The organism is Gemmobacter denitrificans (assembly GCF_036964905.1).
GTDB classification, from domain to species: domain Bacteria; phylum Pseudomonadota; class Alphaproteobacteria; order Rhodobacterales; family Rhodobacteraceae; genus Gemmobacter; species Gemmobacter denitrificans.
Window position 1 is genome coordinate 1 of sequence record NZ_JBALHR010000014.1, and the last position, 91,031, is coordinate 91,031.

Below are 91,031 nucleotides of genomic sequence, written 5' to 3' on the forward strand. Positions count from 1 at the left end.
ACCTTCCTCTCCGCCGTCGCCCTCGCCGCAACCGTCATCTTCTGGCTTTGACGATCAATGAGTCTGGACCCTAGCCCGCAATGGCTGCGCCTGCAACAAATCCACATCTGCCCAAAGATCCTGGGCCCGGCCTCGTATTCTGGGATACAGGCCAGCAACAGGGAGTCGCGAGCCGGAATTATCCGAACCAATCGGGAACAGGAAAGGCACGCGTCACGCCGATGCTCCGGAACACTGCACGAGGCGCAGCACGATCCGGGCGCTCTGCTGCCAGTTTTGCTTGTGCAATGAACGGGATCCAGATGCAGTTTGCCAAGGTCCTGGCGAAAATCGTGCCCGCCTCCTGTCATCCGACATTGCGTCACTGAAGGTAGTTCCTTCCGAAAACCCTTGATTGTGGCATTGCCTCAGGCAAACTCAACCTTAGGCGGCAATCCGCCATGGGTATGCCGACAATAACGAATGGGGGAGTAAATGGATGCCAAAGGCCCGATGTCCCAATGGGACATGTTCAACACCGAAATCAGTGATGACCATATGCCTGCGACCGGGATGGACGCCCGCGCCGCAAAGGCGATCGTCAACAGCGAAGCATGGACCGATGCCAAGCCGGAGATGAACCTTTCGTCCTTCGTGACCACATTCATGGAACCCGAGGAGATGGAACTCGCCCGCGAGCATATCCTCAAGAACCACATCGACCATGACATGTATCCGCAACTGTTCGCCATGGAACGGCGGATGGTCAAATGGCTGCACAAGCTGTGGAACGGCCCTGCGGATGTTGAACCCTATGGGGCGGCCACTGTCGGGTCATCCGAGGCCTGCATGCTGGCGGGGCTGGCCCATAAATGGAACTGGCGGCAGGCGCGCGAAGCCGCCGGCAAGGACGCCACGCGCCCCAACATGGTCACTGGCGGCAATGTGCAGATCGTGTGGAAGAAGTTCCTGCGCTACTTTGACGTGGAACCCCGCATTGTTCCGCTGAAACCCGGAAACTATCGCCTGACGGCGGAGCATCTGGACAAATATGTCGATGAAAACACCATATGCGTCGTTGCCATTGCCGGGCAGACCTTCACCGGCGAAGATGACGAGATTCAGGAAATCCACGATTGGCTGGACGCTTATGAAAAGCGCACCGGCATTTCCATTCCCATGCATATCGATGGGGCTTCCGGCGGCTTTGTAAACCCGTTCTGCTATCCCGATTACAAATGGGATTTCCGTCTGCCGCGTGTGCAGTCGATCAACGCGTCGGGGCACAAGTTTGGCCTTGTCCCACCGGGCCTTGGCTGGGTTGTGTTTCGGGAGCGCAAGGTTTTCAACGAAGACCTGATCTTCTATGTCAATTACCTGGGCGGCGAGATGCCGACAGCGACGCTGAACTTTTCGCGCAACGCGGCCCAGATTGCGCTGCAGTATTACGGGTTCATCCGCTTGGGTTTCGAAGGCTATCAGCGGATCATGACACGCACGGTGGAGAATTCGCAGTATCTGCGCACGCTTCTGCTCGACAGCGGATACTTCACCATCATGAACGAAACCCAGCGGATTCCCGTCGTCGCGCTGACGCTGAAGGATGAATACAAGACCTTCAACGAATTCGACGTCTCTGCCAAGGTGCGGGAACGGGGCTGGGTTCTGTCGGCCTATGCGATGCCACCCGATGCAGAGCAGGTGAATTCGCTGCGCGTCGTGGTGCGGCCGCATCTGAACCGCAATGTGTTGAAAGGTCTGGCCCAGGACATCATCGCGGCCTGCGAGTGGCTGGAGCAGCATGGAGGCAATGCCACGCCACCCGAACTGCATGCCGCGCATATGGTCACCCCGAGCAAGTGCTGATGCCAATATGATCCCGGCGCGGAACCGGCCGTGATGGCGGTTCCGCGCTGCGATGCGCCCTGCCCTGCGTTCAGGAGACATGCCCGCCATGCTGACACCCATCACCGACTGGATACTGACGTCTCTGAGGACGCATCCCGAGCTTGCGATCTTCATCACACTGGCCATTGGCTATTGGGTCGGGGCGATTAAATTTGGCACCTTTACCCTTGGCGCCGTCACGGGAACGCTGCTGGTCGGCATCGTGATCGGCCAGATCGGGATTGATGTCTCGCCCCAGATCAAATCGATCTTCTTCATCATGTTCCTTTTTGCCGTCGGATATGGGGTCGGGCCGCAATTCGTGCGCGGCGTCGCGGCGGATGGATTGCCACAGGCGGTATTTGCCGTTGTGATTTGCCTGATCGTGCTGGCCTGCGTGGTTGGCGGGGCCATGGTGATGGGCTATGGCCCCGGCCTTGCTGCCGGGCTTCTGGCCGGATCGCAGACCATTTCCGCCTCGATCGGGATCGCAACGGATGCGATGGTGCGTTCTGGTCTTGGCGGCGATCAACTGATTGCCGAAGAGAACCTGATCCCCGTCGCCTATGCCATCAGCTATATCTTCGGAACAGTGGGAACCGGTTGGATCCTTGCCTTTCTTGGCCCAAAACTTCTGCGGATCAATCTGGTCGAAGAATGTGCGCGGTATGAACGTGAACATTCGATGGGGGCGCCCGCGGCGGGCATGGGCAGCGCATGGCACCAGCACGAAATCCGGGCTTTCCGGATTCCGGCAAAGGGACAGGTGACCGGGCAGACCATCGCCGCCGCAGAATCCGCAGCCAAGGGTGAAAGACTGTTCATCGAAGGGCTGCGCAAGGGCGGCAAGCTTGTGGCACTGACACCGGACACGGTGCTTGAGGCAGGCGATATCGTGGCTGTATCGGGGCGGCGCGAGGCCTTGGTGGCGCTGTCAAACCTGACCGAAGAGATCGAGGATCGCGATCTGATCGACATTCCGCTTGAAACGGTGGATGTTCTGGTGACCAACAAGCGCGCAGATGGCGCCACGCTGATCGACCTTGCAAAAGAACCTTTCGCGCGGGGCGTTTACCTGAACGCGATCCGACGCGGGACAGCGGGCATGGCGGTGCCGATCCTTGCACAAACCCGGCTTCATCGCGGCGATATCATGCGTATCACCGGAACCAAGACCAATACCGACCGGGTGGTGGCAGCCCTTGGCTATGCCGACCGCCCGACGACCGTGACCAACATGGTTCTGGTCGGGCTTGGCATCTGTATTGGCGGGTTGATCGGTTCGCTGATCCTGCCGGTGCATGGCGTTCCCATCACGTTGGGTACGGCTGGCGGCGCATTGATTGCCGGGCTCGTTCTGGGCTGGTATCGGACTGTCAATCCGCGCCTGGGCAATGTGCCTGAATCGACGCTCTGGTTCATGAATTCGGTTGGTTTGAATGTGTTCATCGCCGTGGTCGGGATCACGGCTGGCCCGACCTTCATCGCAGGTTTGCAACAGGCCGGCATTGGCATCTTTCTGACCGGGATTTTTGCCACGGCGACACCGATGATCCTTGCCCCGCTGATCGGAAAATATGTCTTTCGCTTTGATCCGGCGATCAATCTGGGCTGTTGTGGTGGCGCGCGCACCTCAACCGCTTCGGTGGCCATGGTTGGCGATGTCGCGAAAAGCAATGTGCCCATGCTGGGCTATACGGTGCCCTATGCGGTGTCCAATACATTGCTGACACTATGGGGGCTGGCCGTCATCCTGCTGATTCAGGCCGGACCGACCGGTGTGCCCCCGGCGCCCCCGGCCCCCGCAGCCGTGACATCTACAGGCCCCTGAATTCGGGGCTTTGACACCGATCGGGTTGCAGTTTTCAGGGTGCCCTGCCGGGACATGGACCCCAGCTTTTCGCCGGGATCAGAATTTGCGGCGGTCATTATCATGGCCGGCCGCCGTTTGGCACTTGATCTCGACCAGCGTGGCAGAACGATCCGCAGACAGTGCCGATCGAAGGTGGCCATCCCGGCCTTGCCTTCCATCTGGCTGGCCCGGAGGGGATTGCATCGTGATCCGCGCATTTCTGCTGGCCTGTATCCTGTACCTGCTTGCGCCTGCGCCTGGGGCGCATGACACCACCCGCACAAACCTGCAGTTGCAACGGGACAAGGGCAGCCGCCCCCGCCGCCCCCGCTGCGTTTTCGGCCTGATCCATGGTTTCGGCCGTGGCTAGCCTGCTGGGGCTGACCCTGCATGACGGTCCGGCCGGAAAGCGGGTTGTTCTAGACACCAGTCAGAACGCAGTTTCAGTCGCAGGGGTGCAACCTTCTGATCTTGGCTGATGCCACCCCACCATTCGATCCTGTTGTCAACCTGCGTCACAGAGTCACGTAACGGATTGCAAAAATATGCGCAGAGCGCTGTCTTTCGCGCCAGAGTAGACTACACTTTGTCGTGAACTTTGGTCGGGGGACATGATGGTCAGCATCCTGGGGAAAGGCGCGGCAGGAAAGCCAGAACGGCAGATTATGCAATTGCTGCGCACAACCGCACTGGTGGCCTGCGCCGCGATGGCCGTGATCGTTTCCGGCGCGGCGGTTTCTGCGCAGGGTGTCAGCGAAGGCTCGCCCTTCGGCAACCTCGAGATCGGGGCTGTCACAGTCAGGATCGTGAACCCGAGCGCCGACGCCGCGATCAATTCCCGGGCGGAAGATGCGGTGCGCCGTGCGCTGTCACTGTATCCGGGCGCGCGTTTTTCGGAACAGGGGATGGATTTCGCGCTTGGCACCGCCCGCCGCGCCGCCGGTGTGGCCAATATCGACTATGACGCCGCGCCGGGCGCCACCGGAAATGTTGACCTGACGATCAATGTGACCTTGGCCGACGGCGCGCGGGCGGCGGAAGGGCGCGGCTATGCGCTGACCGGTGACAGCAAGGATTTTCCGCTGATCTATGATCGCAACGGCACCATGCTGAAGTTCCGGCTGGATGCGCTTGCGCTGTACTACGCGAACAACAACGCATGGTATGGTCGGCCCGACCTGATGCTGAACGGCAATCCACTGGTCAATGGTACCCCCTCTGGAAAGGGCTATGACGATTGGGTCGAGGGCTACCTGCATTACGGGCTTTACGGCATCACGCCGATCCATTCGAACCTGTATCTGTATGGCGGGGTCAGCGCGATCACTGCGGGCTCTTACGGTCAGGAACTTTTCACCGACAAGACCCGGTCCCACACCTTCTTTGAAGATGCCTATGTCGGAATTGTCGGCGGCAATACCGATGAACAGGGCAACCGGCTGAGCTACAATCTGACGGCAGGTCGGCAGCGGTTCACCCTGGCCAATGCCTTTCTGATTGCGAACACGGCCGCCAACGGCGAAGAGCGCGCGGCGCTTCAGGCCAATGCGCGCTGGTCATCTGACCTGCTGGTGTTGGGACAACTGAGCTATAACGACACCAGGTTCGAAGCCTTCTATGTCGATCCCGACGAATTGCCGACCCTGGACACCAAGACCCGCATCGCCGGGGTGAACCTTGAAACCAAACCCTTTGACGGATTCAAGTTCGGCGCCTCTTACCTGACCGTGCCGCAATCGCGTTCAAACTATTTCGGTCCGACGGGCACCATCATCGGCACCCGCGACGGGTTGGAACTGATCGACGCGCGGTTCACCTATCAGCCCAACCCCTCCAACGTGGCGGGGCCGTTTTTCGGGGGCGAAATCGCGCGGCAGACCAATCGCAATTTCGACATGGATGCGCGGGCCGGATGGGTTGAACTGGGCTATAGCCTGCCCCAGGCGAAATGGTCGCCTTCGGTCAGCTACAGGATTTCGTATTTCTCGGGTGACGATCCGACGACCTCGACCTATGAACGCTGGGACCCGCTGCTGTCGGGCGGCAATGGCGAGCAATGGGTGCAAGGTGCGAACCACTTCAAGGTGGTTCAGGATAGCAACGTCATCGCCCACCGGATCCAGGCCCGGCTGAAGGTTGCGCCGCGCGTGGAAATCGTGCCGCAGCTCTGGGCCTTCAAGGCCGATCAGTTGAACAATATCGGCGGCAATCCGGCGCTGTCGTTCCTGAGCGATCACGACTATGGCTATGAAGCCAACGTGACGGTCAAGTGGTTCAAATCAAAGAATACCTATGTTCACGGTCACATCGCCTACACGGTTCCCGGTGATGCTGTGAAGTCAGCACTTGGCGGGTCTGCCAAAGACTGGCTGAGTGCGATGGTCTTTGTGCGTTACGCGTTCTGATTCCAAATCACTTCAGTTGAAAGGACTCTGAAATGACTGACGACACCGATAATGCAGAAGGCATCGAACGCCGTGATTTTCTGCGGGCCCTGGGCGTTGCTGCTGCGGGCGGCGTCGCCGGAACCGTGGGTGCGACTGCCGCCGAAGCACAAGAGGCGCAGAACGTCGCGCTTGGCTTTGGCCCCTATGCCGAACCCTGGACCCCGCAGGATGCGGCGATTCCAGGTCGGCAGAATGTGGTGCCGGTTTCGGATGATTATTTCATCCCCGGCCGGTTCGAGGGCAAGACCATCATCGTCACCGGATCGGCCCGCGGCATGGGCGAGGTTGCCGCACGTCGTCTGGCCCGCGAAGGTGCGAATGTGGTCGGCGTGGACATCCTGGAAGAGCTGGGCGCCAAGGTGATCGACGAAATCAACGCGGCGGGGGGCAAGGCGGTCTTTCTGGGCGGCGATATCGCCGACAATGCCGTCTGCGAAAAGATGGTGAAACTGGCCGTCGATACCTATGGCGGGCTGGATGGTGCGATCAACAACGCGGGCGTGATGGATGCGCTGCACCCGGATGAACCCATTGATTACGTCAACCAGACCCATCGGGTGATGGCCCGGATCGATGAGGCGGGCGATGAATACTGGGATCGCGTGATCAAGGTGAACGTCTATGGCACCTTCTATTCCATGCGCCACCAGATCCGCCAGATGATCGCGCAGAACCGCGGCGGGGCCATTGTCAACGTGGCGTCGGTCGCCGGGATTCGCGGCTTTGGCGGTACGGTTCCCTATGTGTCGTCCAAACATGCGGTTCAGGGCATCACCAAAAGCGCGGCAATCGATTGCGCCCCCTTCGGCATCCGGATCAATTCGGTCGGCATGGGCACCACGATTACCCCGATGTTCGAACGGGCCTTTGAAATCATCGATCAGCGTCGCGCAACCAATTACGCCGATACCGGCATCGGCCTGTACAAGAGCATGAGCCTGCTGCAGTTCAGCGATCAGAAGAAACGCGGATCGACCTCGGCCGAACAGGTGGCGATCATGTTGTTCCTGCTGTCGCAGGAGGCATCGAACATCACGGGTTCGACCTACAACACCGATGGCGGCTTCACCATTTTCTGACATGACGCCCGGCTACCGCAACGCGGTGGCCGGGCCCCTTCCCCCTTCACCCGGAGTGATCGACATGGAAAGACGCGATGTCCTCAAGGGCATGACACTGGCCGCTGGCACCATCGCCGCAGCGGCCACCATCACCTCTGACGCCGCAGAGGCGCAGGTGCCGGGTGGCAAGCCGGGGCGCAATGCGCTTGTGCCGATGAAACCGACCGATCCCGACTATCACATTCCGGGCCGTTTCGCAGGCAAGACCTTCATCGTGACCGGTTCGGCCCGGGGCATGGGTGCCGCTGCGGCGATCCGTCTGGCGCGTGAAGGTGCCAATGTCGTCGGCGTGGACTGGATCAAGGATCTGGGCGAGGCGACCGATGCGGCCATCCGCGCCGAGGGCGGCCAGAGCGTTTTCGTGTTCGGAGACGTGGCCGAGGCCGCAACGATGGAGGCCGCCGTGCAGGCTGCCGTGTCGAACTTCGGCGGGCTGGATGGGGCAATCAACAATGCCGGCGTGATGGATGGCGTTCATTCGGGCGAACCGAATGATTATGCTGCACAAAAGCCGCTGATCTTTGCCCGCATCCATGAAGCCACGCAAGATTACTGGGACAATGTGTTCCGCAGCAATGCGCTTGGCATGTTCCTGTCGATGCGCGCGGAACTGCGCTATCTGGTCGAACAGGGCAAGGGCGGATCGATCGTGAATGTCGGCTCGATCGCCGGGATGACGGGGCTTGCGGGCAATCCGGCCTATGTGGCCAGCAAACATGCGGTCAATGGTCTGACGAAGAACGCCGCCATCGACTATGCGCCCTATGGTATCCGGGTCAATTCGGTGAACATGGCGGCGACCGATACGCCCATGGTGGCCCGGGCGGGCGCGATGGTCGCAGCGTCGATGAAGGAAAGCACCGGCCCGGCGATGGGGTCGATCAAGACCAACAGCATTCTGGCCTGGACTGACCCGAACAACCGCCCCGCCACGGTGGCGGAGCAGGTGTCGATGATGCTGTTCCTGCTGTCAGATGAGGCATCGAACTTCACCGGCGCGATCTATGCGACGGATGGCGGCTGGACCGGCTATTGATGCCCAGTTGTCGCCTGCGCCCCAGAGCATCGGTGCGCAGGCGGCGCCCTTCGGGCCAGGGGATTTCCCCGGTCCCCACAGCGTGCGTGCCAAGATGATGCAAAAAGTGCAGGGCCTTGTTGACCGGAGCCTGCTTTCCCCCCTGCTTCCCAATGGCCTGCTCCTGGGGGCCTTCGCCTTCAGATCTTCCCTGGCGCCAAGTCTGGTGCCCAGAACCGAATTGTTGCAGGGCGTGGTTTCCGGACTCAGTTTTGCCTTGGGCTATGGCTTTGCGGCTGCGATCCTGTGGTGCCTGCGGATGCTGGAACTGGTCAAGCAGGGCCAGCCCATCCACCTGCGTGACATGTGGGTTCGCCTTGCGCTGACGGTTTTCCTTATCGTGGCGGGCCTGATGCAGGTCACCGATTGGCAGAACGGCGTGCGTCAGGCGATGCAGATGCCGCCGCTTGAGGACTACCGCACCCTTTTGGTGGCTGCCGTGGCCTTGGCCGTGGCGACGATCCTGCTGCTTCTCGGGCGGATCTTCCGCCGGGCCTGGCTGATCTTCGCGCGGATGATGACGATCGCATTGCCGGTGCGGGCGGCGTTGCTGATGGGGTTTGTCGTGGCCTCTGTCCTGTTCTGGTCAATCGGATCGGGTGTGCTGGGTCGTGGCCTGATCAACATGCTGGACGCCAGTTACGCCCGGCTGGATGCCCTGATCCCGACCGAGACATCGCCACCGGCCAGCGCATTGAAATCGGGCACGGCAGGGTCGCTTGTCTCGTGGAGCAGTCTGGGCGCGCAGGGCCGCGATCACATGCTGGCCGCACCCGATGCTTCTGCAATAACCGGACTGACCGGCCAACCCGCGCTGGAACCCATCCGGGTTTATGTCGGGGTGAATTCGGCAAAGACCCCGGAACAGCGCGCGGGGCTGGCGCTGGCCGAACTGCAGCGGACGGGGGCCTTTGACCGGGGCACGCTGGTCATTGCCACGCCTACCGGCACCGGCTGGATTGACCAGGCGGCATCACAGCCGCTGGAATACCTGCTGCATGGCGATGTTGCGACGGTATCGGTTCAATACTCCTATCTGCCAAGCTGGCTTTCGCTGTTTGTCGAACCCGAACGCGGGGCCGAAACCGCGCAAGAGGTATTCCGCGCCGTCTATGGCCACTGGACGGCGCTGCCCAAGGATCGGCGCCCACGGCTTTTCCTGTTCGGGCTCAGCCTTGGCGCGCTGAATTCTGATCTGGCGGTCGATGTGTATGACATCATGGGCGATCCGTTTCATGGCGCGCTTTGGGCCGGGCCACCCTTTGCCAGCCGCACCTGGAATGTGGTGGTGGAAAACCGTGTTCCGGAAACGCCGGTCTGGCGGCCCCGATACAGTGACGGCCGGATGTTCCGCTTTACCACCCAGGACAATTTCCTGGGCGAGGGCAGCGCTGATTGGGGGCCCCTGCGCATTGCCTATCTGCAATATCCGTCAGACCCGATCGTGTTCTTTGAACCTGGTCGGGTGATTGCCCCGCCGCGCATCTTCACCGCGTCGCGCCCGGCCGATATCTCGCCCGGTCTGCACTGGATTCCGGTGGTCAGCTACCTGCAGATGGCGCTGGATATGGCCACCGCCGCCGGAACGCCCAGGGGGTTTGGCCATGTCTATGCCGCATCCGATTATCTGGATGCCTGGGTCGCGCTGCTGGAGCCAAAGGGCTGGACGCCCGCCGGGATTGAACAATTGCGCGCCCGGCTTGTGGCCGAAGGGCTGTAACGGATCAGGGTGTCCGGTATTTCCAGGAAAGCCGCACCGAAGCCCGGTCGTGCATCTGGCAATCTACCGGTCATGTGCCGGGTGGATATCAAGCGGGGATAAAGCCGGGCCGTTCCAGCACATAGAAATGACTGTGACGGGCCATGCCTTTTGCGATGCCATCAGGGGCGGTGGCATAGTGCCGAAATCCGAGTTTGCGCGCGAAGCGGTCCGAGGCGATGTTGTCCGTCGCACAGCGCCAGAGGCAGCCGTTCACCCCCCGATCCGACAACGCCAGGGAAACAAGCTGCGCCACACCCAGCTGGGGCAGCCCGGTTCCGTGGTCGCACAGGCGAAAGACAATCGCCGCCAGTTCCACATAGGGGCCCGGGCGTAATTCGGGGTGATCGTGAAACTGCCGATGCAGGCGCGCACCCATGCCGAGCATTTCGCCCGTCGCAGACAAAAAGACATGCGCCCGCACATGGGGCAATGCGGTCCAGTCGGTCAATCGCCGCAGCAGTGCCGCGACGGTTTCGGCCGGGTCCTCGCGCAGATACCGCCAGAGCGCGGCGTTCCGAGGCCCATGCAGCGCCTCAAAAAGCGGAGCTGCATGGGCCTTGGCGTTCAGCATCTCGATCCGGCAGATTGTGGCCGGACGATCAGACAAGTTCTGGCATCGGTCGCGCCATCAGCTTCAACCGATCCGCATGGTAATCGGCGTGCATCTGATGGCGGTCATTGCGCATCGCGGCGACCACAGCGGCACCAATGGCGGGGGCCTGGGCAAATCCCCCGGTATTGTGCCCGCCGATGATCACCACGCAGGACTCTGGCGACTTGAACGATTCAAACAGGCCCAGCCCCGAAGGTGTCCAGGGCCGCACGCAGTATTTCAGCGTGTCGTTCAGGGTGCCCGCGTCCATCATCGCCGCAAATTGTTCGGGGAAACAGGTGGCGGCGGTGTCCTTCAGCCCATCATAGATGGCCTCCAGCAGATCGGGGTCGATGTTGTCGGGGTTGAACCCCGTGAACCCATAGCCAGACCCGATGATCGCGCAGCGCTCGCCCTGTTCGTTCCAGCCCACCGTGACATTGGCATCTTCGGTGATGTGGCCCAACCGTGCCAGCTTGAGCGAGTTCCGCAGCCCGCCTTCAGGGTCGGGCAGTGACAACCAGGCACCCAGAACCCCGCAAATCTGGCGTTGGGTTCCTGTGCCGTTCAGCGCCGCGCCGGCATAGACGCCCGGCGCAATCACGATATTGCCGCCGATCCGTTCGCCGGTTGACAGTTCGATACCGTCGATCCGCGCCTCGCCCGAGGTGATGATCCGCGTCATTTCGGTATCCCAGCGGAATTCCGCCCCCGCCCGTTCAAAGCGGTCGATCAGATTCATCATGAAGCGATGCACGTTCACGGTGAAGCCATGAACATAGACGCCGCCAATGATCTGACCCGCGGCAATGGCCGGTTGCAGGATCGGCTGTTCTTCGGCCAGGTGATCGATCGACACATCGCGCAGCTTGGCACCGACGCGTTCCTGCCTGGCGCGCGAGGTCTCAAAATGGCGCTGGTTCGAATAGACCCGCAGAATATCAGGCTGCAGGCCGGAGTCGGCGAACAGCTCGGGTTCTTCGCTGATCCAGCGGTCCCACATCGGGTGGCTTTCGCGATTGAACCGGAAGATCGCCTCGTTATAGCTGTCGGCCAGCCATGAGGGGATGTTCTCGAAACTGTCGATCCACTGGCGTTCGTCGGCGTTCAATTCGGTCGAAGGAATGACGTTCCAGCCGTTTTCCCGCACGCTGCGCGAAAATTGCCAGTTCATGTCATCATGGATGCTGCGGCAGTTATAATTGTCCATCTCGGACAGGGTGAACATGCGTGCATTGCCGCCACCGGCGCTGCACCCCAGCCGCCGCCAATGGGCACCCCGGCGCGGATCGGGGCGGGCGTCGATGAACGATACGCTGTGACCCTCGCGAAGCGCGAAATGTGCCACGATCAGATTGACCACCCCGGCCCCGACAAAGGTGATGTGCTTGCGCAGCGCCGTGTGGCCAAGATTCCCGAACCGGTCCAGACACAGGCGCTGTTCGGCCCGCTGGAACGCCTCGGTCACCGTGGCGGCGGGCGCAACAACCTGCACATTCGCCTCGGTCGCGCGGCTAAGAAGCTGGGCACGGCCAGCGGTATCGCCATAGCAGGCCAGATAGACCGGCCGGTTTGCGGCCCGTGCCCATTCGGTCAGGACATCGGGATCCAGATCATCCGATGTGACGATGACCGAAACCGGCGTGTTGCGCAGGAACCGCGACAGATGGCGTGGCCCCTTGCGCAATAGATCGTGGCGATAGTGCAAAGTGTCGGTTGCGAGTTCCTCAAGAACCGTATCCGCCACGCGCGAAAGAAGCAGAAAGCTCATGTTTCATCCCGTTTTTAGGCCGCTTCAGACCAGAACGACATATGCGGCCGTCCCGATCAGCAGAGCGGCCATCGAATAATTGAAAACCTTCAGGTAGACGGGGGTGCTAAGCAGTTTGCGGATACCCACGCCGAACCCTGCCCACAGCGACGAAGAAACGACGTTGACCGCCGTGCAGACGGTAAAGATCGCAAGGCCCGACGCCAGGATCGACGTGCCGACCGGCATGAAGATCGACGCCGTCGTGGTGGCCTTTACCCATGCCTTGGGATTGATGAACTGAAAGAACGCCGCTTCCGACATGGTCAGCGGTTTGGGCTTTGCTTCGGCATTGGCAACCTTTGCCCCCACCAGCTTCATCGCAAGGTAGATCAGATACGCCGCCCCGGCCCATTTCAGGATGGTCTGCAAGGCCGGAAAATACTCGAACAACACGCCAAAACCGATGCACAGCAGAAAGGTCTGCACTGCACAACCTATAGCAATCCCAAGGATATGCGGACCAGTCCGGTTGAACCCGAAATTCACACCGGACATTGTCAACATGACATTGTTCGGTCCCGGAGTTACAGACATGGTCCAGTAATATAGCGCGAGCGCTATATAGGGTATTCCCAGAATGGTCATGTTTCAGGCGTTCCTTTTTAACGTAGGCTGCCGCAAAATTCCTGAATGCGAATGCAGGCCTGGGTGATCGCGTCATTGCTGGTGGCGTATGAGAGTCTGAAATTGCCGGATTGGCCAAAAGCCGAACCATGAACTGCCGCGACGCCCGTTTCTTCCAGAAGGGCCGATACAAAGCTCTCGTCCGAAGTGATCAGGCGTCCGCCAGCCGTCGTTTTTCCAAAGGTCTGTGTGCATGCAGGAAAAACGTAAAAGGCACCTTCGGGCAAAAGACAGGCCAATCCGCGTGCCTGATTCAGCATCGAGGTTATCAGATGGCGCCGATCATCAAAGGCACGACGGAAGCGGAACAGGTGGTCCTGCGGGCCGTCCAGCGCGGCAACCGCAGCCCATTGGGCAATCGAACAGGTCCCGGAGGTCTGTTGCCCCTGCAGCAGCACCATCGCATCAATCAAGGGCTTTGGGCCCGCAGCGTAACCCAGCCGCCAGCCCGTCATCGCATAGGCCTTGGAAACGCCATTGATCGTCAGCGTGCGTTCCAGCATGGCGGGTTCGACCTGCGCGCCCGTGGTGTATTCAAAGTCGTCATAGACGAGGTGTTCATACATGTCGTCGGTCATCAGCCAGACATGCTGGTGCCGCATCAGCACTGCCATCAGCGCCGAAAGCTCGTCACGCGTATAGGCCGCGCCCGAAGGGTTTGACGGCGAATTCAGCAGCACCCATTTGGTGCGCGGCGTGATCGCCTGTTCCAGGGCCTCGGGCTGAAGCTTGAACGCATGGGCCTGCGTGGTGGGCACACAGACCGGAACCCCACCGCACAAGGCGACCATCTCGGGATAGCTGACCCAATAGGGCGCGGGCACGATCACTTCGTCGCCTGGATCAAGACTGGCCCGAAACGCATTGTAAATCACATGCTTGGCGCCGGTTCCGACGATGGTTTCCTCGGCCCGGTAGGTCAGGCCGTTCTCGCGCAGAAACTTGCGGGCGATCGCCTCGCGCAGTTCGGGGACGCCAGCGACGTTGGTGTATTTGGTTTCGCCCCGGTGGATTGCGGCGATGGCAGCTTCCTTGATGTGATCCGGCGTATCGAAGTCAGGCTCGCCCGTGGACATCGAGATGACATCCGCGCCAGCCAGTTTCAGGTTGCGCGCCTTTTGCGTGATGGCGATGGTTTGCGACGGCTGGATATGGGCAATCGATTTGGCGATGATCGACATTGTGACGCGTTTTCCTGAAGGGGGCCAGTCAGTCTGGCATGATGGGCAGCGCGCGCAGCCAGGCGGTATAGTCAGGGGGAAGCACGTCAGCCCCGCCCAAAACATGCGCCATGTAGCCAGCCCGCGGTTTCAGCCCGTCGATGTTATGGTTGCGCGACACATAGGTCGTCGCCCGAACTGTCGCGGCGCTGGCATGATCGTAAACATCCACCTCAAGCCGCTCATACTGGCCAGTGGCGACATTCTCATAACGATCAAGCACCTCAAGCCCCGTTTCAGGCATCCGGTTCAGGGTGCCATAAACATGCGCGTCGGCATCTTCTTCGATATTTGCGGCGCCGGCGCCTATGAAATAAGCAGACGGTTTATTGAACAAGAGGCGAAATCCGTCCAGTCGCCCAAGGCTGCGAGAAATGGAAAATATATTTTCCTTGTTGAGTCGTTCTTTTTCCAACCGGTCAACATCCATGTTTGACCCATAGGCAAAATAGATGATCATTTTCGCACAACCCCAGAACGAGCACGTACGGAGCTATACATTTACGATTGTGCTGTCAAATGCTTTCTCCGAGATTCATATATCTTGCCAAATAGATGAAATTTCGGGGCGTAATTTGATCGTCCGGACAAGATTTTTTCGAAAGGTTTTCGTCATGTTATCAGCGCAGTAGGTATTTGAACCCAAGGGTGATCGCGCGGTGGCGTGGCGGAAATGACAGGGCGCACCAAAGGGCTGCTTCGTCTTGAAACACCCTGGCCACGCAGGGCGGCACAGCAGCAAACACGCGAATGATGGCTTCATCTGCACAGTCGCGCAGGAAAATTGTGCTTCGTTGCATTTTCAACAAAAAGGCGAGTAGTGGTGCCGAATCCATCCTCGGTGGCTCCTGCGCCAGCGCAGACACAGAGGCCATGCAGCGGGTCGCATTCAATGGACCTCGGTCGCGAACAAGACAGACCTTTGCCGCGCGACACAGTCCCCTTCGGGTGTTGGTGTCTTCCCAAGCCGGAGGCAGAAATGCCAGTTCTGACTGTCACCGCCGCGCACGATCTGATCCGGGCCGCCCTGATCGGCAGCGGTCTGGCCCCGCACCATGCCCCCTACTTCACCGAGGCCATTCTGGATACCGAACTGGCCGGGCTTGAAGGGCACGGGTTCTACTGGCTGGATTACTATTGCCAGCATCTGCGCAGCGGCAAGGTGGATGGCCGGGCTGAACCACAGGTCACCGCCCTGTCGGCCAGCAGCTTTCGGGTGGATGCACGGCACGGCTTTGCCCATCCGGCGATCGAGGCCGGGTTTGCCCATCTTGTTCCGGCGGCAAAGGCCCAGGGCATTGCGGCGATGGCGGTCTTTAATTCCTACAACGCGGCGACCTTGGGGTTTCACACCGGCACATTGGCACGGGCCGGGCTGTTTGCCCTTGGCGCCACGAATGCGGTGCCAACTGTTGCCCCCGTGGGGGGAAACCAGCCGATCATCGGCACCAATCCCCTGTCCTATGCGGTTCCTGCGCCGGGCGGGCAGATTGCCTTTCTGGTCGATCAATCCGCCACGGCGGTGGCATGGACAGCCGTCAAACGCGCGGCCGAGGCCGGGCAGCCCATCCCGCTGGGCTGGGCCCTGGATGCCGACGGGCAACCCACCACCGACGCCGAGGCGGGTTTGGCCGGATCAATGGCGCCGGCGGGCGGGGTCAAGGGGTTCTCCATCGGCTTGCTGGTCGAGGTTCTCTGCGCAGCCCTTGCCGGGGGGCGGCTTGGCCCCGATCAGGGGTCTTTCACCGAAAATGACGGGCAGCCCATCGACAATGGCCAGTTCTTCATCGCGATAGACCCCGACAGGCTTTCGGGCGGCAGCTTTGATGCCACGATTGCGCGGCTTGTCGCCTCGATCACCAGTCAGGCGGGAGCACGGCTCCCCAATGCCCGGCGTGAAGCGAACAAGCAGCGGCTGGCAGTCGAAGGGTTGCAGATCGAGGACAGGCTGCTGTCGCGCCTGCGCGCCTTTGCATGACCGAAGATCAGGTTACCCCTTTGTTGCGGGATGCGGGTCTGTGGCAAGGCCCGGTCATCCTGCGCAGCCTGAAGGGCGGCTATCTGAACGAGGTGTTGCTGGTCACCACGGGTTCCGCAAGGCTGGTGCTGAAACGCTTTGCCCCCGAAACGGCGGGCACGCTGTTTCCCAACCGCCCCGCAGATGAAGCCCGCGCCTTGCAGCGGCTTTCCGGACTGGATGTCGCGCCGCAGCTGTTGGGGTTCTGGCCCGAAGCTTCGGTGATGATCTACGACTATGTCGAGGGCAGGCCATGGCAGAGGGGCACTGCCGATGTGGCACAGCTGCTGCTGCGCAAGGAGGCTGCCGATCCGTCCGGCTTCCGGCCTGTGCCCCTGCATCCAGCCGAAATTCTGGCCGAGGGTGACGCGCTGTTGGCCCGCTGCAGCGCCCCGCCCGGCAATCGCCCGGTTCCAGCCGATCTGCCGCCACCAAACCGTCTGTCGTTGATCCATACCGACCTTGGGCCCGGCAATCTGATCGGTCAGGGCACGGGATTGCGGATCATCGACTGGCAATGCCCGGCAGCCGGGGATCTGGTGGAAGACATCTACAGCTTTCTGTCGCCCGCGTTTCAGATCCTGTCAGACCACCCACCCTTGACCGACGCCGAGCAAGCCGAATTCTGGCAGGCCCTGGCCCGCCCCGATCTGCACGAACGCTATCTGGCCCTGCGCCCCTGCTTTGCCTGGCGCATGGCTGCCTATTGCCTGTGGCGGTCCGAAACCCGGCCCGAAGCCGAGGTGCGCGCCCGCTATGCCCAAGCCTTTGCCGCCGAATTGCACCACCTGGAATGACCCGATGATCATTGAACCCACCATCCACAGTTTCAGCCTGTGGCACCACTTTGCCCACAAGCCCGGCTTCGATTGCGTGGCCTATGCCGATCTGGCGGCAGAACTGGGCTTTCGGGGTATCAGCCTGTCGTTGAACAATCCCGAATACCGGCATCTGGGGGGGCGCGAAATCTGGCGCATGGATCGGCTGCGCGACCATCTGCATGGGATCGGGTTCAGCCTTGAGGTTGATACATCAGGCACCAATCCTGCCCATATGACCGAAATGCTGACTGTCGCGGCGCGGATGGGGGCCAGTTCCTTGCGCACCTATACGCGCCATGGCGGCACCCCCGATCAGATGATGGCCGCCACCCTCCGCGATCTGGCGGCGGTGGCCCCGGTTGCGGGCGATCTGGGCATCACCATCGTGCTGGAAAACCACGAGGATTTCACCGGCCCCGAACTGGCGCGGATCGTGGAAACGGTTGGCCACCCGGCGCTGAAGATCCTGTATGATTACGGCAATTCCCAGATGGTGCTGGAGGATCCCGAAGCCGCGCTGGACGCCGTCTTGCCGCATGTCCATTCGGTGCATTTCAAGGATCACGTGATGGTGCGCCCCGAACATGCCGGGCAGTTGACGGTGGCCGGGGTGCCCATCGGCGACGGGGCGCTGCCGCTGGCGCGGCTGACCAAGCGATTGCTGGATCACGGGCTGCGGCGGATCACCTTTGAAAATGTCTGGGCCTATTCCGCCCCCATCCGGCCACAGCGTGCACCGCTGGCCGGGGTCACGCTGGGCGAAGGGGCCTTTGCCTTTGCTGATCCGCCGTTTGATCCGGGCTTTCTGGTGCTGGATCAATCGCAGCTTGCGCCCGACCGTCTGGTTGATCTGGAATATCGGGCGCTGATCCGTGGCAAGACGGCCTTTGACGCCATTTTGCGCGGCCTGGGATGCAGGTTTTCCGGCTGACGGTTCCCGCTGCCAAGCGGGTCGTCAGGCGGGCACCGTGACAAAACCCCCCTCGGCGGCCACGGCGCGCAAACAGGCCACAAGGCTGGCGGCGGCGGGCAGCATCCGGTCATCTGCGCGGGTCGTAATGCCAATCGGGCGGGCGGTGGTGGGCAAGGGCACCGGCAGGGCCACGATGGAACCCGTGGCGATTTCCTGCCGGGCCAGTTGCACCGGCCAGACCCCCAGATAATCTGTCGCCTGCAAAAGCCCGCGCGTCGTCAGGAATGACACGGTTTCCACGCTGTGCAGCGGCGGATCAAGGTTCTGGTCGCGAAACGCCTTGTCGAACTGTCGGCGCAGGGTGGTTGATGAACCGGGCAAAATCCAGTCACAGGCCAGAAGATCGGCAAGCCCGATCCCCGTTCGTGACGCCAGCGGATGCCCGCGCCGCGCCACGATCTGCGCGCAGTCATTCATCAGCAGTTCCTGCTTCAACCCGTCACGATCACGGAATTCCGGCAAACGCCCCAGCACCAGATCAAGCTCGCCCGCCCGCAGCGCCGGCATCAGCACATCATTGGTGGCTTCCTCCACCTTGATGACCAGCCGCGGCCGATCCCGGCGCAGGCGCACAATCGCCTCGGGCAGCAGCCCGGCCGAACCCGCCAGCAGCGTGCCGATGGTGACATGGCCAGATGATCCGTCGCGCAGATCGGTCAGTTCCTGTTCCGCCTTGCCGATTTGCGCCAGGATCAGCCGGGCATGGGCGGCCAGACTGCTGCCAAAGGTGGTGGGCACAACCCCGCGATTGGTGCGTTCGAACAACTGAACGCCCATCTGCCCCTCGGCATCCTGGAGCGCCTTGGTCACGGCGGATTGGGTCATGTTCAGCGCCTCTGCCGCGCGCTGCAGATTGCCTTCGGCGACAATGGCCGCGATCAGGCGCAGGTGGCGCACCGTCAGACGATTGGCAACCTGATGCATGAGGACGCCTGGATTTCCGTTGCTGAATACCTGACGCGGATCATTCCACTTTTCGTCAACCCCGGCAAGGCGGTCCGCCATGGCAAAGGCCTGCGCCACAGGATGAACGGCCCGGATGCGATCCGTGGCAGGTCATCCCATGGGCACAGGCCCGAAGATGCGGCCTTGCGGGCCGTCAGTCGACGATGGTGGCCTCGGTCGCGGCGCGCAGCTCCGCCTCGGTCACGCCATCGGCCAGTTCCACGATCTTCAATCCGCCCGGCACCACATCCAGCACCCCCAGATTGGTGATGATGCGGTTGACCACGGCCTTGCCGGTCAGCGGCAGGGTGCAGGATTTCAGCACCTTGGATTCGCCGTGCTTGCTGGTGTGATCCATCACCACCACCACGCGGCCCACCCCGGCCACCAGATCCATCGCACCACCCATGCCCTTGACCAGCTTGCCCGGGATCATCCAGTTCGCCAGATCGCCGTTTTCGGCCACTTCCATCGCACCCAGGATCGCCATGGCGATCTTGCCGCCGCGGATCATCGCAAAGCTGGTGGCACTGTCGAAATAGGCGGTCTGCGGCAGTTCGGTGATGGTTTGCTTGCCCGCGTTGATAAGATCGGCGTCCTCGTCCCCTTCGAACGGGAAGGGGCCCATGCCCAGCATGCCGTTTTCCGACTGCAAGGTCACATTAACGCCTTCGGGAATATAGTTCACCACCAGCGTCGGAATCCCGATGCCAAGGTTCACATACCACCCGTCCTGAAGCTCCTGCGCCGCGCGTGCGGCCATCTGATTGCGGTCCCACATGGTCTTTCTCCTGTTCCTGCTTGCGACGCTTGGCTTTACTGCGCTGCTTCGCGTTTGCGGGTGGTCCGCTGTTCGATCCGTTTCTCATGCGTGCCCTGCACCAACCGGTGCACGTAGATCCCCGGCAGGTGGATATGATCGGGGTCAAGGCTGCCAAGCGGCACGATCTCTTCCACCTCGGCCACACAGATCCGCCCGCAGGTGGCCGCCGGAACGTTGAAATTCCGCGCTGTCTTGCGGAATATCAGATTGCCCGAAGGATCGGCTTTCCAGGCTTTCACGATGGCCAGATCGGCCACGATGCCGGTTTCAAGAATATAGTCGCGGCCGTTGAAGGTTTTCACATCCTTGCCCTCGGCGATCACCGTGCCGACGCCCGTTGCCGTGTAGAACCCCGGGATGCCCGCACCGCCCGCCCGCATCCGTTCGGCCAGCGTGCCCTGCGGGTTGAATTCCAGCTCCAGTTCGCCCGACAGATACTGGCGCATGAATTCGGCATTTTCGCCCACATAGGACGAAATCATCTTCTTGACCTGCCGGGTTTCCAGCAGTTGCCCGAGCCCGAACCCATCGACACCCGCATTGTTCGACGCGACCGTCAGGTCTTTCACCCCGCTGTCGCGCAGCGCCGCGATTAGCAGTTCGGGGATACCGCACAGCCCGAACCCCCCCGCCGCGATCAGCATTCCGTCCCGCAAGATACCGTCCAGCGCCGCTTGCGCGCTTGGGTAGATTTTGGTCATCGCACCCTCACTCCCTGTCGTTTCACGATTGTGCCGGTCCCTGGCATCGCAGGACTGCAGCCTAGGAAGATTACTGGGCCATTGCCAGCGGGCTGGCCATTCGTAAGAATACGTATGTGCCTACGTAGTAGCGGAACCGATGTTGACCCCCATGCCCCTTTCCGTGCGCGACCGCGACTCTTGCGCCTTTCAGCACGCGCCGGATGCCACGCTGCTTTTGGGCGACAGGGTCATCCTGCGGGCCAATCACCGGGTTGAAACGGTGTTCGGCTGGTCGGCTGCCGAGCTGGAAGGCCAGTCGATCCGGCTGCTGTATCCCGGTCAGGCCGATTATGATCTGATCGGGGCGCGGGCGGAAAAGGCGCTGCAGGAACATGAGGTCTATCGCGATCAGCGGTTCATGCGCCGCAAGGATGGGCAGGTGGTCTGGATGGAAGGCAGCGGGGCGACCATCGACCGGTCCGACCCTCATCGCCTGGCCGTCTGGACCTATCGGCCTGTTCGCATGGAGGAAGGCCAGTTCGGCAAGCTGACCGCCGCCGAACGGCGTGTGGCGCATTACATGGTGAACGGCTTTACCAGCAAGGAAATCGCACTGACCATCGGCTGTTCCCCCCGCACGGTAGAGGTGCATCGCGCCAACATGATCCGCAAGCTGCAGGTCCGCAACAGCTTTGAACTGGTTCGCAAATTGCTCGCCTGAGGGTTTCTGCCAGGATTTTGCGGCCGCAAGGTTCAGATGGTCTTTACATTCGGGCCATATGATCCATATCCTGTGTCAAGGAGGCCGCCAATGCCCGTTGCCCAAAGGATCCGCGAACCCGCCCAGATCAACGCCATTGCGTTGAAGGCCTATGCCCGTGTGGCCGAGGCCTGGGGGCTCAGCCTGAAAGAGGCCGCCGCATTGGCCGACATGTCGGAAAGCACCTGGAAACGCGCGCGCAAACCCGAATTCACCGGGGAACTGACCAAGGATCAACTGCTGCGGCTCAGTGCGGTGATCGGCATCTACAAATCGCTGGAGCTGTATTTCTCTGACCCGCTGGCGCGCACATGGATGACACGCCCCAATACCGGGCCGCTGTTCGGCGGCACCCGCCCCATCGATACGGCAATCGACGGCGGCCTGCCGCAGATCCTGGCCGTGCGCACCTATCTTGATGCCCTGCGCGGTGGGGCATGAAGCGCACCCCCATTTCCGATCGTGGCCTTGTGCGCCTGCTGCCCGCCACCTATCACAAGCCGCCCGCCCTGCGCGGCCTTGTCGATAGCGAAGAAGAGCTGGACATTCTGGCGGAAATCGAAGGGCTGACCAGCGCGCGCCTGCAGGCCGAACGCGGAAAAAGCCCGCATTTCGACCCGCGCGAACTGGCATGGCACCGCCGCAGCCGCGATCTGCGTATCTATGGCGAAACCCATGTGAATGCGGCCTTCACCTATACGCGCGCAGGCGGAAACCGGTTCAACGGCGAAGATCGCGGCGCGTGGTATTGTTCCTGGAACACGATGGTGTCGGTCATCGAGGTGGCCTGGCACCGCACGCGGGAACTCGGCTTTGCCGGGGTGTTCCATGATCGTGCGCGCTATGTGGAACTGCTGGCCGATTTCATCGGCGAATTTCACGACATCCGGGATGAACCCCGGCACCCTGCACTGCATCCCGATCCGGCCATCGGCTATCCCGAAGGCCAAAGCCTGGCCCAGCACCTGCGCCGCGAAGGTGCACGCGGGCTGATTTATCCTTCGGTCCGCGCCCCCGCGCCGGGGGGGGATTGCCTTGTGTGTTTCGACCCCCGCGCCATCCAGAACGTGCGCCCGGGCGCATCATGGGATCTGATCTGGGAAGGATCACCGGATTATGCGTTGGTTGCGGTCGCCTGATCGCAGACATGGCCTTGAAGTCATCGGGGATCCGGCCAGAAGATCGGCGGTCAGGAAGGCCCCGCTGCCGACAATGCCGTTGCCTTTCAACTCCTTGGGCGGATCAAGGAAGCTGGCAGCGGTGTTGATGTCCCCGGCATAGACATCGCGGTTCACCATCATGCCCATGGTGCCCCAGACCCGTGGATCAGTCCGGGACCGGTCCTTGGCCCATTCCGGAGCGACATTGGCAAGCGCGGTCTCGTTGCTGTCATATTCCGTCAGCGTGCCCTTCACATCATGGGTCTTTTCGAATTTCTCGATCAGGTCGGGCGGGGTATAAAGGCCGAAGTTATGGATGTTCAGCGCGCCTTCCGCCTCTGCGGGTAGGGCACCCGTGGCCAATAGGGCCATCGTCACGGCGCAGATTTCCGAAGTCAGGTTCCGGCGCAACTGTCCCGGCAGATAGGTGGGCAGCAACCGCATGCGCCGCAAGGAGAAAGCACGACAATGCGCAGCATCTGCCCGACCTGCCATTCCGCATCTTCGAAAAGGTGTCAGAGCCGAAAACGCTGGGCGTCGGCGGGTTATGCCGAGCCGCAATTTTCGTGGCACCGGAGCAAGTTGCAGATGCTGCTGCTGTCGCCACTCTGACAGGGATGCGACCGTTGCAAAGACAAGGGCCGCCCGAAGGCGGCCCTTTTTGCTGATCACTTCCAGCGCTTGGTGTTCCAGGCCTCGCGATCCAGATCAAGATCGGGGAAACTGGCCGGATCGAAGATCGGGCGTTCTACCCCGGCCTTCAGCTGCGCGCGGAAATCGTTCACGACGCGCATCGCGGTGGGGAACAGCATCAGGATCGCCACAAGGTTCACCAGCGCCAGCACCCCCATCATCGGGTCCGAGAAGAAGAAGACCGAGGTCGCGCCCGGCGCTGCCGCCCCAAGGAACACGATCCCGACAATCGCCGCCCGCAGCACCGTGATCGCCTGCTTGGACCCGGTGATTGCGGCCAGTGCGTTTTCGCCCAGATAGACGTTGTAGATGATCGACGAGAAGGCAAACAGCAGCACCGCCGCCGTCAGCGCATAGCGCGACCAGTCGCCATAATGGCTGGCCAGCGATTGCTGGGTCAGCACCACGCCATCAATCCCTTCAGCGCCCGGCACATAGACATCGCCCAACAGGATGATGAAGGCGGTGCAGGAACAGATCAGGATGGTGTCGATGAACACCGAAAACGACTGGGTGATCCCCTGGCTGACCGGATGGCGCACCAGTGCGGTGGCGGCGACGTTCGGGGCCGAACCAAGGCCCGCCTCGTTGGAAAACAGGCCGCGGCGCAGCCCTTGCGCAATGGCCGCCCCCATGCCGCCGGCAATCGCCTCTTCATAGCCGAAGGCGCTGGAAACGATGCGCGCGATCACGGAAGGCAGTTCACCGATGTTCAGCACGATGACCCCGATGGCCAGCGCGATATAGCCCACCGCCATGACCGGCACGACCACATCGGCAGCCTTGGCAATGCGTTTGATGCCGCCAAAGATCACAAGCGCCGTCACGATGGCCAGCAGCGCGCCAGTCACATAGCGGTTCATGCCCAGCGAATCCTGTACGGCCCCGGCGACCGTATTGCCCTGAAACGCGTTGAAGCCCAGACCGAAGGCCGCCAGCAGGCAGACCGCATAAACGATGGCCAGCCAGTTGTAATTCGCACCAAGGCCGCGCCGGATATAATCGGCCGGGCCACCACGGAAGCTGTCTTCGCCATCCTTGCGCTTGTAGACTTGTGCCAGCGTGCATTCGACAAGGCTGGTGGCCATGCCGACCAGCGCGATACACCACATCCAGAACACCGCGCCCGGCCCACCGACCGTGATCGCAACCGCGACACCGGCGATATTGCCACCACCGACCCGACCGCCGACCGAAACCAGCAGGGCTTCGCGTGCGCTGATGGCATTGGGGTCATTGTTCTGGTTCTTGCTCGACAGCACGCGGAACATGCGGCCGAAGAATTCCAGCTGCACAAAACCCGACATGATCGTGATGAACACGCCGAACACCACCAGAATGGGAATAAGCGCCCATCCCCAGGTCAGGCTGTCAACATAGCTGAACAGCGTTTGAAGAAATTCCATTTGTCCCTCCCTCTTTGGTCGGCGCATGCCGCCCGGGTTCGTGTTGTGTGGCGGTCATGACCGCCCGGCTTGTCAGGGGCATGATGATGGCATCCCCCTGAAATCCAATTGCGCATCTGGCGGAAAGGGGGCCTTCCCTCACGGAAACGCTTGTTTTGACGTCAACCTTGAGGCGAATATCCCAAAGCCATAGCAGGTTCAGACAGATCGAGCCAGAGCCGTGCCAGCGCCGCTTCTGCCGTTTCAGTGCCGCCATTCGTGACACCCGCCCGCCAAAGCGGTGCCCCTGCGGCATAGGCCCCCGGCACCAGCCCGCCCGTTTCGCATTGGCTGACCGCACGGATGCGGCATCCCCGCGCCACGGCTTCGGCCAGCACCTGTTCCAGCGCCGGATTGGTCATCACCGTTCCCGCGCCGAACACCCGCAGAACGGCCCCGTCCAGTTCTGCCAGTGCGGCGCCGATCATGGCTGCCGGAAGGCCGGGCGACAGGGTCAGGATGGCCAGCCGCGCCGGCGCAAAGCGGCGTGGCCCGAACGGCGCCGTGACGGGTTCTTGCGGCACAGACCGGAACGCGTCGTCTCCCTGGGAGTCGTGCTTGACCAGCCCGGCCGCAGGCATCACCCGCCCTGCAAAGGCCAGCCAGACCCCAGCAGCGGCGGTGGTGGCGGCATCGAGGGCCAGAGCCAGATTGCCCTCGGCATCGCCCCCCATCCGCAGCGGCTGCATCGCCCCGCACAGCACGACCGGCAGCCCGATCCCCGCCAAGGCCTGCGTCAGCGCGGCCCCGGTAAACGCCATGGTATCGGTGCCATGGGTCACGATGACCCCCCTGCCCCGGAAACCCGCGATCAGATCGATGATCCGGTTCCAATGGGCTGGCCCCATTTCGGCACTGTCCACCAGTGGATCGAAGGCTTCGACCGTGATCTCCAGATCGCGGGGTGCCATGGCCGCCAGCGCCTGTTCCACCACACCGGCTGCAGGCACCAACCCCTCGGCCCCTGAAACCATGCCAATAGTGCCACCCGTATGAATGACAAGAATTTCCGCCATCTCAGCCCACATGCCCCGCGCCTTGCGCCGAAAGCGACCGGGCCACCAGCGCCTCGGCCACCAATTCGGTCACGTCCACCAGCGTCTTGTCGGTTTCGATGTCGCCGATCAACGGCAATTCGGTGCAGGCAAGCAGCACCACCTGTGCGTCCAGCCCCGCCACAAGTTCGGCAAAGCGCGGCCGCAGGCTGGCATCAGAGCTGCCCAGACGTTTCACATCCTCGATCAGGTGGTGCAGCGCCGACTTGTCGGCGGGCAGTTCCACCTCGACCAGATCGGGCAGACCGCGATAGGCCGACCATTCGCCCATCTCGGTCACCGGCCCTGCCCCCAGCAGCGCCAGCCGTGTGGTGCCGGTCCGCGCGATCCAGTCGGCCAGCACCGATTGAAACGATACCAGATCAGCTGACAACCCCAGTTCGGCGATCCTTGGCGCGTACCAGTTCAGCGTGTTGCAGGCGATGGCATAGGCATCGACCTGCGGTGCCAATGCCGCCAGAGACCGGCACATGGCGTCCCAGACAGCGGCATCATTTGTGGCCAGATCCATCGAAAGCCCCAGTTCGGGTTCCGAAACCACCACCACCCGCGGCGCATCCAGATCCCCCCGAAAGCCAGGGCCGATCGCAGCCTGATTGCGCTTCAGGATCTTGGCCCAAAGGTCGATCCCGGCCTCTGGCCCCGAACCGGCAATGATGCCGATGGTGGCGCGCGGGCCCATGAAAGGGATCGGGGGATGGCCTTGATCCGCCGGCATGTCGATCTCCGAAAAGTGAAGGGATGGTCGGGCGAATTTCGCGACATTGCGTTGACAGGGCAATTATGCAAACTGGTGCTGTTTGGTGCATTCTTGCGCCGTTTCCGTATCGGTCAGCATCATGGATACCTTCGGCCCCAATCTGCGCCTGCTATGCAGCTACCGCCCGTCGATTTCGCGCGTGGCGCAGGATCTGAAGATCAACCGCAGCCAGTTGAACCGCTATCTTGCGGGCGGCTCGTTCCCGCGCGGCGCGCTCATGCGGCGGATCTGCGATTATTTCGGCGTCGATCCACATGAAATCGTCATGCCCGAGGACGCCTTTGCCGAAATCGTGAAGCTACGCGGGCTGGCCTCTGACACGCTGACCCGGACGCTGCGCCAGCATTTCGACCGTATCCTGACCGGGAATGACCCCCGCATTCTCAACCTGGTCGGCACCTTCTACGAATATTACTATTCGATGTCCTCGCGCGGGCAGATCGTGCGGGCGCTTCTGGCTGTCTCCATCGAAGGCGACCACGTCTTTTACCGGCGGCTGGAGCGGATGGGGCGGTTCGACAGGCCCTGCCACCGGCATTACCGCTATCAGGGTGCCGCCCTGATGACCGGCGACCGGATCTTCCTGAACGATTACGAATACAGCGCCGGGATCGAGATGACGCAGACCGTGCTTTACCCCGACTATTCGCATCGCTGGACACGGCTGCACGGGGTCAAGGTGGGGGTATCGGCCAATCGTGACCATGTGCCCTGCTGCGTGCGCACCTATATGGAACGCACGCCACCGCGCCTGCCGCTGATGGGCGCCCTGCGGCGCTGCGGGCTGTTTGACCGCGACAGCGCCGAAATACCCGGCCATGTGCGCCCGATGATCGACAATACCCAGTCCGGCCCCCATGTGTTCGAGGCCTTTTCCGATGCCCGTTTCTGACGGGCCCCGCCCCGGAACCGGGGCGGGACTTTTGCAAGGTCAGAGCGCGTCGAACCCCGCCTCAAGCCCCGACAGGATCTTGGCCACATCGGCCTCTGAAATCACCAGCGGCGGCGACAGGATGATGTTGTTACCCGAGACCCGCACCATCACCCCGGCCTCATAGGTGGCGCGATGCACGCGGCCGATGGTCTTCTTGTCGATGGGCGTCTTGGCTGCGCGGTCCGACACCAATTCCAGCGCGCACATCAGGCCATGCCCGCCGCGCACATCGCCGATCACCCCATGCCGCGCCATCAAGGCCTGCAGACCGGCAAACAGCTGATCCCCGCGCGCTCCGGCATTCAGATGCACCTGCAGCCGGTCGGTTTCGCGTAGGCAGGCAATGGCCGCCGCCGCCCCGACCGGATGGCCGGAATAGGTATAGCCCGACCCGATCGCCGCCTTGCCGCTGGTATCCTTTTCGAACACTTCGGCCACCGCATCGGCCACCATGACGACGCCAAAGGGAAAATAGCCATTGGTGATCGCCTTGGCCGACACCAGCAGATCGGGCTGCACGCCCCAATGGCGCGATCCGGTCCAGCTGCCGGTGCGGCCAAAGGCGGTGATCACCTCATCGGCGATCAGCAGAATGCCGTATTTCGAACACAGCGCCCGCACCCCCGGCATGAAGCTTTCATGCGGCGGGATGACACCACCCGCGCCCAGCACCGGCTCCATGATGAAGGCCGCGATGGTCGAAGGGTCCTGGAACCGGATCTCATCCTCGATGGCGGCCAGACACATCTGGGCCAGCCGGGCCGGATCGGTTTCGTTGAACGGGTTGCGATAGGTATAGGGCGCGGGCGTGTGAAAACAGCCCGGCATCAGGGGTTCATATTGCGTGCGGAAATTGGCATTGCCGTTGACCGATGCCCCCAGCGTATGGGTGCCGTGATAGCCCTTCTTCAGGCTGAGGAACTTGACCCGCCCGGCCTCGCCCCGGATCTTGTGATACTGCCGCGCCAGGCGCAGCGCGATTTCCACCCCGTCCGATCCGCCCGACGTATAGAAGGCCCGCGACAGCCCGTCGGGGGCAAAGAAATCGGCCAGCATCTCGGCCAGTTCGATGACATTGTCATTCGTCGTGCCACGAAAAATCGAATAATAGGGCAGCCGGTTCAACTGCGCGGTGATCGCATCCTTCACCGGCTGGCAGGAATAGCCCAGATTGACATTCCACAACCCGCCCACCGCATCGACCATGCGATGGCCGTCAATATCGACGATCTCCACCCCCTCGGCCTCGACGATGATATCAGGCGGGCTGGCCAGGCTTTCGGCCGGGTGCGACATCGGGTGCCACAAGCGCCGCGCGTTGTTTTCCTTCAGGAAATTCGAATCTTTCATCGGTCAAGCTCCTTGCGAAAGCAGGGTCAGGGCATGGGCGTGGCTTTCTGAGGGGCGGGTAACATCGAAATGCACCCATGGCATGCCGACCGCCTCGGCCCCTTTCAGGTTCTTTGCCTGATCGTCCACAAAGACGCAGGCAGATGCGGGCAGGCCCAACCCGTCGGTAACAAGCTGAAAGGCCCGGGGATCGGGCTTCAGGATGCCGGTATAGGTTGCGTCGATGATCAGGTCGAAATCGGCCAGAAAGGGCAGTTTCCTGCGGAAGTCGGCCCCGTAGAACAGATCAAGCTCGTTCGACAGGATGGCCAGCCGGTGCCCCACCGCCTTTGCCGCCGCAATTGCCGCCAGCGCCTCGGGGCGGATCACCGCCGCCGGATCGGCACCGCGCAACCGGCCCACGAATTGCGGAAATTCGGTCCAGCTCTCACCCAGCAGCGCGCCGGTTTCGCGCATCCTGAGCGCCCAATAGTCGCGTTCGGTCATCTCGCCCGCCTGCATGGCACGCCAGGGTGCATCACCCGCCGGATCAAACGGCCCGCGCCATTGCAACGTGCCGGGCGGCAAGCCAAGGGCGGCCTCGGACAGGGCATGGGTTTCGAACAGGGTTTTCGAAATCACCCCGCCGAAATCCAGCACCAGCGCCCGGGTCACAGCTTCACCCATGCGGTTTTCAGATCCAGATACTTGTCAAAGGCATGCAGCGATTTGTCATGGCCATTGCCTGATTGCTTGACCCCGCCCAAAGGCACCGTCAGGTCCGATCCGCCATAGGTGTTCACATGCACCAGCCCGGCCCGGATCTTGCGCACCATCCGATGCGCCCGCGACAGGTTTGATGTCCAGACCGCCGCCGCAAGGCCAAAGGTCGTGTCATTGGCCAGCGCCACCGCCTCGGCCTCGGTGTCAAATGCGGTCACGGTGACCACCGGCCCAAAGACCTCGTCGCGGAACACCCGGTCATCGGGCTGCGCATCGGCGATGATGGCGGGGGCCATGTAATAGCCGCCGGTTTCCTCCCGAAGCCTTGCGCCACCGATCACGGTGCGGCCTGCCGCCCGGGCCTCGGCCACAAATTCCAGATTCTGGCGCAACTGGCGTTCGGAATTGACTGCACCCGCCTGGGTCTGGCTGTCCAGCGGATCGCCCACCCGGATCTCCGCCGCCTGCGCTGCCAGCTTTTCGACAAAGGCCGCATGGATGCTGCGTTCCACCAGAATCCGCGATCCGGCGATACAAACCTGCCCGGAATTGCGAAAGATGCCTTGCGCCGAAACCTTCGCCGCCTCGTCCAGATCGGGGGCATCGGCAAAGATGATGTTGGGGGATTTGCCGCCCAGTTCCAGATAGACCCGCTTCAGGTTCGACCGCGCCGCCGCCTCCAGCAGGCGCCGCCCGGTGGCCCCCGACCCGGTAAAGACCAGCACATCCACATCCATCGACTCGGCCAGCCGCGCGCCCACCACCGACCCCGCGCCGGTGACCACGTTGAACACACCGGGTGGCATGCCTGCCTCGACAGCCAGTTGCGCCACCCGCAGCAATGTCAGCGATGCGGTTTCTGCCGGTTTCAGCACCATGGTGCAGCCCGCCGCCAGCGCAGGCGCGAATTTCCACGCCCCGATCATCAGCGGAAAGTTCCATGGGACAATCGCCGCCACAACGCCCACCGGTTCGCGGTGAACAAGGCCCAGAAAAGCCGGATCGGTCGGCGCGATTTCGCCCGGCAGCTTGTCGATCGCCTCGGCGTAATAGCGCAGGGTCGCGGCGGCAGAGAGCGGTTCGGCCTTCAGCGCCATGCCGATTTCCGTGCCGTTTTCGCGCACACCCAGAACCGCCAGATCTAGCGCCTGTGCTTCGATCAGATCGGCCCATTTCAGCAGCACCTTCTTGCGCGCGGCAGGCGCAAGGCCTGACCAGCGGCCATCGTCAAAGGCCCGGCGCGCGGCGGTGATGGCCGCATCGGCATCGGCAATCGTTCCCCGGGCGCAGCTCGTCAGCGGGCGGCCGTCAAGGGGCGAGATCACCGTCATCCTTTGCCCGTCAGAGGCAGGCACCGATTGCCCGTCAATCAGATGGTCAAAGACGGCAACTGGCTGGGTGCGCAGGGTCTCGATGTCGCTCTGGCTCATATCGGTTCCTTATTTACACCAGTGGTGTATAATATGCACCGACATGCTGATCCGGTCAACCTGCCTTTCGGTTCCGTGGTGACACCGGGCGCAAAGCCACTGCCCCCATCAGCCCTGCCGAACCTTCGCCGCTAGCGCCGCAAAGGAACCGGGCGCCCGCCCGCCTGTGCTGAAGGTCAGCTTCTCGGCCTGTTCAAACAGCGCGGTGATGATCTGCTGGCGCAGGTCGTTGGTCATCCGATGTGCGGGCGTCGCCACCGCAATTGCCCCTGCCGGATCGCCATTGTTGTCAAACACCGGCACGGCAATGCCATAGACATCGTCCTCGTTGGTCTGATCCGATTCCGCATAGCCGGTCAGTTGCACCTGCTGCAGCCGCGCCCTTAGAATATTGGGGTCCGTGATGGTGCGCGAGGTTCGGGCGGCCAGTGGTTCGCTCAGCGCACGATCCACGAAATCCGGCCGCGCATAGGCCAGAACCACCAGCCCCGAGGCCGTGCTGTGCATCGGCAGCATCTCACCTGCCACCAGTGACACGCGGCTGCCCCGATTGGCTTCGCTGATCCCGATGGTGGCCAGCGCCCGGCCAGATACCAGCGAGGCATGCGCGGTTTCGCCAATCTCGGCCGACAGCGAATCCAGGGATTGCTGAAACACAGATGACACCGGGAACGCCGTTTCGCGCACCCGCGCCAGCCGCAAAACCCCGGCCCCAAGGCGATAGAGCCGCGCATCGCCCCGCTTTTCCAGCAGACCGTAATCGCACATCACGCCCAACATCCGATGCACCGTGGCCTTGTCCACCCCCGACCGGCGCGCGAGTTCCGAAAGCCCGATCTCGGGTTCGGATTCTGAGAAATGATCCAGCAATGACAAGGCTTTGGCAACAGTGGTGGACATATGACCCCCTCGGGCATGATGGCGCTGCGCTTCCCATGCGTCAAAATTCGTTGACGCAAAGCGGCGCAGCGGGTAGATTTGAACCACTGGTGATAATAATAAACCGCAGAGAGGTCGTCAATGCTCAAGTCGAAATTTGCCCTGCTTGCCGTGGCGGCTGCCTGCGTCGCAGGCCCCGCTGTCGCAGAATACCCCGATCGCCCTGTCAGCTTTGTTGTGCCCTTCCCCCCCGGTGATCTGGAAGATGTCCTGACGCGCATGATCGCCGAAGACTTCGAAGCGAAGTATGGCGTGGCGGCGGCTGTGGTCAACAAACCTTCCGAAGGCGGCCCCTTCCCCGGCGCGGCCGAAGTCGCGGCGGCAGCCCCGGATGGCTATACCATCGGGTCTTTCGTGGTGGATGTGCCCGTGGTCGGCCCCGATGTCGGCGTGCCGGGCCTGAACCCCAACCCGTTCGAACCGCTGGGCATTTTCCTGACCTATCCCTTTGTCATCGCCACGTCCGCAGACAAGCCCTATGCGACCATGGCCGAACTGGCGGAACATTCGAAAACCGAACCGCAATTGCTGGGCCATTTCGGGGCCTTCCTGCTGCCCACGCAGGCCACCTTTGCGGCGGCCAAGGAACTGGGTTTTGAATGGGGCGGCGAGGCTTCGGCGGCAGCACTGGATTGCAATTCGCTGGCCTCGGGCGATTTTGACGTGATCAACACCACGATCCAGCAGGTCATGCCCTGTCTGGACAGTGTGAAGATCCTGGCCACCGTGACCGATGGCCCGATTTCGGTCGTGCCCGATGCGCCCACGCTGGCCTCGGTCACGCCGGATCTGAACATCTCGCTGTGGAACGGGCTGTTCGTCCACAAGGATACGCCGGCTGACATCCGCGAAAAGATCATTGCCACCGCGCAGGAAACCATGGCTTCGCCCCGCGCACAGGAGCTGGCGGCGCAGACCGGGGCATTGGTCTACTGGATGGATGCCAAGGCTTCAGCGGCCCGTATCGCCTCTGATCTCGAAGTATCTGCGCGCATCACCACGATGCTGGCCCAGTAACGCCCCGGCGTAACACAGTGGCGGCGGGTCTGCCCCCTTTGGGCAGACCCCCACAGGCCGCGTGCCACAGTCCCCTTCGCAGATACGGAGTATGGCCTGATGCGCCAGCAGGCAGACGATCCCCCCGCCCCCGATCATCCCCATGTTTTCCCCGAAAGCCGCAAGCCGGGCGAAATCCTCTTCGTGATGATTTCGATGGGTGTCGCTTTGGCTTTGCTGGCAGCAATCCCATGGCAAACGACATGGTTGCCGGGCAAGGGTCTGGCCTCGCAGCCCCGGCTTTGGCCCAGCCTGTCGCTGGGCGGCGTAGTGCTGTTCGGGCTGATGAACGCCTGGTCGCGCATCCGGGTGACGCGCACCCCCGGCCGCTGGCAAGAAGCGGCGGCATGGCTGCGGTCGCTCGAATTCATCGGCTGGTACATGCTTTATGTTCTGGCGATCCCGGTCATCGGCTATCTGCTGGCAACAGTCACCTTCTGCACCGGGCTGGCCCTGCGTCTGGGATACCGGGGCAGACCGGTCTGGATCGCCGCCGCTTTCGGGCTGTTCGTCGTGCTGTTCTTCAAATCGGCGATGAACGTGAAAATCCCCGGCGGTGCGATCTATGAATTTGCGCCCGATCCGCTGCGCTACATCCTGCTCCGTTATTTCTGAGGCCCAGATGGATACGCTTCTTTCAAGCATCGAGATGCTGGCCCGCTGGGATGTGATGGCCGCCTTGTTCATCGGCTCCATCGGCGGGGTTCTGGTGGGGGCCATGCCCGGCGTGGGCGCGGCGGTGGCGATTGCCATAGTCCTGCCGGTGACCTTTGCGCTGGAACCCATTGTCGGGCTGACGGCCCTTCTGGGCATCTATGGCTCGTCGATGTTCGGCGGGGCCATTCCGGCGATCCTGGTCAACACCCCCGGCACGCCCGTAAACGCCCTGACCACCTATGACGGCTATCCGATGACACAGCGGGGCGAGGCGCGGCGCGCGCTCAGCCTTGCCTATTCCGCATCCTTCTATGGCGCGGTGTTTTCCATTGTGGCGCTGATGCTGCTGGCGCCGTTTCTGGCAAAGGTAGCGCCGATGTTCGGGGCGCGGGAGATCTTTCTGGCCGCCCTTCTGGGCATCGTGCTGGTGATCGTCACCCATCGCGGGCAGGTGCTGCCCGCGGCGATCCTAGCCTGCCTTGGCATCTTTCTGCAAACCATCGGCATCGAATCCACCGCCTATACCCAGCGGTTCACCTTCGGCCAGCCCTGGCTGCAATCGGGGGTCGATCTGATTGTCGTGGTTCTGGGTCTGTTTGCCATCAGTCAGGCGCTGGTGCTGCTGATGGGGCGCGACAAGGCGAATGATCTGCCCCCCGTCGCCAAGATCGGCTTTTTCAGCCAGATGAAGGACCTGTGGCTGTATCGCCGCGTGGCCACGGTGGCCTCGTCCTTCGGGGTGATCTGCGGGATGATCCCCGGCGTGGGGGAATTCATGTCGCAATTCATGTCTTACGCCTATGCGCAGCGCAGTTCCAAAACGCCCGAGCTGTTCGGCAAGGGCAATCCCGAAGGCATCGTCGCCTCCGAGGCCGCGAACAATTCGGTCCCCGCCGCCGCCATGATCCCGCTGCTGGCGCTTGGCATCCCGGGCGAGGAACTGACGGCGATGATGCTGGCGGTGTTCTATGTGCATAACGTGATCCCCGGGCCGCAACTGTTCACCCAGCACATGGATTTCATCTATGCGCTGTATCTGTGCCTGTTCCTGCTGAATGTGATCGTTGTCGCCTTTCTGTTCTTTGCGACGCGCACGCTGATGAAGGTGATGCTGATCCCGAACCGCTTTCTGGGGATCATGATCCTGACCTTCAGCCTGATCGGCGTCTATACCCTGCGCAATTCGATGACCGATGTGGCCATCGCCTCGGCCTTCGGGTTTTTCGGCTTCATCCTCAAACGGCTGGACCTGCCCACATCGCCCATCATCCTGGGCATCGTGCTGGGCAAGCTGATGGAGGACCGGCTGCGCACCGCCATGGCCCGGGTGCGCGAACCGCTGGATTTCATTGATCGGCCCATCGCCTTCATCCTGTTCCTGATGATCGTGCTGGCCATCGCCGGGCAGGTCTGGACCGTGGTCAAATCCCGCCCCAACCGCAAGGGCACAAGCCATGACTGATCTTGCCATCCCCGGTCTGATGGACCGCCGCCGCGCCCTTCTGGGGCCGAACATGTCCACCTTTTACGATGATCCGGTGCATGTCGTGCGGGGCGAAGGCGTCTGGCTCTGGGATGCCGAGGGGCGCAAATATCTGGATTGCTACAACAATGTGCCCCATGTCGGGCATTGCAACCCGCGCGTGGTGCAGGCGATCTGTGCGCAGGCCGCCGCGCTCAACACCCATACCCGCTATCTGCACGCAGGTATCCTTGATTATGTCGAACGCCTGACCGCCACGTTCGACGATCCGCTGAATACCGCCATCCTGACCTGCACCGGGTCCGAGGCGAATGACATCGCCCTGCGCATGGCCGAGGCGATGACCGGCAAGCGCGGCATCATCGCGACCGATGCCACCTATCATGGCAATACCACGCTGGTCAGCCATCTGTCGAAAAGCAATGTCCCCGCGGTGGGGTTCGGCCTGGGCCAATATCTGCGCCATGTGCAGGCCCCCGACAGCTATCGCATCCCCGATCCCGATGGCCAGCATTTCGCCGCAGGGGTGCAGGCGGCGATCGACGATCTGGAACGCTCCGGCATCGGCTTTGCCGCGCTGATCGTCTGCCCGCTGTTTCTGAACGAAGGTTTCCCTACACAGGCCGAAGGCTGGCTGCGCCCCGCCGCCGAGGCCGCGCGCCGCGCGGGCGGTTTGCTGATCTGTGACGAGGTGCAATCCGGCTTTGGCCGCTGCGGCAGCCATTTCTGGGCGCATCAGAAACAGGGCGTCATTCCCGATGTGGTGACCATGGGCAAACCCATGGGCAATGGCCATCCGGTGGCCGGTCTGGTGACACGGGCCGACATCATGGCGCGTTTCCGCACATCCTTTCGCTATTTCAACACCTTTGGCGGCAACCCGGTCAGTTGCGCGGCGGCCGCTGCGGTACTGGATGAATTGCAGGAAAAGGACTTGCAGGCCAATGCCGCGCGGATCGGAAGGCTGGCCGCCGACCGGCTGCAGGCACTCGCGCAGAAATACCCGGTGATCGGCGATGTCCGGCAATCCGGCATGGTGTTTGGCGCGGAATTCGTGCTGGACCGTGACAGCAAGACCCCTGCCCCGGCCTATGCCGACCGCGTGGTGAACCGGCTGCGCCAGCGCGGCATCCTTTTGTCAAAGCTGGGTCGCCACAAGAACACGCTGAAAATCCGCCCGCCCATGCCCTTCAGTACCGCACATCTGGACCTGCTGATGACCACGCTGGATCAGGTTCTGGCCGAAACGCCGGTCGCCCCATGATGCCGCAGGCGCTTGACCCGGATGTCGGAACGGCTCTGGCGCTTTGGGGGCTGTCTGCCGAAAGCTGCCGCTTTGTGGCGGGGCGGGAAAACCGGGTGTATCGGGTTGCGACGCCCGAGGGCGATTTTGCCCTGCGCCTGCGCCGCCCCGGCTATCGCCAGCAGGATGAACTGCAATCGGAACTGGCGTGGCTTGCCGCGATGGGCCGGGCCGGGCTGCAGGTGCCCCAGCCCCGCCCGTCGCGCCACGGCAGGCTGCTGGAACGGCTGGGGGATGGCTTTGTCGATCTGGTGGATTGGCTGCCCGGCACTGCCATGGGGCAAAGCCGGGTGCCGCTGGCGCTGCCCGATGCACCCGCCGCCTTTCGCGCGCTTGGGGCAGAAATGGCCCGGCTGCATGCCGCCTGCGACGCATGGGCCCCACCGCACGGCTTTCGCCGTTGCCCTTGGGATGCCGATGGCCTACTGGGCGAGGCGCCAGTCTGGGGCCGGTTCTGGGACAACCCCACCCTGCCCCCCGTCACGCGCGCTCTGCTGACGCAGTTCCGCGCACAGGCACGCGACCATCTGGCCCGGGCCGCGCTGGATACCGGGCTGATCCATGCCGATCTGGTGCGCGAAAACGTGCTGCTGGATGGCCCGCCCCACAGCCCGATCATCCGCATGATCGATTTCGATGATGGCGGGTTCGGCTACCGCCTGTTCGATCTGGCCACGGTGCTGCTGAAAAACCTGTCCGAACCGGACTATCCGGCGCTGCGGGCCGCGCTGATCGCGGGCTATCACAGCCGCCGCCCGCTGGATCTGGCGCTGCTGGACCTGTTTCTGGCCCTGCGCGCCGCAACCTATGTGGGCTGGATCGTGCCCCGCCTGCACGAAGAGGGCGGCACCGCCCGCAACGCACGTTTCATCGCACAGGCGCAAGACCTGTGTGGCGCATGGCTGAACAGCGCGTCACAGTCCTGAAGGGGGGAAGCACAGATGACGAAAACCATTCTGGTCATCGGCACATTCGACACCAAGGCCGATGAACTGGCCTATCTGATTGCGCGGATTGAATCGCAGGGCGGCGCGGTTCTGGCGATGGATGTCAGCGTACTGGGCCAAGCCGCGATCCCCGTCGGGATCACTAAGCATGAGGTGGCCGCCGCCGCAGGCACCACCATTAATGCGCTGATCGCCCTTGGCGAAGAAGGCGAGGCCTTTGCTCAGATGAGCGCGGGCGCCGCCACCCTGACCCGCCGTCTGCATCAGGCCGGGCGAGTGGATGGCATGATCGCCCTCGGCGGCACCATGGGCACCGATCTGGCGCTGGATTGCGCGCAGGCCCTGCCCCTTGGCGTGCCGAAATACATCGTCTCCACCGTGGCCGGATCACCCCTGATCGCCGCCGAACGCATGGCGGCGGATGTGCAGTTCATCCTGTGGGCCGGCGGGCTTTATGGGCTGAACCCCTTGTGCAAATCCTCGCTCAGCCAGGCGGCAGGCGCGGTGCTGGGGGCTGCCCGCGCGGCCGAGCCACCCCGGTTTGACCGCCCGCTGATCGGGATGACCTCGCTCGGGTCTTCCTGCCTGAAATACATGAAACGCCTGCACCCGGAACTGACGCGCCGCGGTTATGACATCGCGGTCTTTCACACCACCGGCATGGGCGGCATGGCCTTTGAACGGCTGGCCGCCGATGGGGCCTTTGCCTGTGTCATGGATTTTTCGCTGCAGGAACTGGTCAACATGCTGAACGGCTCACTGGTCAGCGCCGGGGCCGACCGGCTGACCGGCGCGGGCCGCAGCGGCACGCCGCAACTGGTGGCCCCCGGCGCGGCGGATATCCTTGATCTGGCAGGCTGGCAGGACATCCCCGAAAGATTTCGCGACCGGCCCTTCCATATGCACAACCGCCTGATCAAGAGCGTGGCCTTCAATGCCGATGAACGCCGCGATCTGGCACGGGCCATGGCCGACCGTCTGGCCGCCGCACAGGGGCCCACCCATTTCTTCCTGCCCAAAGGCGGGATCGAGGAATGGGACAGGCCGGGTGAAGCCGCCCGTGATCCCGAAGGGCTGGCCGCCTTCTGCGAGGCGGCCGAAAGCGCAATGGCGGGGCGGATCGGCCTGACGGTTCTTGATGCCCATATCAACGATGCCGCCTTCTGCACGGCGGTGCTGGCCCGGCTGGATGACTGGATCGCGGCAGGCATCGTGCCAAAGGGCAGGCCGGAGAACGAAGACCAAAAGACAGCACTTGGCACAGCCGCCGATTCCTGAAACCCTGCCCGCATGGCAAAACAGGACCGCGCAGCATGATCCCCGACCTTGATCCGGCGACCGATCTCAGCCTGACCCGCATTCTGGCGGCGCCGCGCGCGCTGATCTGGGAGTGTTGGACCAGCCCCGCCCATATCCCGCATTTCTTCATTCCGGCCCCGCATCGCGTCACGGCGGTTGATATCGACCTGCGCATCGGCGGGCGGTTCAACACCACTTTCGATGTCGAAGGTCAGGTGATGGACAATTGCGGGGTATTTCTGGAGATCGTTCCAGGCGAAAGGCTCGTGTTCACCGATGCCTATTCCGAAGGCTGGAAGCCCGCACCCGACCCGTTCATGACGGCATTGCTTCTGCTGTCCGATGCGCCGGGCGGCGGCACGGTCTACACCGCCATCGCCCGGCACCGCAACGCGGAAAGCCGCCAGAGCCATGAAGAGATGGGCTTTCACGATGGCTGGGGCACGGTGGCCACCCAGCTGGAAACCTATGCAATGACCCTGATGGCATCACGGCGGGGCTGAACCCCGCCGCCCGGTTCAAGGCAGGTTGTGCGATCAGCCGCCATTCACGATGGCATCGTAAATGTCATAGCGTTCATCCCCCAGGATGATGCGGAAAATATCGCCGTCCCGTTCGACCCGCATTTCCTGCGGTGCGGTGGCGGATACCGGAACGCCCCCCTTGAACAGCACCTGCCGTTCAACCCCGCCGCCAATCGCGATCCAGACCCCGGCATTGCCCGGCCCATCCCGCACCACGCCGAACAGGCAATCGGCCGGGGCCGCCCCTGCCGCCGTGACGCAGGGCAGGCTGCCCGTAGCATCAAAGCCGATGCCATTGCCGACCGGCCCGCCTTCGGGCATCTGCGCCTGCGGCGGGGCCGCAGCTTCGGTCAGATGGGTTCCGGCCACCCAACCTTCCACGCCCGATCCATAGACACGGATATTGCACCAGCGGTCAGGCCCCGTCATCCGGCAGCCGCGGTTCTGCATCACTTCGCCATTCTGCGCCTTGCCCACCACATCATAGCGCAGATCCGGGCCGGAACGGATGTTCAACGCCCCTTCGGACAACCCGGTCACCTGCCACCAATCCGGCCCTCCGGCCAGGCCATCGGCGAAATCTCCGCCCGCCAGACCGATGCCCAAGGTATAGCTGGCCGCTTCATCGCGCCGCGCTGCATTGCGCATCAGATAGACGCTGACAACATAGGTTCCAGTCGCAGGCAGCGACACATCCGCCACATTGCCGCTGGTCGATCCAATGAAGATCGCCTCCGGCGCGCCCTGCTGCTGGATGTTGAAGTAAAGCGACGGATTGGCCGAAGACAGATCGACCGACAGCATCTGCCCCCCCTGCCCTTCCACCAGATAATCCACGCTTGCATCACCCTTTACCTGCCCGTCCAGTTTCAGGCCCGAGGTGACGGCAACAGGGTCGATCAGCTGGCTTTGCTGGGCAAATGCCGACGGGGCACCGGACACGGCCAGCAGCAGGGAAATCAGGGCAAGTGGCGGGAATCGGCGCATCGGAAAAACCTCTGTCTTTGCGGTATGACCGGGAAGCTTGTCCGCAAGACTAGACACAAAGCCGGGCGGCACGCTATCCAAAACACGAAACTCCCGCGAAGGATGTTTCCGCTCTGACGGATACCTTTTTGCGACAGGCCAAAGGATGCAGGGATGACACGTCGGCTGGCCATCGCCCTTGGGGCCTTTGTGATCTGGACCGCGATCACGGTTCTGCTGCCGTTGCTGACCGGGGCCGGACAGGCCGCACTGACCGAGATCATCTCACGCGGGTTTGGCTGGGCCTGGATGCTGGCTGGCGGCTTCATCCTGGCCGTGGTCCTGTGGCAGGGCTGGCGGGATGTCGGGCTGGATCGGGGGGCGCCCTTGCGCGCATGGGCTCTGGGATGGCTGCCGATGATCTACATTCTCGGCGCGTTCGGGGCGGCCGCAGCGATGGGCCTGCCCGGGCCGATCACGATGGGTATTGTGCTGATGAACTGCCTGTTCGTCGGGTTCTCCGAAGAACTGATGTTCCGGGGCGCGCTGCTGCAGGCCCTGCGCCACGCGATGCCCGTCTGGCCTGCCGTCGTCATCACCTCGCTGGCCTTCGGCGCGATCCACAGCCTGAACGTCTTTGTCACCGGTGATCTGGGCCCGGCGCTGATCCAATCCTGCGCTGCCTGCCTGAGCGGGCTGTTCTTCATTGCCTACCGCCTGCGCTGCGGGTCACTCTGGCCGCCGATCCTGCTGCATGGACTGTGGGATTTTGCCACCTTCTCGCTGGGGGTGGCGGCGGCAACGGCACAAGATGGGCTTCTGGCCCCCGAGATTGCCGCGACACCGGACCAGGGCGGGCTTGCGATCCTGTTCCCTGTGCTGCTGGTTCTGCCCAACGGGCTTTACGGCCTTTGGCTGATGCGCAACATCGGCAAGACCCACGCCTCTGCCACCGCCTGACACGCCGCGCCCAGAAAAACCGAGGGCGCGCAGCCGAAGCCGTGCGCCCGATACCACCTACGCATCCACTGATCAGAGCTTGCCGCCCCGAAGATCAATCAGCTCACCCGAATCGCGCATGGTGCAGACCATATGCTCGTGGCCGACCGTGGCCTCGATCTCCCATTTGTGTTTCTGGGGCGACCGGGCCTTGACGAAATGCACATGGTTTTTGCTGGCCGCGAAATTCTGCGCCACGATATCGGCGCAGCCGCTATAGGCCATGGGCGGGGCTTTCTGATCTGCATCGACACGGCGATGGGCCACGCTGTTCTGCCGCTCGTTCTCGCCCGCGCGATAGCCTTCGACATAACCGCGTGTCTGGCTGTATTCCCAATAGGCATAGCCATGCAAACCATCGCGATAGCCGCGTTCGAATTCAGCGGTTTCCACATCGTCAGAAGGCTTGTAGCCATCCTTGTAATGGTGCTTGTGATGCGCCAACGCGGCAATGCCCAAAATCGCGATCGCGGCAGCCACCTTCTGATCATCGTTCATTTCGGCAGCGGCGGGCGCGGCACCAAGTTGCAGACACAAGGCGACAATGGCAAATGTGGTGACAATAGGCTTCATCTCTTGAACTCCTTCAAGTGAGACCAAATCGCGGCATGCCGTCGCGTCAATCGACACGGGTGCCGACGGGCTTCACTGTAGGAAGGCTTGTTCCGCCGGTCTATCCACTATGCGAAGATGGCAAATGTGTCGCGGGGCGCAGCCGGGCACCCCGCACAGATCCTGTCACAGGTCTTTCACCAGACGCAGCGCATCATAGATTGCCGCATGGGTGTTGCGGGCAGAAACCGCATCGCCGATGCGGAACAGGCGGAAACCTGCACCCGGATTGCGGACAACCTGCTGGCTGCGGCCTTCGGCCAAAGCATCGTAATCCACCTCGCCCAGATTGCGCGACTGTGGTTTCAGCTCGAAATACAGATCATCCAGCGGTCGCGTGCCATGGTTCACGATCACCTGATCCACCAGCCTTTCGCGCCGGACATCGCCATAATCGCTGCCCAGAACCGCGCGCAACTGGTTGCCTTCGCGCGCCACCGACATCAGCCGCCATGTGACGGTAAAGGTCGTGTTGCGCTTTTGCAGATTGCGCATGTAGGGCACCAGATTCATCGCCATGATCTCGGGCGCAAAACTGCGGTCGGGCGTCACGATTTCCACTGCCGCACCGGTTGCGCTGACAAGATCCGCCGCCTGCAGCGCCGCATGATCGCCCGCATCATCGAAGATCAGCACATTCGACCCCGGCTTCACATCGCCCGACAGGATATCCCAGGCCGAATGAACCAGATCATTGCCCGCGCCCAGCACCGCCGTATGCGGCAGCCCCCCCGTGGCGATGATCACCTCGTCGGGGTTGGTGTCCAGGACCGTCTCGGCCTCGGCAAAGGTGTTGAAGCGGAAACTGACCCCGCGCTTTTCGCATTGGGCCATGCGCCAGGCGATGATCGAAATCATCTCGCGCCGCCGTTCGTCCTGCGCGGTCAGACGGATCTGGCCGCCCGGCTGATCGGCGGCTTCGAACACCGTCACCGCATGCCCGCGTTCGGCGGCCACCCGCGCCGCCTCGACCCCGGCCGGTCCGGCGCCCACGATGGTGATGCGCTTTTTCACCGCTGCGGGCGCGATGCTGTGCGGTATGGTTTCTTCGCGGCCCGTCGCGGGATTGTGCAGGCAAAAGGCCAGCCCGCCCTGATAGATACGGTCCAGACAGTAATTCGCCCCCACGCAAGGCCGGATGTCATCTTCGCGGCCCTCGATCACCTTCCGCACCAGGTGCGGATCGGCCATATGGGCGCGGGTCATGCCGACCATGTCCAGCTTGCCGCTGGCGATGGCATGGCGGGCGGTGGCCACATCGGGGATCTTGGCGGCGTGAAAGGTGGGAAAGCCGGTCGCCGCACGAATTTTACCGGCAAAATCCAGATGCGGAGCGTTCTTCATGCCCTGAATCGGGATCAGATCGGTCAGCGCCGGATCGGTATCAATCGCCCCGCGCACCACATTCAGAAAATCGACCAGCCCGCTGGCCTTCAGCTTGTGGCTGATCTCCATCCCCTCGGCGGCGGTCATCCCGCCGGGCTGGCACTGATCGCCGGTATAGCGCAGGCCCACGATGAAATCCTGCCCGCAGCGGGCGCGGATGGCGCGCAGCACATCGAAGGTAAAGCGCAGCCGGTTGTCCAGACTGCCGCCATAGTCATTGTCCAGATCATTGGTCAGCGGTGACCAGAACTGTTCCAGCAGATGGCCATAGGCCTCCAGCTCGATCCCGTCCACACCCGCCGCCTTCATCCGTTCCGCCGCATCGGCAAAATCCTCGATGATGCGGGCAATATCCCAATCCTCGATCCGCTTGGGAAAGGCGCGATGCGCGGCCTCGCGTTCATGGCAGGGGGCGACGATGGGCAGCCAGTCGGCCTTGTCCCAGCGGGTGCGACGGCCCAGATGGGTCAACTGGATCATCACCGCCGCACCATGATCGTGGCATTCATCGACCATCTGCTTCATCCAGCCGACGACCTCATCCTTCCAGGCCAGGATATTGTTGAACACCGGCGGGCTGTCCCGCGCGACCGAGGCGGAACCTGCGGTCATCGTCAGCGCCACCCCCGCCTTTGCCCGTTCCACATGATAGGCGCGATAGCGGCCCTTCGGCATCCCGTCTTCGGGATAGGCCGGTTCATGGCTGGTGATCATGATGCGATTGCGCAGCGTCAGATGCTTCAGCTGAAAGGGTTGCAAAAGGGGATCGTTGCTCATCTCACCGCACCTTGGGTCTGTTCCGGGGGCCTGTCCTGCGCCTGACGCTGGCCGAAATGTTCATCCCTGTCAATCTGCCGATCTTGATGAAAACAGAAAATGACAGTCATGAACATTTTGCGGCACAAAGCCCGTCACCCCCCCATCCGGGCACCCCGTCGCTAGCGGGGCAGGACAACCTCGAACACCGCCCCACCGCCCTCTGACAGGCACCGCGCCGTGCCGCCATGGGCCTTGGCCACATCGGCCACGATCGCCAGGCCCAGACCGCAGCCGCGCGACTGATCGGCATCCAGACGGAAGAACCGGTCGAAAATCCGCTCCCGCAGATCCGCCGGCACGCCCGGCCCGTCATCGCGGACGCAAAGCCTGATGGAGTGCGGCGCAAAATCAACCACCACCTCAAGATGCCCACCCGGCGACAGCCCGTATTTCTGGGCATTGTCCAGCAGGTTGGTCAGCATTTCCTCGATCAGCACCGGATCGCATTCCACCAGCCGGGGCATCCCGGTCACCGAAAAGGCCACATCCACCCCCCGGCGCAATTGCGTTTCGGCAAAGGGGCGCACCCGGTCGCGCAGCAGCGCCACCAGATCGACAGTCTGGACGAACTCCTTCAGGCTGCGCCCGCGCACCCGTTCCAGCGACAAGAGCTGCGCCGTCAGGCGGCTGGTCGCGCGGGCACTGTCGGCAAGATCGGCCACCCGCGACCGCAACTCTGCCTCGGTGGGGGCGCTGATCGCTGCCTCGGCCTGGCTCTGGATCGCCGCAACCGGGTTGCGCATCTGATGGGCTGCATCCGAAATGAAGCCGTCTCGCAGCGCAAAGGCCCGCGACAGCCGTTCGAACAGCGAATTGGTGGTGGCCACCAGCGGGCGCAATTCGGGCGGCACCCAGCGGCGGATCGGGCGCAGATCATCGGGGCTGCGCTGACCGATGGCGTCGCGCAGATCCAGCAGCGGCTTCAGGCCCAGCTGGATGCCGAACCACAGGATCAGCACCGCCGTCAGCAACACGGATCCCAGCAGGATGACGGACTGGGCCAGCAATTCGCGCGACAAGGCCCGGCGTTGGGTGATGGTCTGCCAGACCTCCACCGTCACCCAGCCGCCGAATTGCGGTTCACTGATGAATTCGCGCAAGACAATCGCCCGCACCGGCTGCCCCAGCGAAACACTGTCAAAAAACACCGGATCGCCGCCATCGACGATCGTATCCATCGGCAGATCGGGCGGATCGGAATAGCCGGTCACAAAGCCACCCCCCGGCCCGGTGATGCGGTAATAGACCGGATCGCCCAGGGCTGTGGTCAGTTCGTCCAGCAATTGTTCGGTCAGCACATCGCCGCCCGAAATGACGACATCGCGCGAAATCGTCAGCGCAACCGCCAGCAGCGTGTTGTCATACAGCTCTTGCGACAACCGCGTCGCCGCCTGATAGCGGGCAAAGGATGCGGCAGTGGCAACAGCAACCAGCGGCAGGATCAGCAGCAGGAACAGCCTGCCGCGCAATGAAAGCTGGCGCAGCATCACCCTTCGTCCAGCATATAGCCCAAACCGCGTGCGGTGCGGATCGTGACCCCGGAACCATCAATCTTGCGCCGCAGCCGCGAGACCAGCAGTTCAACCGCATTGGGCTCCACCGGCGTGCCGGTGCCATACAGATTGTCTGCGATCCGGTCCTTTTCGATCAGCCTGCCGCGGTGTTCCAGCAGCAGTTCGAACAGCGCCAGTTCCCGCCGCGGCAGATCGAGGTTGCGCGCGCCCAGCAGCACCACCCGCTGTTCGCGGTCATAGACCAGCGCGCCGATGGTCTCGCGCAAGGGGGCCACCTGTGGGCGGCGGCGCGACAGCGCGCGCAGCCGCGCCACAAGTTCGGCCATGTCGAACGGCTTGACCAGATAGTCATCCGCCCCGGCATCCAGCCCTTCCACCCGTTCCGAAGTCTTGCCCCGCGCGGTCAGAATCAACGCGGGTGTGGTGTCGCCACGCGCCCGCATGCGCCGGATGATCTCGATCCCCGACAGGCGCGGCAGGTTGATGTCGATGATCGCCACATCGGCGGAATTATGCGCCAGAAAGGCATCCCCATCCAGCCCATCTTCCAGATGATCCACCGCATGCCCCTGATCTTTCAGGGAATTGGCGATGCCCTTCGCCAGGTTCTGGTTATCTTCGATCAGAAGCACGCGCATCGGGGTTCCCTCTGGTGCAGGCGGGGTGCCGGACAGGTTTCCGACAGGAAACCGGCCTATGGTGCGCATCAAGCCGTCCTTGGGAGGAGAAATCAAGAACGGCACCGCGTCTGATGGCAGGTCTGGCCTGCACGGCGTGCAACTGGGATCGTGGGAGGACGACATGACAAAAGACTTCAACATCACGCGCCGCGTGGCCCTTGGCCTTGTGGCCGGGGCGATGGCCATGGGCCTGGCACAGCCGGCCGCCGCCGAGGTGGATTTCGGCGGCCAGACCATCGAATGGATCATCCCCTTTTCGGCCGGTGGCGGTTCCGACACCTGGGCCCGCTTCAACGCGCCGCTTCTGTCCAAATATCTGCCGGGCCAGCCCACCGTGGTGGTGGTGAACGAACCCGGTGGCGGTTCGACCAAGGGCACCAACCTGTTTGCCGCCCGCGCCAAGCCCGACGGGCTGACCATCCTTGGCACCTCGGGGTCGACGCAGTTCCCCTATCTGCTGGGCGATCCGCGCGTGCGCTATGAATACAAGGATTGGAAGATTGCCATGGCCGGCCCGACGGGCGGCGTCGTCTATACCACCCCGTCGCTGGGCCTGAAGGCGCCCGAAGATATCGCGATGCTGAAGGGCAAGGACCTGGTCTATGCCAGCCAGGGCGCAACCTCGCTGGATCTGGTGCCGCTGCTCGGCTTCCGCCTGATGGGCTTCAATGTCCAGCATGTGTTCGGGTTCAAGGGACGCGGCGATGGCCGCCTGGCCTTTGAACGCGCCGAAGTTAACATCGATTACCAGACCTCCTCGGCCTATATCAAGAACGTCAAGCCGCTGGTCGATGCCGGTCAGGCCGTGCCGCTGTTCAGCTGGGGCGTGCTGAACGAGGCGGGCGAGGTGGTGCGCGATCCGACCTTCCCCGAACTGCCCTCTTTCGTCGAAGCCTATCAGACGCTGACCGGTGCCGCGCCTTCGGGCCCGGAATACGATGCCTATTTCGCCTTCTTCACCGCAGGCTTCCCGGCGCAGAAAATGGTGTTCCTGCCGAAAGATACGCCCGATGACATCGTCGCGGCCTATCAGAAGGCGTTCGAGGACATGAAGGCCGACCCCGACTATCAGGCCAATGCCGAAGCGGTTCTGGGCACCTATGAACAGGTCACCGGCCCGCTGGCACAGGCGCTGTTTGAAAAGGGCACGACCATCTCGCCCGACCTGCGCAAGCAGGTGGCAGACATGCTGGCCGCCGATTACGGCGTGAAGCTGGGCGAAGAATAAGCCCTCTCCGATCCGGGTGCGGCGGCCATCAAGGGCCCCGCACCCTTTTTTCTTCCATCCATGACCCGTCGCCACAGCGCGACAAACACGGGAGGTTTCCACCGTGGTCGATACCCTATTGTCCGCTCTGGGCGCATTGCTGACATTTCAGCACCTGTTCTACATGCTGATCGGCGTGTCTGTCGGGCTGGTCATCGGTGTGATCCCCGGTCTTGGCGGCATCGCCGGCCTGTCCCTGCTGATCCCCTTCCTTTATGGCATGGACGAAATCACCGCCCTTGCCATGCTGATCGGCCTTGTCGCGGTGATCCCCACTTCGGACACGTTTTCTTCGGTGCTGATGGGCATCCCGGGATCGTCGGCCAGTCAGGCCACGGTCCTGGACGGCTTTCCGCTGGCCCGTCAGGGGCAGGCGGCGCGGGCGCTTTCGGCGGCCTTCATCTCCTCGATGGCAGGCGGCATCTTCGGCGCGGTGGTCCTGACCGGATTTGTGGTGATCGCCCGGCCGATCATCCTGTCTTTCGGTTCGGCCGAATTGTTCATGCTGGCCCTGTTCGGCCTGTCGATGGTGGCGGTTCTGGCCGGGCGCAGCCTGGCAAAGGGGCTGGCTGCCTGCTGCATCGGCCTTATCATCGGGTCCATCGGCGGCGCACCCGCGACCGGCGAATTCCGCATGATCTTCGGCTTTGATTACCTGTATGACGGTATTCCGCTGGTGATCGTGGGGCTTGGCTTCTTCGCCATCCCCGAAATCGCCGACCTGCTGCGCAAGAATTCGGCCATCGCCTCGGGCCATGCGCTCGGCTCCGGCTGGTTTCAGGGGTTCCGCGACTGGTGGGCCAATCTCTGGCTGTCCATGCGCTGCGCGGGCATCGGTTGCATCATCGGCGCAATCCCCGGCCTTGGCGGATCGGTGGTGGACTGGATCGCCTATGGCCATGCCGTCCAGACGGTGAAGAAAGACCCGCAGTTCGGCAAGGGCGACATCCGGGGCGTTGTGGCCCCCGAAAGCGCAAACAATGCCATGCAGGGCGGGGCGCTGCTGCCCACGATGCTGTTCGGTATCCCCGGTTCGGGGTCGATGGCGGTGTTTCTCGGCGGTATGGTCCTGCTCGGGATTCAGCCCGGCCCTTCGATGGTGGGCGCGGATCTGAACATCACCTATTCGATCATCTGGTCGCTGGCGCTGGCCAATGTGATGGGCGCGGGCATCTGCCTTGCGCTGGCCATCCCGATTTCCCGCCTGACCCAGATCCCGTTCCAGCGGCTTGCCCCCTTCATGATCGTGCTGATCAGCTTTGCCGCCTTTCAGGCCACGCGGTCGCTGGCCGATCTGGTGGCGCTCTTGTCGCTGGGCGTGCTGGGTGTGCTGATGAAGCGCTTCGGCTGGCCCCGCCCTGCCCTGCTGATCGGCTATGTCCTGGCCCCGCAGGCCGAGACCTATTTCTACCAGGCGCTGCAATTCAACGGCTGGTCGTTCCTTGGCCGCCCGGGGGTGATCATCATCGGGTTGATGACGCTGGCTTCGGTGTTCTTTGGCCTGCGCAACCGGGTGGATGAACATGGCGCGGTCGAACCCAAGGCCGATGATGCGCCCGATGTTCCCGGCCTGAAGGCCCATCTGCCGCAGATCGGCTTTGCGCTGGCCATGGCCGTGCTGCTGCTGGTCGCGCTGACCGACTCGCTCAAGCATGATTTCCTCGGGCAGGTCTTCCCGCTGGCGGTTTCGGTCATCGGGTTGGTCATGCTGGCAATCCTGATCCCCCAGCTGGTGCGCGGCAAGACCGGCCACCATGCCCATTTTGATGCCGAACTGACCGGGGATCACGTCGGCCAGGAAGGGATCGGCACGCTCTGGGGCGGGCTGGGATGGATCGCAGCGCTGGTGGGGCTGACGGCGCTGATCGGCTTCTATGCCGCACTGCTGATCTTCTTTCCGGTCTTCTTGATCGTGCGGGCCAAGGCCGGCCCGGTTGCTGTGGTGCTGATGACGGCGCTGGCGGCGGGCTTCATCCTGCTGCTGGCCTGGGCCCTGTCGCTCAATTTCCCGTCCGGCCTGCTGCAATCGCTGGTCGATCTGCCCTGGCCCCTGCGCTGAGCGCCGCACCATGGACCTGCTGGTGCTTGAAGGCGACGGGATCGGCCCCGAAATCACCGCCGCCACGGTGGCGGTGATCCGGGCGGCGGCGGATCGGTTCGATCTGCCGCTCCGGCTCAGCCGCGCGGAAATCGGCTTTGCCGCCCTTGCGCGGCAGGGCACAACCCTTCCCCAGGGGGTCATCGCCCTGGCACGGGCGGCGGATGGGGTGATCCTTGGCCCCGTGTCGCACAATGCCTATCCCCCGGTGGCCGAAGGCGGGCTGAACCCGTCAGGCGTGCTGCGGCGCGAACTGGAACTGTTCGCCAATATCCGCCCGGCCCGGTCGCGCGCAGGCACCCCCCGCCCGGTGGCGCAGGAGACCGATCTGGTGATCGTGCGCGAAAACCTCGAAGGCTTCTATGCCGATCGCAACATGGCCTCGGGCGCGGGCGAGATCCTTGTGGAACCCGGTGTTGCCATCGCCTTGCGCAAGATCACGGCCAAAGGCAGCGCCCGCATCGCGGAAGCCGCCTTTGCCCTTGCCGCCACGCGCCCGCGCAAGCGGGTGGCCACCATCCACAAGGCCAATGTGCTGCGGCTCTCTGACGGGGTGTTTCTGACCGAGGTGCGCAAGGTCGCCGCGCGCTACCCGCAGATCGCACACGAAGAAATTCTGGTCGATGCCGCTGCCGCGCATCTGGTGCGCAACCCCGCCCGCTTCGATGTGATCCTTGCCACCAACATGTTCGGCGACATCCTGTCGGACCTTGCGTCAGAAATCGCCGGGGGCCTTGGTCTGGCCGCATCGCTCAATCTGGGCGCACAGGCGGCGGTGGCGCAGGCGCAGCACGGGTCAGCCCCCGATATCGCCGGGCAGGATCGGGCCAATCCCGCCTCGCTCATCGGCTCTGCCGCCATGCTCCTGCGCCATCTCGGCGCGGCACAGGCGGCCGATGCCATCGACCACAGCCTTGATACGGCGCTGTCGCGCCCCGAAACCCGCACCCCCGATCTGGGCGGCGCGCTTGGCACCGCAGCCTTCGGCGCGCGGCTCGCCTCGATGATCCAGGAGATGTGACATGCCCCAGACCGGGATTCCCTTCCACTTCTTCCGCGGCGGCACCTCGCGCGGGCCTTACTTCCGCCGCGACGCCCTGCCGCAAGACCGCGAAACGCTTGCCCGCGTTCTGGTCGCGGGCCTTGGGTCGGGGCACCGGCTGAACATCGACGGCATCGGCGGCGGGGCTGCCGTCACCACCAAGGTCGCGATGCTGTCGCGGTCGGAAACCCCCGGCTGCGATATCGACTATTTCTTCGCCCAGGTCAGCGTCGAGGATGGTCTGGTCGATTTCAAACCGACCTGTGGCAATATCCTGTCGGGTGTGGGGCCCGCCGCGCTGGAAATGGGCCTGATCGCGCCCCAGGGCGATGTGACGCGCATCCGCATCCGTTCGGTCAATACCGAAGCCCGGGTCGAGGCCGTGGTGCAGACCCCGGGCGGGCGCGTCGAATATGCCGGAAGTTCGATGATCGACGGCGTTCCCGGCACGGCGGCCCCGGTCTATCTGAACTTCATGGATGTGGTCGGATCGGCCACCGGGGCGCTTTTACCCACCGGCCTGCTGCGCGATGTGATCGACGGGATCGAGATCACCTGCATGGATGTCGCCATGCCCATCGCCATCGCCCGCGCCGCCGATTTCGGCCTGACCGGCCATGAAACGGTCGAGGATCTGGATGCCAACCGCGATTTCTACGCCCGGATGGAACCGATCCGGCGCGAAGCCGGGCGGCGCATGGGTCTGGGCGATGTGTCGAAATCCGTCACGCCCAAATTCGCCCTGCTGTCCCCGCCCCGCGCCGGTGGCACGATTGCCGCGCGCTATTTCATGCCGTGGAACTGCCACCCGACCATGGCGGTCACCGGCGCGCAATGTCTGGCCTCTTGCGTGCTGACGCCCGGCACGGTGGCCGAGGGGCTGTTCACCCCGCCCGAAGGCAGGCCCGCGCTGGTTCTGATCGAACATCCCGGCGGGGTCATCGATGTGACGGTCGATTATGAAGACGGCCCCGACGGGTTCATGCTGAAATCGGCGGGGCTTCTGCGCACGGCCCGGCTTCTGGCGCGCGGCGAACTCATGGTGCCCGCCGAGATATGGGATGGCAAATGAAGGTTCACATTCTGGACGACTGGTTCGACACGTTGCGCGACCTGCCTTGTTTCGCCCGGCTCGCCGGGCATGAGGTGACAGTCTGGACCGATCACGAACCCGATCCCGCCCGGCTGGCCCAACGTCTGGCAGGGGCCGAGGCGCTGGTTCTGTTCCGCGAACGCACCCGGATCGGGGCCGATCTGCTGGACCGGCTGCCCGATCTGCGCCTGATCAGCCAGCGCAGCGTCTATCCGCATGTGGATGTGCCCGCCTGCAACCGCAACGGCGTGCTTTTGTGCTCCAACATGCATGCCGATACGCCCTCATATGCCGCGGCCGAACTGACGCTGGCGCTGATGCTGGCCAGCTTTCGCCAGATCCCGCAGCAGGTTGCGGCGATCCGTCAGGGCGATTGGCAGATGGGCGTGGGCCGCAGCCTGCGCGGGCGTCGCCTTGGCCTGTACGGCTATGGCCGGATTGCACGGGCTGTCGAAACCTATGCCACGGCGCTTGGCATGGATGTGCAGTGGTGGGCCTCTGAGGCCGGGCGCGCGCGGGCACTGGCCGATGGCAGGACGCTCGCCCCCGACCGCGCGGCCTTCTTCGCCACATCCGATATCGTCAGCCTGCATGTGCGGCTGAACCCGGCCACCCGCGGCATCATCACCGCCGCCGATCTGGCCGCCATGCGCCCGCGCAGCCTGCTGGTGAACACCTCCCGTTCAGGCCTCATCGCGCCGGGGGTGCTGGAGGCCGAAATCGCCCGCAACCATATCCTTGCCGCCGTCGATGTCTTTGACGCCGAACCGCTGCGCGATCCCGGCCATCCGCTGCTGACCCATCCGAACGTCCTGCCCACGCCCCATATCGGCTATGTCACCGAAGACGAATTCGACCTGCAATTCGCCGACATCTTCGATCAGATCAACGCCTATGCCGCAGGCGCCCCCATCCACATGATCAACCCCGAAACCTGGGAGAACCGCCACGCGCGCTGAACGCCCCGGACAGGCGGCCCGATGACAGTCTTGGCCCGCCCAGATTGCCCATTTCTGTCTGATGCGAGATGCGCGCGCGCGTCGCAGAAACGAGGTTTCTTGCACACTTGTAGGGCCATGGGGCTGCAACCTGCAATTTGGCCGATTGGCCTTTCACGGCCAGATACTGGCAGCCCCAGCGACCGGCAGTTTCGACCTCAGAGCACTCAGCGCAATCAGATGAACACTCTCTGTTGGCGCGGCGCAAAGATCGCTGATGACGGTGACCTTGAACCGTTTCGCCGCCTCGGACATTGCCGTGAACGCGACGCAGTTTTGCGTCATCATTCCACAGATCAGCAATTCGGTCACGCCATCGAGATGGTCATCGAGATCGGTTTCCTGAAACGAATCTGCAAACCTCTTGGTCACGACAGGCGCGTCGCCAGCCGCGGCCAAGACTGCGGGGCGCACCGCAATGCCGTTGCCTGTCGCTGCGAAAAGTCCGCTCTGTGCATCTGAAACATGGCGCACCAGCACGATACGATCGCCAGCGCGCTTTGCTTGGGCAATCGCTGCCACGACGGCAGTCTCCACCTCATCAGCGCGGTGCAAAGGTAATGCGCCGCCAGCAAAATAGTCCTGTTGAACATCAATTATCAGAAGTGCTCGGGTCATCTCGGGTCTCCATTTTCTGCGATAAAGGCGTCTAGCGCGTTTTGAGACGGGAAAAGAGTGGCCTGATGGCCATTTTGCATGTGAATCGGGCCAATGCGCATTGCGATTATTGCCTATGATGGCATCAGCCCCTTCATGCTCTCGACACCGCTTGCGGTCTTTGATGAGGCCTGTCCTGCGCATGATCACAACGTCATCGTCTGTGCGCATGGTGGCCGGATCTCGGCAAAGCATGCTCTTGGCATGACCACGGGTCACAACCTGCAAGATGCGCAAACCGCTGATCTGATCATCCTTCCAGGTTGGCGGAATGCAGATGAACCGGTCTTGACTGCCATTGTCGAAGTCTTGGGCGCGGCACATGCGCGTGGTGCAATCGTCGCTGGTTTGTGCCTGGGGGCTTATGGCTTGGCCGAGGCGGGCTTGTTGAACGGACGGCGCGCAACAACTCACTGGGCACGGATTGGCGACTTCGGTACGCGCTATCCAAAGGTACAGACTGATCCGACGGCCATTTTTGTTGACGAGGGGCAAATACTTACTTCAGCAGGAAACGCGGCGGCGCTGGATTGCTGCCTGCATCTGCTTGCGCGATTTTCGGGCATGTCGGCAGCCAACAGCGCTGCGCGGTATCTTGTGGTTGCACCGCACCGCAGTGGTGGCCAACCCCAACTGACAAAACGCCCGGTCCCTGCGGCGGGTGCCGAAACGAAAGTCGCCGAAATTCTCAATGCTCTTTGGGCCGATCCGACGGGAAATCCCTCCCTTGATGAGCTTGCAGCACGGTGCGGTGTCAGCCGTCGAACCCTTACGCGGCATATCCGGGCGCGCACAGGTGGGAACCTCAGCGATCTTTTGCGCCATGCAAGGATCGCCCGCGCGCAGGATGCCTTGTTGGGAGCAGCGCAAGGGATTGACCGAATAGCAGCGCATTCTGGCTTTCCTGACCCGCAATCCATGCGCGCGGCATTTCGCCAAGAACTCGGAATGACCCCAACCCAGTGGCGCGCCCGACAGAGATTGGGTTGAGCGGAAATAGCTCAGCGCTTCGACACAAGACCCTGAAATTGCCCGCGTTGAACGGTTTGCCGCACCGGACCTCGCGCGCTTGCTTCGAGGGGCTGAAATCTCCCCCACAGTTGGCCTTCGTCGATCCTCTCGGCACCTTGCCACGGGCACAGGGCTCTAACGCCTCTGACCCACCCCCATCAGCCGGGCGGCCACCGGCGCGCCAAGGATCACCACCACCATCCGCGTGATGTGGTGCAGGATGACAAAGCCCAGATCCGCCCCCGCAACCAGCGCCAGCACGGTCATTTCGGCCTGCCCGCCCGGGGCAAAGGCCAGAAACCCCTCCACCGGCTGTGCAAGCCCGGTCAATGTGACCACTTCGGTAAAGATCGCCGCCAGCACCGCCAGCACCATGACAAAGGCCAGCCCCGACAGGATGAAACTACGCAATTCCCGCAGGGTCACGCCCACATATTGCACGCCGATCCCGATCCCGATGAACAGCTGTGCCGCCAGGATCGCCTCGGCCGGCGGGCGGGTATGGATCAGCCCGCCCAGCGACAGCGCCGTGGTCAGGATCATCGGCCCGAGGATGGAGGCCCCGAACAGCCCGATCCGCTCCGCCCCCTTCCAGCCGATCAGCGCCGCCCCGGCCAGCAGGGCCAGCTCCGCCACCGGCAGATCGCGCATCGGCGCCCCCACCGCCCCGGTCAGCGCAGCGCCGTAAAGCCCGGTCAGGATCAGCGGCGCTAGGGTCACGATGATCAGCACCCGCGACGCATGGATCAGCGCCAGCGCCCGGGCATCGCCCCCCGCCTCTGCGCCAAAGCTGACCATGTCCTGCAACCCGCCCGGCATGGCGGCATACCAGGCTGTCACCGGATCATAGCCCAGACGGCGAAAGAACGGGAACCCCACCAACCCGATGATCACCACATAGACCGGCACCAGCGCCACGCTGCCCGCCATCTGCGGGATCCGCCCGATCACCTCGGGCGTGATGGAGGCCCCGATCGCCACGCCCAGAACCGTGCGCGCCAGCGTCGAAATCGCGCCCATCCCCTTCAGCGGTGCCCCGGCCAGCGCGGCCAGCAGGCAGGCCCCCATCGGCCCGAACAGAAAGGGCAGCGGCAGAGCCAGGGCCCAGGCCCCCCCTGCCCCGGCCAGGGCCAGCAGCAGCGTGGCCACACGATTGCGCATCTGCGACGGCATGTCCTGACTCCTTGCCAAGCGTTGTATCCAACTGTATACAGCTGGACACATGAATCGCAAGAGAGTCGTCAGATGGCCGAAGACAGCGAACTTCCCCAGGGTCAAAGCGCCTATCGGCGGCTGCTGGACGAGATCCGCAACGGCACCCTGCCACCCGGCACCCGCCTGCGCGAAACCGACCTGGCCGAACGGCTTGGCATCAGCCGTACCCCGGTGCGCGAAGCCATCCGCCAGCTGGAGGCTGACGGTCTGGTCGCCCATCTGCCCCGTCAGGGGGCCACGATCCGCAGCCTCGATCATGCCGAAGTGGTCGAACTCTATGAAATGCGGGCCGTGCTGGAAGGCACGGCGGCCCGGCTGGCGGCCCGCGCGGCATCCGACATCGAACTGGCCGAACTGGCCGCGCTGAATGCCGATCTGGCCCGCGCCCCCGCAGGCCCGCAAGCGCGCGAGGTAAACCGCCAGTTTCACCGCATGCTGCTGGAGGCCGCGCGCAACCGCTTCCTGCTGAAATCCATGAGCGCGCTGCAAAAGACCCTGCTGATCCTTGGCCCGACCACCCTGGCCGATCCGCTGCGCGCCAGCGCCGCCGTGGCCGAACATGCCGACATTCTGGCCGCCCTGCAGGCCCGCGATGGCGCGGCGGCCGAAACTGCCATGCGCAGCCATGTCGATGCCGCGCTGTCCGCCCGCATCCGGGGCATGCGTGACCGCGAACTCCCGATGGAGGATGACCTGTGAAAGACTGGCCCGAAACCTTTGATCTTGCCGTCGTGGGCGGGGGCAATGCCGCGCTTTGCGCCGCCATCACCGCCGCCGAGGCCGGCGCATCGGTGCTGATCCTCGAAGGCGCCCCCGTCGCCTATCGCGGCGGCAACAGCCGACATACCCGCAACTTCCGCTGCATGCATCGCGGGCCGATGTTCCCGCTGACCGGTGCTTACGAAGAAGACGAATACCTGCATGATCTGATGCTGGTGACCAAGGGCAAGACCGACGAGGCGCTGGCCCGGCTGGCCATCCGTTCGTCCGAAGACTGCCTGCCCTGGATGCAGGCCCATGGCGTGCGGTTTCAGCCTTCGCTTTCGGGCACGCTCAGCCTGTCGCGTACCAATGCCTTCTTTCTGGGCGGCGGCAAGGCGTTGGTGAATGCCTATTACAACACCGCCATCGATCTGGGCGTGAAAATCGCCTACGAGGCGCAGGTGCGCCATGTCCATCTGGAGGGCGACCGCATCACCCATCTGGAGGCCGAGATCGCAGGCCAGCCCGTCACCCTGCGGGCGCGGGCCTTCGTGCTGGCCTCGGGCGGGTTTCAGGCCGATATCGACTGGCTGGCCCGCGCCTGGGGGCCTGCCGCGCGCAACTTCCTGATCCGCGGCACGCCATATAACCGCGGGGTCGTGCTGCGCGACATGCTGGATCAGGGGGCCGACAGCGTCGGCGATCCCACCCAATGCCATGCCGTCGCCATTGATGGCCGCGCCCCGAAATATGATGGCGGCATCGTCACCCGGCTGGATTGCGTGCCCTTTTCCATCGTCGTGAACCGCGACGGCGACCGGTTCCATGACGAAGGCGAAGATGTCTGGCCCAAACGCTATGCGATCTGGGGGCGGCTGGTGGCCGCGCAGCCCGATCAGGTGGGCTATGCCCTGATCGACGCCAAATCCATCGACCTTTTCATGCCTTCGGTCTTTCCCCCCGCAAAGGCCGACAGCATCGAGGATCTGGCCACGCAGCTGGGCCTTGATCCGCAGGCCGTCCGCCGCACGGTGGATGGGTTCAACGCCGCCTGCCGCCCCGGCCCGTTCCACCCGACCGAGCTGGACGGCCTGCGCACCGAAGGGCTGAACCTGCCGAAAACCAACTGGGCACGGCCGCTCGATACCCCGCCCTTTTACGGCTACCAGCTGCGCCCCGGTGTCACCTTCACCTATCTGGGCCTGAAGGTGGATGCCCGGGCGCAGGTTCACACCCCTGCCGGGCCGATCCGCAATCTCTGGGCTGCGGGCGAAATCATGGCCGGGTCGATCCTGGGCCAAGGCTATCTGGCCGGGTTCGGCATGACCATCGGCACGGTTTTCGGACGTATCGCAGGCAAGGAGGCCGCCGCCCATGTCGCTTGATCTTTCCCCGCTGACCGCCAGCCAGGAAGCCCGCCGCCAGATCGAGATCTGCAATGCCTGCCGCTATTGCGAAGGGTTCTGCGCGGTCTTTCCGGCGATGACCCGGCAAAAATCCTTTGCCGATGGCGATCTGACGCAACTGGCCAATCTGTGCCACAACTGCCGGGGCTGCTATTACGCCTGCCAATACACCGCCCCGCACGAATTTGCGCTGAACATCCCCGCCGCGCTGGCCGAGGTGCGGGTGCAAAGCTGGGAACGTCTGGCCCGCCCCCGCGCGCTGGCCCGCCTGTTCCAGACCCATGGCGTTGCGATGGCGGGGCTGCTGGTGGTGGCGCTGGCCTGGTTCTTCTGGGCGCTGACCGCGCTGCGCCCGGATGCCGGCGCGGGCTTCTATGCCTATCTGGCGCATAACACATTGGTGGCGATCTTCCTGCCCGCCTTCCTGCTGCCTTTGGCGCTGATGGCCCTGTCGATCCGCGATTACTGGCGCGAAATCGGCGGCGGCCCGGTCCGGCTCGCCCATCTGCTGCAGGCGCTGCAGGCGGCCGCGCAGATGAAGAACCTCTCGGGCGGTCACGGGGACGGCTGCAACTTTGAATCCGGCGATCGCTTTTCCGACCGGCGGCGGATCTTTCATCAGCTGATGATGTATGGCTTCCTGCTGTGCTTTGCCGCCACCTCCAGCGGCACGATCCTGCATTACGCTTTCGGCTGGCAGGCCCCCTACCCGCTCCTCTCGCTGCCCAAATTGCTGGGCGTTCCGGGCGGTCTGATGATGGTCGCAGGCGCGGCGGGGCTGGCTGTCCTTAAACTGCGCGCCGATCCCGCCCTGGGCGCGGCCCGTGTCTGGGGCGGCGAGATGGCCTTCATCCTGCTTCTGGGGGTCGTCGCCCTGACCGGGCTTGCGCTTTATGCCGCCACCGGAACCGGCCTTGTCGCCCCGCTTCTGGCCCTTCATCTGGCCACGGTGATGGTGCTGTTCCTGCTGCTGCCGTTTTCCAAGATGGTGCATGGCTTCTACCGCCTCGCCGCTCTTGTGGCCGAGGCAGGCCAGCCCGCCCCGAAAGGCGGCGCCGACTGATCGGGCCACATATGCAGGATTTGGCATTTGCCACTTTCCTCTGAAATGGTATTGCAAGGTCATGCGTTACGCTCTGGCCCAGTTCTGCGCGCGGATCGCGCTGGTCCTGCTGGTGGCATTCAGCCTCCTGCTGTCGGGCTTTGCGCATCGCCCGGCCCTGATGGCCGGGCCGATGGCCCAACCCGCCCCTGCACAAGCCGCCTATCTGGCAGACATGGGCCTGACGCTGGCCGATCTTTGTGTCGAACCCGGCGCTGCCGGGGATGACATGGCCACCGGCGATTGCCCCGCCTGCCATCTGGCCGGGTCGATCCTTCTGCCCCAACCCGTCGCCCATGGTGCCGATATCGAGCTGCGCAGCGCCGCCGCCATCCTTGTTCCGGCGCAGACGCGGGGTCTGGGGCGCAGCACCAATCCGGCAACACCCGTCCGCGCGCCCCCTCTGGCCTGATCACCCCATCTTCACCGATCAATCCAGACTGCCACGCGCCAATGCGCTGGCACACCCAAGGGGTAAACTCATGAAATACATCGTTTTTGCTGCAGCACTTGCCGCCAGTCCCGCCCTTGCCGATCAACCCGTCGCGATCACCTTCGCGGGCGAGATTGCCGGCAAACCCTTTGCCTGCACCGAAACCTATGACGGCATCGGGGCCAAGGCCACCGCCGTCACCGGCATCGACTATCGCCTTTTCGTCTCCGGTACCGCCCTGATCCGCGCCGATGGCACCGCACAGCCGATCGCGCTTGACCAGGATGGCAAATGGCAGCTCGACGATCTGGCGCTGCTGGATTTCGAAGATGGCACCGGCGGCTGTTCCAACGGCACCGCCGAGATGAACACCACCCTGCGCGGCACTGTGCCCGATGGCGATTATGTCGGCCTGTCCTTCACGCTGGCCGTGCCGTTCGACAAGAACCACAATGACCCGACACTGGCCGCCGCCCCGCTGAACACCACGGCGATGTTCTGGAACTGGCAGGGCGGCTACCGCTTTGTCCGCATTGACATGGTGCCGGTGAACAAGGCCGCCGATGGCCCGAAAGGCTGGTTCCTGCATCTGGGCTCCACCCAATGCCCGGCAGCCTCAAAGACCGAGGCGCCAACCGCCGAATGCAAGAACCCCAACCACCTGCCCGTCAGCTTTGCCAGCTTTGATCCGGCCAAGAATGTGGTGGTGATCGACCCCGCAGCCGTGGTGGCCGAGGCCGACATGACGGTGAACGCAGCAGAAACCTCGCCCGGCTGCATGTCCTTCCCCAATGATGCCGATTGCACCACGGTCATGACCAAGCTGGGCCTGCCTTACGGTGACATTCCGGCCGGGGCGCAGCAGCTCGTCTCGATGCGCTGATCCATGCGCCGCCTTGCCCGATGGGCGGGGCGCATCGGTGTGGCGGGGCTTGCCCTTGCCACACCGCTGACGCTGGCCGCCGAACCCTATGCCTGGCCCATCCCCGACTGGATGCCCGCCCCGCCCGTGCCGGATGACAACCCGATGTCGGCGGCCAAGGTCGAACTGGGGCGGCATCTGTTTTATGACGCGCGCCTGTCGGCGGATGGCACGGTGGCCTGCGTGTCCTGCCATGTGCAGGATCGCGCCTTTACCGACGGGCGCGCGGTTCCCATCGGCATCAACGGCACGCCCGGCATCCGCAACGCGCCGGGGCTGGCCAATGTCGGCTATCTGCCGCGCCTCACCTGGGCCAATCCGCATATGACCAGCCTTGAATTTCAGGCGCTGATGCCGCTTTTTGGCGATAACCCCGATGAAATGGGCAATAACGGGCAAGAGGCCGCGCTGTTTGCCCGGCTCGCCGCCGATCCCTATTACCAGACGGCCTTCCCCGCCGCCTTCCCCGACCGGCCCGCGCCGGACCTCTTCACCGTGACCCGCGCGCTGGCCGCCTTTCAGCGCAGCCTGATTTCGGTGAACAGCCCCTATGACCGGTTCAAATACGCAGGCGAGGATGACGCCCTGTCCGAGGCCGCCAAACGCGGCGAACAGTTGTTCTTCGATCACCGCTTCGAATGCTACCACTGCCATTCCGGCATCCATTTCACCGACAATCTGCAGACCAGCCGCTCGGCCTTTGCCGAAACCGGGTTCCACAACACCGGGCTTTACAACACCGATGGCGCGGGGGCCTATCCCGCCGACAATACCGGGTTGATGGAGCTGACCGGCGATCCCGCCGATATGGGCAAGTTCCGCACGCCATCCCTGCGCAATGTGGCGCTGACCGCGCCCTATTTCCACGACGGTTCCGCCGAAACCCTGGCCGATGTGCTGGATCATTACCGCGCGGGCGGGCGCAGGATTGCCACCGGGCCCCATGCGGGCAACGGCGCGCAAAGCCCGCTGCGCGACGGCATGATCATCGGCAACACCGCGACCGAGGCCGAGGCTGCCGACATCATCGCCTTCCTCGAAAGCCTGACCGATGACAGCTTTCTGACCAATCCCGCCTATGCCGACCCCTGGCCCGCAGATCACCCGGCCGTGGCCGATCGTATTCTGCCCTGAACGCCGCTCTTGCGGTCTTTGGACGCGCAACCACAAACTGTTGCGCGAACCCTCTTGCCCGAATCCGAAAAATCGCGCAATGATTTACGCCAAGCAGTGATAAAATCGCCGCAAGCCGTAACAAGCGGCACGGCAAAAGGGCAGTGATGGCACACCAAACCCGTATTGACCGGCTGGTCGGCGAACATGCTTCGCTTTTGTCCGAACGCCTGCTCGCCCATCGGGCGCAGCTTTTCCCCCCCAATGCAAGCAAACAGTTGCGCCGCTTCACCAGCGGCGAGGTGGCCGAGCTTTTGGGCGTGAAAGACGCCTATCTGCGCAAGCTCAGCCTCGAAGGCCGCGGCCCGCAGCCCGAAACCGGCGCCGGGGGCCGCCGACTTTACACGCCCGAAGACATCATGGCCCTGCGGCAATTGCTGGAGGCCGGAGCCAAGGTGCCCGGCACATATCTGCCGGGGCGGCGCGCGGGTGATCACCTGCAGGTCATCACCGTCATCAACTTCAAGGGCGGGTCGGGCAAGACCACCACCGCCGCCCATCTGGCCCAGAAATGCGCGCTGGATGGCTATCGCGTGCTGGCCATCGACCTTGACCCGCAGGCCTCGCTTTCCGCCCTGCACGGGTTTCAGCCGGAATTCGACCTGCTCGATGGCGGCACGCTTTACGATGCGATCCGCCACGAAGACCCCGCGCCGATGGCTTCGATCATCCGCAAGACCTATTTCGCCAATCTCGATCTGATTCCCGGCAATCTCGATCTGATGGAATTCGAACATGAAACCCCGCGCCTTCTGGCCGAACGCGCGGGCAACCTGTTCTTCACCCGGATTGCCGACAAGCTCGCCGAAATCGAGGCGCAGTATGATCTGGTCATCATTGATTGCCCGCCGCAACTGGGCTTTCTCACCATGGCGGCGCTTTCGGCGGCCACGGCGGTGCTGGTGACGGTGCATCCGCAAATGCTCGACGTGATGTCGATGTGCCAGTTCCTGCTGATGACCTCCAATCTGCTGGGTGTGGTGGCCGATGCCGGGGGTAATATGGAATATGACTGGCTGCGCTATGTGGTCACCCGATACGAACCCGGCGACGGGCCGCAAAACCAGATGGTCAGCTTCATGCGTTCGCTGTTCGGTGATCATGTGCTGAACCATACCGCCTTGAAATCCACGGCGATTTCTGATGCGGGCATCACCAAGCAAACGCTGTACGAGGTGGAAAAAAGCGCCTTCACCCGCGCCACCTATGATCGCGCGATCGAAAGCCTGAACGCCGTGAACGGCGAAATCGAGGCGCTGATTCAAAAGGCATGGGGGCGCTAGAATGGCACGCAAACACCTGCTGGAAGGTCTGATGGCCGGTCCCCGGGCCGATGCGCCCGAACCCGACCGCCCGCGCTATGCCAAAGGGGCGATCGGGGCCATTTCCCGCTCGGTCGCCGATCTGCAGGCCCGCGCCCTGATCGAAATCGACCCGATGTTGATCGACGCGGGCGGCATGCAGGACCGGCTGGAAAGCGACGCGGCCGAAGATGCCGCCCTGCGCGACAGTATCGCCGAATATGGCCAGCAAGTGCCGGTTCTGGTGCGCCCGCATCCCGAACAGGATGGCCGGTTCCAGATCGTCTATGGCCGCCGCCGGGTTCTGGCGCTGCGCGATCTGGGCCGCCCGGTGCGTGCGCTGGTGCGGCAACTGGATGATCGCGATCTGGTCATTGCCCAGGGTCAGGAAAACACCGCGCGGCGCGATCTGTCTTTCATCGAAAAGGCCAGCTTCGCCCGGCAGATGCAAGAGGCGGGCTATGATCGCAAGATCATCGGCGATACGCTTTCCATGGACAAGACATTGATTTCCCGTCTGATTTCCGTGGCAGACCGCATCGCACCCGATATCGTGCAGGCCATTGGCGCAGCCCCTTCGGTCGGGCGCGACCGCTGGCTTGCGCTGGCCGATGCCATCACCGAACGCGATATCGAACCCTCCGAACTCATCGCCATGGTCAATCTGTCGGGCGCCGACAGTTCCGATGCCCGGTTTGAAACCGCGCTGACCTATGCCACCCGCAACCCTGCGGCCCCCACCGAACCCGCGGGGCCCACTGCCGCCCCTGCCCCGTCAGACCCGGTTCTGGCCGCGGATGGCACGCCTTTGGCCCAGGCCACGCGGCGCGGCGGGCGGTTGGTGATTCGCATGGAAAAGCACGTCGATGCCGGTTTTCAAGATTGGCTTCTGGCGCAGATTCCCCTGCTTCACGCCGAATGGAGCAAGGAAGAATGATCCCATCCCCCCAACACAGGAGGCACATCCCGGCCTAAGAAAAAGCCCCCCAGGACATGACATCCCGAGAGGCCCGTTCTTGATCTAGCACCTCAAGATTACCCCGGCCCCCGATTCGCTGTCAACCACCCTCTTGCGGTGGGCGGTATTCTTTTGCCTCGTGAAATCATGATGCAGCATATTTCCACGACGCCCTTCGGGCGCCGCGCGGTTTCGGCTGGCCTTCTGGCGGGTCAGGCCCTCGCGGCAGCCCCTGCCCCGCTGCCTGAAATCGACAAATGGCACCTGTTTTCCGATCTTCGCACGGCGCGGGCGCTGTTCGGCCTGTCCGACCGCGATCTGGTCGTGCTGAACGCCTTGCTCAGCTTTCTGCCGGGCCGGGCGCTGGAAGATGGCAGCGATCTGATCGTCTTCCCGTCCAACGCCACCTTGTCGGATCGGGCGCATGGCATGCCCGAAAGCACCCTGCGGCGGCATCTGGCGGCGCTGGTCGCGGCCCGGGTGATCGCCCGGCATGACAGCCCGAACGGCAAACGCTACGCGACGCGTGGCATGGGCGGGCAGATGCGCGCCTTCGGCTTTTCGCTGCGCCCCCTGCTGATCCGCGCGCCCGAAATCATCGCCGCCGCCGAAGACACCCGCACCACGGCCCTGCGCCTGCGTCTGGCGCGCGAAGCGCTGGTGCTGTGCCTGCGTGACAGCGCCAAGCTGCTGGCCTATGCCGAGGCGGAAGGCCTGCTGCCGCCCGACAGCCCGCTGGTGGCCCAGGTTCACGCCCTACGCGGCCTGCTGCGCCGCAAGCTCAATCTGGCCGAGGTGGAACGGCTGTCCGCTGCCGCCCATGCCCTGCGCGAAGGTCTGTCCACCCTGGTCTGCCCCCCTGCCGAAACAGCGGTTTCGAGCGGCAGTGACAGCCATTTTGGGCGGCACTTTCAAGATTCAAACCATGATCTTAAAGAATCTGAATCCTGCGATGAAACGGTCAAACCCCCTGCCCCAAGGTCTGACGACATGCCGCTGGAACTGGTGGTGAAGGCCTGCCCCGATGTGCTGCCCTATGCCGGTGGGCAGGTGCGCAGCTGGCATCAGCTTGTGGCCACGGCCCATGATCTGCGCCCGATGATGGGCATTCCCCCCGATGCCTGGGCCGATGCGCTGCGGATCATGGGCGGACCACGGGCTGCCACGACGCTGGCCGCCATCCTGCAACGGATCACCGCCATCCGCAGCCCCGGCGCCTATCTGCGGCACCTGACGCGCAAGGCAGCCTCGGGCGGATTTTCACCGGGTCCGATGATCATGGCCCTGCTGTCCCCCGGCCCTGTGCCGAGTTGACAGCTGTCAACTTTTCCACAGCGGATCAGATATCGGCAGGAAATACGCCGGTGGATTTGACGGTGCCATAGACAAAGCTGGAATCGATCGAGGCGATGCCGCCAATGGGGTGGATGCGGCTGCGGATGAAGGTCTCATAGGCCTCCAGCCCGGCCACCACTACACGCAGCAGGTAATCGGCAGGGCCGGTCATCAGCAGACATTCCATCACCTCCTCCATCGCCTTGATCCGGCTTTCGAACAGCGCGACCGTTTCGGCACTGTGGCGTTCCAGCCGGATGCGGATGAAGACGGTGACCGGCAGGCCATAGGCGCGGGGATCGACCACCGCCCGATAGCCCTGGATCACGCCGCTTTCCTCCAGCAACCGGATGCGGCGCAGGCAGGGCGAGGGCGACAGGTTCACCGCTTCGGCAATATCCAGATTCGTGGCGCGGCCATTACGTTGCAGGGCGCGGATGATCTGGCGATCCTTGTCGTCCATCTGGGGGTCCTTTGGCATGAAATGCCAATATGCTGGCAAGATGTGGCACAAATAGCAACCAAATGCCCAAACACCCCGCGCATCATTGCCCAAACCGAAGGAGACAGCGATGCGTGACACCCCAGCCAGCTTTGCCACCCGCGCCATTCACCATGGCCATGACGCCCGCGACCATCAGGGTGCGCTGAATCCGCCGGTCTATCTGTCATCGACCTTTACCTTTGAAACCGCCGAAGCCGGGGGCGCGATGTTTGCCGGTGCGGCCGAGGGGCATTTCTACAGCCGCATTTCGAACCCGACGCTGGAAGCGCTGGAAAAGCGCATCGCCAATCTGGAAAGCGCCGAGGCCGGGCTCTGCACCGCATCTGGCATGGGGGCGATCACCGCGACGCTGTGGACCTTTCTGCAGGCGGGCGACGAGGTGATCCTGGACAAGACGCTGTATGGCTGCACCTTTGCCTTTCTGACCCATGGCCTGCCGCGCTTTGGGGTGACGGTGCGCCCGGTCGATCTGTCAGACCCGGCGAACCTGGCCGAGGCCATCGGGCCGAAAACCCGGATCGTCTATTTCGAAACCCCGGCCAACCCGAACAACCGGCTGGTGGATATTGCCGCCATCAGCGCGATTGCCCATCGCCACGGTGCCCGGGTGGTGGTGGACAATACCTATGCCACACCGGTCATCACGCGGCCCATCGAACATGGGGCCGATATCGTGCTGCATTCGGCCACCAAATACCTGAGCGGCCATGGCGATGTGATTGCCGGTCTGGTGGCGGGCCGGGCCGAGGATATTACCCAGATCCGCCTGGTCGGGCTGAAAGACATGACCGGGGCGGTGATGTCGCCGCTGACGGCGATGCTGCTGCTGCGCGGGATCAAGACGCTGGAGCTGCGGGTCAAGGCCCATAGCGCCGCCGCGCTGACCATTGCCCGTGCGCTGGAGGCGCATCCGGCGGTGAAATGCGTGCATTATCCGGGGCTGGACAGCTTTCCCCAGGCCGAACTGGCGCGGCGGCAGATGGCGGCCTTTGGCGGCATGATCCCGTTTGAGGTGGTGGGCGGCAAGCCGGGCGGCATTGCGATGATGAACCGCCTGCGGCTGATCCAGCGCGCGGTCAGCCTGGGCGATGCCGAAAGCCTGATCCAGCATCCCGCCAGCATGACCCATTCGACCTATACCCCCGAAGAACGCGCCGCGCATGGCATTGCCGAAGGGCTGGTGCGCTTGTCTGTCGGGCTGGAAGGGGTAGAGGATATTCTGGAGGATCTGATGGCCGCCCTGGCCGCCCATAATGCCGAAGCCGCCTGAACAAAGGACCCCTTGAATGACCTTCGATTTCGCCCTTGGTGCAAATCTGCGCAAATCCCCCTATTTCGAGGCGACCCTGCGCGCGGGTGTGAAGAGTTTTTCGGTTTACAATCACATGCTGATCCCGGCGCATTTCGGTGATCCGATGGCCGAATATCAGCGGCTGATGACCGGCGTGGCGATGTGGGACGTGGCCGCGCAGCGGCAGGTGGAAATCACCGGCCCCGATGCCGGGCGTCTTGTGCAATACATCACGCCGCGCAATCTGACCGGAACCCGGGTGGGGCAGGGGCGCTATGTGCCGATCTGCAACCATGATGGCTGGATGATCAATGACCCGGTGCTGTTGAAACTGGCCGATGACCGGTTCTGGCTTTCGGTGGCGGACAGCGATCTGCACCTGTGGTGCGACGCCATCGCGCGGGAACGCGGATGGCAGGCGCGGGTGACCGAGCCTGATGTTGCGCCGCTGGCCATTCAGGGACCGCTCGCCGAGGCGGTGACGGTGGCGCTGTTTGGCGATTGGGTGCGCGATCTGCGCTATTTCGGTTTCCGCGACACTACGCTGGATGGCATTCCGCTGGTGCTGGCGCGGTCGGGCTGGTCGAAGCAGGGCGGGTTTGAACTCTACCTGACCGACAGCCGCCAGGGCGATGCGCTGTGGGATCGCGTGGCGGCGGCAGGGGCGCCGTTTGGCATCGGACCGGGGGCTCCCAATGATATTGAACGGGTGGAAAGCGGGCTGATTTCCTATGGGTCGGACATGCGGTTGCAGGTGATCCCGGCCGATCCGTTCGAGATGGGGATGGGCGCGCTGGTCGATCTGACGCGGGCGGATGATTTTGTCGGACGGGCGGCGCTGCAGGCACGGGCGGATCGCGGCCTGACGCGGCGGCGCAGCGGATTCTGGGTGGAAGGCAGGCCGGAATTTCCGGGCCATCCGGTGCCGGTTCTGCTGGGGAAAGAACAGGTCGGGATGATCAGCGAACTGGTATATTCGCCACGGTTTGGCCGGTCTGTCGCGGTGGGGCTGTTGCGGGCCGATATCGGTGATGACACCCCGGGCCTGACTGTGGCGCTGCCGCAGGGGGCGGCGGGCCTGCAGCCGACGGCGTTGCCGTTCAGCGCCTGATCGACCGGCGGGGCAGGGCAGGGGTCAGGGCGTGCGGCTGATCCCGGCCTTGACCCGGCGCAGCGGGATCGAGCTTTCGATGCTGGAGACGCTGGGCAGCCGGGTCAGGCGGCCTGTCAGGAACGCCTCGAACCCGGCAAGGCTGTCTGTCACCACCCGCAGCATGTAATCGCGGTTGCCGGTCATCAGCCAGCAATCCACGACTTCGGGAAAGCCCTGGATCGCGGATTCAAAGCGGAACAGCGCCTCGTCCACCTGCCGATCCAGCGTGACCGAAACAAAGACCTGCACGGGAAAGCCGATCGCGGTTTCATTCACCAAAGCGGCATAGCCGGTGATGACGCCCTCGGACTCCAGCTTGCGGACCCGGCGCAAGACCGGGGTGGGGCTGAGCCCGACCTGCGTGCTGAGATCCTGGATCGACAGCCTGCCATCGCCCTGAAGGGCGCGGATGATGCGAAGGTCAAAATCATCCATCGGGGTGTATTCCGCCAATTCTGTGCCAGTTTGTGGCAGGGTTCTGCGCAAGGCTGGCATCTGGTGGCCGAAATGGCAAGGACAGGCTTGCCCTGTTCCGCCACCTGAAGTGCCCGGTCCTGCCGGGGGGCAGGCCGCCAACGAGACGACAGACCGCCTGCGATTTCGCGCGGGAGCCGATGCCGCAACCCTGCTGGAGGCGTGCCTTGAGCCGATCACGAAGCGGTGCGCGCTGTGTCTTCGGCGGTTGAAGGGGGGCTGCGGCTCTGGCAAGCTGTTGCCGGGGCCGGACCGCCGGGAACGCGCGATGGTTCCCACCTTCTTGATGCCCTTTCCCGGTTTCCGGCATGTCCGGCCCTTGTCATTGCCCTATTTTGCGTGATCCCGTGGAACCGGATGGCTGTGGGGAGCCGGGGGGCAGATCAGCACAGGACCAGCAGATGATATTGCCGACCCCGATCCAGATCTATTTCACCGCCGAACCCCCGCAGGACAGTGCGGTTTTCGCCACGGCCTTTGCGCCGGATGCGATTGTGCATGACGAAGGTCTGACCCATCACGGCGAGCAAGAGATCATCGCCTGGTGGAAGGCCGCGAAGATCAAGTATCGCCATCGGGCCGAGCCTTTGGAGATGACGGAGGCGGGCGACAAGCTGCTGGTTCGCGCGCGGGTCAGCGGTGATTTTCCGGGCAGCCCTGCGGTGCTGACCTTTGCCTTTGGCCTGACAGGGGACCGGATTCAGGATCTGCGGATCGGCTGACGGAACGCTTGGCGGGTTTGCGGGGCAGGTGCCCCCGGCCTGATCACCCCGCGATGCCGAATTGCTGGCGATAGGCGGCGGGGGGCAGGCCGGTCAGCTTCTGGAACAGTTTCCGAAAAGCGGCCGGATCGGCATAGCCCACATCCCAGGCGATGCGGTCCACCGGGATCAGCGACCGTTCCAGCGCCTCGCGCGCCTTGGCGATGCGGACCTGCTGCAGATATTCCACCGGGGTGAACCCTGTCGCCGCGCTGAACCGGCGCAGGAAGGTGCGCGGTGTCATCCCCGCCTGATCGGCCAGATCGGCCACGCCTTGCAGGGTGGCGGCATGGGCGTGGATGTGGTGCTGGCTGGCGCGGATCGCGTCATCCCCATGATCAAAGCGCGGGATGAACTGGGCGAAGGGGCGCTGGCTGTGGCGCGGCGGTTCAATCAGCAGGAACCGCGCGGTGGCCAGCATCGTGGCCGGGCCCAGCAGGCGCCCGACCAGCGTCAGACCCAGATCGGCCCAGGCGAGGATGCCGCCCGCCGTCATGATGTCGCCTTCATCCACCACCATATGATCCTCGGCCAGGTGCACCTTGGGGAAGCGTGCGGCCAGTTGCCGGGCAAAGGCCCAATGCGTCGTGGCGCGGCGGCCATCCATCAGCCCGGTTTCGGCCAGCACAAAGGCGCCGGCACAGACTGAACACAGGGTTGCGCCCGCGGCGTGCCGGTCTTTCAGCCATTGCGCAGCGCCGGGCGCGGGGGCCATGCGTTCGGGCATGATGATGCTGGGCGGGGCGATGACATGGGTCAGCCGGTGGGGCGTGCCGGGATGGCTGTCCCAGACGCAGGTCGCGCCCGCATCGTCGGCCCGCCAATGCGAAACGCGAAAGCCGCGCTTCGGTTCGCCCGTCCAATCCGCCGCAATCGCGAACAGGTCGGTCAGCCCGTGAATCGCGGCCAGCGCGCAACCCGGATAGATCAGCAGGCCAATGTCGGCCACCAGGTCCATGTTGCGGGTCATTGTCCGATTTACCCCGATCATTGTCATTTGCGCCACGTCCCTTGATGCCGCGCAGGGCGTAGCTTGTCCATACCGAAACGAAAGGCAGCACGATGAACCCGACACTGACCAGACGGACACTGATGATGACCGGGGCCGCTGCGGCTGCCCTGCTGATCCTGAACCGCACCACCCATGCAAACGCTGAAGGAGACCTTATCATGGCGACGTTCACCACCACCGATGGCACGAATATCTTCTACAAGGACTGGGGCCCGCGCGATGCGCAGCCCATCGTGTTCCACCACGGCTGGCCGCTGTCCAGCGACGACTGGGACAGCCAGATGCTGTATTTCCTGGAACAGGGCTATCGCGTCATCGCCCATGACCGCCGTGGCCATGGTCGGTCGGACCAGACCGACACCGGCAACGAGATGGATACCTATGCGCAGGATGTGATCGAGCTGGCCCGGCATCTGGATCTGAAGAACGCCATCCATGTCGGCCATTCGACCGGCGGGGGCGAGGTGGCCCGCTATGCCGCCCGAGCCGAACCCGGCCGCATCGCCAAGGCTGTGCTGATCGGGGCAGTGCCGCCGGTGATGGCCAAGACGGAAAGCAACCCCGACGGCATACCGCTGGAGGTGTTTGACGGCTTCCGTGCCGCGCTGATCGCGAACCGGGCGCAGTTCTTTCTGGATATCGCCTCGGGCCCGTTCTTCGGTTTCAACCGCGAAGGGGCCACGGTCAGCCAGGGCCAGATCCAGAACTGGTGGCGGCAGGGCATGATGGGCGGGGCCAAGGCGCATTACGACTGCATCAAGGCCTTTTCGGAAACCGATTTCACCGAGGATCTGAAGGCGATCACGGTTCCGGTTCTGGTGCTGCACGGCGAGGATGACCAGCTTGTCCCGATCGCCAATACCTCGGCGCGGGCGGTCAAGCTGGTGCGGAATGGCACGTTGAAAACCTATCCGGGCCTGTCGCATGCCCCCTTTGCGACCCATCCCGATCTGGTGAACGCCGACCTTCTGGCCTTTGCCAAGGCCTGAGGCGCCTGACAACCGGGGCAGGGGGGACGTGTTCCGCCCTGCCCCGAAGGCGTTGCATCTTCACCCCGGCGGCACATGCCGTTGCGTGTCGGGTGTGGATGATTCGAATGCCGGTTTCGGTCAGCGTGGAGTTTTCAACCAATACAAAGCCGAAACATGGTGTTACCCTGCGCAGTGCTGGCATCCGGCAACCGAAATCGCAAGGACACGCCTGGGGTTTGCCGTGCAGAACCATCTGCACAGGAGGATCACCATGACCCATGCCCATCTGAAGACCATCGAACAGCGGCTGCTGTGGCTGTCGCACTGGATGATCCACCACGCCAATCACATCCGGCCCAAGGTGGACGGGATCAAGATCGGCGGGCATCAGGCCTCGTCGGCGTCGATGGTGTCGATCCTGACGGCGCTGTATTTTCACACATTGCGGCCCGAGGACCGGGTGGCGGTGAAGCCCCATGCCTCGCCTGTGTTCCATGCGATCCAGTATCTGATGGGCAACCAGACCCGCGAGAAGATGGAGAATTTCCGCGGCTTTGGCGGGGTGCAAAGCTACCCCAGCCGCACCAAGGACGTGGATGATGTCGATTTTTCCACCGGATCGGTGGGGCTGGGCGTGGCGATCACCTCTTTCGCGTCGCTGGTGCAGGATTACATCGCCGCGAAGGGGTGGGGGCGCGATCTGCCCCTGGGGCGCATGGTGGCGCTGGTCGGCGATGCCGAACTGGATGAGGGCAATGTCTATGAGGCGTTGCAAGAGGGCTGGAAGAACGATCTGCGGAACTGCTGGTGGATCATCGACTATAACCGCCAGTCGCTGGACGGAATCGTGCGCGAGGGGCTGTTCGGGCGGATCGAGAAGATTTTCGATGCCTTCGGCTGGGATGTGGTGCGGATCAAATACGGTGCCCTGCAACGCGCGGCCTTTGCCGAAGCGGGGGGCAGCGTCCTGCGCGACTGGATCGACCGTTGCCCCAATCAGGATTACGCGGCGCTGACCTTCATGGGCGGCGCGGTCTGGCGCAAGCGGCTGATGGAGGATCTGGGCGATCAGGGCCCGGTATCGGCGCTGATCGAACGGCGCAGCGATGCCGAACTGGCCGCGCTGATGGAAAATCTGGGCGGCAATTGCGTGCAGACCATGGCCGAGGCATTTGATGCCATCACCCATGACCGGCCCACCTGTTTTCTGGCCTATACGATCAAGGGCTGGGGCACGCCGATTGCCGGGCACAAGGACAATCACGGCGGGCTGATGAACCCGACGCAATTCGCGGCGTGGCAGGCGCATATGGGCGTGCCGCAGGGCGAGGAATGGGACCCGATGGCCACGGTTGCCGATCCGGCGGCGCTGCGCGGGTTCCTGGCGGCGGTTCCGTTCTTTGCGCGGGGCCATCGTCGGTTCCACGATGACCGCATTGCCGTGCCGCACCTTGCGCTGGAGGGCGACCGCGTGATGTCCACCCAGGCGGCCTTTGGCAAGATCCTTGATGATCTGTCAAAGGGCGATACGGCGCTGGCGGCGCGGATCGTCACCACCTCGCCCGATGTGACGGGGACCACGAACCTTGGCCCCTGGGTGAACCGGCGCAAGCTGTTTGCCCGCCAGCCGCAGGCCGATGCCTTCATCGAACATCGCATCCCTTCCACTGCGAAATGGGAGTTTACCCCCGAAGGCCAGCATATCGAACTGGGCATTGCCGAGATGAACCTGTTCCTGCTGCTGGGGGCGGCGGGGCTGAGCCACAGCCTGTTCGGCAAACGGCTGTTTCCCATCGGCACGGTGTATGATCCCTTTGTGCATCGCGGATTGGATGCGCTGAACTATGCCTGTTATCAGGATGCGCGGTTCATCATCGTGGGCACGCCTTCGGGCGCGACGCTGGCCCCGGAAGGCGGGGCGCATCAATCCATCGGCACGCCGCTGACCGGCCTGTCGCAGGACGGGCTGGCCGCGTTCGAACCGGCCTTTGCCGATGAACTGGCCGTCATCCTGGAATGGGCCTTTGATTACCTGCAGCGCGATGGCGACGGCGACCCTGATGAACGCACCTGGCTGCGCGATGAAACCGGCGGATCGGTCTATCTGCGGCTGACCACGAACCCGATCGAACAGCCGGGCAAGCGGCAGGATGACGCGTTCCGGCAGGGCGCGATTGACGGGGCCTATTGGCTGCGCAAGCCGGGGCCGAATTGCGATGCGGTGATCGCCTATCAGGGCGCGGTGGCCCCCGAGGCGATTGCGGCGGCGGGCATCATCGGGGAACATCGGCGCGATGTGGGGGTGCTGGCCGTGACCTCGGCCGACCGGCTGAATGCGGGCTGGACGGCGGCGCAACGCGCCCGCGCCCGGGGCAACCCTGCCGCCCGCAGCCATATCGAAACGCTGTTCGCCGGGCTGCCCCGCGATTGCACGATTGTCACCGCCATTGATGGCCACCCGGCCACGCTGGCCTGGCTGGGCGCGGTCGGCGGGCATCGGACGGTGCCGCATGGTGTGGAACATTTCGGCCAGACCGGCACCATTGGCGAACTGTACCGCCATTACGGGCTGGACCGTCACGCGCTGGCGCAATCGGTGCTGGCCCATTCGCCCGGAGGCCGGTCAGCGCTTGCGTCGCTGGTGGTCAGCGGCCCCTGAAGAAATCGGCCTGGGTCTGGATCACTTGCGCGAAGGTGCGAAGCCATCTTCGCGCAAGCACCAGCAGAAGCGATCTCGCGCCGAGGGTAACGCGGAAGGCGGCCTCGGGCGCGTCGGTCAGCCGGTGATCGCGTGCCAGCATCATCCGATAGATCAGCACCGTGATCACGGCCCCCAGCATCATCCCGGCAAGGCTGTCGCTGAGCCAGTGGACCCCGATCAATGCGCGCGAAAGGGCGGCCAGAGCTCCGATTGCCAGCCAGCCCCAGGTCTGACGCGGAAAGCAAAGCGCAAGCGCCGTGGCGGCTGCCATGGCGGTGGTGCCATGGCCCGAGGGAAAGGCCGCCCAATCGGCGCGGAACGCCATGACGGAAAACTCCAGCACCATGGCATCGGCATCGGTGGATGGGCGGATCCGGCCCAGCATGTGCTTTGTCAGGCTGGCCAGCACGCCGCTGACGGCGACCGACAGCAGCACCAGCCAGAGGACGGAGCGGCAGGTTTTCAGGTGATCCCGCGACAGCGCATCGGGAAAGCGTTCCAGCAGGCGCAGCATGCCCAGCAGGGCAAGCCCGATCCCGAGCGGCCATCCCGCATTGCCAAACCGGGTGATGGTCCGCAGCACCGATTTGACCGACGGGTCGATCGACCGCGACAAGGCCTGAACGGGGGCGTCGAGAGTGATCGCAGCCATGAACAGGCAGGCCGCCAGAACCACCAGTTTCGACACCATGCATTGCGATGCCAGCGCGCCCGGATGCAGCGGGGGCGGGGGCTCTGCCGCCCCGGCCGGATGGGCCTGGGGCTGCAGGGTCTTGGTCGAACCGACATGTTTCATGCTGCCCCCTGGCCTTTTGGAACACGCGATGCTGCCCGTGCGCGCACTGCGCCGTCCGGGCGCCGTGGATCAGGGATGATGCGGATCATGTCGGTTTCTTCAGCCAGGCCTGGAGAAAGGCCCGGCTGTCCCGAATCCGGTCCAGCATGACAAGGATCGGCAGGTTCGGATCGAAGGTCAGCCGCGCGCTGCGCACCTGCAGGACCCGGTACAGGACCAGTGCCACCGCCCCGGAAAACAGCACGGAAAACACCACGTCGCTGAAGAAATGGCGGCCAAGCCCGATCCGCAGGACCGATACGATCCCCACATAGGCCCCGGCGGTCAGCAGCGCGGCGATCCGGGTTTCGGACGTTTTCAGGCGTGGCCAGAGAAGAACCACCGCCACGATGGCAAGGCTTGCCGCCAGAGACACCTCGCCCGAGGAAAACGAACAGTTCCGGCTGCATTGGTCGGTCACCTGCCAGGCCGGGGTGAATTGGGCCGTGCCGCCGAATTCGGTGATATGGGCCGGTCGCGCCCGCCCGACATGGGTCTTGAGCAGCAGATTGACGACCGCGCCGCTGGCAAGCACCACCGTCAGGGCGGCAAAGGCCCAGGCGCGCAGGGCGGCGGGGCGCAGCAAACCGGTCAGCCCGCCATAGAAACACCACAGGACCAGGGCCACGGCCACCAGTTCGCCCGTATGGCGCAGCAGCGGGTTGATCATCGCAGGCAGGCCTTCGGCCCAGCCAAACCCGCCGCGCCCGTTGGCAAAATGGGCCGAAACCGCGAGATCAAGCCCCGGAAAGGCCGCGAACAGCGCCTGACACAGGATGACCGTCAGCAGAAAGGCGAAGACCAGACGATCATAAAGCCGGTCAGTCATGGGCGGTCTCCTTCGGGGCAAGGCATTCCGGCCTGTCAAGCCGCAGCATCACGAAGCTGCGTCCGCCATAGGCCCCGGGCGGGGCTTCGAAGCGGCTGATTTCCACCGCATCGGGGCAGGGGGGGGACATCCCTTCGGACCAGAGCAGCAGGGCGGGCAGCGGGTCTGTGGCAGGGGCAAAGGGGGCCGTTGCCTCCCAATGATGGGCCGGGCGGCCTTGCGGGGGCAGGGCGCGGAAGGCCAGATGGCTTTCGGCGCCGAACCATGACAGATCGGCCAGAAGGCTCCGGTCCCGGGCGATCAGACTGCCCGCGCCGACATCCTGCGCGGTGTCGATGGCCCAATGCGCCACCGGGCCATGGCCAAGATAGCGCGCCAGCAAGGGTTGACCCCCGGGGCCGGGCAGGTCGGTGCCGAACACCTTGACCAGGGGCAGGGCAAGCGACAGGGCCAGGCCGATCCCATGGGACAGCTGCGCCAGACGGCGATGCCGGGCCAGCCAGAACGCCGCCAGAACCGATGCGGGCACCAGATAGAGAATGGCCCAATTGGCAAGAACCGGCCCCTTCACGCCCTGCGCCAGCACCACCAGCAGCGGGGCCAGCATCAGCGCGGTCAGGGCGGCGGCCCATGCGGTCCTGCGCCAGTCGCGCGCTGCCAGCAGAACGGCCATGAACAGCACCGGCCCGATCACGCCCGCCTGTTGCAGCAGGAAGGACAGGGGCCGCAGCAGTGACAGGCCGGTTTCGCGCGTGATGTCCTGAACATGGTGCAGGGTGATGAAATCATGCCGTGCCAGCCACAGAAGATGCGGCAGGATCATCGCCAGCATGACAGTTGCGGCCAGCGCCGCGTCACCGGCGCGCGGCCGCAGGCGCGGCGAAATCGCCCCGGCCATCACGCTGCCCGCCAGCCAGAACAGCATGGCATGTTTGGCCAGAAGCCCCAGCCCCAGGGCAAAGCCGAACAGCAGGGCCCAGCCGGTTGCCCCTTGCCCGGCCTGCCGCGCCGTGGCCAGACGCTCTTGCGCCAGCAAGGCCAGGGCGGCGGCAAACAGCAGCGGTGTATCGGTGGTCATCAGCGCCGAGCCAAGTGCCACGGCGGGTGTGGTCAGATAGGACAGTGCCGCCAGCGCCGCCACCGGTGCAGGGGCGATCCGCGCCGCAAAGAGCAGGATCAGCACCGCCGTCGCCCCGTGAAACAGCGCCGCAGGCAGGCGCATCGCCCAGACCGATTGCCCCAGAAGCCAGGTGCCAAAGCCCGAAATCCAGCCGATCAAGGGCGGTTTGGAATAGGCCCCGAAGGAAAAGCTTTGCCCCCAGAACCAGTATTGCGCCTCGTCGGTGGACAGGTCTGTCTGGTCGAACAGTGCAAGGATGACGCGATAAAGCGTCAGCGCGCCAATGGCGGCCAAGGCCGTCCACCATGCCGCATCCTGTTCTGCCTCAGCCGCGGAGCGGGCCGGGATTGCGATGCCGTTCTGCATGGATCAGCCAGAGATTGCGGGTGTAGATCACAAGGCCCATCGACTGGCCAAGGATGAACACCGGGTCATGCCGCCAAAGCGCATAGGTGAACAGCACCACGCCCCCGGCCAGCGAAAAGTACCAGAAGGCAATCGGAATGACCGAGCGCCGTTCCCGTTCGGAGGCCAGCCACTGCACCAGAAAGCGGGCCGTGAACAGGAGCTGACCGGTCAGGCCGATCATCACCCAGGAAAACTCGGTCCAGCTGCCGACATTCAGGGCCGACCAGAGGGCGTCGCGCATCAGCTGACCTTTCGATAGGGTTCGGGGTTCGGGGCATCGCCGGCCTGTGCCAGTGTCACGACCGGGGCCGCCGTCAGAAGCTGCGGCCGGGCCGTCTTGCGCCGGTGGATCAACCAGGCCACGCCGGCCAGATCGATGATCCCGGCCAGCGCGCGATCCAGATTGCCGTAATTCGAGGCCCCGAACTGCCGTGGGGCATGGGTTACATCCACCAGCTCCACCTGCCATCCGTCGCGGGCAAACAGCGCCGGAAGGTAGCGGTGCATGTGGTTGAAATAGGGAAGTGCCAGAAAGGCATCGCGGCGAAAGGCCTTCAGCCCGCAGCCCGTGTCGCGCGTGCCATCGCGCAGCACCGCCGCGCGCAGCGTATTGGCAAAGCGCGAGGCCAGCCGTTTGGACAGGGTATCTTTGCGCCCCACCCGCTGCCCTGCCACCAGCCCGCGGTTTTCCGGGGCCTCGGCGCCCAGCAGCGGTGCGATGAGCTTTGGCAGGTTTTCGGGCGGGTTCTGCCCGTCGCCATCCAGCGTGACCACGATCGGGGCACGGGCCGCCAGAACCCCGCTGTGCAGCGCCGCCGATTGCCCGGCGGATCTGTCATGGCCAAGGACACGGATGCGCGGGTCCGATGCGGCCAGCGCCAGACAGGCCGCCCGGGTGCCATCTGTCGATCCGTCATCGACCAGAAGCATTTCAAAGCTGAGCGTGCCAAGCGCCTGACGCACACCTTCTGTCAGCGGGCCAATGGCCTGCTCTTCATTGCGCAAGGGAATGACAACCGCCAGAAGCGGGCAAGGCGCAGAATTGTCGCGCGGATTGCACCCTGATGTCACCCCTGCCATCCCATGGAAATTGACCCGTCGTAAGGCTACCCTGTGCAGGTGTCGCTGCGATGGCAGGCAGTTGAAGGTCTTGTAACGATCCCGCCCGGCACATGGCCCAAGGGGCGGCAGAGCGCGCCGTCAAAGTTGTGAAAGGCCCGCGATTTCAACGAGAACCATGTCATGATCTGACAGCGGCTTGTCCTGCCTGTCGGTGGACGGCACGATCCATGACCGGCGGATATCCAGCCCGCGTGCCAGAAACCAGTCCAGTTTCATGGCGCGGTCGGGCCAGCGGGTGATGAGGCTGGGGCGGGTGGTCATCTGGTCTTCCGGGCCGCCATGCACGGCAAAGCCGCGCGCGCGGGCCAGATCGAACAGGGTTTCGGCCCGCCAATCGCCGCCGATGTGATTGCCGGTGTTCAGATCGCCGCCGATCAACAGGGGCAGGCCGGGAAAATCCGCCTCCAGCGCGTCAAGCAGGCAGGCCATTTGCGTGTGGCGCGCGGCGGCGGTGGCATTGCTTTCCAGATGGGTGGACACCATCACCACCGGCCCGGCCACCGTTTGCACCACCGCGCCAATGGCCATGCGTTCGCCCAGACGCGGCTGATCCCCTCCCTGCAGGAACCAGAACCGCTGGCCCGGCAACCGCAGCAGGAAGGGCTGTGCCAGCGTTGTGGCCGCCATCAGCCCATTGCCATGCCAGCCCAGAGCATTGTGATCGGCGGTGCAGAATTCCCGTTCGGTTTCAGAGCCAAGGCCCAGTTCCACGAATTCCACGCCATAGGCATAGGCCATGCCAAGATGCGCGGCCAGATCTGCGGTGGTATGGGCTTGCGCGCTGCGCGCCATGCCGTTGTCCATCTCGGATACAAGCACCACCTGCGCGCCCGTTCCGGCCAGCATTGCCGCGGAATCTGCCGGAAACAGGCAGCGTTCCAGGTTCCAGGCCGCAACGGTGAAGGGGAAGGCCAGCGCCGTTTCCGGTGCGGTGCCGCCGGTTTCAAGGCTGGTCATGCAGGGCAGGCTGGCCAGATGTGCATCATGCGCCGCCACGCTGCGGGGCAGATGGCGGATGGCGTCACGTTCACCGTGCGACAGCGGCTGCAACTGGCGGACGGCGCTGCGGATCATGCGGGCACCCCTGCGGGCCGGGGGGCGCCGGGGACCGGGGCAGGGGCCACGCGCTTGCCCGTATCGGTGGCAAAGACATGCACGCGGTCGGGTGCGATGGTCAGCCGCAATTCTTCGGCCAAGGGCGCGGAAGGGTCCATCGACACCACAAGCGGCTGGCCATCGACATGGCCATGCACCAGCCGCTGCGCGCCCAGTTCCTCGACGAAATCGGTGCGGAAGGGCAGGCCATCCGCCGCGGGGATCAGGTCTTCGGCCCGCAGCCCGAGCGTGACGGGGCCAGAGAGTTTGGGGCCGGAGCCGGGCTGATCCTGCCGCGCAACCCGATGCGGGCCGATCTGCAACCATCCCGCCGCCGCCTCGCCATCCAGCAGGTTCATCGCGGGCGCCCCGATGAACGAGGCCACAAAGGTGGAGGCGGGCTCGTGATAGATCTCCAGCGGAGTGCCGACCTGCTCGATCCGGCCTGCATTCAGCACCACCAGCCGGTCGGCCAGCGTCATCGCCTCCAGCTGATCATGGGTGACATAAAGCGAGGTGGTGCCCAGACGCCGCTGCAGGCGCCGAATTTCGCCGCGCATCGAGACGCGCAGCTTGGCATCCAGATTGGAGAGCGGTTCATCGAACAGAAAGGCCGCAGGCTGGCGCACCACGGCCCGCCCCATCGCGACCCGCTGCCGCTGTCCGCCCGACAGGGCGCGGGGGCGTCGGTCGAGATAGGGCCCCAGTTCCAGCATCCGCGCCGCCTCGGCCACGCGGGCCTCGATCTCGGGCTTGGGGGTTTTGCGGTTCCTGAGGCCATAGGCCATGTTTTCGCGCACGGTCATATGCGGGTAGAGCGCGTAATTCTGGAACACCATGGCGATATCGCGATCCGCCGGATCTACACGGTTGACCACGCGGTCGGCGATGCGCACCTCGCCGCCGCTGATCTCTTCCAGCCCGGCAACCATGCGAAGAAGGGTGGACTTGCCACAGCCCGAAGGGCCAACCAGCACGATGAATTCGCCATCGGCGATGGTCAGGTTGATGTCGCTGACCGAGGCGGCAGCAGCACCGGGATAGGTTTTCGACACATTGGTCAGCGTGATGGAAGCCATGTCACTTGTCGCTTTCAGTCAGGCCCTTGATGAACCAGCGCTGGAACACCACCACCACGATCACGGGCGGCAGCAGCGCCAGCACCGCAAGGGCGAAGGCCTGGTTGTAATCGGGGATCTGGCTGCCCACCCAGACCTGCAAGATCTGCTTGATCCCCCGCATCAGGGTGAAGAACCGCTCTTCGGTCGTCATCAGCATGGGCCAGAGATACTGGTTCCAGCCATAGACGAACATGATGATGAAGATCGCGGCCATCATGGTTTTCGACAGCGGCAGCAGGATGTCGAAGAAGAATTTCACCGGGCCTGCGCCGTCGATCCGCGCGGCCTCCAGCAGTTCATCGGGGACGGATTTGAAGAATTGCCGGAAGTAGAAAGTGCCCGTGGCCGAGGCCAGCAGCGGCACGATCAGCCCGGTATAGGTGTTCAGCAGGTGCAGGTCTGACATGACCTGATACGAGGGCATGATCCGCACCTCGAGGGGCAGCAGCAGGGTGGTGAAGATCACCCAGAACATCGCCGTGGCAAAGCGGAAGCGGAAATAGACCAGCGCATAGGCCGCCAGCATCGAAAGCGCGATCTTGCCAATGGCAAAGCCCAGGCCAAGGATCAGCGAATTCATCGCCATGGTGGCGCCGGTCACCTGTCCGGTAAAGCCGCCACGCTTGGTCAGCACGGTTTCATAAGTGTCCAGCGCATGGCCGCCGGGCGCCAGCGACAGGCCGTTCACATGGATATCGGCGGCGCTGTGGCTTGAGGTCATGATGGCCACGGCCACGGGCGCCAGCATGAACAGGCAGCCACAAAGCAGGATCAGGTGATCAAGGGGGCGGATGCGGTGCATGGGGGATCAGCCGTAATGGACGCGGCGTTCAAGCCAGCGGAATTGCGCCAGGGTCAGGACCAGAACGACCAGCATCAGGATCACCGATTGCGCCGAAGAGCCGCCGATGTCATTGCCGCGAAAGCCGTCATTATAGACCTTGTAGACCAGCGTGATCGGGTTGTTGGCGGGCTTGTCCTTCACCATCACGTCGATCACCGCGAATGTGTCGAACAGCGCATAGGTGATGTTGATGATGAGCAGGAAAAAGGCCGTGGGGGCCAGCAGCGGCAAGGTCACGGTGCGAAACCGGCGCCAGCCGTTGCGGCAATCGATGATCGCGGCCTCGCGCACGGAAACCGGTACGGCCTGCAGCCCTGACAGGAAGAAGATGAAATTATAGGGTACCTGTTTCCAGACCGCGACAAGGATCATGGCAAAGGCGGTGTCGCCATAATTGATGCCCACCTTCATATCCCAGCCCAGCATCGCGGCCAGTGTGACGAAGGGGCCGATATGCTGATCAAACAGCATCATCCCGATCAGCCCGGCCACCGGCGGCGCAATGGCATAGACCGAAATCAGCGCGGTGCGATAGGCACCGCGCCCACGGATCACCGCATCGGCCTTGACCGCCAGCAGCAACCCGAGCGCCAGCGAGACGGCGGTGACCACGGCAGTGAAAAAGGCCGTGAAACGCGCGATATGGTGATATTCCGACGACCCAAGCGCATCGGTGTAATTGTCGAGGCCCACAAAGGTGGAGCCAAAGCCGAAGGGGTCTTCCAGATAGAAGGACGAGCTGATCGCCTGCACCGAGGGCCAGTAGAAGAACACGCAGATCACCAGAAGCTGCGGCAGCAAGAACAGCCATGGCAGCAACGGCCTGTCGAACTGGACACGCTTGGCCGGTTCGGGAGCGGTGGTGATTGCGGCGCGCAGCCGGGCAAGGGGCCGGGGGCTGGCGGCAAGCGGGGCGGGAAGATCGGTCATCATGGCCTTGGGAACAAAAAGCAAAGACCGCCGGGCCCGGGAGCGGGGCCCGGCGGTTCATGGTCAGGCGATCAGCCCGCCGTCTTGGCGAATTTGGCCAGCAGTTCGTTGCCCTCGGCCTCGATGGCCTTGAAGGCGTCTTCCACCGTGGTTTCACCCGAGAAGATCTTGTTGAATTCGCGTTCCTCGATCACGCGGATCTGCGGGTAGAAGCCAAGGCGATAGCCCTTGGACCATTCGCCCTGCGGCAGCGACAGTTGCAGGATGCCCACTTCGGCCTGCGGGTGCTTTTCATACCAGCCATCGGCCTTGGATTTCTCATAGGCGGCGGTGGTGATGGCCACATAGCCAGTGGCCTGATGATAGAAGGCCTGCACGTCGGTCGAGGTCAGGAAGTTGTAGAAATCGGCGGTGCACTTGTTTTCCGCATCGGTCTTGCCCGCAAAGGCAAAGAGCGCCGCGCCCCCGATGAACGACGATTTGTTGCCGTCCGCCACGGTTTCGTCATAGGGCAGGAAGGTGGCCGAGAAGGGCATGGTCGCGGTTTTCGACAGGCCGCCGAACGACCCCGACGAACCGATCCACAGGGCAACCTTGCCTTCTTCGAAGGGCTTCTGGTTGTCGGCCCAGCCTGCGCCGTAGAAGCCGAACAGTCCGGCATCATGCCAGGCCTTCACGCGGTTCCAGAAGGCCAGCATTTCGGGCGCGGTGGCATTGAGGGTGGTGCCTTCAAAGCTGTCATAGCCATTGGTGTTCGAGGCCATCTGCACATTGTTGCGCGAGAAGAAGTTCTCGAAGAACATCCAGGTCAGCTGCGAGGCGGTCAGCGGGATATAGCCCGCTTCCTTCAGCTTGGGCGCGGCGGCCTCGAACTCGGCCCAGGTTTTCGGCACTGCGACGCCCGCCTTCGCAAAGGCCTCGTCATTGATATACATGATCGGCGCCGACGAGTTGAACGGCATGCCGACGAACTTGCCATCGGCATCGGCATAGAAGTGACGGATGCCGGGGATGAAGGCTTCGCGGTCGAAGCTATGGCCATTCTGCAGCAGCAGATCCTCGGCCGCGATGATGGCGCCGGGGGCGTTCATGATCGTGGCGGCACCGGCGTCGAAGACCTGCAGGATGTTGGGCTGTTCGCCCGAGCGGAAGGCCGCGATGCCCGAGGCCAGCGCCTCTTCATAGGTGCCCTTGGACACCGGGGTCAGGCCGCAGGCGGTTTGGGCCGCGTTGAACTTCTGGGCGACCTGGTTGATCACCTCTTCATTCGCGCCACCCATGCCGTGCCACCAGGTGATCTGCACCGGTTCGGCAAAGGCCGAAGTTGCGCTGAGGGCAAGAACGCCAAGGGCGGAAAATGTCTTTTTCATCGTGGTCTCCCATCGGAATTGATGGGCGGACCCTAGGTTGGTCGGATGACGGGTCGTTAAAGTTTATATGTCGCTGCCGCGACAATCGCAGCGAGAGGGCTTTGCCGATCGATGGCCTTTGGATGCGGCCTTGCGGTGGCTTGCTGCGTCCCGCCCGAATCAAAGTCGTTCGAGGCTGCGCCGAAGGGCCGCCAGCGCGGCATCACAATCCTGGGTGTCAAAGACCAGCGGCGGGCGCATCTTCACGATATTGCCGTGGACCCCTTCGCTTCCGGCAAGAGCGCCCTCGTCCCGCATGAGTTCAAGAAGGCGGCTTGTCTCGACCGGGGCGGGGGCGCGCGTTTCGCGGTCCAGCACAAGCTCCAGGCCGAAGACCAGACCCGTGCCGCGCACATCTCCGACAAGGGGAAACTGATCGGCCAGTTGCTTCAACCCGGCCTTGAACCGGTTGCCGGTCCCGGTTGCCCGCGCGACAAGATTGCGGTCGCGGATTTCGTCCAGCACGGCAATTCCGGCCGCACATGACACGTTGTTGCCCCCGAAAGTGGAAAAGAACGCGGTCTGTTCGATGAAATGATCCAGAATCTCGGGCCGGGTCAGAACAACCCCGATCGGATGGCCATTGCCGGCGGGCTTGCCGATGGTGACGAAGTCCGGGGTGACGCCATGATGCTGGTAGCCCCAGAAATGCTGGCCCATACGGCCAAAGCCGGATTGCACTTCGTCAGCAATGCAAAGCCCCCCTGCCGCGCGGACGCGCGCGAAAAGTTCGGCCACATAGCCGGGGCAGGGGTCCAGGACCCCATTTGTCAGAAACGCGCTGTCGGTGATGACGGCTGCGGGTTTCAGTCCGGCTTGGGCCAGGGACCGGATGGCGCGGTCGGCATCTTCGGCATAGCGGCGGCCAAGATCGGGGGTGCCGTGCCTGAACGGTCCGCGATAGCCGTCGGGGGCCAGGATCGTGCGGACATGGACCGGGGGCGTGGCATTGCGCAGGGCACTTGGGGACAGGGCATCAATGGCTTCGGTGATGCCGTGATAGGCAAATTCCTGCGTCAGCGCGCCTTGCTGCCCGGTCCAGGCCCGGGCCATCCGCCAGGCAATGTCGTTCGCCTCGGACCCGGAATTGACGAAGGCGCAGGCCGTGAGCGCGCCGCCGGTCAGCGCGCCAAGCCGTTCGGCGTAATCCAGAAGCTGTTCGCCCAGATACCGCGTGTTGGTATTGAGGATCCGGGTCTGCGTGGCGATGGCATCGGCCACCCGCGGGTTGCAGTGCCCGACGATGGGGACATTGTTGTACAGGTCCATGTAGCGGCGGCCTTCGGCGTCGAAGAGCCAGACCCCTTCGCCCCGCACCAGATGAAGCGGGGGATCGTAGAAGACATAGGGCCGCGACCCGAGCACCTTTTTGCGGCGTGCCATCAGCGTGGTTACGGACGGGCCGCCGACCGGTGCCGAAAGCCCGGCAGCGGCCCCGAAGATGGCTGTGGCCTTGTCGCGACCAAGGGTCAGGAAAGGGGCCAATCCTTGCGGCGCCCCGAAACCCGCATCGGCGATGTAATCAACCTCGTCCGCGTTTTCTGCGGCGCGGGTTGCGGTGATCAGGATCGTTGCAAGTTGCCGGGCCAGAGCGAGATCGTATAGCAGGTCGATTTCTTCGGGTTCGATCCGGCGGATGCCGGCATAGCCCCGGATCAGCGCCTGCCACATGGCCTGTGGCTGGTCGGTGTCGTGCAGGAAGTCGGCCATCGCATTGGACAGGTTCAGGATCGCCGGCCCGTGGAACATGTCGCCAAAATCAATGATCCCTGCGATCCTGGTGTCATGATCGGCCATGATCACGTTGTGGCCATGGATGTCGCCATGGATGACCTGGGCGGTCAGGTGGTCAAGCCTGCCCGAGGTTCGCGCCATCACCTCATGCAGAAGCCGCGTGATCTCGTCGGCTTGCGGGCCCAGATGCCGGGCCTTGGCGCACAGATGGTGCAGTTCACGGATGTCCCATAGCAGCGCCCGATTGCCGAGCGCGGGGTGGAAAAACCCCCGCATCCCGCGTTCGACCCGGGCGATCATCGCCCCGATGCCGCGGAAGTCATCCGGGCCGAGCGCGCAATCCGACGCGATGCGCCCCGGCAGATACGAGACCGCAAAGGTGGCGTGGCAGGCTTCGCCTTGTCCTGCAATCAGCCGAAATCCTGCCCCGTCGGCGCTGCGGCGGACCTTGGGAAGCGGGATATCGGGCGCGGTCCGGGCCAGATGGTCGAGCGCGGCAACCTGCGCGTCGATCAGATCGGGGGCTTCCATTTCATTGGCGATCTTCAGCACCCAGTCGCCCGCGCCCCGGATCCGGAAATTCTGGTCGCGTTCGCTGTAAAGCGCGGTGATCTGGCCTGTCAGTCCGAAATGCGTGCGCGCAATGTCAGCGGCGGCCTCAGCGGTGAACCGGGGCGGGTTGGTGGCCAGAAACTTCATGGCCCGACCTGATCTGTGCCCCGCATATGCCGGGCCATGATCCGGCAGAGGGCGGCCGTATCTATGGCGGGGCAGATCTCGCCCTCGGGTTTGACGCAGGGCACGTCTTCGCCTTGCACGATGGCGTTGATGACGCTTTCATCGACGGCCTGGACCGCGGCTTCGTAGACCGGGTCCATCTCTTCCCAGTTCAGGCTGTGGCGCGTCACGATCGGGCCGAGTTGCTGCGGTTCGGCCATCGGATCGGCCACCGAAAAGGCAAGGAAGATGTCGCCCGAGGAATTGCCTCCGGGCGAACCCGAGCGGCTGATGCCAAGTGCCGCCCGCTTTGCCAGACCCCGCAGCAGCGCATCGGACAGGGGCGCGTCGGTCGCGAGGATGACGATGATCGAACCGGTCTCCTTGCCCGTGTCGCGGAAGGGCTGTTCAAGCGGCATCGCCTTGCCGACCGGAACCCCCAGAACCGTGAACCAGTCGCGGATACCATAATTGGCCTGCACCAGTGCAGCGACGGTATAGGTTGCCCCGCCCACAGTGACCTGGCGCGAGGATGTGCCGGTCCCGCCCTTGAATTCGTAGGCGATCATGCCGTTGCCGCCCCCGACCGAACCTTCCGCGACGGGGCCGGACGCAGCCGCATCCAGCGCGGCTACGGCGTGTTCGGGTTTGACATGCAAGGCGTTGATGTCGTTCAGCACCCCGTCATAGGTTTCGGCGACGATCGGCATCGCCCAGGCGTAGCGGTCGCGGAAATGGGTGTCATAGGTCCGGATCATCCATTCAACCGCGCCATGGTGACAGGCGCCGATGCCATGGGTGTTGGTGATCAGGATCGGGCCAACGAAGTACCCGGCGGCGTTGACCCAATGCACACCCGTCATTTCGCCATTGCCGTTCAGGGCGTAGAACCCGGCCCAGACCGGCTGGGGGCTGCCCGTGTCGGGGCGCGGTAGGATTGCGGTGACGCCGGTCCGCATCTTCTTGCCCGGATCGGTAAGCGTCGTGAACCCGACCCGAACCCCGGCCACATCGGTGATGGCATTGTTGGGGCCCGGGAAGGGCAGGCCAAGTTCGCGCGCGCGGGGTTTCCGGGTCATCGGTCGGTCCTTTGTGGTCGGTCTGGTGGCAGCAGATAGGGCGACCGTCGTCAGGCGTGCGAGGACGCGGACCCGCCGCCGATCGGGTCTTGGTGTGACGTGCATGCTAGGCCGGTGGTGGCCTTCGCGTCACGCGCGGAAGCGGCTTGGGCATGGTGCTGATTTGCCTGACATCAGCACCATATCGCATAAGAATCAGGTCGAGGTGCTGCCGGATCAAGGCCACATTGGCACCCGGCATCGCCAGCCTGACAAACCCCGCCCCATGGGGATGGGTCGGGGTGTCGCGTACCGGCTACCAACGCGGCGATACACAAGGCGCAGCAAGGAGTTCGCCATGTCCAGCAAAGATCTCGGCCCGAATCTCAGGTTGCTGTGCAGTTATGGCCGGTCGATATCGGCGATCTGTCGGCAGGCTAGGATCAATCGTCATCAGTTGCAGCGCTATCTGAACGGATCGGCGGCACCATCCCTGCACACACTGCGCCGTCTGTGCGATTTCTTTGGCGTCGAGGAACATGAAATCCTGTTGCCCGAGCGCGAATTCGCGGCGCTGGTCAAGGTGCACCCGCCGCAACTGGCCCGCAGTCGCGACCGGATTTCCGAATACATGGCCGGTTTCATCGAAGGGCAGGACCTGAAACAGGCGGCGCATTATGTGGGCTACTATCACGGGTATTTTCAGCCAAACCGCCAGATTCCGGAGGTTCAACGCGTGCTGATCCGGATCACGCTGGAGGACAACTGCCTTGTCACCAAGACGATGGAATTCTATCGCAGCGGAACGGCAGGTTTACCGAAAGTCGTGAAATATGAAGGGATTGCCTACCCTTCGCGATCGACGCTGACCATGATCGAGCGACGCCCGCAAGAAACGAGCTCGACCTTCTTCACCGTCCTGTACGGTGCCAGCGAAGGCGCGCTGACCTTTCTGTCCGGTCTGGTTCTGGGTGTCGCGCCGGACAGTTCGCGCGATATCTATGCGCTGCGGACGTGCTGGCGCTATCTGGGGCGCAACATCGACATGCGCGCGGCGCTGAGGGCGTGCGGGCAGTTTCCCAGCAATAGCCCCGAGATCGGCAGTTACATTCGCTACTGCACGCAGAACGATCTGAGTGCCGGAGAAGAGTTCTTCGCGCCGCACTTTTAGCGCTTTGTGCGACTTGGTGCTGCGGCGCACCAAAGCTGCACAGGCGCAACGGTCTTTGCCGATTGTCCCGGCCCGATCCGCGCGACTAGCATGACTGTACACCGAAAGGATCGGCAGGAGGCAAAGCGCATGGCGCAGTCGCATGGGATGATGACGAAGGATGCAGATGGCCGGATGGAGGCTTGTGCCTTTGCCAACCCCGAAAATGTTCTGCGCGGCGTGCCGGACGAGCGCGCGTTTGTCCATCTGGCTTCGGCGGACGGAACCACGATGATCGGGGTATGGGATTGCGGAGCCTATGCCGAGCGGCTGATCGACTATCCCTATAACGAGATGTGCAGCGTCATCGAAGGTGCCGTCGAGATCACGGCAGATGGCAGCGACATGGTGACCTACCGCGCGGGCGACACCTTCTTCATGGCGAAGGGCTTCACCGGTCTGTGGGAATCGCATGGGCGCTTTCGCAAGTATTTCATGATCAGCCCTGGTTGACGGGGCCTTGGCCGATACCCTTTCCACCCATCATCCACGCCACATACCGCAGTGCACCGGCGATGCCATCCGCGCGCGATATTCGCGCGACTGGCGCGCAGCCATATGGGATACCCGGAATGAAGAACGTCAAAGCTGCCCTTACGCCCGAAGAATATGCCAAGTGTGACGGCACCGAACTGGCCCGGCTGATCGCAGCGGGCGAGGTTACGGTGGCCGAAGTCACCGCTTCGGCACGGGCCGCCATCGACCGCGTGAACCCGACGCTGAACGCGATCATCGAACTTTACGAAGACCGTTTCGCCCAGCCGGAGGAGGGGCTTGCCCATGGTCCGATGCGCGGCGTTCCCTTCCTCATCAAGGATGTTTCTGACCATTTCGGGGGGCGCAAGATGGAAAACGGGTCGCGCCTGTCCCAAGGCTATGTCGTGCCCGAGGATGACCACTATGCCGAGATGATCAAGGCCACGGGCGTCAATCTTGTCGGCCGCAGCGCCACGCCGGAATTCTCGATGTCGCTGACCACCGCCACGCTTTTGAACGGCGAAACGCACAATCCCTGGAAACTTGGCTATTCCACCTCCGGTTCGTCAGGCGGGGCCGGATCGGCGGTTGCATCGGGCATGGTGCCGATTGCCCATTCCTCTGACATCGGGGGGTCCACCCGGGGGCCGGCGGCCTGGTGCGGGACGGTCGGCCTGCATCCGTCACGCGGGCGGGTTTCGACCGGGCCGGGGATGAGTGAATCCGGCGATGGGCTGGCGCAATCTTCGGTTCTGACGCGAACAATGCGCGACACGGCGGTGATGCTGGATGCAATCTCGATCCCGCAGCCCGGCGATCCGTTCATCCTGCGCAAGCCCGACCAACCCTATACCAGCTTTCTGCGCGGAGACGGTCCCCGGCTGAAGATCGGCTTTTCGACCGACCCGCTCCTGCCCAGTCCCGTTGACCCGGAGGTCGCAGAAACCGTGCGCCAAACGGCGCGTGTTCTGGAAGGGCTGGGACATCATGTGACCGAAAGCGCCCCGAAATTCGATCAGGTCGCGATGAATCTGATGCTGACAGACCTGTGGTACTTCGAATTCGACAAGTATCTTGATTGGCTGGGCGAACGCGCCGGCCGCAAGGTCAGCCCCGATACCGTGGAAAAGGCGTCCTGGAACTTCTACAACTTTGCCAAGGAGCGGTCGGTTGACGCCTATCTTCGTGCGCTTGAGGAACTCAATACCTATCGCCGCCAGATCGGCCGATGGTTTGCCAGCCATGATATCTGGCTGTCACCGACCTGCGCACAGGTTTCGCAGCCCAATGCCAATTACGGCATGAACCTTGACATCCCGCCACTGGAGTTCCTTTTGCATGAGGATCATCCCTGCCAGTTCATGGTCTGGGTCAATACCTGTGGAGTTCCGGCCATCTCGCTGCCGCTTGGCCATCATACGAACGGGCTGCCCATCGGGGTGCAGCTTGCGGCCAAGTCGGGACATGAAGAACAGCTGATTGGCCTTGGTGCCGAGCTTGAGCAAGCCATGCCCTGGTCCAGCCGCCACCCGCCGATGCATGTTGCCAACATCATCGTCTGACAATGGCCTGAGATGGCGAGGCCTGCGTCACAGATTGCGCTTCATGGCCAGTTCACCATGCGAGGGGGGGTATGGAAACCGCCTATAACCCTCTGAAGATACTCGTTTGTCGCAACCGAAAATTGAATCTACCCGACCCAATACGAGAAATCTGCTAAGGATAGTTATGTAATATATTGATTTCATTGTACAATCATTCCTTCCAGAATCCGGGCCGCGCGGCATAGTCCGCACCGAAGGCATTGAGTCCCGCCTGACCGCCGCCAAGCGCCGTCAGCAAAGGCCCGAGCGCCTTCAGATCAACATTGAGAACGGTCGAGCCGCGTGGAGAGCGTGACAGGACCAGATGCTGGCCCGGGATCGAGTTCAGGATGAAATTCAGCTCGCCATCAGTCAGGCGGAAGCTGTCATAGTCGCTTGAGCCTGCTTTACCTAGGGGAAGAAAAGCTGGTTTCTTGCCACGAACGCCACGATCCGCCGCCGTCTTCATGTTGTCGTAGATGCCCCGACCAGGGACGCTGCCGAAGACCCGGAAGGGCAATTTCATGGGGCTGTACTGCGACGGCAGCTGGTGCTTCAAGATCGACATGACCGATATTCACGAGGTCGAGAATGGCCAGATCGTCCGGGTGCATCACCTCGAGGACCGGGCCACTGCGCTACGCCAGCTCAAGGGTTGCGAGAAACGGCGCACGCCAACGCGCCGTAGGGTTCAAGGAGATACGCGTGACAACCACGAGTCCGAAACCCATTCCCACGTGGTTCAAGTGGTTTTTGACGATCTGGATGGTGTTGTAGGGTCAGGACCCATTGAATTGCTTGAGGCCGCCGCCGCTGCGTGATTCAAGGCCCCTGAGCTACGGGGGTGTTCA

Annotated in this window: 86 protein-coding genes; 46 read left to right on the plus strand and 40 right to left on the minus strand. The window is 63.5% G+C overall.

Annotated elements, in window-relative coordinates:
• Positions 1-474: 474 nt before the first annotated feature.
• The 7 genes from gad to V6590_RS17245 all read left to right on the plus strand — a co-directional run bounded on the left by gad (position 475) and on the right by V6590_RS17245 (position 10,081).
• Complete coding sequence (gad, locus tag V6590_RS17215; protein WP_335424919.1) at positions 475-1,845, plus strand: glutamate decarboxylase; 1,371 nt, start codon at positions 475-477, stop codon at positions 1,843-1,845.
• A gap of 88 nt (positions 1,846-1,933) precedes the next feature.
• The gene (gene aspT / locus V6590_RS17220) at positions 1,934-3,697 is read left to right on the plus strand and encodes an aspartate-alanine antiporter (protein WP_335424920.1); all 1,764 of its coding nucleotides are present in this window, start codon (positions 1,934-1,936) and stop codon (positions 3,695-3,697) included.
• A gap of 226 nt (positions 3,698-3,923) precedes the next feature.
• Positions 3,924-4,088 carry a hypothetical protein gene (locus V6590_RS17225; protein ID WP_335424921.1) on the plus strand — a complete coding sequence of 55 codons (165 nt, stop codon included), beginning with the start codon at positions 3,924-3,926 and terminating at the stop codon, positions 4,086-4,088.
• 241 nt (positions 4,089-4,329) lie between these two features.
• The gene (locus V6590_RS17230; protein WP_335424922.1) at positions 4,330-6,123 is read left to right on the plus strand and encodes an alginate export family protein; all 1,794 of its coding nucleotides are present in this window, start codon (positions 4,330-4,332) and stop codon (positions 6,121-6,123) included.
• Between the two features lie 32 nt (positions 6,124-6,155).
• Positions 6,156-7,244 (plus strand): SDR family NAD(P)-dependent oxidoreductase, encoded by a 1,089-nt coding sequence (locus V6590_RS17235; RefSeq protein WP_335424923.1) that lies wholly within the window; start codon positions 6,156-6,158, stop codon positions 7,242-7,244.
• Between the two features lie 64 nt (positions 7,245-7,308).
• Positions 7,309-8,322 (plus strand): SDR family NAD(P)-dependent oxidoreductase, encoded by a 1,014-nt coding sequence (locus tag V6590_RS17240; RefSeq protein ID WP_335424924.1) that lies wholly within the window; start codon positions 7,309-7,311, stop codon positions 8,320-8,322.
• Positions 8,323-8,419: 97 nt separating this feature from the next.
• A complete protein-coding gene (locus V6590_RS17245; RefSeq protein WP_335424925.1) occupies positions 8,420-10,081 on the plus strand; it encodes an alpha/beta hydrolase in 1,662 nt (553 codons plus the stop codon).
• 88 nt (positions 10,082-10,169) lie between these two features.
• On the opposite strand, the gene V6590_RS17250 is transcribed toward V6590_RS17245, so the two are convergent.
• From V6590_RS17250 to V6590_RS17275, 6 genes are all read right to left on the minus strand, one after another.
• Complete coding sequence (locus tag V6590_RS17250; RefSeq protein WP_335424926.1) at positions 10,170-10,694, minus strand: GNAT family N-acetyltransferase; 525 nt, start codon at positions 10,692-10,694, stop codon at positions 10,170-10,172.
• Between the two features lie 28 nt (positions 10,695-10,722).
• Positions 10,723-12,486, minus strand: coding sequence for an NAD(P)/FAD-dependent oxidoreductase (locus V6590_RS17255; protein ID WP_335424927.1), 1,764 nt, complete (start codon positions 12,484-12,486; stop codon positions 10,723-10,725).
• A gap of 24 nt (positions 12,487-12,510) precedes the next feature.
• On the minus strand, positions 12,511-13,113 hold the full coding sequence (locus V6590_RS17260) for a LysE family translocator (RefSeq protein WP_335424928.1): 603 nt from the start codon (positions 13,111-13,113) through the stop codon (positions 12,511-12,513).
• Between the two features lie 17 nt (positions 13,114-13,130).
• The gene (locus tag V6590_RS17265) at positions 13,131-14,333 is read right to left on the minus strand and encodes a pyridoxal phosphate-dependent aminotransferase (RefSeq protein WP_335424929.1); all 1,203 of its coding nucleotides are present in this window, start codon (positions 14,331-14,333) and stop codon (positions 13,131-13,133) included.
• Positions 14,334-14,361: 28 nt separating this feature from the next.
• A complete protein-coding gene (locus V6590_RS17270) occupies positions 14,362-14,832 on the minus strand; it encodes a gamma-glutamylcyclotransferase (protein ID WP_335424930.1) in 471 nt (156 codons plus the stop codon).
• Positions 14,833-14,992: 160 nt separating this feature from the next.
• On the minus strand, positions 14,993-15,208 hold the full coding sequence (locus V6590_RS17275) for a hypothetical protein (protein WP_335424931.1): 216 nt from the start codon (positions 15,206-15,208) through the stop codon (positions 14,993-14,995).
• A gap of 143 nt (positions 15,209-15,351) precedes the next feature.
• On the opposite strand from V6590_RS17275, the gene V6590_RS17280 reads away from it, so the two are divergent.
• The 3 genes from V6590_RS17280 to V6590_RS17290 are packed head-to-tail and all read left to right on the plus strand — an operon-like array spanning position 15,352 to position 18,141.
• Entirely contained in the window at positions 15,352-16,350 is a 999-nt protein-coding gene (locus V6590_RS17280; RefSeq protein ID WP_335424932.1) for an Ldh family oxidoreductase, read from the plus strand.
• The gene (locus V6590_RS17285; protein ID WP_335424933.1) at positions 16,347-17,186 is read left to right on the plus strand and encodes a phosphotransferase; all 840 of its coding nucleotides are present in this window, start codon (positions 16,347-16,349) and stop codon (positions 17,184-17,186) included. The genes V6590_RS17280 and V6590_RS17285 overlap by 4 nt, the downstream gene beginning before the upstream one ends.
• A 4-nt stretch (positions 17,187-17,190) precedes the next feature.
• Positions 17,191-18,141, plus strand: coding sequence for a sugar phosphate isomerase/epimerase family protein (locus V6590_RS17290; RefSeq protein ID WP_335424934.1), 951 nt, complete (start codon positions 17,191-17,193; stop codon positions 18,139-18,141).
• Between the two features lie 24 nt (positions 18,142-18,165).
• Here the strand turns inward: V6590_RS17290 and V6590_RS17295 are convergent, their stop codons facing one another.
• The 3 genes from V6590_RS17295 to V6590_RS17305 all read right to left on the minus strand — a co-directional run bounded on the left by V6590_RS17295 (position 18,166) and on the right by V6590_RS17305 (position 20,652).
• Positions 18,166-19,188, minus strand: coding sequence for a LysR family transcriptional regulator (locus V6590_RS17295; RefSeq protein ID WP_335424935.1), 1,023 nt, complete (start codon positions 19,186-19,188; stop codon positions 18,166-18,168).
• 94 nt (positions 19,189-19,282) lie between these two features.
• The gene (locus V6590_RS17300) at positions 19,283-19,909 is read right to left on the minus strand and encodes a 3-oxoacid CoA-transferase subunit B (protein WP_335424936.1); all 627 of its coding nucleotides are present in this window, start codon (positions 19,907-19,909) and stop codon (positions 19,283-19,285) included.
• 35 nt (positions 19,910-19,944) lie between these two features.
• Entirely contained in the window at positions 19,945-20,652 is a 708-nt protein-coding gene (locus V6590_RS17305) for a CoA transferase subunit A (protein ID WP_335424937.1), read from the minus strand.
• A 151-nt stretch (positions 20,653-20,803) separates the two neighbouring features.
• Here V6590_RS17305 and V6590_RS17310 point away from each other — a divergent pair, with 151 nt between their 5' ends.
• From V6590_RS17310 to V6590_RS17320, 3 genes are all read left to right on the plus strand, one after another.
• Positions 20,804-21,355 carry a LuxR C-terminal-related transcriptional regulator gene (locus V6590_RS17310; protein ID WP_335424938.1) on the plus strand — a complete coding sequence of 184 codons (552 nt, stop codon included), beginning with the start codon at positions 20,804-20,806 and terminating at the stop codon, positions 21,353-21,355.
• 90 nt (positions 21,356-21,445) lie between these two features.
• The gene (locus tag V6590_RS17315; RefSeq protein WP_335424939.1) at positions 21,446-21,835 is read left to right on the plus strand and encodes an antitoxin Xre-like helix-turn-helix domain-containing protein; all 390 of its coding nucleotides are present in this window, start codon (positions 21,446-21,448) and stop codon (positions 21,833-21,835) included.
• Entirely contained in the window at positions 21,832-22,533 is a 702-nt protein-coding gene (locus V6590_RS17320; protein ID WP_335424940.1) for an RES family NAD+ phosphorylase, read from the plus strand. Before V6590_RS17315 ends, V6590_RS17320 begins: the two co-directional genes overlap by 4 nt.
• Here the strand turns inward: V6590_RS17320 and V6590_RS17325 are convergent.
• From V6590_RS17325 to V6590_RS17340, 4 genes are all read right to left on the minus strand, one after another.
• Positions 22,501-22,998: a type 2 periplasmic-binding domain-containing protein gene (locus tag V6590_RS17325; protein ID WP_335424941.1), complete on the minus strand. Its 498-nt coding sequence runs from the start codon at positions 22,996-22,998 to the stop codon at positions 22,501-22,503. The genes V6590_RS17320 and V6590_RS17325 overlap by 33 nt on opposite strands.
• 224 nt (positions 22,999-23,222) lie before the next feature.
• Complete coding sequence (locus V6590_RS17330) at positions 23,223-24,653, minus strand: alanine/glycine:cation symporter family protein (RefSeq protein ID WP_335424942.1); 1,431 nt, start codon at positions 24,651-24,653, stop codon at positions 23,223-23,225.
• A gap of 161 nt (positions 24,654-24,814) precedes the next feature.
• A complete protein-coding gene (locus V6590_RS17335; RefSeq protein ID WP_335424943.1) occupies positions 24,815-25,708 on the minus strand; it encodes an asparaginase in 894 nt (297 codons plus the stop codon).
• 1 nt (position 25,709) lies between these two features.
• Complete coding sequence (locus tag V6590_RS17340) at positions 25,710-26,429, minus strand: aspartate/glutamate racemase family protein (protein WP_335424944.1); 720 nt, start codon at positions 26,427-26,429, stop codon at positions 25,710-25,712.
• A gap of 157 nt (positions 26,430-26,586) precedes the next feature.
• Between V6590_RS17340 and V6590_RS17345 the strand changes: the two genes are divergently transcribed.
• Entirely contained in the window at positions 26,587-27,399 is an 813-nt protein-coding gene (locus V6590_RS17345) for a helix-turn-helix domain-containing protein (RefSeq protein ID WP_335424945.1), read from the plus strand.
• Positions 27,400-27,438: 39 nt separating this feature from the next.
• Here V6590_RS17345 and V6590_RS17350 read toward each other — a convergent pair whose 3' ends face one another.
• From V6590_RS17350 to V6590_RS17365, 4 genes are all read right to left on the minus strand, one after another.
• Positions 27,439-28,791, minus strand: a complete 1,353-nt coding sequence (locus V6590_RS17350) for an aminotransferase class III-fold pyridoxal phosphate-dependent enzyme (protein ID WP_335424946.1) — start codon at positions 28,789-28,791, stop codon at positions 27,439-27,441.
• A 3-nt stretch (positions 28,792-28,794) separates the two neighbouring features.
• Positions 28,795-29,457, minus strand: a complete 663-nt coding sequence (locus V6590_RS17355) for an HAD-IA family hydrolase (RefSeq protein WP_335424947.1) — start codon at positions 29,455-29,457, stop codon at positions 28,795-28,797.
• Positions 29,442-30,923, minus strand: a complete 1,482-nt coding sequence (locus tag V6590_RS17360) for an aldehyde dehydrogenase family protein (protein ID WP_335424948.1) — start codon at positions 30,921-30,923, stop codon at positions 29,442-29,444. Before V6590_RS17360 ends, V6590_RS17355 begins: the two co-directional genes overlap by 16 nt.
• A gap of 108 nt (positions 30,924-31,031) precedes the next feature.
• Complete coding sequence (locus V6590_RS17365; protein WP_335424949.1) at positions 31,032-31,823, minus strand: IclR family transcriptional regulator; 792 nt, start codon at positions 31,821-31,823, stop codon at positions 31,032-31,034.
• 120 nt (positions 31,824-31,943) lie between these two features.
• Between V6590_RS17365 and V6590_RS17370 the strand changes: the two genes are divergently transcribed.
• From V6590_RS17370 to V6590_RS17400, 7 genes are all read left to right on the plus strand, one after another.
• Positions 31,944-32,879 (plus strand): tripartite tricarboxylate transporter substrate-binding protein, encoded by a 936-nt coding sequence (locus tag V6590_RS17370; protein ID WP_335424950.1) that lies wholly within the window; start codon positions 31,944-31,946, stop codon positions 32,877-32,879.
• 99 nt (positions 32,880-32,978) lie between these two features.
• Complete coding sequence (locus V6590_RS17375; RefSeq protein WP_335424951.1) at positions 32,979-33,533, plus strand: tripartite tricarboxylate transporter TctB family protein; 555 nt, start codon at positions 32,979-32,981, stop codon at positions 33,531-33,533.
• Between the two features lie 7 nt (positions 33,534-33,540).
• A complete protein-coding gene (locus V6590_RS17380; RefSeq protein WP_335424952.1) occupies positions 33,541-35,037 on the plus strand; it encodes a tripartite tricarboxylate transporter permease in 1,497 nt (498 codons plus the stop codon).
• On the plus strand, positions 35,030-36,322 hold the full coding sequence (locus V6590_RS17385) for an aspartate aminotransferase family protein (protein WP_335424953.1): 1,293 nt from the start codon (positions 35,030-35,032) through the stop codon (positions 36,320-36,322). The genes V6590_RS17380 and V6590_RS17385 overlap by 8 nt, the downstream gene beginning before the upstream one ends.
• Complete coding sequence (locus V6590_RS17390; RefSeq protein ID WP_335424954.1) at positions 36,322-37,287, plus strand: phosphotransferase; 966 nt, start codon at positions 36,322-36,324, stop codon at positions 37,285-37,287. Before V6590_RS17385 ends, V6590_RS17390 begins: the two co-directional genes overlap by 1 nt.
• 15 nt (positions 37,288-37,302) lie before the next feature.
• Positions 37,303-38,586, plus strand: coding sequence for a Tm-1-like ATP-binding domain-containing protein (locus V6590_RS17395; protein WP_335424955.1), 1,284 nt, complete (start codon positions 37,303-37,305; stop codon positions 38,584-38,586).
• A 35-nt stretch (positions 38,587-38,621) separates the two neighbouring features.
• Complete coding sequence (locus V6590_RS17400) at positions 38,622-39,110, plus strand: SRPBCC family protein (RefSeq protein WP_335424956.1); 489 nt, start codon at positions 38,622-38,624, stop codon at positions 39,108-39,110.
• Between the two features lie 33 nt (positions 39,111-39,143).
• Here V6590_RS17400 and V6590_RS17405 read toward each other — a convergent pair whose 3' ends face one another.
• Complete coding sequence (locus V6590_RS17405) at positions 39,144-40,118, minus strand: SH3 domain-containing protein (protein ID WP_335424957.1); 975 nt, start codon at positions 40,116-40,118, stop codon at positions 39,144-39,146.
• A gap of 153 nt (positions 40,119-40,271) precedes the next feature.
• Here V6590_RS17405 and V6590_RS17410 point away from each other — a divergent pair, with 153 nt between their 5' ends.
• A complete protein-coding gene (locus V6590_RS17410) occupies positions 40,272-41,057 on the plus strand; it encodes a CPBP family intramembrane glutamic endopeptidase (RefSeq protein ID WP_335424958.1) in 786 nt (261 codons plus the stop codon).
• Positions 41,058-41,129: 72 nt separating this feature from the next.
• Here V6590_RS17410 and V6590_RS17415 read toward each other — a convergent pair whose 3' ends face one another.
• The 4 genes from V6590_RS17415 to V6590_RS17430 form a co-directional block, all read right to left on the minus strand.
• Positions 41,130-41,669, minus strand: a complete 540-nt coding sequence (locus tag V6590_RS17415; protein ID WP_335424959.1) for a hypothetical protein — start codon at positions 41,667-41,669, stop codon at positions 41,130-41,132.
• A gap of 165 nt (positions 41,670-41,834) precedes the next feature.
• On the minus strand, positions 41,835-43,871 hold the full coding sequence (gene hpbA / locus V6590_RS17420) for an N-methyl-L-proline N-demethylase HpbA (protein ID WP_335424960.1): 2,037 nt from the start codon (positions 43,869-43,871) through the stop codon (positions 41,835-41,837).
• A 161-nt stretch (positions 43,872-44,032) separates the two neighbouring features.
• The gene (locus tag V6590_RS17425; RefSeq protein WP_335424961.1) at positions 44,033-45,400 is read right to left on the minus strand and encodes a sensor histidine kinase; all 1,368 of its coding nucleotides are present in this window, start codon (positions 45,398-45,400) and stop codon (positions 44,033-44,035) included.
• The gene (locus V6590_RS17430; protein WP_335424962.1) at positions 45,400-46,065 is read right to left on the minus strand and encodes a response regulator; all 666 of its coding nucleotides are present in this window, start codon (positions 46,063-46,065) and stop codon (positions 45,400-45,402) included. The genes V6590_RS17425 and V6590_RS17430 overlap by 1 nt, the downstream gene beginning before the upstream one ends.
• Before the next feature lie 163 nt (positions 46,066-46,228).
• Between V6590_RS17430 and V6590_RS17435 the strand changes: the two genes are divergently transcribed.
• The 5 genes from V6590_RS17435 (at position 46,229) to V6590_RS17455 (ending at position 52,566) form a co-directional block, all read left to right on the plus strand.
• Positions 46,229-47,335, plus strand: a complete 1,107-nt coding sequence (locus V6590_RS17435) for a Bug family tripartite tricarboxylate transporter substrate binding protein (RefSeq protein ID WP_335424963.1) — start codon at positions 46,229-46,231, stop codon at positions 47,333-47,335.
• Between the two features lie 103 nt (positions 47,336-47,438).
• Positions 47,439-49,433 carry a tripartite tricarboxylate transporter permease gene (locus V6590_RS17440; RefSeq protein ID WP_335424964.1) on the plus strand — a complete coding sequence of 665 codons (1,995 nt, stop codon included), beginning with the start codon at positions 47,439-47,441 and terminating at the stop codon, positions 49,431-49,433.
• A gap of 10 nt (positions 49,434-49,443) precedes the next feature.
• Entirely contained in the window at positions 49,444-50,493 is a 1,050-nt protein-coding gene (locus V6590_RS17445) for an isocitrate/isopropylmalate dehydrogenase family protein (RefSeq protein WP_335424965.1), read from the plus strand.
• Between the two features lies 1 nt (position 50,494).
• Positions 50,495-51,586, plus strand: a complete 1,092-nt coding sequence (locus V6590_RS17450; protein ID WP_335424966.1) for a 4-oxalomesaconate tautomerase — start codon at positions 50,495-50,497, stop codon at positions 51,584-51,586.
• Complete coding sequence (locus tag V6590_RS17455; protein WP_335424967.1) at positions 51,583-52,566, plus strand: D-2-hydroxyacid dehydrogenase family protein; 984 nt, start codon at positions 51,583-51,585, stop codon at positions 52,564-52,566. Before V6590_RS17450 ends, V6590_RS17455 begins: the two co-directional genes overlap by 4 nt.
• A 153-nt stretch (positions 52,567-52,719) precedes the next feature.
• Here V6590_RS17455 and V6590_RS17460 read toward each other — a convergent pair whose 3' ends face one another.
• The gene (locus V6590_RS17460; protein WP_335424968.1) at positions 52,720-53,223 is read right to left on the minus strand and encodes an isochorismatase family protein; all 504 of its coding nucleotides are present in this window, start codon (positions 53,221-53,223) and stop codon (positions 52,720-52,722) included.
• A gap of 93 nt (positions 53,224-53,316) precedes the next feature.
• Between V6590_RS17460 and V6590_RS17465 the strand changes: the two genes are divergently transcribed.
• Positions 53,317-54,252 carry a GlxA family transcriptional regulator gene (locus V6590_RS17465; protein WP_335424969.1) on the plus strand — a complete coding sequence of 312 codons (936 nt, stop codon included), beginning with the start codon at positions 53,317-53,319 and terminating at the stop codon, positions 54,250-54,252.
• 156 nt (positions 54,253-54,408) lie between these two features.
• Here the strand turns inward: V6590_RS17465 and V6590_RS17470 are convergent, their stop codons facing one another.
• A complete protein-coding gene (locus tag V6590_RS17470; RefSeq protein WP_335424970.1) occupies positions 54,409-55,446 on the minus strand; it encodes an AbrB family transcriptional regulator in 1,038 nt (345 codons plus the stop codon).
• A gap of 72 nt (positions 55,447-55,518) precedes the next feature.
• On the opposite strand from V6590_RS17470, the gene V6590_RS17475 reads away from it, so the two are divergent.
• From V6590_RS17475 to repC, 9 genes are all read left to right on the plus strand, one after another.
• Entirely contained in the window at positions 55,519-56,187 is a 669-nt protein-coding gene (locus V6590_RS17475; protein ID WP_335424971.1) for a GntR family transcriptional regulator, read from the plus strand.
• Positions 56,184-57,575 carry an FAD-dependent tricarballylate dehydrogenase TcuA gene (tcuA, locus tag V6590_RS17480; protein WP_335424972.1) on the plus strand — a complete coding sequence of 464 codons (1,392 nt, stop codon included), beginning with the start codon at positions 56,184-56,186 and terminating at the stop codon, positions 57,573-57,575. Before V6590_RS17475 ends, tcuA begins: the two co-directional genes overlap by 4 nt.
• Complete coding sequence (gene tcuB / locus V6590_RS17485) at positions 57,565-58,659, plus strand: tricarballylate utilization 4Fe-4S protein TcuB (protein ID WP_335424973.1); 1,095 nt, start codon at positions 57,565-57,567, stop codon at positions 58,657-58,659. Before tcuA ends, tcuB begins: the two co-directional genes overlap by 11 nt.
• A gap of 61 nt (positions 58,660-58,720) precedes the next feature.
• Positions 58,721-59,110 carry a hypothetical protein gene (locus V6590_RS17490; protein ID WP_335424974.1) on the plus strand — a complete coding sequence of 130 codons (390 nt, stop codon included), beginning with the start codon at positions 58,721-58,723 and terminating at the stop codon, positions 59,108-59,110.
• A 70-nt stretch (positions 59,111-59,180) separates the two neighbouring features.
• Positions 59,181-60,014, plus strand: coding sequence for an MbnP family copper-binding protein (locus tag V6590_RS17495; protein ID WP_335424975.1), 834 nt, complete (start codon positions 59,181-59,183; stop codon positions 60,012-60,014).
• 3 nt (positions 60,015-60,017) lie between these two features.
• A complete protein-coding gene (locus V6590_RS17500; protein ID WP_335424976.1) occupies positions 60,018-61,187 on the plus strand; it encodes an MbnH family di-heme enzyme in 1,170 nt (389 codons plus the stop codon).
• A gap of 146 nt (positions 61,188-61,333) precedes the next feature.
• Positions 61,334-62,509: a plasmid partitioning protein RepA gene (gene repA, locus V6590_RS17505; RefSeq protein WP_335424977.1), complete on the plus strand. Its 1,176-nt coding sequence runs from the start codon at positions 61,334-61,336 to the stop codon at positions 62,507-62,509.
• A 1-nt stretch (position 62,510) separates the two neighbouring features.
• Positions 62,511-63,464 (plus strand): plasmid partitioning protein RepB, encoded by a 954-nt coding sequence (gene repB / locus V6590_RS17510; protein ID WP_335424978.1) that lies wholly within the window; start codon positions 62,511-62,513, stop codon positions 63,462-63,464.
• A gap of 168 nt (positions 63,465-63,632) precedes the next feature.
• Positions 63,633-64,799, plus strand: a complete 1,167-nt coding sequence (gene repC / locus V6590_RS17515) for a plasmid replication protein RepC (RefSeq protein ID WP_335424979.1) — start codon at positions 63,633-63,635, stop codon at positions 64,797-64,799.
• Between the two features lie 25 nt (positions 64,800-64,824).
• Here the strand turns inward: repC and V6590_RS17520 are convergent, their stop codons facing one another.
• Positions 64,825-65,301: an Lrp/AsnC family transcriptional regulator gene (locus V6590_RS17520; RefSeq protein WP_335424980.1), complete on the minus strand. Its 477-nt coding sequence runs from the start codon at positions 65,299-65,301 to the stop codon at positions 64,825-64,827.
• Between the two features lie 91 nt (positions 65,302-65,392).
• Between V6590_RS17520 and V6590_RS17525 the strand changes: the two genes are divergently transcribed.
• Positions 65,393-66,595 (plus strand): methionine gamma-lyase, encoded by a 1,203-nt coding sequence (locus V6590_RS17525; RefSeq protein WP_335424981.1) that lies wholly within the window; start codon positions 65,393-65,395, stop codon positions 66,593-66,595.
• Between the two features lie 16 nt (positions 66,596-66,611).
• Positions 66,612-67,727 (plus strand): aminomethyltransferase family protein, encoded by a 1,116-nt coding sequence (locus V6590_RS17530; RefSeq protein ID WP_335424982.1) that lies wholly within the window; start codon positions 66,612-66,614, stop codon positions 67,725-67,727.
• Between the two features lie 24 nt (positions 67,728-67,751).
• Here V6590_RS17530 and V6590_RS17535 read toward each other — a convergent pair whose 3' ends face one another.
• Entirely contained in the window at positions 67,752-68,204 is a 453-nt protein-coding gene (locus tag V6590_RS17535; protein ID WP_335424983.1) for an Lrp/AsnC family transcriptional regulator, read from the minus strand.
• 440 nt (positions 68,205-68,644) lie between these two features.
• Between V6590_RS17535 and V6590_RS17540 the strand changes: the two genes are divergently transcribed.
• Complete coding sequence (locus V6590_RS17540) at positions 68,645-68,965, plus strand: nuclear transport factor 2 family protein (protein WP_335424984.1); 321 nt, start codon at positions 68,645-68,647, stop codon at positions 68,963-68,965.
• 43 nt (positions 68,966-69,008) lie between these two features.
• Here the strand turns inward: V6590_RS17540 and V6590_RS17545 are convergent, their stop codons facing one another.
• The gene (locus tag V6590_RS17545; RefSeq protein WP_335424985.1) at positions 69,009-69,974 is read right to left on the minus strand and encodes a GlxA family transcriptional regulator; all 966 of its coding nucleotides are present in this window, start codon (positions 69,972-69,974) and stop codon (positions 69,009-69,011) included.
• 92 nt (positions 69,975-70,066) lie between these two features.
• Here V6590_RS17545 and V6590_RS17550 point away from each other — a divergent pair, with 92 nt between their 5' ends.
• Both V6590_RS17550 and V6590_RS17555 read left to right on the plus strand, forming a co-directional pair.
• Positions 70,067-71,005: an alpha/beta fold hydrolase gene (locus V6590_RS17550; protein ID WP_335424986.1), complete on the plus strand. Its 939-nt coding sequence runs from the start codon at positions 70,067-70,069 to the stop codon at positions 71,003-71,005.
• Positions 71,006-71,258: 253 nt separating this feature from the next.
• Positions 71,259-73,646 carry a thiamine pyrophosphate-binding protein gene (locus tag V6590_RS17555; RefSeq protein ID WP_335424987.1) on the plus strand — a complete coding sequence of 796 codons (2,388 nt, stop codon included), beginning with the start codon at positions 71,259-71,261 and terminating at the stop codon, positions 73,644-73,646.
• On the opposite strand, the gene V6590_RS17560 is transcribed toward V6590_RS17555, so the two are convergent.
• The 12 genes from V6590_RS17560 to V6590_RS17615 form a co-directional block, all read right to left on the minus strand.
• On the minus strand, positions 73,633-74,484 hold the full coding sequence (locus tag V6590_RS17560; RefSeq protein WP_335424988.1) for a phosphatase PAP2 family protein: 852 nt from the start codon (positions 74,482-74,484) through the stop codon (positions 73,633-73,635). The genes V6590_RS17555 and V6590_RS17560 overlap by 14 nt on opposite strands.
• Positions 74,485-74,569: 85 nt before the next feature.
• Positions 74,570-75,352: a phosphatase PAP2 family protein gene (locus V6590_RS17565; RefSeq protein WP_335424989.1), complete on the minus strand. Its 783-nt coding sequence runs from the start codon at positions 75,350-75,352 to the stop codon at positions 74,570-74,572.
• Positions 75,345-76,838 carry an ArnT family glycosyltransferase gene (locus V6590_RS17570; RefSeq protein ID WP_335424990.1) on the minus strand — a complete coding sequence of 498 codons (1,494 nt, stop codon included), beginning with the start codon at positions 76,836-76,838 and terminating at the stop codon, positions 75,345-75,347. Before V6590_RS17570 ends, V6590_RS17565 begins: the two co-directional genes overlap by 8 nt.
• Positions 76,798-77,121 (minus strand): lipid-A-disaccharide synthase N-terminal domain-containing protein, encoded by a 324-nt coding sequence (locus tag V6590_RS17575; RefSeq protein WP_335424991.1) that lies wholly within the window; start codon positions 77,119-77,121, stop codon positions 76,798-76,800. Before V6590_RS17575 ends, V6590_RS17570 begins: the two co-directional genes overlap by 41 nt.
• Positions 77,121-77,960: a glycosyltransferase family 2 protein gene (locus V6590_RS17580; protein WP_335424992.1), complete on the minus strand. Its 840-nt coding sequence runs from the start codon at positions 77,958-77,960 to the stop codon at positions 77,121-77,123. Before V6590_RS17580 ends, V6590_RS17575 begins: the two co-directional genes overlap by 1 nt.
• Positions 77,961-78,080: 120 nt before the next feature.
• Positions 78,081-79,076, minus strand: a complete 996-nt coding sequence (locus V6590_RS17585; RefSeq protein WP_335424993.1) for an endonuclease/exonuclease/phosphatase family protein — start codon at positions 79,074-79,076, stop codon at positions 78,081-78,083.
• Positions 79,073-80,176 (minus strand): sn-glycerol-3-phosphate import ATP-binding protein UgpC, encoded by a 1,104-nt coding sequence (locus tag V6590_RS17590; protein ID WP_335424994.1) that lies wholly within the window; start codon positions 80,174-80,176, stop codon positions 79,073-79,075. The genes V6590_RS17585 and V6590_RS17590 overlap by 4 nt, the downstream gene beginning before the upstream one ends.
• A 1-nt stretch (position 80,177) precedes the next feature.
• A complete protein-coding gene (ugpE, locus tag V6590_RS17595; RefSeq protein ID WP_335424995.1) occupies positions 80,178-81,020 on the minus strand; it encodes a sn-glycerol-3-phosphate ABC transporter permease UgpE in 843 nt (280 codons plus the stop codon).
• Between the two features lie 6 nt (positions 81,021-81,026).
• Positions 81,027-81,992: a carbohydrate ABC transporter permease gene (locus tag V6590_RS17600; RefSeq protein WP_335424996.1), complete on the minus strand. Its 966-nt coding sequence runs from the start codon at positions 81,990-81,992 to the stop codon at positions 81,027-81,029.
• A 71-nt stretch (positions 81,993-82,063) separates the two neighbouring features.
• The gene (locus tag V6590_RS17605) at positions 82,064-83,362 is read right to left on the minus strand and encodes an extracellular solute-binding protein (protein WP_335424997.1); all 1,299 of its coding nucleotides are present in this window, start codon (positions 83,360-83,362) and stop codon (positions 82,064-82,066) included.
• Between the two features lie 159 nt (positions 83,363-83,521).
• Positions 83,522-85,834 (minus strand): aminotransferase class III-fold pyridoxal phosphate-dependent enzyme, encoded by a 2,313-nt coding sequence (locus V6590_RS17610; RefSeq protein WP_335424998.1) that lies wholly within the window; start codon positions 85,832-85,834, stop codon positions 83,522-83,524.
• Entirely contained in the window at positions 85,831-86,931 is a 1,101-nt protein-coding gene (locus tag V6590_RS17615; RefSeq protein ID WP_335424999.1) for a DmpA family aminopeptidase, read from the minus strand. Before V6590_RS17615 ends, V6590_RS17610 begins: the two co-directional genes overlap by 4 nt.
• 163 nt (positions 86,932-87,094) lie before the next feature.
• Between V6590_RS17615 and V6590_RS17620 the strand changes: the two genes are divergently transcribed.
• The 3 genes from V6590_RS17620 to V6590_RS17630 all read left to right on the plus strand — a co-directional run bounded on the left by V6590_RS17620 (position 87,095) and on the right by V6590_RS17630 (position 90,159).
• Positions 87,095-88,081, plus strand: a complete 987-nt coding sequence (locus tag V6590_RS17620) for a helix-turn-helix domain-containing protein (protein WP_335425000.1) — start codon at positions 87,095-87,097, stop codon at positions 88,079-88,081.
• A gap of 129 nt (positions 88,082-88,210) precedes the next feature.
• Positions 88,211-88,573, plus strand: a complete 363-nt coding sequence (locus tag V6590_RS17625) for a cupin domain-containing protein (RefSeq protein WP_335425001.1) — start codon at positions 88,211-88,213, stop codon at positions 88,571-88,573.
• 119 nt (positions 88,574-88,692) lie between these two features.
• Complete coding sequence (locus V6590_RS17630; RefSeq protein ID WP_335425002.1) at positions 88,693-90,159, plus strand: amidase; 1,467 nt, start codon at positions 88,693-88,695, stop codon at positions 90,157-90,159.
• A 193-nt stretch (positions 90,160-90,352) separates the two neighbouring features.
• On the opposite strand, the gene V6590_RS17635 is transcribed toward V6590_RS17630, so the two are convergent.
• On the minus strand, positions 90,353-90,706 hold the full coding sequence (locus V6590_RS17635) for a hypothetical protein (protein WP_335425004.1): 354 nt from the start codon (positions 90,704-90,706) through the stop codon (positions 90,353-90,355).
• Between V6590_RS17635 and V6590_RS17640 the strand changes: the two genes are divergently transcribed.
• Positions 90,705-91,001 carry a hypothetical protein gene (locus V6590_RS17640; RefSeq protein WP_335425003.1) on the plus strand — a complete coding sequence of 99 codons (297 nt, stop codon included), beginning with the start codon at positions 90,705-90,707 and terminating at the stop codon, positions 90,999-91,001. The two genes, V6590_RS17635 and V6590_RS17640, sit on opposite strands and share 2 nt — an antisense overlap.
• Positions 91,002-91,031: the final 30 nt, after the last annotated feature.

Coding starts and splice junctions, on each gene's coding strand:
- V6590_RS17545 (WP_335424985.1), bottom strand. CDS start 69,974: ATGACCCGCAACATGGACCTGGTGGCCGACATTGGCCTGCTGATCTAT.
- V6590_RS17300 (WP_335424936.1), bottom strand. CDS start 19,909: ATGTGGGACCGCAATCAGATGGCCGCACGCGCGGCGCAGGAGCTTCAG.
- V6590_RS17260 (WP_335424928.1), bottom strand. CDS start 13,113: ATGACCATTCTGGGAATACCCTATATAGCGCTCGCGCTATATTACTGG.
- V6590_RS17555 (WP_335424987.1), top strand. CDS start 71,259: ATGACCCATGCCCATCTGAAGACCATCGAACAGCGGCTGCTGTGGCTG.
- V6590_RS17475 (WP_335424971.1), top strand. CDS start 55,519: ATGGCCGAAGACAGCGAACTTCCCCAGGGTCAAAGCGCCTATCGGCGG.
- V6590_RS17540 (WP_335424984.1), top strand. CDS start 68,645: ATGATATTGCCGACCCCGATCCAGATCTATTTCACCGCCGAACCCCCG.
- V6590_RS17435 (WP_335424963.1), top strand. CDS start 46,229: ATGACAAAAGACTTCAACATCACGCGCCGCGTGGCCCTTGGCCTTGTG.
- V6590_RS17230 (WP_335424922.1), top strand. CDS start 4,330: ATGATGGTCAGCATCCTGGGGAAAGGCGCGGCAGGAAAGCCAGAACGG.
- V6590_RS17380 (WP_335424952.1), top strand. CDS start 33,541: ATGGATACGCTTCTTTCAAGCATCGAGATGCTGGCCCGCTGGGATGTG.
- V6590_RS17585 (WP_335424993.1), bottom strand. CDS start 79,076: ATGATCCGCAGCGCCGTCCGCCAGTTGCAGCCGCTGTCGCACGGTGAA.
- V6590_RS17255 (WP_335424927.1), bottom strand. CDS start 12,486: ATGAGCTTTCTGCTTCTTTCGCGCGTGGCGGATACGGTTCTTGAGGAA.
- V6590_RS17625 (WP_335425001.1), top strand. CDS start 88,211: ATGGCGCAGTCGCATGGGATGATGACGAAGGATGCAGATGGCCGGATG.
- V6590_RS17405 (WP_335424957.1), bottom strand. CDS start 40,118: ATGCGCCGATTCCCGCCACTTGCCCTGATTTCCCTGCTGCTGGCCGTG.
- repA (WP_335424977.1), top strand. CDS start 61,334: ATGGCACACCAAACCCGTATTGACCGGCTGGTCGGCGAACATGCTTCG.
- ugpE (WP_335424995.1), bottom strand. CDS start 81,020: ATGCACCGCATCCGCCCCCTTGATCACCTGATCCTGCTTTGTGGCTGC.
- repB (WP_335424978.1), top strand. CDS start 62,511: ATGGCACGCAAACACCTGCTGGAAGGTCTGATGGCCGGTCCCCGGGCC.
- repC (WP_335424979.1), top strand. CDS start 63,633: ATGATGCAGCATATTTCCACGACGCCCTTCGGGCGCCGCGCGGTTTCG.
- V6590_RS17265 (WP_335424929.1), bottom strand. CDS start 14,333: ATGTCGATCATCGCCAAATCGATTGCCCATATCCAGCCGTCGCAAACC.
- V6590_RS17310 (WP_335424938.1), top strand. CDS start 20,804: ATGCCCCTTTCCGTGCGCGACCGCGACTCTTGCGCCTTTCAGCACGCG.
- V6590_RS17455 (WP_335424967.1), top strand. CDS start 51,583: ATGAAGGTTCACATTCTGGACGACTGGTTCGACACGTTGCGCGACCTG.
- V6590_RS17530 (WP_335424982.1), top strand. CDS start 66,612: ATGACCTTCGATTTCGCCCTTGGTGCAAATCTGCGCAAATCCCCCTAT.
- V6590_RS17355 (WP_335424947.1), bottom strand. CDS start 29,457: ATGGGTGAAGCTGTGACCCGGGCGCTGGTGCTGGATTTCGGCGGGGTG.
- V6590_RS17580 (WP_335424992.1), bottom strand. CDS start 77,960: ATGGCAGGGGTGACATCAGGGTGCAATCCGCGCGACAATTCTGCGCCT.
- V6590_RS17415 (WP_335424959.1), bottom strand. CDS start 41,669: ATGAAGCCTATTGTCACCACATTTGCCATTGTCGCCTTGTGTCTGCAA.
- tcuB (WP_335424973.1), top strand. CDS start 57,565: ATGTCGCTTGATCTTTCCCCGCTGACCGCCAGCCAGGAAGCCCGCCGC.
- V6590_RS17305 (WP_335424937.1), bottom strand. CDS start 20,652: ATGACCAAAATCTACCCAAGCGCGCAAGCGGCGCTGGACGGTATCTTG.
- V6590_RS17465 (WP_335424969.1), top strand. CDS start 53,317: ATGCGCATTGCGATTATTGCCTATGATGGCATCAGCCCCTTCATGCTC.
- V6590_RS17375 (WP_335424951.1), top strand. CDS start 32,979: ATGCGCCAGCAGGCAGACGATCCCCCCGCCCCCGATCATCCCCATGTT.
- V6590_RS17470 (WP_335424970.1), bottom strand. CDS start 55,446: ATGCCGTCGCAGATGCGCAATCGTGTGGCCACGCTGCTGCTGGCCCTG.
- V6590_RS17250 (WP_335424926.1), bottom strand. CDS start 10,694: ATGCTGAACGCCAAGGCCCATGCAGCTCCGCTTTTTGAGGCGCTGCAT.
- V6590_RS17445 (WP_335424965.1), top strand. CDS start 49,444: ATGGACCTGCTGGTGCTTGAAGGCGACGGGATCGGCCCCGAAATCACC.
- V6590_RS17610 (WP_335424998.1), bottom strand. CDS start 85,834: ATGAAGTTTCTGGCCACCAACCCGCCCCGGTTCACCGCTGAGGCCGCC.
- gad (WP_335424919.1), top strand. CDS start 475: ATGGATGCCAAAGGCCCGATGTCCCAATGGGACATGTTCAACACCGAA.
- V6590_RS17395 (WP_335424955.1), top strand. CDS start 37,303: ATGACGAAAACCATTCTGGTCATCGGCACATTCGACACCAAGGCCGAT.
- V6590_RS17370 (WP_335424950.1), top strand. CDS start 31,944: ATGCTCAAGTCGAAATTTGCCCTGCTTGCCGTGGCGGCTGCCTGCGTC.
- V6590_RS17295 (WP_335424935.1), bottom strand. CDS start 19,188: ATGGCGGACCGCCTTGCCGGGGTTGACGAAAAGTGGAATGATCCGCGT.
- V6590_RS17235 (WP_335424923.1), top strand. CDS start 6,156: ATGACTGACGACACCGATAATGCAGAAGGCATCGAACGCCGTGATTTT.
- V6590_RS17335 (WP_335424943.1), bottom strand. CDS start 25,708: ATGGCGGAAATTCTTGTCATTCATACGGGTGGCACTATTGGCATGGTT.
- V6590_RS17270 (WP_335424930.1), bottom strand. CDS start 14,832: ATGATCATCTATTTTGCCTATGGGTCAAACATGGATGTTGACCGGTTG.
- V6590_RS17245 (WP_335424925.1), top strand. CDS start 8,420: ATGCAAAAAGTGCAGGGCCTTGTTGACCGGAGCCTGCTTTCCCCCCTG.
- V6590_RS17590 (WP_335424994.1), bottom strand. CDS start 80,176: ATGGCTTCCATCACGCTGACCAATGTGTCGAAAACCTATCCCGGTGCT.
- V6590_RS17340 (WP_335424944.1), bottom strand. CDS start 26,429: ATGGGCCCGCGCGCCACCATCGGCATCATTGCCGGTTCGGGGCCAGAG.
- V6590_RS17500 (WP_335424976.1), top strand. CDS start 60,018: ATGCGCCGCCTTGCCCGATGGGCGGGGCGCATCGGTGTGGCGGGGCTT.
- V6590_RS17550 (WP_335424986.1), top strand. CDS start 70,067: ATGAACCCGACACTGACCAGACGGACACTGATGATGACCGGGGCCGCT.
- V6590_RS17330 (WP_335424942.1), bottom strand. CDS start 24,653: ATGGAATTTCTTCAAACGCTGTTCAGCTATGTTGACAGCCTGACCTGG.
- V6590_RS17400 (WP_335424956.1), top strand. CDS start 38,622: ATGATCCCCGACCTTGATCCGGCGACCGATCTCAGCCTGACCCGCATT.
- V6590_RS17430 (WP_335424962.1), bottom strand. CDS start 46,065: ATGCGCGTGCTTCTGATCGAAGATAACCAGAACCTGGCGAAGGGCATC.
- V6590_RS17275 (WP_335424931.1), bottom strand. CDS start 15,208: ATGGATTCGGCACCACTACTCGCCTTTTTGTTGAAAATGCAACGAAGC.
- V6590_RS17325 (WP_335424941.1), bottom strand. CDS start 22,998: ATGCGGTTGCTGCCCACCTATCTGCCGGGACAGTTGCGCCGGAACCTG.
- V6590_RS17490 (WP_335424974.1), top strand. CDS start 58,721: ATGCGTTACGCTCTGGCCCAGTTCTGCGCGCGGATCGCGCTGGTCCTG.
- V6590_RS17365 (WP_335424949.1), bottom strand. CDS start 31,823: ATGTCCACCACTGTTGCCAAAGCCTTGTCATTGCTGGATCATTTCTCA.
- V6590_RS17520 (WP_335424980.1), bottom strand. CDS start 65,301: ATGCCAAAGGACCCCCAGATGGACGACAAGGATCGCCAGATCATCCGC.
- V6590_RS17280 (WP_335424932.1), top strand. CDS start 15,352: ATGCCAGTTCTGACTGTCACCGCCGCGCACGATCTGATCCGGGCCGCC.
- V6590_RS17525 (WP_335424981.1), top strand. CDS start 65,393: ATGCGTGACACCCCAGCCAGCTTTGCCACCCGCGCCATTCACCATGGC.
- V6590_RS17350 (WP_335424946.1), bottom strand. CDS start 28,791: ATGAAAGATTCGAATTTCCTGAAGGAAAACAACGCGCGGCGCTTGTGG.
- V6590_RS17565 (WP_335424989.1), bottom strand. CDS start 75,352: ATGACTGACCGGCTTTATGATCGTCTGGTCTTCGCCTTTCTGCTGACG.
- V6590_RS17285 (WP_335424933.1), top strand. CDS start 16,347: ATGACCGAAGATCAGGTTACCCCTTTGTTGCGGGATGCGGGTCTGTGG.
- V6590_RS17535 (WP_335424983.1), bottom strand. CDS start 68,204: ATGGATGATTTTGACCTTCGCATCATCCGCGCCCTTCAGGGCGATGGC.
- V6590_RS17640 (WP_335425003.1), top strand. CDS start 90,705: ATGGGGCTGTACTGCGACGGCAGCTGGTGCTTCAAGATCGACATGACC.
- V6590_RS17345 (WP_335424945.1), top strand. CDS start 26,587: ATGGATACCTTCGGCCCCAATCTGCGCCTGCTATGCAGCTACCGCCCG.
- V6590_RS17320 (WP_335424940.1), top strand. CDS start 21,832: ATGAAGCGCACCCCCATTTCCGATCGTGGCCTTGTGCGCCTGCTGCCC.
- V6590_RS17460 (WP_335424968.1), bottom strand. CDS start 53,223: ATGACCCGAGCACTTCTGATAATTGATGTTCAACAGGACTATTTTGCT.
- V6590_RS17630 (WP_335425002.1), top strand. CDS start 88,693: ATGAAGAACGTCAAAGCTGCCCTTACGCCCGAAGAATATGCCAAGTGT.
- V6590_RS17600 (WP_335424996.1), bottom strand. CDS start 81,992: ATGACCGATCTTCCCGCCCCGCTTGCCGCCAGCCCCCGGCCCCTTGCC.
- hpbA (WP_335424960.1), bottom strand. CDS start 43,871: ATGAGCAACGATCCCCTTTTGCAACCCTTTCAGCTGAAGCATCTGACG.
- V6590_RS17450 (WP_335424966.1), top strand. CDS start 50,495: ATGCCCCAGACCGGGATTCCCTTCCACTTCTTCCGCGGCGGCACCTCG.
- V6590_RS17615 (WP_335424999.1), bottom strand. CDS start 86,931: ATGACCCGGAAACCCCGCGCGCGCGAACTTGGCCTGCCCTTCCCGGGC.
- V6590_RS17360 (WP_335424948.1), bottom strand. CDS start 30,923: ATGAGCCAGAGCGACATCGAGACCCTGCGCACCCAGCCAGTTGCCGTC.
- V6590_RS17240 (WP_335424924.1), top strand. CDS start 7,309: ATGGAAAGACGCGATGTCCTCAAGGGCATGACACTGGCCGCTGGCACC.
- V6590_RS17315 (WP_335424939.1), top strand. CDS start 21,446: ATGCCCGTTGCCCAAAGGATCCGCGAACCCGCCCAGATCAACGCCATT.
- V6590_RS17390 (WP_335424954.1), top strand. CDS start 36,322: ATGCCGCAGGCGCTTGACCCGGATGTCGGAACGGCTCTGGCGCTTTGG.
- V6590_RS17575 (WP_335424991.1), bottom strand. CDS start 77,121: ATGCGCGACGCCCTCTGGTCGGCCCTGAATGTCGGCAGCTGGACCGAG.
- V6590_RS17495 (WP_335424975.1), top strand. CDS start 59,181: ATGAAATACATCGTTTTTGCTGCAGCACTTGCCGCCAGTCCCGCCCTT.
- V6590_RS17425 (WP_335424961.1), bottom strand. CDS start 45,400: ATGCTGCGCCAGCTTTCATTGCGCGGCAGGCTGTTCCTGCTGCTGATC.
- aspT (WP_335424920.1), top strand. CDS start 1,934: ATGCTGACACCCATCACCGACTGGATACTGACGTCTCTGAGGACGCAT.
- V6590_RS17290 (WP_335424934.1), top strand. CDS start 17,191: ATGATCATTGAACCCACCATCCACAGTTTCAGCCTGTGGCACCACTTT.
- V6590_RS17635 (WP_335425004.1), bottom strand. CDS start 90,706: ATGAAATTGCCCTTCCGGGTCTTCGGCAGCGTCCCTGGTCGGGGCATC.
- V6590_RS17570 (WP_335424990.1), bottom strand. CDS start 76,838: ATGCAGAACGGCATCGCAATCCCGGCCCGCTCCGCGGCTGAGGCAGAA.
- V6590_RS17560 (WP_335424988.1), bottom strand. CDS start 74,484: ATGAAACATGTCGGTTCGACCAAGACCCTGCAGCCCCAGGCCCATCCG.
- V6590_RS17385 (WP_335424953.1), top strand. CDS start 35,030: ATGACTGATCTTGCCATCCCCGGTCTGATGGACCGCCGCCGCGCCCTT.
- V6590_RS17410 (WP_335424958.1), top strand. CDS start 40,272: ATGACACGTCGGCTGGCCATCGCCCTTGGGGCCTTTGTGATCTGGACC.
- V6590_RS17605 (WP_335424997.1), bottom strand. CDS start 83,362: ATGAAAAAGACATTTTCCGCCCTTGGCGTTCTTGCCCTCAGCGCAACT.